This window comes from Wolbachia endosymbiont of Litomosoides brasiliensis, assembly GCF_013366805.1.
GTDB lineage: Bacteria > Pseudomonadota > Alphaproteobacteria > Rickettsiales > Anaplasmataceae > Wolbachia.
In genome coordinates this window covers 1-86,603 of the sequence record NZ_WQMO01000002.1, presented here as the reverse complement: position 1 = coordinate 86,603, position 86,603 = coordinate 1, and the positions used below count along the sequence as shown (strand labels likewise).

Annotated in this window: 57 protein-coding genes, 3 tRNA genes and 11 pseudogenes; 33 read left to right on the top strand and 38 right to left on the bottom strand. The window is 34.6% G+C overall.

Annotated elements, in window-relative coordinates; all coding sequences use genetic code 11:
• Positions 1–141 precede the first annotated feature (141 nt).
• The 4 genes from GO684_RS00910 to hflK all read right to left on the bottom strand — a co-directional run bounded on the left by GO684_RS00910 (position 142) and on the right by hflK (position 4,321).
• The gene (locus GO684_RS00910) at positions 142–366 is read right to left on the bottom strand and encodes a hypothetical protein (RefSeq protein WP_175938187.1); all 225 of its coding nucleotides are present in this window, start codon (positions 364–366) and stop codon (positions 142–144) included.
• A gap of 551 nt (positions 367–917) precedes the next feature.
• The gene (locus GO684_RS00905; RefSeq protein ID WP_175938186.1) at positions 918–2,405 is read right to left on the bottom strand and encodes a DegQ family serine endoprotease; all 1,488 of its coding nucleotides are present in this window, start codon (positions 2,403–2,405) and stop codon (positions 918–920) included.
• Positions 2,406–2,408: 3 nt separating this feature from the next.
• A complete protein-coding gene (gene hflC, locus GO684_RS00900; protein WP_175938185.1) occupies positions 2,409–3,281 on the bottom strand; it encodes a protease modulator HflC in 873 nt (290 codons plus the stop codon).
• Positions 3,282–3,283: 2 nt separating this feature from the next.
• Positions 3,284–4,321 carry an FtsH protease activity modulator HflK gene (hflK, locus tag GO684_RS00895; RefSeq protein WP_175938184.1) on the bottom strand — a complete coding sequence of 346 codons (1,038 nt, stop codon included), beginning with the start codon at positions 4,319–4,321 and terminating at the stop codon, positions 3,284–3,286.
• A 454-nt stretch (positions 4,322–4,775) separates the two neighbouring features.
• On the opposite strand from hflK, the gene GO684_RS00890 reads away from it, so the two are divergent.
• The 5 genes and pseudogenes from GO684_RS00890 (at position 4,776) to GO684_RS00870 (ending at position 8,719) form a co-directional block, all read left to right on the top strand.
• Positions 4,776–6,389 (top strand): actin-bundling T4SS effector WalE1 family protein, encoded by a 1,614-nt coding sequence (locus GO684_RS00890; RefSeq protein ID WP_175938183.1) that lies wholly within the window; start codon positions 4,776–4,778, stop codon positions 6,387–6,389.
• A gap of 205 nt (positions 6,390–6,594) precedes the next feature.
• A complete protein-coding gene (cutA, locus tag GO684_RS00885) occupies positions 6,595–6,930 on the top strand; it encodes a divalent-cation tolerance protein CutA (protein WP_175938182.1) in 336 nt (111 codons plus the stop codon).
• A tRNA-Gln gene (locus GO684_RS00880) sits at positions 6,921–6,995 on the top strand. The genes cutA and GO684_RS00880 overlap by 10 nt, the downstream gene beginning before the upstream one ends.
• A gap of 18 nt (positions 6,996–7,013) precedes the next feature.
• Positions 7,014–7,610 carry a hypothetical protein gene (locus GO684_RS00875; protein ID WP_175938181.1) on the top strand — a complete coding sequence of 199 codons (597 nt, stop codon included), beginning with the start codon at positions 7,014–7,016 and terminating at the stop codon, positions 7,608–7,610.
• Positions 7,611–7,718: 108 nt separating this feature from the next.
• Positions 7,719–8,719 (top strand): annotated as a pseudogene (locus GO684_RS00870) (IS630 family transposase).
• 819 nt (positions 8,720–9,538) lie between these two features.
• Here the strand turns inward: GO684_RS00870 and GO684_RS00865 are convergent.
• A complete protein-coding gene (locus GO684_RS00865; RefSeq protein WP_175938180.1) occupies positions 9,539–9,904 on the bottom strand; it encodes an outer membrane protein assembly factor BamE in 366 nt (121 codons plus the stop codon).
• A gap of 132 nt (positions 9,905–10,036) precedes the next feature.
• Here GO684_RS00865 and GO684_RS00860 point away from each other — a divergent pair.
• Positions 10,037–10,992: pseudogene (locus GO684_RS00860) on the top strand (ribonucleotide-diphosphate reductase subunit beta).
• A gap of 234 nt (positions 10,993–11,226) precedes the next feature.
• On the top strand, positions 11,227–11,463 hold the full coding sequence (locus tag GO684_RS05935) for a hypothetical protein (RefSeq protein WP_410543305.1): 237 nt from the start codon (positions 11,227–11,229) through the stop codon (positions 11,461–11,463).
• 197 nt (positions 11,464–11,660) lie between these two features.
• Here the strand turns inward: GO684_RS05935 and GO684_RS05930 are convergent, their stop codons facing one another.
• From GO684_RS05930 to GO684_RS00835, 4 genes and pseudogenes are all read right to left on the bottom strand, one after another.
• Positions 11,661–11,876 carry a hypothetical protein gene (locus GO684_RS05930; RefSeq protein ID WP_410543304.1) on the bottom strand — a complete coding sequence of 72 codons (216 nt, stop codon included), beginning with the start codon at positions 11,874–11,876 and terminating at the stop codon, positions 11,661–11,663.
• Between the two features lie 658 nt (positions 11,877–12,534).
• Positions 12,535–13,696, bottom strand: a pseudogene (locus tag GO684_RS05015) (phosphoribosylformylglycinamidine synthase); the annotation flags it as partial.
• Positions 13,697–13,818: 122 nt separating this feature from the next.
• Positions 13,819–16,416, bottom strand: a complete 2,598-nt coding sequence (gene leuS, locus GO684_RS00840) for a leucine--tRNA ligase (RefSeq protein WP_175938177.1) — start codon at positions 16,414–16,416, stop codon at positions 13,819–13,821.
• 12 nt (positions 16,417–16,428) lie between these two features.
• Complete coding sequence (locus GO684_RS00835) at positions 16,429–17,046, bottom strand: murein hydrolase activator EnvC family protein (protein ID WP_175938176.1); 618 nt, start codon at positions 17,044–17,046, stop codon at positions 16,429–16,431.
• Between the two features lie 474 nt (positions 17,047–17,520).
• Here GO684_RS00835 and GO684_RS00830 point away from each other — a divergent pair.
• Positions 17,521–17,897 (top strand): annotated as a pseudogene (locus GO684_RS00830) (winged helix-turn-helix domain-containing protein); the annotation flags it as partial.
• 278 nt (positions 17,898–18,175) lie between these two features.
• Here GO684_RS00830 and GO684_RS05925 read toward each other — a convergent pair.
• The 4 genes and pseudogenes from GO684_RS05925 to GO684_RS00815 all read right to left on the bottom strand — a co-directional run.
• Positions 18,176–18,358, bottom strand: a pseudogene (locus tag GO684_RS05925) (IS630-like element ISWpi10 family transposase); the annotation flags it as partial.
• Positions 18,359–20,083: 1,725 nt separating this feature from the next.
• A complete protein-coding gene (gene dnaJ / locus GO684_RS00820) occupies positions 20,084–21,208 on the bottom strand; it encodes a molecular chaperone DnaJ (protein WP_175938173.1) in 1,125 nt (374 codons plus the stop codon).
• A 1,051-nt stretch (positions 21,209–22,259) separates the two neighbouring features.
• Positions 22,260–22,583: pseudogene (locus tag GO684_RS05920) on the bottom strand (hypothetical protein); the annotation flags it as partial.
• Between the two features lie 402 nt (positions 22,584–22,985).
• Positions 22,986–24,155 (bottom strand): RluA family pseudouridine synthase, encoded by a 1,170-nt coding sequence (locus tag GO684_RS00815; RefSeq protein ID WP_175938172.1) that lies wholly within the window; start codon positions 24,153–24,155, stop codon positions 22,986–22,988.
• Between the two features lie 171 nt (positions 24,156–24,326).
• Between GO684_RS00815 and GO684_RS05915 the strand changes: the two are divergent.
• Positions 24,327–25,220, top strand: a pseudogene (locus GO684_RS05915) (transposase).
• A 170-nt stretch (positions 25,221–25,390) separates the two neighbouring features.
• Here the strand turns inward: GO684_RS05915 and pdhA are convergent.
• Entirely contained in the window at positions 25,391–26,374 is a 984-nt protein-coding gene (gene pdhA, locus GO684_RS00810) for a pyruvate dehydrogenase (acetyl-transferring) E1 component subunit alpha (RefSeq protein ID WP_175938171.1), read from the bottom strand.
• Positions 26,375–26,439: 65 nt separating this feature from the next.
• On the opposite strand from pdhA, the gene hemJ reads away from it, so the two are divergent.
• The 5 genes from hemJ (at position 26,440) to GO684_RS00785 (ending at position 32,372) form a co-directional block, all read left to right on the top strand.
• Entirely contained in the window at positions 26,440–26,868 is a 429-nt protein-coding gene (hemJ, locus tag GO684_RS00805) for a protoporphyrinogen oxidase HemJ (RefSeq protein WP_175938170.1), read from the top strand.
• A 48-nt stretch (positions 26,869–26,916) separates the two neighbouring features.
• Positions 26,917–29,538, top strand: coding sequence for a pyruvate, phosphate dikinase (gene ppdK, locus GO684_RS00800; RefSeq protein ID WP_175938192.1), 2,622 nt, complete (start codon positions 26,917–26,919; stop codon positions 29,536–29,538).
• A 438-nt stretch (positions 29,539–29,976) separates the two neighbouring features.
• Entirely contained in the window at positions 29,977–30,297 is a 321-nt protein-coding gene (gene secG, locus GO684_RS00795; RefSeq protein WP_175938169.1) for a preprotein translocase subunit SecG, read from the top strand.
• A complete protein-coding gene (locus tag GO684_RS00790) occupies positions 30,297–31,901 on the top strand; it encodes a CTP synthase (protein WP_175938168.1) in 1,605 nt (534 codons plus the stop codon). The genes secG and GO684_RS00790 overlap by 1 nt, the downstream gene beginning before the upstream one ends.
• A 39-nt stretch (positions 31,902–31,940) precedes the next feature.
• Positions 31,941–32,372 carry a nucleoside deaminase gene (locus tag GO684_RS00785; protein WP_175938167.1) on the top strand — a complete coding sequence of 144 codons (432 nt, stop codon included), beginning with the start codon at positions 31,941–31,943 and terminating at the stop codon, positions 32,370–32,372.
• 230 nt (positions 32,373–32,602) lie between these two features.
• Here GO684_RS00785 and GO684_RS00780 read toward each other — a convergent pair whose 3' ends face one another.
• Both GO684_RS00780 and GO684_RS00775 read right to left on the bottom strand, forming a co-directional pair.
• Positions 32,603–33,874, bottom strand: coding sequence for an MFS transporter (locus tag GO684_RS00780; RefSeq protein ID WP_175938166.1), 1,272 nt, complete (start codon positions 33,872–33,874; stop codon positions 32,603–32,605).
• Positions 33,875–34,707: 833 nt separating this feature from the next.
• Positions 34,708–34,821: a winged helix-turn-helix domain-containing protein gene (locus GO684_RS00775; RefSeq protein ID WP_175938165.1), complete on the bottom strand. Its 114-nt coding sequence runs from the start codon at positions 34,819–34,821 to the stop codon at positions 34,708–34,710.
• Between the two features lie 477 nt (positions 34,822–35,298).
• Here GO684_RS00775 and GO684_RS00770 point away from each other — a divergent pair, with 477 nt between their 5' ends.
• The 3 genes from GO684_RS00770 (at position 35,299) to GO684_RS00760 (ending at position 38,810) form a co-directional block, all read left to right on the top strand.
• Positions 35,299–37,866 (top strand): valine--tRNA ligase, encoded by a 2,568-nt coding sequence (locus tag GO684_RS00770; RefSeq protein ID WP_175938164.1) that lies wholly within the window; start codon positions 35,299–35,301, stop codon positions 37,864–37,866.
• A gap of 701 nt (positions 37,867–38,567) precedes the next feature.
• Positions 38,568–38,759, top strand: coding sequence for a transposase (locus tag GO684_RS05910; protein ID WP_175938191.1), 192 nt, complete (start codon positions 38,568–38,570; stop codon positions 38,757–38,759).
• Positions 38,736–38,810: transfer RNA gene (locus GO684_RS00760), tRNA-Arg, on the top strand. The genes GO684_RS05910 and GO684_RS00760 overlap by 24 nt, the downstream gene beginning before the upstream one ends.
• A gap of 363 nt (positions 38,811–39,173) precedes the next feature.
• Here GO684_RS00760 and GO684_RS05465 read toward each other — a convergent pair.
• Entirely contained in the window at positions 39,174–39,308 is a 135-nt protein-coding gene (locus tag GO684_RS05465; protein WP_255419630.1) for a hypothetical protein, read from the bottom strand.
• 612 nt (positions 39,309–39,920) lie between these two features.
• On the opposite strand from GO684_RS05465, the gene hemC reads away from it, so the two are divergent.
• The 3 genes from hemC to GO684_RS05905 all read left to right on the top strand — a co-directional run bounded on the left by hemC (position 39,921) and on the right by GO684_RS05905 (position 42,158).
• Complete coding sequence (hemC, locus tag GO684_RS00755; RefSeq protein ID WP_175938163.1) at positions 39,921–40,799, top strand: hydroxymethylbilane synthase; 879 nt, start codon at positions 39,921–39,923, stop codon at positions 40,797–40,799.
• Complete coding sequence (gene murB, locus GO684_RS00750) at positions 40,790–41,677, top strand: UDP-N-acetylmuramate dehydrogenase (RefSeq protein WP_175938162.1); 888 nt, start codon at positions 40,790–40,792, stop codon at positions 41,675–41,677. Before hemC ends, murB begins: the two co-directional genes overlap by 10 nt.
• A 322-nt stretch (positions 41,678–41,999) precedes the next feature.
• Positions 42,000–42,158, top strand: a complete 159-nt coding sequence (locus tag GO684_RS05905; RefSeq protein WP_410543303.1) for a hypothetical protein — start codon at positions 42,000–42,002, stop codon at positions 42,156–42,158.
• A 437-nt stretch (positions 42,159–42,595) separates the two neighbouring features.
• Here GO684_RS05905 and GO684_RS00740 read toward each other — a convergent pair whose 3' ends face one another.
• The 5 genes from GO684_RS00740 to GO684_RS00720 form a co-directional block, all read right to left on the bottom strand.
• Positions 42,596–43,813, bottom strand: coding sequence for a heme biosynthesis protein HemY (locus GO684_RS00740; protein ID WP_175938161.1), 1,218 nt, complete (start codon positions 43,811–43,813; stop codon positions 42,596–42,598).
• Entirely contained in the window at positions 43,810–44,544 is a 735-nt protein-coding gene (locus GO684_RS00735; RefSeq protein ID WP_175938160.1) for a hypothetical protein, read from the bottom strand. Before GO684_RS00735 ends, GO684_RS00740 begins: the two co-directional genes overlap by 4 nt.
• On the bottom strand, positions 44,537–45,766 hold the full coding sequence (locus GO684_RS00730) for a lipoprotein-releasing ABC transporter permease subunit (RefSeq protein ID WP_175938159.1): 1,230 nt from the start codon (positions 45,764–45,766) through the stop codon (positions 44,537–44,539). Before GO684_RS00730 ends, GO684_RS00735 begins: the two co-directional genes overlap by 8 nt.
• A 747-nt stretch (positions 45,767–46,513) precedes the next feature.
• Positions 46,514–46,714 carry a hypothetical protein gene (locus GO684_RS05900; protein WP_410543302.1) on the bottom strand — a complete coding sequence of 67 codons (201 nt, stop codon included), beginning with the start codon at positions 46,712–46,714 and terminating at the stop codon, positions 46,514–46,516.
• 23 nt (positions 46,715–46,737) lie between these two features.
• Positions 46,738–48,111, bottom strand: a complete 1,374-nt coding sequence (locus tag GO684_RS00720; RefSeq protein WP_175938158.1) for a phosphomannomutase/phosphoglucomutase — start codon at positions 48,109–48,111, stop codon at positions 46,738–46,740.
• A 1,469-nt stretch (positions 48,112–49,580) separates the two neighbouring features.
• On the opposite strand from GO684_RS00720, the gene GO684_RS00710 reads away from it, so the two are divergent.
• Together GO684_RS00710 and ispG are read left to right on the top strand one after the other, a co-directional pair.
• Entirely contained in the window at positions 49,581–50,207 is a 627-nt protein-coding gene (locus GO684_RS00710) for a TRP75-related protein (protein ID WP_175938157.1), read from the top strand.
• A gap of 4 nt (positions 50,208–50,211) precedes the next feature.
• The gene (gene ispG / locus GO684_RS00705) at positions 50,212–51,501 is read left to right on the top strand and encodes a flavodoxin-dependent (E)-4-hydroxy-3-methylbut-2-enyl-diphosphate synthase (protein WP_175938190.1); all 1,290 of its coding nucleotides are present in this window, start codon (positions 50,212–50,214) and stop codon (positions 51,499–51,501) included.
• 1,424 nt (positions 51,502–52,925) lie between these two features.
• Here ispG and GO684_RS00700 read toward each other — a convergent pair.
• The 5 genes from GO684_RS00700 to GO684_RS00680 form a co-directional block, all read right to left on the bottom strand.
• On the bottom strand, positions 52,926–54,416 hold the full coding sequence (locus GO684_RS00700) for a Mur ligase family protein (RefSeq protein ID WP_175938156.1): 1,491 nt from the start codon (positions 54,414–54,416) through the stop codon (positions 52,926–52,928).
• Positions 54,391–55,632 (bottom strand): cystathionine beta-lyase, encoded by a 1,242-nt coding sequence (gene metC, locus GO684_RS00695; RefSeq protein WP_175938155.1) that lies wholly within the window; start codon positions 55,630–55,632, stop codon positions 54,391–54,393. Before metC ends, GO684_RS00700 begins: the two co-directional genes overlap by 26 nt.
• A gap of 9 nt (positions 55,633–55,641) precedes the next feature.
• A complete protein-coding gene (locus GO684_RS00690; RefSeq protein ID WP_175938154.1) occupies positions 55,642–55,926 on the bottom strand; it encodes a BolA family protein in 285 nt (94 codons plus the stop codon).
• Positions 55,927–55,998: 72 nt separating this feature from the next.
• Positions 55,999–57,906, bottom strand: a complete 1,908-nt coding sequence (gene dnaK, locus GO684_RS00685) for a molecular chaperone DnaK (protein ID WP_175938153.1) — start codon at positions 57,904–57,906, stop codon at positions 55,999–56,001.
• Positions 57,907–57,992: 86 nt separating this feature from the next.
• The gene (locus GO684_RS00680) at positions 57,993–59,765 is read right to left on the bottom strand and encodes an Rne/Rng family ribonuclease (RefSeq protein ID WP_175938152.1); all 1,773 of its coding nucleotides are present in this window, start codon (positions 59,763–59,765) and stop codon (positions 57,993–57,995) included.
• A gap of 162 nt (positions 59,766–59,927) precedes the next feature.
• Here GO684_RS00680 and rpmG point away from each other — a divergent pair, with 162 nt between their 5' ends.
• Entirely contained in the window at positions 59,928–60,128 is a 201-nt protein-coding gene (gene rpmG, locus GO684_RS00675) for a 50S ribosomal protein L33 (protein WP_011256695.1), read from the top strand.
• 24 nt (positions 60,129–60,152) lie between these two features.
• Positions 60,153–60,443 (top strand): helix-turn-helix domain-containing protein, encoded by a 291-nt coding sequence (locus GO684_RS00670; RefSeq protein WP_175938151.1) that lies wholly within the window; start codon positions 60,153–60,155, stop codon positions 60,441–60,443.
• Positions 60,444–60,550: 107 nt separating this feature from the next.
• Here the strand turns inward: GO684_RS00670 and GO684_RS00665 are convergent, their stop codons facing one another.
• The 7 genes and pseudogenes from GO684_RS00665 to dnaE form a co-directional block, all read right to left on the bottom strand.
• Positions 60,551–60,739, bottom strand: a complete 189-nt coding sequence (locus tag GO684_RS00665) for a hypothetical protein (RefSeq protein ID WP_175938150.1) — start codon at positions 60,737–60,739, stop codon at positions 60,551–60,553.
• Positions 60,740–61,163: 424 nt separating this feature from the next.
• A tRNA-Met gene (locus tag GO684_RS00660) sits at positions 61,164–61,236 on the bottom strand.
• Positions 61,236–62,528 carry an adenylosuccinate lyase gene (gene purB / locus GO684_RS00655; protein ID WP_175938149.1) on the bottom strand — a complete coding sequence of 431 codons (1,293 nt, stop codon included), beginning with the start codon at positions 62,526–62,528 and terminating at the stop codon, positions 61,236–61,238. Before purB ends, GO684_RS00660 begins: the two co-directional genes overlap by 1 nt.
• Positions 62,529–62,635: 107 nt before the next feature.
• A pseudogene (gene rplI, locus GO684_RS00650) lies at positions 62,636–63,197 on the bottom strand (50S ribosomal protein L9).
• A 7-nt stretch (positions 63,198–63,204) separates the two neighbouring features.
• Positions 63,205–63,480, bottom strand: a complete 276-nt coding sequence (gene rpsR / locus GO684_RS00645) for a 30S ribosomal protein S18 (RefSeq protein ID WP_175938147.1) — start codon at positions 63,478–63,480, stop codon at positions 63,205–63,207.
• Positions 63,480–63,779 carry a 30S ribosomal protein S6 gene (rpsF, locus tag GO684_RS05895; RefSeq protein ID WP_218939026.1) on the bottom strand — a complete coding sequence of 100 codons (300 nt, stop codon included), beginning with the start codon at positions 63,777–63,779 and terminating at the stop codon, positions 63,480–63,482. Before rpsF ends, rpsR begins: the two co-directional genes overlap by 1 nt.
• A 531-nt stretch (positions 63,780–64,310) precedes the next feature.
• Entirely contained in the window at positions 64,311–67,652 is a 3,342-nt protein-coding gene (gene dnaE / locus GO684_RS00635) for a DNA polymerase III subunit alpha (RefSeq protein WP_175938145.1), read from the bottom strand.
• Positions 67,653–68,299: 647 nt separating this feature from the next.
• Here dnaE and GO684_RS05690 point away from each other — a divergent pair.
• Positions 68,300–68,494 (top strand): annotated as a pseudogene (locus tag GO684_RS05690) (RNA polymerase sigma factor); the annotation flags it as partial.
• A 1,488-nt stretch (positions 68,495–69,982) separates the two neighbouring features.
• Here the strand turns inward: GO684_RS05690 and dxr are convergent.
• Complete coding sequence (dxr, locus tag GO684_RS00625) at positions 69,983–71,152, bottom strand: 1-deoxy-D-xylulose-5-phosphate reductoisomerase (protein WP_175938144.1); 1,170 nt, start codon at positions 71,150–71,152, stop codon at positions 69,983–69,985.
• Between the two features lie 76 nt (positions 71,153–71,228).
• Positions 71,229–71,741 carry a hypothetical protein gene (locus GO684_RS00620; protein WP_175938143.1) on the bottom strand — a complete coding sequence of 171 codons (513 nt, stop codon included), beginning with the start codon at positions 71,739–71,741 and terminating at the stop codon, positions 71,229–71,231.
• Between the two features lie 399 nt (positions 71,742–72,140).
• Between GO684_RS00620 and clpB the strand changes: the two genes are divergently transcribed.
• The 5 genes from clpB (at position 72,141) to GO684_RS05890 (ending at position 81,399) form a co-directional block, all read left to right on the top strand.
• A complete protein-coding gene (gene clpB, locus GO684_RS00615; RefSeq protein ID WP_175938142.1) occupies positions 72,141–74,702 on the top strand; it encodes an ATP-dependent chaperone ClpB in 2,562 nt (853 codons plus the stop codon).
• A 27-nt stretch (positions 74,703–74,729) separates the two neighbouring features.
• Positions 74,730–79,460: an NAD-glutamate dehydrogenase gene (locus tag GO684_RS00610; RefSeq protein ID WP_175938141.1), complete on the top strand. Its 4,731-nt coding sequence runs from the start codon at positions 74,730–74,732 to the stop codon at positions 79,458–79,460.
• Positions 79,461–79,465: 5 nt separating this feature from the next.
• Positions 79,466–79,762 (top strand): Sec-independent protein translocase subunit TatB, encoded by a 297-nt coding sequence (tatB, locus tag GO684_RS05685; RefSeq protein WP_175938140.1) that lies wholly within the window; start codon positions 79,466–79,468, stop codon positions 79,760–79,762.
• Complete coding sequence (locus tag GO684_RS00600) at positions 79,734–81,140, top strand: PleD family two-component system response regulator (RefSeq protein ID WP_175938139.1); 1,407 nt, start codon at positions 79,734–79,736, stop codon at positions 81,138–81,140. The genes tatB and GO684_RS00600 overlap by 29 nt, the downstream gene beginning before the upstream one ends.
• A 103-nt stretch (positions 81,141–81,243) precedes the next feature.
• Positions 81,244–81,399, top strand: a complete 156-nt coding sequence (locus tag GO684_RS05890; protein ID WP_410543301.1) for a hypothetical protein — start codon at positions 81,244–81,246, stop codon at positions 81,397–81,399.
• Positions 81,400–81,925: 526 nt separating this feature from the next.
• On the opposite strand, the gene GO684_RS00590 is transcribed toward GO684_RS05890, so the two are convergent.
• Entirely contained in the window at positions 81,926–82,141 is a 216-nt protein-coding gene (locus GO684_RS00590) for an LbetaH domain-containing protein (protein WP_246228163.1), read from the bottom strand.
• A gap of 236 nt (positions 82,142–82,377) precedes the next feature.
• Between GO684_RS00590 and GO684_RS00585 the strand changes: the two genes are divergently transcribed.
• Together GO684_RS00585 and GO684_RS06120 are read left to right on the top strand one after the other, a co-directional pair.
• Positions 82,378–83,484 carry a D-alanyl-D-alanine carboxypeptidase family protein gene (locus GO684_RS00585; RefSeq protein ID WP_175938188.1) on the top strand — a complete coding sequence of 369 codons (1,107 nt, stop codon included), beginning with the start codon at positions 82,378–82,380 and terminating at the stop codon, positions 83,482–83,484.
• 64 nt (positions 83,485–83,548) lie between these two features.
• Positions 83,549–83,714, top strand: a pseudogene (locus GO684_RS06120) (N-acetyltransferase); the annotation flags it as partial.
• A 606-nt stretch (positions 83,715–84,320) separates the two neighbouring features.
• Here GO684_RS06120 and GO684_RS00580 read toward each other — a convergent pair.
• Positions 84,321–84,560, bottom strand: coding sequence for a hypothetical protein (locus GO684_RS00580; RefSeq protein WP_175938138.1), 240 nt, complete (start codon positions 84,558–84,560; stop codon positions 84,321–84,323).
• 554 nt (positions 84,561–85,114) lie between these two features.
• Here GO684_RS00580 and carB point away from each other — a divergent pair.
• Positions 85,115–86,603: pseudogene (carB, locus tag GO684_RS00575) on the top strand (carbamoyl-phosphate synthase large subunit); the annotation flags it as partial.

The following is an 86,603-nucleotide window of genomic DNA, read 5'->3' as shown; positions in this document are numbered from 1 at the left end:
ACATTTATTCAAGAAATATATTCATACAATCAGTGTGGACACAATTCTGGTACAAATAAGCTAGAACTCTCCCCGTTTTTAGGGTTAACTGCGCTGTAGAGATAAAATTTTTTGTCTACCTAATTTTACTTAACCTGTATTCTAACACCCTTTTAAACCACCCGTGCCAACTTTCAAATGTGTGCCTAAATTGCAATTCATCAAAGATGAATAACCTTGTTCCGGATATTTACCAATAGTTTCATTAATTTTTTTTAACCCTTCCTCTCTACCTTTATCTCGTTCATTGTGAATTGATCTTGACGTAATATACGCAAACTTCATTTTTTGCATATTACGGTGTACTTTAGACTTGCTGATATTCAAGTCAAATTTTTTCTGTATTCTTATTTCTTTAATGGTAATATTAGGGTTTTCTTGTACCCATACTCAACTTGTTCAAATTGACTCTGACTCAACTTAGTTTTTCTACGATGTTGAGAGTGAGTAAACAATTTTTCTTTTTTTTAAAGTTTTAGATGCTTTATCAATGTAGTTAGTACTGTTCTTGAACAGCATTAGTTTTTTCTTGCAACACATGTGTTATTTTGCACTTTCTCCAGCATTTCTCTTGCTAATTCCACGACTCTTTCATGCAATAATTTTGATTTCAATACCATTTAAACCTCGCTATTTTATTTACTTCAGCTAGGCGTTGTGAAAACGCAAAATGCATATAGTATAAAAATTAAAAAATGAGACGTCAATTACGTTATACCCTGTCGTTTAATTTGCACAGATGAAGGTACTGAACACTTCCAGCTCCATGACAAAGGGACCTGCAAGATTTTGGTCAAGTAATCTTTGCATTCCCATGAGTAACTTGGAAAGCGCCATTCTAGTGGACTCAAATAGCGTTTATGAATTTAGTAATGAGATTACTTTTTTAACTTTATTGAAGTAAAAAACTGATTCCCATTACGGTAAATGAGCAACATTATTGAATCCTTGCTGCTTTTCTTTATTGCTAAGTCAACTTGTTTTTGAAAATCTTCAGTATTTTCTATATCTACTCCATCTAATTGAATAATGATGTCTCCTTTTTTGATACCACGTAGTGTAGCGTTGCTGTTACTATCTACATTGGTAACTATCACACCTTTTGTAGGCGTGCCATTTTTACTTTCTTTTGGCTCTTTTGGTAGATTGGAGACAGTTAAACCAGTTATATAATCAGATGTTGACCTATTTTCTTCTGTGTTACCACCTTGGCTATCATTTGCAGATTCTTCGATAACAACTTTGACATTAACTTCTTTGCCTTTTCTCAATAACTTAATCTGCACTTTTTTCTCAGGTTCGGTTCTTGAAACCATTTGAGGTAGTTGTGTCATTCTATCAATTTTTTTACCATCAAATTCTAATAATATATCACCTACTTTAATACCACCTCTTTCTGCAGGACTATCCTTCACTATGTTTGCAACCAGTGCACCTTTTACGTCTTTTAAACCTAAGGACTCAGCAAATTCTCTTGTTATAGGCTGGACTTGTACACCAAGCCAACCGTGTTTTATTTTTTTACCACTTTTTAATGTATCAATAATAGATATAGCTAGATTAGATGGTATAGCAAAACCTATACCCACATTACCACCAGACTCGGATGGGGAATAAATAGCAGTGTTAATACCTATAACTTTTCCATTTAAATCAAATAATGGCCCTCCAGAGTTGCCCCTATTGATTGCAGCGTCAGTTTGAATAAACTCACTCGTGGTGCCAATACTAATGTCCCTGGACCTTGCAGATATAATTCCTGTGCTCACAGAACCACCCAAACCAAATGGGTTGCCTATTGCCATGACCGTATCACCAACTCTTGCTTTATCGGAATTACCAAACGTTACAAAAGAAAAGTCTTTGTCAGCTTTGATCTTAAGCACAGCTAGGTCAGTTCTTGCATCGTAACCCAAAACTTCTGTTTTGAAATAAGTGTTATCATTCATAGTAACTGTGATATCTTGGGCGTTTTTAATAACGTGATAATTGGTTACTATAGTTCCACTTTTATCTATAATAAATCCAGAGCCAAGCAACACCACTTCTCTGTTGATGCTAGGGTTTCTGTCTGTAAAAAACTGATCAAAATGCTCAAAAAACTCTCTAAAATCGTCAAAGAAATTGTTTCTTGGTGCAAAAGGGGTTTTAGTTCTATTGTTACTTTCTTGCTTAACTATTTGCTCACTTGAGATGTTTACAACTGCAGGAATAAGTTCTTCCACTAGATCAGCAAGTCCTTGATTACAATTGCATACATGGGTGTTAGTGTCTGGGACCTTTTTTGCACTCCAATCAAACATATCAGCATACGAGGAAAATGAAATCAAGAAATATGCAAATATAGATAAAACCTTACTTTTCATAGACTATTTCCATCCCTTATTCAAAATATTTAAGAAATTATTATTTGGTGAAAGTATAAATTTAGTATTGTTTTCAGCAAATGATTTGCTGTAAGCTCTCATAGAACGATAAAAGTTAAAAAATTCTTCATCAGCTTTAAATGCACTATTATAAATTCTAGTTGCTTCAGCATAACCACGACCTCTTATTTCATAAGATTCTCTTACTGCACTAGCAATAATTTCCCTTTTTAGTTTATCAGCTTTTGATCTAATTTCCTGCCCTGCTTGCTCTCCTTCTGCTCTGATCTCTTTTGCTTCTTTTTCTCTTTCAGTTTGCATGCGTCGAAATATTGCAGAGCTGTTTTCTTCTGGTAAATCTGCTCTCTTAATCCTGACATCTATTATTTCTATACCAAACTTTTCAGCTTCAGAGTAAACTCCACGCTGAATTAATTGCATGACTTCTGATCTTTTTTCGTTCAATAAACTAATTAATGAAAACCTCCCTATATTTTCTCTTATATGAGCTTCCATGATTGGATATAATCTTCTGACTAACCCTGATTCATTTCTCACAGTTTGGTAGAAAGTGATAGGATCTGCTATTCTATATTTTGCATAAGCATCTACTATGACACGTTTTTGATCTGCAGTTATCACTTCCCTTGGAGTTTTGTCAGGACTTAAATCTAAAACTCTCTTATCAAGAAATTCTACGTTGTTTATAAGTGGTAACTTAAAATATAAGCCGCTTTTTCTAATGTCTCGTACAACTTTACCCAGTTGTATAACTATTGCTTGCTTTGTTTCTTGTACAACAAATATTGAATTAGACAGAGCGATCAACAGGATAGCAAATATGGAAACAAAGGCAATTTTAATGTTACTACGCATGATTATTTTCCCAAATTTATAAGAGGTAAATAAGAAAACATACCCTTCAAATCGTCAGTGACAACAACTTTATCCACTTTATTAAAGATATCTTCCATAGTTTCAAGATAAATACGATTCTTAACAAGAGAAGGATTTTGCTTGTATTCCTCATAAAGAGATAGAAAGCGATTTGCATTACCTTTTGCTTCATTTATTATTTCATTTTCATATGCTTCTGCATCTAGTTTTATCTTTATTGCCTCACCCTTTGCTCGAGGTATAATATCATTGCTGTAAGCATATGCCTCATTTATAGTACGCTCTTTATCTGCACGAGCACTTTGTACATCTCTAAATGAGCTAATTACTTTTTCTGGTGGATCGATTTTTTTCATTTGGACGGACAAAATTTCTATACCCATTTGATATCCGTCAAGAATTTGTTGTAATAAAATTCTAGTGTCTCTGGAAATTTCAGCTCTACCTTGACCTTCAAGTGCAAAAGAAATCGTATTTTTGCCTATTATCTCTCTCATAGCACTCTCGGCAGCATCTTTAACACTGAAACCAGGTTTATAATCCCGTACTTTGAATAAATAATCCTTAGCATCCCTAACGCGCCATTGCACCTCAAAGTTAACGTTGACTATATTCTCGTCTCCAGTGAGCATCACACCTTCGCCGCGATCTATGTCTCGCCCATAAGAGCTACTTATTCCGATTTCTTCGCGGTTTACTTCCTTAACGTTTACTTTAAAAACCTTGCCGATAGGGTAGGGGAAGTGATAACGCAAGCCAGGTGTTTCCGTGTTGGAGTATTTACCAAATGTAAGTTCTATGCCTTCTTCACTTGGATGGACAATATAGAAACCAGCACAAGCGTAAAATAATAAAATAATGAAAATAATGAGATAAGGTTTTTTGCTGCCATTTCTTGTTAAACCGATAAAAAAGCACCTTATTTTGGATATAGCTTTACTTAAAATATCTTCATTATTAGGAGTTTTATTCCCCACCGGTTTTTTTCCAAGGTTCCAAGGATTATGCTCATCAAACATAACGATTAATTCTATAATTAATACACTAGTATTACTTCTTTAATAAGAAAATGCAAACATAAATTACTTTTGTTTGCGAGTTAATTATCAGAATGAAAGACGTGGTCGTACACTTCCTTTCCTCTGTTGTGATATGATTGACTCTATGGAACTTTCTGGTCTTATTTTAAATCCCTTGTTGTTGTTCTTTGAGTGAACTGCGTTTCATGCAGGTGAGGATAATTTAGATAATAAAACTATTGTTAGAACTGCAATAATTAAGAAAAAGAATGCCCTTTTTATGTATTGCATGAGTACTTTAGTTCGGAGAGCATTTAACCTAATTTTTTAGGCCACAGAAAAACACTTCAAGCAAAACTATTGAAGATGAATAAACACTAATGGCCCAGTTAATACTAACTTAAGAATTGAAGGTGTACAATATAAATATGTTTGATTGATAGTGAGGTTCAAAGTGTTACTTAGTCAAGAAATAAATTCAAATTCTGTTGAAGTACAGAAACTTCAACAAATAAATAGCATTACACTTTCTTCAGATGATTTGTTACAACAAATGCAATCATTGGAGAAGAGGATAAAATCATTAGAAGTAACGAACAGAGTAATCCTTGGTTTGTTTATAGGTACGTTAGCAGCAACCGTGACAATAGGAGCTGGTTTTGCAATTGCATCAGCTCCAATAATTGCAGGCAGTATAGTAGGTGGAGTACTTGCAATTTTAGCACTTGCAGCGCTTGGTGTAACTTTGTATAAATGCAGGGCACGAGTAGAAGCAGGCTTCAGGTATGCTGCAGAAAAAACAATTGAGGGGGTAAAATATATTGGAGGACAAATTAAAGATAGTGCTGTGCGTACTAAAGACTCAGTGAAAGAAGCTGTGAGTTCTATGGAACAAGCAGCAAGGGAGGGAACTAGTTCTGCGTTAAAAGCAATGGGGTACAAGCTAGGTGACTTAGGTGCGAGTATGTCTAATTTAGATAGCATCCCGTATTCAATAGGGCTGCAAAATTCAACGGTTATTTTTAAAACCGAAGAAAAAACGAGAAATTTCAATACTATAAAAGAAATGTTTATTAAGGAGGTTTTTGGAGATAAAGCTAGTGATAGCTCTGTTTTAGTCAAAAAAGTATTCTCTGAATTAAAGGGAAAGATATTGGAAAAAGCTTACTCTGTTGATGGTCAGCAAAGTTTTAAAGAAAAACAGTTAATCAGTCAATTAGGGTATCAAGCAGGTTTTGTTAGCAAATTAAACTCTAGGAAGTTGCAAAATCTGTTGACTCAAGATAACAATAATCTTTATGAAATTTTTTCTGAATATCATGATGAGATTAAGAGAATTGTTAAAGAGCGTAAAACAGAGCACAAACTTTTAGAAGGCATTAATGGAACGGCAAAAAGTCATGGTGAAAGCAGAAGAGATTCAACGCAATCTAGTTTATCAAGAAGCAATTTATTTAGTTCTATAGGAGCTGACGGTACTGTTAACGGTACAGCAGAATTGTTGAATTCTGGGAAGCATAGAAAAGTACAATCTTCTAGTAGATTTTTAAAATGGTTATCGTGGAATAAAGGAAGTAAAGCACCAGAAGAAGCTACTAACATTGAGTATCAAGTTCTTCCTGTATCAGATATACCAGCCAGAGAAATAGGAAAGAGTGCTTTTTATGGTACTCCTCTTCCAGCTGAAGATGCTGATAAGATTGCAACAGTCAACCCCAACCTTTTTAGAAGCAACTTATCTAATAGTTTAAATGATTCTTCTGTGCTTGTTCCAGTAGCTCTACCACAAGTATCAAAAGGGCTTTCTCTGAGCTCCTTGAGTTCTGATGGTGGAATGGGTTCTGGTCTTTTTATGCTGGAAAAACAAAGTCTTTTTCCGGAAGACTTAGCTAAAGCTCGTGCAAGCTTAAAAAGCACAGGTTTTTTGGACAAATTGATGGGACAACAGCCTTCTACTTCTGCGATAGCAGTAGAAGATACAGGTGAAGACTTCAAAAGAGATAAACCTACTACAAAGTTTAGTCAACCTAAGGCTGAAAAACCAGATGTAGAGGTGTTATATCTCTAAACAAAATACTTGCTTTCTGCAAAGGATGTTGCTTGGTGAGTGACATCCTTTTTTTGTTTTTCTAATCAAGGATTTGATTATAAGAAATTTCTAAATTCCAGCGTTGCGTGCTGAAACAACAGGATTTAAAAAAAAGTCTCTTCTATTTTCTCTTGATAAATTAATCTAAGTGAGGTATATTAACAGTGCGTTTATGTAGATTCTAATGAACAGTTTAGTTTTAGTTTATATAACTTTTTCAGGTATAAAGGAGGCTAAAACTGTTTCTGAAGCATTATTAAGCAAGAGGTTAATTGTATGTGCAAATATATTTCCTAAAGTAAATTCTCTTTATTTATGGAAAGGTGAAATTAACAGTAGTTGTGAAGTAATAACAATTATGAAAAGCAGAAGTGGTCAAGTTGATAAAATTATAGAAAAGATTGAGGCGATGAGTTCTTATGATCAGCCAGCTATTGTGATAATACCTATAGAAAAAGTAAATAAATCTTTTGCTAATTGGGTTAATAATATTATTGATGTGAGTAGTATTGGGGTGTAGCCAAGTGGTAAGGCAGCGGTTTTTGATACCGCCATTCGAAGGTTCGAATCCTTCCACCCCAGCCATATTAAGGGTGGTGTGGAATGATATCACTTTTCTATAAATTAAGTTTATTAAATTATATATTAGGCAGCTTAAAGGATATAGTTGTAAAGCTGTTTCTCCTTATAGTGTATCTTTATGTATCCAGCATTATGCTCATGTTTCTCAGCAATGGCTTTTGGTATGCTGTGGAATTTAGTTCTTTAAAAAATGCATTTTACCATCTGTTTCAATATTGTAAGTGGTATTATGGTAGCAGAGAAAATCTAGGTTATGGGGTTTCTTTTAGAATGTTAGTAGCACTTCTTGCTCCACATTTTTTCTATAGATTGTTTCTTACCACAGGCTGGAAGTCTTTTCTGAAGGAAAAGATGATACAAATGCTTAAATTTATGATTACAGGCAAAAGGAGTGATGGAGTGAGTCACCGTAATAAACTAAGTGCCAGCAGTTATGGTTGTAGCAGCAAGAGCAATTACGGTAATAACAGCCGTTATAGTTGCAATGATGAACATCATTCTCAAGATGAAAAACGGAAAGTAAATATGATAAAGCAGCTATTGGTTAAAGATATAGAGGAAGCTATAGATAAAAGACTGCATGATATTTTTTTTAGCAAAAAAGGCAAATCTCGTTAAGTATGTATAGGAACTTTATCTGATTTTAGCAGGGCTTTTCTTGGTTAAAGTATGATAACCAAGAAATTGCTTTACGTTACTGGAAGTAAGTAAAATAACAAGATTTAGATAGCATTAAAATCAAAGTTGTTGGATGAAAAAGTCGTGGAATCAGCAAAAGAAACGCTGAAGGAAGTGTGAAATAACACATATGTTGTAAAAAGAAGCTAAATGCTGTAACTGCAGCAAAAAGTTATAGTATAACAGCCGTAGCAAAAATATGTTGCATTTCAATAATAACATTGACTACATGGGTAAGTACTAAAACTTGGAAGAAAAGAGAAATTGCTTGTTCCCATCAACGTCATAGAAAAACTAGATTGGAATCATGGCCAATTTAAATGAGTTAGAGTATGGGTACAAAAAAGCCTAATATTACTATTAAAGAAATGAGATGAAAATCCAGGAAAAATTTTACTTGAATATCAGCAAGTCTACAGTACACTATAATATGTAAAAAATGAAGTTTCGTACAATTACGTCAAGACTAATTCACAATGAATAAAAAAGGTAGACAGGAAAAGTTTTGAAAAAAAACTTAATAAGACTATTGATAAATATCCTGAATAAGAGTCATTTTTCTTTAATGAACTGCAGTTTTGCACACATTCGAAAGTTGAACATGAGTGGTTAAAAGGGGGGCATTAGAATGCAGGTTTAAAGTAAAATTATAGAAAATTTTTATCTCTATAGTGCAGTTAATCCTAGAAATGGAGGGAGTTCTAGCTTATTTGTACCGAATGTCAACACTGATTATATGAATATATTTCTTGAACAAATGTCACAATATTTAAGAATAAGAGAAGCCTTTTCTTATCATGGATTGCGCTAGTTGATATAAGTTAAAAAATTTAAAGTTACCTAAAAATATTGAGATTGTATACCCACCAGCATACTTACCTGAGTTCAATCCTATCGAGAGACTTTGGTTATATATAAAACAGAACATTTTGCATAATAAAGTCTATAATACAATTGCTTTGTTTGAGAGCACCTTGTGCAAATTTATCACCTCTCTTTTTTGCTCCACAATTAAACAGCTCTGTAATGTCACTTATTTGACCCACTAACAATAAAAACTGGTGTCTCATTAAGTTTTTAAAACTCTTCTTATCTACTTTTATCTTGTTCATTACGAATTGGTATTGGCGTAATATACGAAAACTTCATTTTTTGCATATTCCGATGTACTGTAAACTTGCTAGCATTCAAGGCCAAATTTTTCCAGGTTCTTTTCTCATTTCTTTAATAGTAATATTATGGTCTTCTTGTATCTATACTTCAATTTGCTCAAATTAACCCTGATTTAATTTTGCTACAGCTGTTACACCGTGCTCTTTTGCTGCCAATTACAGCATTTAGTTTTTTTTTGCAACGTATGCGTTATTTCACACTCCTTTCAACGTTTCTTTTGCTGATTCCACGACTTTTTCATCCAATAACTTTGATTCTAATGCCGTGTAGCTTCTTTTCCATTATTGTCTATCCATTTCTTAATATAGTAGGAATTAATATAAATTATTTCAGCTACAAGTTTTAAGAGATTCACTAAGCAGGGAAGAGGCAAAAAAACTACTGTTAGCTAGTTATTCGCTGCCTATTTTAAAAATAGGAGTTTTTTACCGTCTCATGCTTTAACAAGCACACCTTAAACTTATGTTAGGTAAGTGCATACAGTGCAAAAAATTAAACAAAATGTGCTAAGTGCGTTGAGTTTTTTGTCGTTATTACCTGCATAGACTGAAGATAAATAGCTCCAATGTTGTAATTAAGAGAGCTATTAAAACCTGTCAAGCAATTTTTTGCATTTCTATAAGCTACCTGATGTTCGTGTAGTTGTGCGTTATATGCTGGAATAACATCAGTATAGCACAGTAAAATTTTATTTTTTACAGAGAAACTCTAAAGTCAGCAAATTTCCAATCAACAACAACCAAAGACCTCTCTAAAATGTCGATTTCTTCTATATTTGTAACTTTGTCACCCTGATCAAATGAGATTCGCAGAGATTTACTGCTATATTTTCTCTTTCCCAAGAAATTAGCCTGTTTAATTTTATATGAGATATAGTACCAAATATTTTTATCGAATTTAGATATCAATGTTGGTGATCCCAAAGTGTGAACTACTTTTTCTTTATCATCACCTACTTTTATCTTGCTGCGCAATTCAATACTAATGCCTGGAACTCCATGATTGTGAATAGTGTGACAGCTTGCTAAGAACAACAAAACAAAAAATGTTAGTACTCGCATCTCTGTTGATAAATTACTTAAAGCTACAATACACTAATAAACTACTTGTCGTCAAATTTTGTAAAAGTTAAATTGACTGATTTTTTATATCGCTTAATATAATATTTACTTCAGAAAATAATTAGGTGTTCTATGTTATTGTTAGAAGTAGATCCAATATATAAACCTTTTAATTACCCTTGGGCGTACGATGCTTGGTTATAGCAACAAAAGGATACATTGGATACCAGAAAAAGCCCAGCTTGCTGATGATGTGAGGGATTGAAAGGTTAAACTTTCAAGTGAGGCATTATTCAAATATATTTAAACCAACGGAAATATGTATATTGCAGCCTATTCTTGTCTTTTAGACATAATTAGCATGCCAGAAAGTGAGTATCAAGCATTTTTAAAATATGATATTATGAGAAAGAAATGTGAATATATGCTAAAATTTGAGGAGGGCAGCAAAAAACATGATAAAAAACATGTGGCTAAAATCCTGGTAGTATTCGGTGCCTTTACCAAAGGATTGTAACTGTTTGCATCATTTGCAATTTTGCTCAATTTTCAACGCTTTAGAAAAATGAAAGGTATGGGACAAGTAATTGCCTAGTCAGCACATGACGAAGCCTTGCACACTAATTCGATTATTAATTTATTCAATACATTTATTAAAGAGAACAATGAAGTTTGGAATGATGAGTTCAAAGGAACTATATTCTGCATGTCGCACTGTCATTGGACTTGAAGATAAATTCATAAAGCTTGCCTTTGACTTAGGAACGTTGAAGGGCTATCTGCAGAAGAGGTGTGCAATTACATATGCTATATAGCAAATAGAGATTAACGCAATTGAGCTGAAGCCCATATATGATATTAATGGCAATTCCCTTCTGTGGCTTGATGGAACACTAAATGGTGTTGAACATACGAATTTCTTTGAAAATGGAGTAACAGAATATAGCTGTGCAGCGGCCCAAGGTGCGTGGGAGGAAGCTTTTGCTAAAGATGATGCTAACAAAAGAGCGCTAATTAGTCTCTTTGCGTTACCTGCTATAATCTGGTTGGTTGACATTTATACTTGGAACCTACGTAAACGGTGCTAAGCTGAGAACTAACAGTTCTATAAAATGAACTGACTTACATATTATTCATAGCATATAAAGTACTTATATGAATTTTATAATATAGGATAAACCTGAAAAAACTGTAAGATTGTAAGTATAAAAAGGAGTAAGGTGTTTGGTTTAAATTATTTAATGATGTGGGAATAGCAGTAATAATAGGAGCTATAGTAAGTATCTTAATAGATTTGCATTAATGCTAATTCTTACCTATTAGTGAGTCAAGTAAGTGACATTACAGAGTTGTTTAGTTGTGGAGTAAAAAGGAAAAGTAATAAATTTGTACAAAGCACCCTCAAGAAAACAAATTGTATTATAGACTTTATTACGCAAAATGTTCTCTCAATAGGATTGAGCTCTAGTGGGTATGGTGGTAAGTATAAAATCTCAATATTTTTATGTACCTTTAAATTTTTTGACTTATATCAACTAGCACAATTCATAACAAGATGAGCTAAAACTCTCTTCATTTCTGGGATTAACTATAGTGTGGAGGTAAAAATTCTGCCTGCCTAATTTTACTTTGATCTATGTTTTAACACCATTTTAAATCACCCGTGTCCAACTTTCGAATGTGTGCAAACCAAGATCCATCAGAGAAAAATAACTTTTGTTCAGGATACTTACTAATAGTCTCATTAAGTTTTTTTTTAACTCTCCCTGCTTAAATCTAACTTGTTCAAATTGCTCCGATTTAATCTAGTTTTTCTACAACGTTGAAGAGGAGAAAACAATTTTTCTTCTCTTCCAAATTTTGGGCACTTTAATGTAGTCAATGCTGTTCTTAAAATGCAACATATTTTTGTTACAGCTATTATACTGTACTTTTTTGCTGCAATTACAGCATTTAGTTTCTTTGCACACATGCGTTATTTTGCAGTTTCTTCAGCGTTTCTTTTGCTGATTTCACGACTTTTTTATACAATAATTTTGATTTTTATATCATTTAAACCTTGCTGTTTTACTTGCTTCAGTATGGCTTCTTTTCCATCATTGTCCATCCGTTCCTTGTACAGTAGGAATTGGTATTAGAACAAAGAAAACGCATATGTTAAAATCTACAGAAACGTGAAGTTACTGTTAGAAAACAGGTTAGGTATGAAGCTTAATATATTTTCTTTTTGCTAGATAAAATAAATATGCTACTACAAATAAGCGGATGCTTAATATTGATGCGTAGGAAAATTTAAGAGCTAAGCCTCTGATATATATTAATAAGCACTTGTCTGCAGAAAATTTACATAATAGCTCAAAATACGTAATGGTGCTATCAATGTATGAAGTCAATATCATCAAGCTAAAATCCTGCCGTTTAAGAATACAACATAATAATGTGCATGTTATTAGGCTATACGGTACATATTATTAATTTATTTAAATGTTGGGTAAAGAAAGGCTAATAAACAAAAGAATTGATAAAATAGACATAATTACCCGCCCAAATATAGTAATATACATTTATTCTAAGTAAACATTGCATATAGTAAAAGAATTATTTAGCATAATTAAAAAAAAATACTTAGACTAGTATATGCGATCTAAGTCTTTTACTTTTAAGATATCTCTAACATTTAGAACTTTCTCTTCTGTCACTTTACCAATACATGAATAGATTATACCTAAAAATTCTTCAAACCTCTTCTGGTTTTGTGATGCAATAGTAACAGAATTCTACTTTGTAATTCAAAAAATGTCATTTAGCGATTTTACGAAAACAATAGTCAGCCCTCCCAAGTTTTGGTGCAATTGTGGAAGCAACGATACTCTCTCTTATTGCTGCCTAGTTAAAACACTCATATACTTTCTGGCGTTCTTTGTATCAACTTTTGGCATATTGTTGTCGTCTATTCCACTATATAATTGATATTCAAATCTACCAAGTTCATTGTGGGTTATACCAAAAGCATATATATCAAGTCTCCCGGCATTTTCACGTCAAGCGATACTGCATTTTCAATATTTCTTATAATCTCAACTGCTGAGATGGGTAATAAAGGTGGTACAGAAATCATCACTTCTTTGCCATTTTTATTATATCCCTTACAGCTCTCTTTAGTTGCCACAGCCTTCTAGATTGTAAGCATTACACAGTAAAAATTGTCGGGCAACAGCTAGATGGTCTATATTTTCCCATGCGGCCTGCGGCTATATATTACGTATGGTAGTGTCAATTGCACATGCTGCCATATGATAAGTGTCGATTTCTCCATAACTTAAGCTAAATCCTTGAGATTTCATAATGCCTGTGCTCGAAGAAAGGATTGGCCCTTAAGACAACAGTTTTGCTGTACACTCTTCCCTTACTCTGCAGTGGTTTTGACACTGACAATCCTTGAACTTCATGGTTATGTTGCATTACTATGAACTCTTTGCTGTATATGTTTGGTCTGCTTAGCATTTCTTTTGCTTCAACTTCTCGGTTTAGTGTTATTCCAGCGTGTGACACTGGAGTAGCAGTAGTCTCTCTGAACCATAACTTTGTTTTAAAATGCATCTTAAGGGTTACTGTTATGCAAAAACTCAGTTTCGATATTTATTATTGGAGGGCGGAAGGGATTAGAATTGTTGACATGCCTGTACTATTACTCTCCGATTACGCTGACCTCACATCATGCTTTTCCATTGACACTGCTAAGGTCATTCTCTTTTGCAATTCTGATATCCATATTCCCCATGTAGCCATACCTAAAACGCATAATCTCTTTATTCTCATATAACTCCTCATGCGAAAAAATATACAATGTATAAATATATACCCTTTGTATTGAAAAAGATATAGTTAAGAAACTAATGCACTATTCAGATTTTTTATGTAACTATATTTACTATCTTATTTGGAACAACATATACAGCGCAAACTTTGCTTTGATTGATCTTATCAGATACAGAATTTATTGCTATTTGCTTTAATTCTTCTTGAGGTAAGTTAATTTCCACCTCAATTGTTGCGCGCAATTTTCCATTAATTTGCACTGCCACAGTCACCATATCATCAATCAGTAGTGACTTGGCAGCTTTTGGCCAAGGTTGCAGATATAGCATACCTTCGCCTTCTATTTCCCGCCATAAGCTTTCAGCCAGGTGTGGTATAAACGGTTCAATTACTCTAATTAATATACATATACCTTCGTCAATGAGAGATTTCCCATTTTTTATATCTATTTCAGCTATTAAGTTTGTAATCTCACGGAATTTTGCCACTGCACAGTTCAATCTGCAGTTTTCTAAGTCATCTGTAAGTCCGTGCAAGAGTTTGTGTATTTTTTTTCTATATTCTAGAGGGTTGCCCGTAACGTTTTTATTTGATGTCATTCTAGCATGTAATAGCATGTCTTCCTGGATCCCAGTGTCAGCTACTTGGTTGACAGGGGGTTGACTTGGGATGACAATAGGTTTGAGTTGCATTACCATGCGCCATAATTTATTTATATAACGGGAACAACCTTCCACGCCGTCATCAGACCATTCCATATCTTTCTCTGGAGGGGTGTCAGACAATACAAACAAGCGAGTAGTATCAGCACCGTACTTCTCTATGATAAAATTTGGGTCAACTGTATTCTTTTTTGATTTACTCATCTTCTCGACCTTTCCAACTTGGATCTTAGCGCCTTGTGCTATCAATCTTTTTGCTTCTTCAGGAAATAGCCATTTACCATTCTCATCTTTGTAAGTTACATGGCAGACCATTCCCTGAGTGATTAAAGTAGAGAAAGGTTCCTTAATATCAAAATAGCCACATTTGGTCAAAGCACGGCAGAAAAATCGTGAGTAAAGCAGATGCAAGATTGCATGCTCTATTCCACCTATATAATAATCAACAGGCATAAAACGATTACATGCATTCTCATTGATAGATTTATTCTCACTACAAAATGCAGCAAAATACCACGAAGATTCAAAAAAGGTGTCGAACGTATCAGTTTCACGCTCTGCTTGCTCTTTACATTTCGGACAATTAACAAACTTCCAAGTTGGATGCTTATCTAGCGGATTGCCGCCACTTGTAAATTCTATATCCGTTGGGAGAGTTACAGGAAGATCTTCTTCTGGTACTGGAACAGTACCACAATTTTCACAATATATAATAGGTATAGGACATCCCCAATAACGCTGTCTTGAAACTCCCCAATCATGCAAACGATAGTTTGTTGTTTTTTTACCTATTCCTTTTTCTTCAAGCTTTTTAACTATTACTTTTTTTGCCTCACTAACCGTTAGTCCGTTTAAGAATTCAGAGTTAAGCATTACTTCATTACCAGCATACGCTTCATTCAGATCATATGTCATACTGGTAGCTTGGCATTGGAATCCAGTGTTGTGAGAACCCTTGTTATACGCTGGAATGACATCCAAATGGGCTGAAAAAATAACCGGAATAATCGGCAAATCGTATTCCTGTGCAAATTCAAAATCACGCTGATCATGTGCAGGGCATCCGAAAATCGCTCCTTCTCCATATTCCATCAATACAAAATTCGCCACGTAAAGCGGTAATTCCTTGCCAAGAAACGGATGTTTGACGTTCAGTCCGGTGTAAATTCCTATTTTTTTGTTATCTTTCCCCTGTGTTCTTATGCTACTGATAAGGTTCTGTATTTCTTTGCTCTTAAGATCTTGCACAATGGAATGTTCTACTGCCACTGCACAAAAGGAAGCTCCAAATAAAGTATGGGGATGAGTTGTAAAAACCTTTAATTTCTTATTCAGGCCAACTATTTCAAACTCTATAGTTACCCCTTCAGATTTTCCTATCCAGCGCTCTTGCATTGTTTTGACCTTCTCCGGCCAATTCTTTAAGCCTTGCAAGCACTCAAGTAAATCTTCGGCAAAATCAGTAATCTTTAAAAACCATTGTGACAACTTACGCTTTTCAACAATTGCACCTGACCTCCACCCTCTTCCATCGACTACTTGTTCATTTGCAAGCACTGTCTGGTCTATTGGATCCCAGTTAACCCAAGACTCTTTTCGATAGACAAGTCCTTGCTTTAAAAAATCCAGGAAAAATTTCTGTTCGTGTTTGTAATAGTCAGGCTCACATGTAGAGAATTCGCGTTCCCAATTATAAGAAAGACCTATAGATCTCAATTGCCTACGCATATTATCTATATTCTCTTTTGTCCACACTGCAGGGTTAATATCGTTATCTCTTGCTGCGTTTTCAGCTGGTAATCCAAATGCGTCCCAACCAATTGGGTGTAAAACCTCAAACCCACAAGCTCTCTTGTAACGCGCTATCACATCTCCTATTACATAGTTGCGTAGGTGTCCCATATGAATTTTACCAGATGGATATGGAAACATTTCCAACACATAACATTTTCCTTGTTCATTATTTTTGCCAACAGAAAAATCCCACCTGTCTTGATAAAATTTTTCTACGTTTTTAAAGTCGTATTTCATACAAATCCAAATCTAATCGCAGTTCATATGCATCAAAGGATCGACTGCCTGGCCATTATGTCGTATTGTGAAGCACATCTGTGGGCCTTTATCTTGTGTACTTGACTTGCCTGCAGACCCAATCACTTGACCTTGCTTTACTTTATCACCAATTTGAATGTGTATGTTCTTTAAGTAGGAGTATACAGTTACGTAATTATCTTTGTGTTCCACTATAATTAAATTTCCATACCACCTCAGTCCTTTGCCTACGTATATCACTTCACCAGGGGCAGAAGCAATCACGTTTGTTCCACGTTGGGCAGCGATTTTTACTCCATCTTTACACACCTCATCAGAAAAGGCAGCTGAAATGATAGTACCTTTTACTGGCATTACAAATTTATAACTTACCTTGTTGACCGCTATATCTTGCGCGTTGTTGTTATATACCTCACTTATAGCAACTTTTCTACTTTCTTTTCGCACCGAAAAATTTACATCCTCTCTAGTTAAATGGTATTCCCTTGTACGTTCTAGGTCTCTCTTTCCATAAAATTCCTCGCCTTTAAGTAACACAAGTACAGGTTTTTGTACGCCACAGCTTACTAATATTGCTGATAACACAAAGAACGGGGCTATATGCCACATAAATTTATTTAGATAGCTCAGACTATATTAAATAGCATACTTTTTGGGTAATGAGATTTTTTTGTTCACTGATTTTAAGCTACACCTTATAGATTGGGCTAAAAAGTAAACTTACCGTTTTTTGTAGATAAAACATAAACAATACTGCTTGAGTTTTTTTTGCCTGCTCTAATTCACTCTTCAACAAAATCATCCCGCTGGGCATTGCTAATCACTAAATGATCTATTACACTTACACAAACAAAAAAATTGTCAATATCTTTGGAAGAGTGCATAAAGAATTTTTCACAATCTTCTGATCAATTAGCTAAGGCATTCTATTGAGGTCATAAATCAGGGTTAAATGTTCAATTTCCAGCTGTAACAAAGAGATGTACGTTAAAGAAAGTGTTATACTAGTTCCCGCTGTAGAGGAAACTGATAGATAATGATGGAGAAGAAGCCATGCTGAAGTAAGTAAAATAGCGAGTTTAAGTGGCGTTGAAATCAAAATTATTGGATGAAAAAGTTGTGGAATTAGCAAAAAAAATACTGAAGAAAATGCAAAATAATGCGTATGTTACAAAAAAAACAAATGCTGTAATTGTAGCAAAAAAGTACAGTATAACAGCTGTAGCAAAAATATGTTATATTTCAGAACAGACATGGATAAAGCACCAAGAAAACCATAATATTACCATTAAAGAAATGAGAATAAGAATCCAGAAGAGGTTTGGCTTGAATGTCAGCAAGTCTACAGTACACCAATATGTAAAAAACGAAGTTTTGATATTATTACGCCAAGATTAATTCACAATGAACAAGATAAAGGTAGACAAGAAGAATTTAAAAAAAGCTTAATGAGACTGTTGGTAATACAAATTATCATTGTTAATAAGTCAAATAAGTAACATTGCAGGGTTGTTTAATTGCAGATCGATTGTATTATAGACTTTATTGCGCAGAACGTTCTGTTAAATTTTTAACTTATACCCCAACTAGCGCAATTCATGACAAGATTGGCCTTGGCGTAATATATGGAACTTCATTTTTGCACATTACAGTACGCTGTAGACTTGCTGACATTCAAGCCAAACCTCTTCTGGATTCTTATTCTCATTTCTTTAATGGTAATATTATGGTTTTCTTGGTGCTTTATCCATGTCTGTTCTGAAATATAACATATTTTTGCTACAGCTGTTATACTGTACTTTTTTGCTACAATTACAGCATTTGTTTTTTTTGTAACATACGCATTATTTTGCATTTTCTTCAGTATTTCTTTTGCTAATTCCACAACTTTTTCGTCCAATTTGCTGATTTTAAGCAATATTATGCATAAAGTTAATATACTTCAGAATTCACTGTGAAACACCCTGCCACCAAAGTAAACAAAATGTCTGAGTTTGTAAGACTATTATAGCTAATTTAATCTTGCAGTAGCTAGCACCTTGCTAGTATGAACTGCTCAGCTTTAGAAACGTGAGATCACTGTCGAAAAACAGGTTAGACGTAAAGCTTAGTACACTTCTTTTTGCTAGAGATAAAATAAATGTACTGCTACAAATAAGTAAATACTTAATATTGATGCGTAGGAAAATTTAAGAGTTAAGTCTCCAAGTGTATATTAAATAGCCCAAAATACTCAACGATACTATCAATTACTGATACTGTGATTAAAGTAACGAAATTTGTTATATGGAACCAGAGCTTGGATTTCAATTTTTCAAAAATGATTACACTTGAGAAAGGGGACACTAAAATTGCAGTACACGAAGTCAATATTATCAAGCTAAAATCTTGCCATTTAAGAACACAATATACTATGCACGTTATTAGGCTATATATAGCTTTTCTCTTGCCATAAAACTCAATTATTAAATTTGTAACCAAAGCAATTCCTATAACTAAGACGACGCATGTTATTAATTTATTTGAATTGTTGAGTAAAGAAAGACTAGTAAACAAAAGAATTGATAAAATGAATATAATTGCCTACCTAAATTTAGCAATATACATTTATTCTAAGTAAACACTACACGTAGTAAAAGAATTATTTAGCATAATCAAAAAACACTTAGCTAGTATACCGCACGATTCTAAGTCTTTTAAATCTACTTTTAAAGTGTCCCTAATATTTAGAACTTTCTTCTCTGTTGCTTTACCGATACATAAAATAGACTACACCTTACTAAACAATTCTTCAACCCTCTTCTAATTGTGCAGTTAATCCTAGAAGTGGGGAGAGCTCTAGCTTATTTACACTGAATGTCAACACTAAATATATTTCTTGAACAAATGTAAGAAGCCTTTCTTGTCATGTATTATCCAGTTGGCATCAGCCAAAAAATTTAAAGGTACCTAAAAATATCGAGATTATATGCTACCACCATACTTACCTGAGTTCTCCCTTATTGAGAGACTTTAAAACAGAACATTTTGCATAATAAAGTCTATAATATAATTGATTTTCTTGAGAGCGCTCTTTCTCACTCTGCAATTAAACAACTCTACAATGTCACTTATTTGACCTACCAACAATGAGAATTAGTATTAATTATAAGTTTTGAGAAATTCACTAAATGGCGAAAAAGGCAAAAAGACCACAGGTTAATACCTATTTTTTATGTTTGAAATAATAGTCACAGCTCAGCTGCTTTTTATTACGACTAGCCTTTAGTTGTAAAGGCTTAAGAAACTTACTAGGCAGAAAATAAGGTAAAAGAAACCACTTATTAGATAATATTTACTCTCTAACAATGCAGGTTAACGTCCTACTTCCTTAAACACTTTTCAGCTTACACAGATAAAACCTAGGAATGTTGTGAAGACATAATGTGATACCCCATTGTTTTAGTCTGCGCAGATTGAAGATGACTGAATACCCTTACTATCCGTAATAAGGGGAACAGAGTTTGTTAAGTAGTTTTTTAGTCCCATTCTCCCTCTTTTTAAATTACAATGCTCGTACAGTTGTACACCAAACATTAGGTAATAAAGGATAACTTTAAAGAAGCCAATAATAATTAGCTACTTTTAACATCATTTAGCAAATTTCTTATTTTTTTTTTACTTTGCTAAAAAACCCTTCAGATTGCTGTTGTATACTTGCATTTTCCTCTTCTTCAAGTGCTTTTAATAGCTCAATTTGCTTTTTAGTTAAATTATTTGGATTTAAAGTCTCAACTATTACCTGTACATACAAATCACCACGAGTATGCGAGTTCATATAAGGCATACCCTTTTCCTTACAACGTAATTTAGTACTAGTCTGAGTACCTTCTGGAACTTTTACTTTTATTTTAGCTCCATCAATAGACTGAACATCAATTTCACCACCAAGCACTGCTAATGTCATTCTTATAGGAACTTTACAATGTAAATCCGCTTTATTCCTGGTAAAAATTTTATGTGGAGTAATTTTAACATATACGTATAAATCGCCATTTTTTCCATCTCTTACTCCAGCTTCTCCTTTACCGCTTACCCTTACCTTAGCGCCTTCTTCTATGCCCCTTGGAATTGAAACTGATATATTTACTCCATCTCTTCTGCGTCCACTTCCACCGCATTTCTTACATTTATTCTGTACTATTTCTCCTTCTCCATAACATGTAGTACATGTTCTTTCGATTGTAAAAAAGCCCTGCTGTGTTCTAATCTTACCACTTCCTTGACATGTATGGCACTGAGCTGGTTTAATTGCTCCTTCACTACCCGTACCTTGACACGTGTCACATTTTACGTTCGTGACGTAATGTATAGGTGCTTGTATTCCTTTAAATGCATCTTCTAAGGTAATTTCAAGATCATAGCGCAGGTCTGCTCCAGGTACTCCTGTTGTGCTTCTTTTTGCTTTTGATCTATTTGAGCTACCAAATCCTCCACCAAAGAAGTCATTGAATATGTCACTAAAATCTCCTGCAGGGCCAAAACCTTGGCTGAAATCAAACCCACCAGAAGCACCTTCGCGACCATAACGATCATAGCCTGCTCTTTTCTCAGAATCAGACAGAACTTCATACGCAGCTGTTATTTCTTTAAATTTTTCCTCTGCTTCTTTGTTGCCCGGATTCCTATCCGGATGATACTTTAACGCTAATTTCTTATATGCTTTTTTTATTTCATCAATACTAGCATTTCTACCTACTCCCAGCAGCTCATAGTAGTCTTTTTTACTCATATATAACGGTTCAGTATTTAACTTTTAAAGATAGGTATTGCATACATCAATTTCAAGTGTGGCCTCTGTTTCCTATGTAGACAAGAACATAGTGTACTAATAATACCAAAAGCAAATTCTTCCACAACCTTTGTGTTAAACAAGTAAAATTTGTCATATTTCATGCGTCTCAAGTGGTTGCATAAAAGTACTTACTAAGTTCAGAACTAACAGAAAAACTGAAGTAAACTTATGGAATAAAATTGAAATTTCAATCAGTCAGTGAAAAATCTTTGCCAGCACCAATTTAAACCAAGTTCTCTTATTTTATAGCCTAAGCCTGTAAAAGTGGGTGATGTGACACAGCGTAATATCATTAACATGGTAACAAGTAAAAATACGGCATTATGTACAATATAGCCAAAATTTTGTTTGTAGAGAGAAAGTATTGGGTAATTCACTTAACAAAGCTAACGCATTTTACCTTGTAGCTAGTTCTTTAGGTACTCTTGCGTTACTTGCATCTGTAATATTTGCTGCATTTTCTATGTACCTCTACCTCTAGCCTTTACTTTAGGCTATGTTATCTGTTTTAATAATTATACTTTCACGTAAAATAATTAGTAGTAATAGAGAAAGGAGGATTGAAAGAGATGAATTTACTAACAGCAGAGTAAGAACTAGAAAATAAAACAATTCTAGAAAAGGAAGCTAACATTAATATCATTATTAATAGCTCAAATAAGTGACATTGTAGAGTTATTTAATTGCAGAGAGAGAGGTAATAAATTTGCACAAAGCGCTCTCAAGCAAAGCAATTTTATTATAGACTTTATTACGCAAATGTTCTGTTTATATACAACTAAAGTATCTTAATAGGATTGATCAGGTGAATTGGTAGCAGGTATATAATCTCATGTTCAAGAAATATATTCATATAATCAGTGTTGACATTCAGTGCAAATAAGCTAAAATCCTCTCCATTCTTAGGATTAACTGCACTGTAGAGGTAAAAATTTTATTTACTCTGTGTTTTAACGTCCTTTTTAGATCATCAGTGTTCAACTTTCTAATGTGTACTAAACCGCGATTCATCAAAGAAAAATAGCTCTTGTTTAGGATACTTGCTAATAGTCTCATTAAGTTTTTTTAAACTCTTCCTGTCTACCTTTATCCTGTTAATTGCGAACTGGTTTTAGCGTAATATACGGAAACTCATTATGTAATATCATTGTCTATGTGATCTTTAAACCTTTTATAGAACCTCGCATCAGCACAAACAACATCTTCATTTTTTGCATATTATGGTGTACTGTAGACTTGCTGATATTCAAGCCAAATTTTTCTGGATTCTTATTCTTATTTCTTTAATGGTAATATTAGGGTTTTCTTGTATTCATACTTTAACTTATTTAAATTGACTCTGATTCAATCTAGTTCTTCTACGGCATTGAGACTACGCTTTTTTGCTGCAATTGTAGCAGCTAGTTTTTTTTGTAACACATGCGTTATTTCACACTTTTTTTAGCATTTCTTTTGCTGATTTTACAAGACTTTTTCATTTAATAATTTTGATTTTAACGCCACTTAAACCTCGCTATTTTGCTTACTTCAGTACAGCTTCTTTCCCATTATTGTTTATTCGTTTCTGATATAATAGGAATTAGCATGAGTTGCGCTTATTAAGCGTTTGAATAAGGGAACTCCATGTTTGAAAGTTAAATGTAAATAACTAGCTACTAGGGGGTTTCTTTGCTTTTTTTTAAATTACTGCTTTGCAATCTCCTAGCATTGCCACTTAAAAGAGAGTGTGTAGCACCTCAATGGATTTTATGATATGCTCAGGGGGAGGTGCAGTAATAGTGATTTTTTTATCATTTGGCAGCTTTAAAGATAAAGAATATGAGTGAAGGTGGATTTTACTTACTATGCCATCGACAAAAGCTTTTTTACCACCATATTTACCATCACCAAGAATAGGACAGTTTATATGGGCTAAATGTGCGCGCAACTGATGCGTTCTGCCAGTGATTGGTTGTAATTTTAAATAAGCAACCGATCTGGTTTCATTCCAGCGTTTGACGCTAGAGTCCAGCTTTTTGGTTGAAAATGTTGTGTAGTGCGCTTGTTTACAATCAATTTTGCTGGATCTCAGTGTCAAGGCACTGAGATGACAAGAAAAGGTACTGGGATAACAGGAGGAAAGGCCACTTGGATAATGCACTCCTAACAAACTCGAATTACAATGTTCGTATAGCTGTGTATTAGCTACTTGAATGATAGGACGTTGCACGAAAGGTTTGTTAAGTTTGAATTTTGCTATAATCGAAAAACGCGTAGCGGCATTCTGGGATGAATTTTCGTCAATGACCACTTTTTCTTGGCCTGAAACGTATTTCTTCATCAATGGGTAGTCTATTACTCCTCTATTCTTGCTTGGTATGCCAGAGGTTAATGCTAAGTAAGTTTTTTTTACTCTCCGTCCTTTGAATTCTTCCATAAGATATCTGGCAACATTAACATTGCGTGCAAATATTATTGCTCCACTTGTGTCTCTATCTAGTCTATGGACAATTTTAAGTGTTTCTCCCTCTCTAATTTGATCAAGCAAGTCACTAATACTAATCTTTACTTTTATACCACCTTGAACAATTACTCCTGCAGGTTTGTTAATGGCTAATATATATTCGTCCTCATATAATATGTTGCTTCTTAATAGCTCTACCAATTTTTCATTATGTTTGTAATCAGAATTAGTGTTTTCAATATAATCTAAGTATTTTATCATTATAATTTGTCCAGAGTTTACTCTGTCACTAGACTGAGCTTTGCGGTCATCAACTTTGATCAATCCCCTCCTTAAAGACTTCTCAATTGTAGATTGCTTTAAATTGGGAAAGACCCTTCTGATGTATCTGTCTAGCCTAACGTTGTTATCTTCTACTGATATGATTTTTATATTTTTCATTTACTTTATCTGAATAAATATCAGCGTCAGTTATTTGCGTGACATGGATAAAAGTATAGCACAAAATATACTCTGCAAAATCTTTTATTATTCTAATTCCACTGTGCAAGGAGCGGATAGGCAATAATGGGAAAGAAGTCGTGCTGAAGTAAGTAAAATAGTGAGGTTTAAATGGTATTGAAACCAAAATTATTGGATAAAAAAGTCTCGTGAAATCAGCAAAAGAAATGCTGAAGAAAATATAAAATAACGCATATGTTACAAAAACCCAGGTGCTGTGATTGCAGCAAAAAAGCACAGTATAACAGCCGTAGCAAAAATATGTTGCATTTCAAGAATAGCACTGACTGCGTGGATAAAGTACCTAAAATTTGAAGAGAAGAAGAATTGTTTGCTCCTCCTAACATTGTAGAGAAACTAGATTAAGTTAGAATCAATTTGAACAAGTTGGAGTATGGATATAAGAAAATTCTAATATTACCATTAAAGAAATGGGAATAGGAATCCAGAAAAATTTGGCTTGAATGTCAGCAAGTCTACAACACACCGTAATATGTAAAAAATGGAGTTTTCGTATACAATGAACAAGATAAAGGTAGGAAGGGAGAGTTCAAAAAAATTGAATGAGACTATTGGGTAAGTATCCTGAATAAGAGTTATTTTTCTTTAGTGAATTGCGGGTTAGCACACATTTAAAAGTTGGCACGGGTAGTTTAAAAGGGGCGTTAGAACACAGGGTAAAGTGAAATTAGGTAGAAAAATTTTCATCTCTACAGTATAGTTAATCCTAAAAATGGAAAGAGTTCTGGCTTATTTGCATAAAATGTCAACACTGATTATATGGATATGTTTCTTGAACAGATGTTACAATATTTAGAACACGAGAAGCCTTTCTTGTTGTGAATTGCGCTAGTTAGTATAAATTAAAAATTTAACAGAGCATTTTGTGTAATAAAGTCTATAATGCAATTGCTTTGTTTGAGAGTGTTTTGTGTAAATTTATTATCTCTCTTTACTCACTATACAATTAAACAGCTCTGCAATGTCACTTGTTTGACCTACTAACAATGAGAATTGGTATCAGCAAGTACGGTTTATAGCACTAGTTGATAATGTGGACAACAATATAAAAGACGTGAGGTACACACGTGCAAAAAATTAAACATGATGCATCAGGTACGTTAAGTTTTTTTTGTTGTTCAATCTGTACAGGGAAGATAAATAATTAGCTTCAGTTAACGTTTGGCAGATTTATAAACGTCAGTATATAGCTCATCAATGTTTGGCTCTTTACTATTTTTAGAAAAATCTTCTGACTTTTTCACTAAGTTACGCACTTCCTTATCAATTGCTTTACATTCTTCCTCTGAAGCAATTTTATTATCTATTATGCACTTCTTTAAAGTGCTTATAGGGTCATGATTTTGCTTCATATCTTCAACTTCTTCTTTCGAACGATAAGTAGCAGGATCTGACATCGAATGGCCGCGGTATCGATATGTCTTCATTTCAAGTAAAATAGGTCCTTTTCCGCTACGTGCGTGCTCAGCTGCTTCGCTTGTGGCTACATAAACAGGAAAGAAATCCATTCCATTAACTTGCTTTCCAAGAATACCAAAGCTTTCCCCTCTCTTATATAGCTCGGTTACTAAAGTTGATCTTTGCACGGAGGTTCCCATCGCGTACTCGTTATTTTCTATGATATAAACTACAGGCAACTTCCACAAAGATGCCATATTAAACGACTCATACACTTGCCCTTGACTTGCCGCACCGTCACCAAAATACGTGAACACTACGTTATCTTTTTTCTTGTATCTATTAGCAAATGCTATTCCCGTGCCAATTGGAACTTGTGCACCAACTATTCCATGCCCACCAAAGAATTGCTTTTTGACATCAAATATATGCATTGAGCCACCTTTGCCTTTTGAACACCCTGTTTCTTTGCCAGTTAGCTCTGCCATCACAACATCTGGATTGGAATCACATGCAAGCATTAAACCATGGTCCCTATAACTTGTGACAAAAGCATCACCAGGTCTTGATGCAGCATAAGTTCCAACTGCAACTGCCTCCTGTCCTATTGATAGATGACAAAATCCACCTATTAGTCCTATTCCATATAATTGCCCTGCCTTTTCCTCAAATCTGCGTATGAGTAGCATTTTCTTGTAAAATTCAATTACCCGCTCTTTAGTGAAATTTTCTGCTTTCATCTTGATTTCTTTTTCATTAAACTAAGATAATATCAGAAATTTTCACACCTTGTAACAATATCTACATGGATTATTATCGCTGGCTCGAGGCTTTTCATATTATTTTCATCATTGCATGGATGGCAGGTATGCTTTATTTGCCTAGGCTATACGTTTATCACGTAACTGTAAAGCCAGGATCGGAAAGTGATAGCTTACTTCAAACAATGGAAAGGAGACTTTTAAGGTATATTATAAACCCTGCAATGCTTTTTTCACTCAGCTTTGGAGTCATATTAATGATTATTAGGGAAGCGTATCATGAAGGGTGGTTTCATATAAAAGCACTGGCATTATTTTTTATGTTTGGTGTTCACAAGCTACTTGCAATGCACAGGAAGAAGTTTGTAATAGGTTCAAATGAAAAAACTCACGTTTATTTTCGCGTTTTGAATGAGATGGTCACGGTGTTGATAATAATCATAGTTATTATGGTTGTTGTGAAACCTTTTTAACAGATACTGTTTTTATAAAATATGTTTGTCAAGAAAAAGCCAGAAACAATGAAAGAAAAGTTAATATACTACTTTAGTCAGAACAAGTGTGAAGGCAATGCAGAAATGAAAAATCTGCTGGGAGGAAAGGGAGCAAATTTAGCAGAAATGTGCAACCTTGGCATTCCCGTTCCACCTGGTTTTACAATTTCTACTTCTGCTTATAAAAATTATTACCAAAGTAATGGACTATCTGCTAACTTATGTAGCGTAATCAGAGAATATATGGCAATGCTCGAAAATGATATCGGTTGTAAATTCGGAGATTCAAATAATCCCTTGTTAGTTTCAATACGTTCCGGTAGTGTTAATTCAATGCCAGGTATGCTCGATACAATTTTAAACGCTGGCTTAAACGATACAACTGTTATTGGTCTTGCAAGAAGAAGTGGAGAACGTTTTGCTTACGATAGCTACTGTCGTTTTATCATGATGTATTCCAATGTTGTGTTGGAACTCGACCACCATTTATTTCAAAGCGTTATTGATAAAGAACAACAAAAAAATGGAGCAAAAAGTTTAGCTGATCTTAATGTTGATGTCTTAAAGAGGATTGTTCATGATTTCAAAAAGATAGTACATAGAAAAACAGAGAAGCATTTTCCGCAGAACGTTGAAGAGCAGCTGCTAAGCTCAGTGAATGCAGTATTCGCTTCTTGGCAAAATGATAGAGCTGTTTCCTATAGAAAAATACATAATATTCCTGAAGACCTTGGAACTGCAGTTAATATACAAGCAATGGTTTTTGGTAATCTGAATAATAATTCAGCAACTGGTGTAATATTTACACGTAATCCTTCAACTGGAGAAAAAAAATGTTTTGGCGAATTTTTGGTCAATGCTCAAGGTGAAGATGTGGTTTCTGGTGTTTATACTCCTATACCGATTAATGGGGAGCAAGAAAACACCATGGAAAAGCTGATGTCAAGCGTTTATCAAGAATTATGTGAGATATGTAAAAAACTTGAGGCGCACCATAAAGACATGCAAGATATTGAATTTACTGTGCAGGGTGGCAAGTTATGGATTTTACAAACTAGGTCTGGCAAGCGTACAGCTGAAGCTACTGTTCACATAATAGTTGATATGGTGAACGAAGGAACGATTACAAAAGAAGAAGGAATACTAAAAATTGATCCAAAAACTTTTGATAATTTGTTGCATCCAGTCCTTGAAGCTAAGGGCGATCAAAAAGTAATAGGGAAGGGACTACCAGCTTCTCCAGGCGTTGCTTCAGGATATGTAGCTTTCAGTGCAAATGATGCAGAAAAAGCTGCAGAACAGGGCAAAAAAGTAATTTTAGTAAGATCAGAAACAAGCCCGGAAGATATCAATGGAATAAACGCTGCAAGTGGTATAATAACAGCACGAGGAGGGATGACTTCACATGCTGCAGTTGTGACCCGCGGGATGGGTAAGCCATGCATTTGCAGTGTAAATGGACTTTATATCGATAAAAAAGGAAATTTCTTTTCTGTAGGAGATACAACAGTAGATAAAGGTGAACCAATAACCATCAATGGAGGAACAGGTGAGGTTATGCTTGGCATCCTTCCCACAATTTTACCTGAGTTATCGCAAGAGTTCAAGACGATAATTAACTGGATAGATGAAACTAAAACAATTAAAGTGAGGGCGAATGCTGATACTCCAAAAGATGCAAAAATTGCTAAAGAATTTGGTGCTGAAGGCATAGGTTTATGTCGTACGGAGCATATGTTTTTTGCTAGCGACAGGATTGAGTTCATTCGAAGATTGATAATAGCCGACGACAAAGCTGAAAGAGCAAGTGCATTAAGCAAGTTAGAGGGAATGCAAAAGTCCGATTTCAAAGAGATATTTTCCATTATGGTGGGCATGGAGGTTACTATACGTTTACTTGATCCACCTCTACATGAGTTTTTACCTAGTAATCAGTCCACTATAGAAAAAATCGCTAAATCACTAAATAAGTCAATTGAATCAGTAAAAAACAAAATAGCACAGTTATCAGAAAAAAATCCAATGCTTGGCCACAGAGGCTGCAGGCTCGCCATTTCTCATCCTGAAATATATAGTATGCAAGCTAGAGCAATATTTAGTGCCATGGATGAGCTAAAGAAGGAAAAAGAGGTAGAGGTTAAACCAGAAATTATGATTCCTTTTATCATGAACGAGAAAGAATTTATTTTGATATGTGAGTTATTAAAGAAAGAGGCCGAAAATTTCGATGTGAACTATTCAGTTGGAACGATGATAGAGCTACCGCGGGCAGTACTGATTGCTGATAAGTTAGCAAAACACGCAGAATTTTTTAGTTTTGGCACTAATGATTTAACGCAAACAACTATGGGGCTCTCAAGAGATGATTCAGTCAATTTCCTCAATTCTTACAAAGAAAACAATATATTTGAAAATGATCCATTTGAGGTGCTAGATATCGAAGGGGTAGGGGAGTTAATTAAAATAGCTATCAAAAAAGGCAAAAAAACCCGAGAAGAACTTAAACTTGGTATATGTGGAGAGCACGGAGCAGATCCAAAATCCATAGAATTTCTCATCAAATTAGGGGTGGATTACATCTCATGTTCACCTTATAGAGTACCGATTGCAAAGCTAGTGGCAGCACAGAAATCTAAGTGTGCTGGGTAAAGCGGAAGACAATAACAAATGGTGCTATTCTAGCACATACTGCACGAATTACAATATTTAGGAGTAAGTGTGGTACCAGGAGTGCAAAAAAAACACTTAACAAACCTTGCTAGCCTCATTACTTCAATGATAAAGTTGTTTTACAATAGCTTAGTTGTTGTATTGTTTACTCCGTAAAGTTTTTTTTCTACTAGTGTTTACGTCAATTCTACTATATGCTGGTGTCTGTTATCTAAAATAATTTTCTTTCTTAAGCGCTTTCTACTCCCCTTTTTATAATCTTTAACCATTAATAAACCGTTCATTGTGTATCTCCTATAATAATAAATTAGCTTTTTAAGCAAAATATTTAATAAACTTCTTGAATGATAGGTATGTATAAGAACTTGACTTATGTGCTTTGTGCTCCTAGAATTTTTATTTTTAACCCTACTTATAATGTCAATAACGATATTAAGTGTGTTTCAAATAGTATTGGTTGTTATGTTAGTAATTTTGGTACTCTTACGGCCACCAGGAAATAGCTCACTAAGTGGCTTTAGTAATTCGCAGCAAGGACTCAATTCGATAATTCCAGTAAAATATTCTGCAAATCCGCTTAGCAAAATAACAGCCATAGTTGTTGGGTTATTTATTATGAATACATTACTATTGTCAGGATTGTGTTCAAAAGATGTACATAAAAAATCAATAGCAGAGAAAATTATATTGGAGAAACAACAAAAAAATGAATCTACTTTTGTTCCATTTGAAAATTAATGAAAGAAGCTAAATTTATCTTTGTAACGGGTGGAGTTGTTTCATCACTCGGCAAAGGTTTGGTTGCTTCAAGTATAGGTGCACTTCTTCAAGCTCACAGCTTTAAAGTCCGCATCAGAAAACTTGACCCGTATCTAAATATTGATCCTGGAATGATGAGTCCAACTCAGCATGGAGAAGTATTCGTTACTGAAGATGGTGCTGAAACTGATTTAGATCTTGGGCACTATGAGCGTTTTACGGGAATTAGAGCAACCAAAGATGACAACATAACAACTGGCAAGATATATTATGAATTATTGAAAAAAGAAAGGTGTGGTGATTATCTTGGCAAAACTGTGCAAGTCATTCCTCATGTAACGGATTTAATCAAGTCATTTATTTTTAATGGTACGGAAGGCTTGGATTTTGTAATATGTGAAATTGGTGGGACTGTAGGTGATATTGAAAGCCAACCTTTTTTGGAAGCCATACGTCAAATTGACTATAAACTCGGAAAGCAAAGAGTTATCCTTGTTCACTTAACCTTGGTACCATATCTTGCTGCAGCACAGGAATTAAAGACAAAACCAACACAGCATTCAGTCCGAGAGCTAAATTTTGCAGGGCTGCAGCCAGATATTATATTATGCCGTAGTGAAAAAGAAATTTCTGGTAATCAAAGAGGGAAAATAGCCAACCTTTGCAACGTTTCTTTATCTAATGTAATACCCGCTCCTGATGTAAGCCATATATATGAACTACCTGTCTTATATAGTCAATATGGACTTGGTACACAAATTTTGGAACATTTTCATTTAAGTAAACCAAAACCAAGTCTAACTGAGTGGGATCAAATAGTGCATTCTATGAGGCATCCAATGCAGGAAGTTACCGTGTCTATAGTAGGGAAATACACTGAATTTCCTGACACGTATAAGTCACTAATTGAGGCGTTAAATCATGGTGCAATTAGTAATAGAGTCAGAGTAAAAATAAATTGGGTTAACTCAAGAGAGGAGAGTGAAAAACCTATAAATAAAGAGCTTATGGAGGATAAGTTGAAGAATTCTCATGCAGTTCTTGTTCCAGGGGGGTTTGGGGATAATGGAATAGAAGGTAAAATGTTAGCAATAAATTACGCTCGCATAAATAATATCCCATTTTTTGGAATATGCCTTGGTATGCAGCTTGCGGTTATTGAATTTGCTCGCAATGTTATTAAGTTTGAAGATGTACACTCTGAGGAGTTTTATACCTGTAAACACCCAATCGTTAAGCTGGTTGGTAATAAAAACGCTGATCTTGGTGGAACCATGAGGCTTGGAGCATACAAATGTAATATAAGCCTAAATTCCAAAATGGCAGATGTATATAGAGATGCTATTGTTTCGGAAAGGCATAGACATAGATACATAATTAATTTAGATTATAAAGATGATTTAGAAAAAAATGGACTGATATGCAGCGGCATGTCAGAAGATAAAACATGTATAGAAGCAGTGGAGTTAGAAAATCACCCATGGTTTATCGGTGTTCAATTTCACCCGGAGTTCCAATCGAAGCCGTTTTCTCCTCATCCTCTTTTTATATCATTTGTTAAGGCAGCGGTTAATAGAATTTAAGAAGAAGATTAACAAAGGAAAGTGTTTAAATGCCAATATATGAAGCTTGCTATAGAGCAAGCTGAGCTTGCCAAAAAAAATGATGAGGTCCCCATAGGAGCTGTGATAGTTAATGGAGATGATATCATTTCTTTTGCACATAATATATCCAGCGATCCGACTGCACATGCAGAGATGTTGGTGATCAGACAAGCATGCGAATTACTTTCGACACCAGCACTTTGTGACGCTGACATGTACGTAACATTAGAACCATGTCCGATGTGTGCTCAAGCTGTCTCATTTGCAAAAATTAAACGGTTGTATTTTGGAGCTTATAATTCAAAAGGTGGAGGAATTGAAAATGGTGCTAAAATATTTCAATTTTGCAGCCACGTACCTGAAATTTATGGTGGGATATTAGAAACAGAGTGCTCTTTTTTGTTAAAAGATTTTTTTGAGAAACTGAGAGACCATACCAATTGTCATTAGATTTCTTGTATAGCCATGTACCTAGTAGCATTTTACCCGCGTTATACTAATCCTCAGTGATTATGTTGCAGACTTTATTACGCAAAATGTTCTGTTTTATATGCAACCTCCGGTAAGTATGGTAGTAGGTATATAATCTCATTTTTAAGTGCCTTTAAATTTTTTGACTTGTGTCCACTAGTACAACCCATGTAGGCTTAACTTAACGTGTGTAGTTTATACTAGAATTTTTACCAATCAAATTTTTTATCTTGTGATTTTATTTGCAGTATTGCTATCAGACTGATCAATAAGCAGAAGATTATATAAAGCCCAGCGACAAAATTTATTTGAGGGAATGTTATAGTAAACCAAGTGCATATCATGGGAGTAAATCCACCATGCAAGGCAAAAGAAATATTGCGTGATAAACTCACTCCACTAAATCTAACATTGGTAGGGAAGAGTTCAGATGCAACTATTCCTATGGGATTAATACCCCTTTCTATTATAGAGAGAGCCATTACACTCAACATAATTATAAGGTAACTTTTATAGTAATATGCAATAGATAACATAGGACAACATAGTATCATCGTAATTACTATAAATAAGATTGCAGTGCGCTCTTTTCCTACTCTATCCACTAACATTCCGAGCGCTATTGAAGATATTGGTATTAATATACTGGTTATAATTAACACAATTTCGTTGACATATGTTGTTACATAAGTCTCGACTGGTACTATTTCTTTTGCAATTGTTCGAAGAAATATGGTAAATCCAACAGCAACATTAACAGGTACAGATATTAAGACAGCAAGTATTAGAGCTCTCTTATAGCGCTTTATAAGTTCTATTATTGGTAAATTAGGCAAATTTCTTTGTTCTCGATTTTTTTCATATGCTGGGGTTTCTCCTAATGTGTATATACTATATGCACTCATTAATCCTAAAATGGCCGAAAAAGTAAACGGCATTCTCCAACCCCAAGCGTTAAAATCAGTAGTTTTTTTGCATATGATCACTATCACGACAGAAAGCAGGACACCAATGGAGCGACCAAAACTTATTATTCCAAAAAACATTCCTAGTTTTTTCTTATTGGATAAATGCTCTATGAGGTAAACAGAACTGCCTCCTTGTTCAGCGCCTAGTGCAATACCTTGTGTTACATGGATTGCAAGAAGCAATATAGTAGAGGTTATACCTATTCGACTATAGCCTGGAATAAACGCGACAAGACTAGATGAGATCGATATTAGCAAGATAGCAATCGTTAGTGCCATTCTCCTTCCATGCCTATCACCGATGTGACCAAATGCAGATGCACCAAGTGGCCTTACCATAGCACCCAGCCCTGCAATTCCAAACAATTGCAGTATATTATAGTAGACGTCTTTTGCAGAACAAAACTCTCTACTGATTATGTTGACTAGATCAATAAAGAGCATGTGATCATACCATATTGCAATTCTACAGAGTATTGTTGATATCAATGCTCTTGTTTGCTGATTGCACACTAAATTTAACTTGTAAATGTTTGCTTACTTTATTGTGACTGCTTTTTGGGGTTTAGTAAAGCTACAACCTGGATGTATGGATTTGACTTTTTTATTATAGTATGTGATAATTAAAATGTTATTAAATTTAGTGATAAAGCTATAATGGATATAGCCTGAGGTAGTGCCTTGTTGCTATAAATGTATAGGCATCCCAGTACTTCTTTCTTGTTGTTCAAGTGCCTCCTTCTCGCGTCATTCTAACGCGTGGTGCTAAGCACAATTTGTCATACTGTAATTCTCATCCACGGTGCCTCTAGATCCCGCTAATATATAATTATCACTATTAATAGATCAAATGGGTAACATTGTAGAGTTGTTTAATTGCGGAATGAAAAAAAGAGAGGTTATAAACTTATACACAGACTTTATTACGTAAAATGTTCTGTTTTATATACAACAGAAGTCTCTCGATAAGATTGAACTCAGGTGAGTATAGTTGCTGGTATATAATCTCTATATTTTTGGGTACCTTTAAATTTTTAACTTATACTAATTAGCACAATCCATATAAGAAAAGCTTCTCGTGTTCTTAGATATTGTAATATTTATTCAAGAAATATATTCATATAATCGGCGTTGACATTCAGTGTAAATAAGCTAGAACTCTCTCCATTTCTAGTATTAACTGCACTGTGGAGATAAAAATTTTGTCACCTAATTTTACTTTAATTTATGTTCTAACACCCTTTCTTAAACCACCCTGTCCAACTTTTGAATGTGTGCCAAGTCACAACTCATCAAAGATGAATAACTCTTGTTCAGTATACTTACCAATAGTCTCGTTAAGTTTTTTAAAACTCTTTCTGTCTACTTTCATCTTGTTCATTATGAATTGGTCTTGGTGTAATATACGAAAACTTCATTTTTTGCATATTACGGTGTACTGTAGACTTACTGACATTCAAGCTAAATTTTCCTAGATTTTACCTCACTTCTTTAATAATAATATTAGGTTTTCTTGTATCCATACTTTAATTTATTCAAATCTTCCAAATTTTAGGTGCTTTATCCACGCAGTTAGTGCTGTTCTTGAAATGCAACATATTTTTGCTGTGGCTGTTATACTGTGTTTTTTTTGCTGCACTTACAGCATAGTTTTTTTTGTAACATATGTGTTATTTCATACTTTCTGTAGCGTTTCTTTTGCTAATTTTACGACTCTTTCATCCAATAATTTTGATTTCAACGTCATTTAAATCTTGCTATTTTACTTATTTCAGTATGGCTTCTTTTCCATTATTGTCTATCCGTTTCTTATATAATGGGAATGGTGTTATACAGATATATGCTTGACACTTGAATCCAGGAAATTTAGTTATACATAGGGAAACTTTGCTTATGCTTTAGCTATTGGTTTGAAATTAAGGAATACTTAAGTGGTCATGCTAGAAGAAAAATACAGCTTCAAAGAAGTCGAAAACAAGTGTAATATATTATGGGAAGGCAGTGGAGTCTATAAATGGGATGGTAAAAAGGAGAATACTTTTACTATAGATACACCTCCACCAACGATATCAGGCAAGCTGCACATTGGTCACATATTCAGCTATTGTCACACAGACTTTATTGCAAGATTTCAACGCATGCTTGGAAAGGATGTCTTTTATCCAATTGGGTTTGATGACAATGGTCTTCCTACCGAAAGGTTGGTAGAACGAACCTATAAAACTCGTGCAAGAGAAATTAGCAGAGAAAAATTTATAGAGATGTGCCATAACGTTATCGAAAAATCAAAGCAGGAATTTAAGGAACTATTTAGATCAGTTGGCATTAGTTATGACTGGAGTTTAGTATACCATACAATCAGCAAAGAAACTGTGACGCTTTCTCAAATGTCGTTCATTGATCTATATAATAAGGGATATGCATATAAAAAGATGCAACCTATTCTTTGGGATCCAGTTGATAAAACAGCAATTGCACAAGCAGAAATAGAAGACAAAGTCTGTGAGTCATCTTTAAATACAATAACTTTTTCCACTGAAGAAAATGGGCAGATCGATGTTGCAACTACGCGACCTGAGTTACTTCCGGCATGTGTTGCAGTTTTTTGCCACCCAGAGGATGCACGTTATGCTCATCTGATCGGAAAAACATCTGTAGTACCAATAATAGGAGCAAAAGTTCCAATAATAGCTGATGATAAGGTTAAAATAGATAAAGGCACTGGGCTTGTTATGTGTTGTACATTTGGTGATGAACTTGACATATATTGGCAACAAAAGCATAATTTGCCGATGAAAATTATTATAGATCAGGATGGGAGGATAAATCTAGGTTCAGTGTACGATAGTAATAGATCCCATTGTCAAGGTAATGGAATAACAGAAGAAAGGAGTACTAAGATTACAAAGGAAGGCGCAATTCCACCACATCATGGTATCATTCCAGTATGTGATACTGAAATCTATGATGAAATCAATGGACTAAAGGTTAAAGAAGCAAGAAAGAGAATAATTGAAATTCTAACTGAAAGAGGACTTTTGATAGAAAGCACCAACATTTCTCATTCTGTCAAATGTGCAGAGAGGTCTGGTGCACCACTTGAAATATTGTTTACTTATCAATGGTTTATTAAGACTTTAGATCAAAAAGCTCAGATATTAGATAAAGTAAAAGAATGTAACTGGCATCCAAACACCATGCGTAAGCGTATGGAAGTGTGGATAGAAGGATTAAATTGGAACTGGTGTATTTCAAGGCAACGTTATTTTGGTGTACCATTTCCAGTGTGGTATTCAAAACGTAAAGGCGAAGAAGGCAGGGTTATCCTAGCTGAAGTAGAGGACCTGCCTGTAGATCCATTGAAGGACTTGCCGAAGGGGTATAGTAAGAAGGAGGTAGTTCCAGATCAAGATGTAATGGATACCTGGGCCACAAGTGCAATTACTCCTCAACTGAGTGCGTTGGCAATAAATAATGAGTTTAGCTTGCCAGGTCACCGTTACAACAAGATATTTCCCGCAGATCTGCGCAGCCAGAGCCATGAGATAATAAGAACTTGGGCTTTTTATACGATTTTGAAAGCGTACTACCATGCAAATTCTTTGCCCTGGAAAAATATCATGATTAGTGGCTGGTGCTTGGCTGATGATAAGAAAAAGATGAGTAAATCAAAAGGTAACATAATAACTCCAAAGTTGATACTTGATACATATGGTGCAGATGTGGTGCGTTACTGGACGGCGAACTCAAGTCTTGGAGTTGATACAGTCTACTCTGAAAATACATTAAAAATTGGCAAGCGCCTTGTTACGAAACTTTGGAATGCCGGCAAGTTTGTTTCCAACTTCATAGAAAAGCATCAGGCTGTAAGTGTAAATTCTGTCAGTGAGACAATGGACCAGTGGATATTATCTAAATTATATAAAGTTATAGAAAAAGCAACGAACAACTTATTACAATTTGAATACTGTGAAGCTTTGGGTGCAATAGAAGATTTTTTTTGGAAGGATTTTTGTGACAATTACTTGGAATTAGCAAAAAAACGTGCATATGGAAATACAGTAAGCAGCAAGGCGCACTTAAGTGCGAAACAAAGTTTGACATATGTATTAAATATTATTTTGCGGTTATTTGCACCTTTTCTGCCATATATTACGGAAGAAATATACTACCAACTATATAGCTATAATTCTGTGCATAATCGAGGTAATTGGCCGAATAAGGAAGAGCTTGTCTACGATAAGCATTCTGAAGAAGTGGGAGACAATTTTATACAAATATTAAATCTCGTGAGAAAAATAAAAGCGGGCAATAATGTCTCAGTTAAGCATTTGATAAAAAAGTTAATAATAAAAGCAAATGTACAAGAGGATAAGTTGGATTGGTCTGCACAGAATGATTTACAGACAATCTGCAATGCTGAAATGATAGAATGGAGTGAAAACATACAAGAAGGGCTTACAACTAAAGGTGGAAAGTTTATTGTAAGTATAGGTTCGTATTAATTATTATGTAAAATTAACTTGATCCCTTTAGCATTCATGCTACAAATTTATTTATATTTTCTTGCTTTGGCGCTTGCACTTTCATGTAAAATAATTAGTAGTAGTAATACCAATTCTTATTGTTATACTCATTACTACTGTACGAGGAATGGGTAGATAATAATGGAAAAACATTCTAAAGTAAGTAAAATAGAGAGGTTTAAACAGCATTGTGGATAAAGCACTTAAAATTTAGGAGAGAAGAAAAATTGTTTAATTTCCCTCAATGCTGTGAAAAAACTAGATTGAATCAGAGTCAATTTGAGCAAATTGAAGTAAAGAAATGAGAGTAGAGATCCAGGAAAGTTTTGCTCAAATGTCGGCAAGTCTACAGCACACTGTAATATGCAAAAAATGAAGTTTTCGCATAAATGAATTGCGGGTTGGCACACATTCAAAAGTTGGACGTGGGTGGTTTAAGAAAGGGTGTTAGAACATAGATTAAAGTAAAATTAGGTGGACAAAATTTTTATCTCTACAGTGCAGTTAATCTTAGAAATGGAGAAGGTTCTAGCTTATTTGCATTGAATGTCAGCACCTATTATATGAATGTATTTCTTGAATAAACGTCGTAATGTTTAAGGACACGAGAAGCCTTTCTTATCATAAATTGCACTAATTAACATAAGTTAAAACATTTAAAGTTACCTAAAAATACCGGGATTATATACCCACCACCATACTCACCTGAGTTCAATCCTATTGAGAGACTTTGGCTGTATATAAAACAGAACATTTTGTGTAATTTGGCTTTGGCGCGCAGCACTCTACTTTATTTAACCAAATTAATTGAATTAAACTATAAATCTGTTAAAGTTCATTTTATGAAAGCACCCTTAGCTCAGTTGGATTAGAGCATTTGACTACGGATCAAAAGGTCGGGCGTTCAAGTCGCTCAGGGTGCATAAATTCAATACAGATATGGAAAAACATGAGTGAGATCTAATCCACCTTAATTCCTCAGCATGTAAACTGCTATGTATACCAAGCCCTATTGAGTTCTCAAGTAGCAGGAAACTCTCGCTTCAAGTAGAGGTTTTATAATGATAAATAACGCTCTTTAAACTTCTGCGCAAATTATCGTAGCGCGATAAAAGTGATTGGTGTTATAATAAATCACTTTTTTTTACTCTAATCTCTATCAAAATTGATTCCAATATTTTCTTCTACCCAGATCATTATGGGCTTTTTCTTGCCAAAAAATAATCATTTAATTTTTCCTTTTGTATCAGCAAATTATTTTATCATACAGCTTCTTGATTGTTAAGTCAGGATGCAGTAAATACCTCATTTTTATCAATTGCTGATGGCTGGGTAAAAATCGCAGCGTTCAACATATTCAACCATTCTCCACCATTTCCACCACTTTTTCTTAGCTGCATTTCACTCCATTTCCCTAACATGAGGCTTCTTCAAAGCATCAGTAAGGCTAGAAGTTTGGTTTATCAATGCTCCAATTTGCTCTTTTAAACCTTCATAAGCTACTCTCTCTTTTTCCGTTCGCGTATCTCACTATCAAATTTTTCCAGTTTTTCTTTTATAAGAGTTGCAATTTTGTTAATCGTTGCTCGTTTTTTTTGAAGTTTACTTTCTGTCCCTTTTAATTTGCTGTCGATTGCTTCCTTTGCCGAGTTCGGAAAATTATTGTCATTTGTTTACAAAGCATCAAGAGATGGTGCTTTAAAGGTGTTTGTTAGTCTCTTCTCAGCCTCTCTCACCTTTAAATTTACTATTTTTGTTCTTTTCTGCTCAGTTTTTTATTCTTTCTTACAACAATGTAGAGAAGCTCTAATAATAGAGAGGCAAAAGCGATAGAATTGAAAAGCATCAAAATACAAAAAAATCTTACTCACAATATTATCTAGTTTTTATGTATATGGAAAAGAAAAAAAGGAGCACTATCACTTATTTGAACCATTAACAATAAGAGTTGGTATTACAGAAAACAAAAGATAGACATGAGGCCATAAAACTGAAACAATTTGTTCATTAACCTTCCCAGAGCTACTTAGTATATGTTAATCAGAATGGGTACCAGAGGAAGCAATCTTGCAATTGCTCAAGTTTTAGAAGCAAAGCAAAGGTTGTTGGACTTTTTTCCTAGTTTATCTGTTGAGATCATTAAAATAAAAACTTCCGGTGACAAATATGCAAATGCGAACCTCGCTGAAATAGGAGGTAAGGGACTGTTCATTAAAGAAATTGAGACTGAATTGATTGAGAATAACATAGATATGGCAGTTCATTCGCTAAAGGATGTTCCTGCATTTTTTTCAAAAGATTTAACAATTCCTTGTATTCTAGAAAGGTCAAGTCCATACGATACATTTATTTCTAGTAAGTATAAGAGTCTTAAATCTTTGCCACAGCGAGCCATAATTGCAACTTCCTCAATAAGAAGAAGAGTTCAGTTGCTAAATTTTAGACCAGATTTAAATATAGTGCCGCTACGTGGAAATGTGACAACTAGACTGCAGAATCAAAACTTTGATGGAATAATTCTAGCTGAAGCAGGATTAATAAGGTTAAGAAAAGATTACTTGATTACAGAGGTATTGTCACCGAAAACTATGTTAAGTGCAGTAGGACAGGGGGCAATTTGCATTCAATGTAGAAAAAATGATGTAAAAATTATCGATCTTTTAGAGAAAATTAATAACAATAAATCTTTTATAAGGGTGAGATCAGAACGCAGCTTTATGAAGACAGTAAATGGTTCGTGCTTTACACCACTTGCAGCTCTGGCAAAATATGTGAGTGAAAATGTGCTACATCTTTATTGTATGTTGGCAAACGAAAAAAATATATACTTTACTGAGCGTACCTCATTTATAGAAGATGCAGAAAAAATTGGTATGGATGCAGGACTGGAATTGAAATCAAAATGCCTATAAGCTTGCCGGAAGTGCATGGAATCTATCGTTATAATGTTCTAATGTCTAAAATAACATGGTTAAATGTTGGTGGACAAGCTGATGTGTTATTTAAACCACGCGACATTGAGGATTTAACATTTTTAATCAAAAATACTGAATTGCCAATTAGCGTTATCGGTGCGACATCCAACATAATAGTGCGTGATGGTGGCATCCGAGGAATAACGGTAAAATTAGGTAAGGAGTTCGCATATATTAAATACAAAAGTAATAACTCTATCGTTGCAGGTGGTGCTGCGTCACTCATCAACCTCGCTTACTTTGCAGGAGAGCAGCAAATTAGTGGGTTTGAGTTTCTAGTTGGAATTCCAGGAACAGTTGGTGGTGGAATAGAAATGAATGCAGGTGCATATTGTAGTGATATTGCAAGCGTTGTTCAATCCATAAAGGCGGTGAATCTAAGTGATGGAAATCTATATGAATTCTCCAGCAAAGAAATGGGTTATGTTTATCGTGGACACAGCTTAAAAGGGCAGTGGATTTTTATTGAAGCTGAGTTTAAAGGGGTAAGTTCAGGGCATGAGGTTATATTACATAGGTTAAAAGAAATTATCGATAAAAAAAACAAAAGCCAACCAGTGAGAGGAAAAACTGCTGGGTGTATATTCAAAAATCCAAGATACTGCCAGGCGTGGAAACTGATTGATGGATCTGGTTGTCGAGGATTAAATAATGGTGGAGCTAAAATTTCCAAGAAACATTGTAATTTTTTACTTAATTATAATAATGCAACTGCGTCTGACTTGGAAAACCTTGGCAACAAGGTAAGAGATGCAGTGAAAAACAAATTTAACATTGAACTTGAGTGGGAAATAAGGGTCTTGGGTATCCATTAGGCAGTTTTTTATAGCTACTGTATTTTCTAGCTGTTTAACGCTATCTGTCTTAATTTCTAAAATGTTCTTTATAAAATAGCCCTGTCTTTTTTCATGCGTATATTTAATACTAATTCCCATTATAAAAAGAACTGATAGGTAATAATGGAAAAGAAGCCTTACTGGGGTAAGTAAAATAGCGAGGTTTAAGTAGCGTTTTGAAAATCAAAATTATTAGATGAAAAAGCCGTAGAATCAGCAAAAAAATGCTAAAAAAAGTGCAAAAAACTAAACGCTGTAATTGTAGCAAAAAAGCGTAGTATAACAGTCGTAGCACAAAGATATGTTGCATTTCAAGATGCATACACTAACTGTATGGATGAAGCACCTAAAATTTAGAAGAGAAGAAAAATTGTTTCTCCTTCTCAATATCGTGGAAAAGCTAGATTTGAATCTCAGAGCCAATTTGAACAAGCCGAGTATGGATGCAAGGAAACCATAGCATTACCATTAAAGAAATGAGAATTAGAATCCAGGAAAAATTTGGCTTGAATGTCAGCAGATCTGCCACTCAAAAATTAGACATGAGTAGATCAAAAAAGGCATTAGAACACAGGTTAAAGTAAAATTAGATTGTATGAATACATGTCTTGAACAAATGCTGCAATATTTAAGAACACGAGAAACCTTATTATATTACTACCCACCATACTCACCCGAGCTCAATCCTAGCCTGAGAGCGTTCTGTGCAAATTTATTCTCTCTTTCTCACTCTACAATTAAACAACTCTGCAACGTCACTTTATTTGACCTATTAGCAATGAAAACCTGTGTTAGCATAATTGCCACCTTAAAATATACCAACATAACACAAGATTGCTTTTGAATCAACAGTTGAAACTGGTTTATAGACCTATACCTCCAGGAATCACCACTAACCTAACTATAATACACATAATTAAAGCCATTGCAACTTGAACATTTATAATCCCACCGTTCTAGTTCTTTGTTACAATTCCTACACTTCCAGCACGGATCAGGCAAAGCTTCTGAGCCCATCTTGTTCAACCAATGAATTATTTGATCTTGCTCTTGTAACAGAACCTTGAGCTGTACCATAATAAGGTAGATTGACATATAATTAGCTTTTTTTATAGCAGTATTTAGATGTTGACTTGCAAGATCGTATTTACCTGAACTAATTAAGGATGAAGCAAGTAAACAATAACTAAAATAATAATCGGGGCGTAGGTTATATAGCCTTTCAGCACCTTCACTATTTAAACTGATGTAAATTTTGGCTGATTGAGGAGTAGGGTTTACTATATACTCTGCCTCTAGTACTGCAGAAGCTTTTCTGATCTTTCCAAGTCTAATATATAACTCTGCCTTTAAATAATTGATAGGTTGAAAAGTTGCACAATAACCTTGTGCTCTAAATAAAGACTTCACAGCCTCTTTAAAGTTTCCTTTCCTTTCATATTGTTTTGCCAAAGCACAATAAAAAACTGCAAACATCTTTTTATGGTCAAAGGGAAGAAAAACGTTGAACTTGATAGCTTCCTTTAATCTAGAAATTGCGTTGACCCAATCTTCTTGCAATGTACAGTGTTCTATTTGAAAGGGAATAGATAGAATTTTGTCATTAACTGAGCTAGAGCAATACTCTATGAATTTTTGAAAGATTGTTCTTTCCTGTTTGAGGTGGGCAATCAGCTTATTGGCTAAGAGTAGAGCTAAGTTACGATTTTTATTTGCAATATCCGTTAAACCATCACTGAAAAAGCTATAATTCCCTGTCTTACCTGAGTTGAAAATCTTTATTAGAGATAACCTATCGTTTTCCTCATTTAGACTTTTAACTAGCTTGTGGGCATTTTCTATATTGTCCAAGTCTACGCTAAAAAAGGCTTCAAAAAGAAGCAATTCTTCTCTATCTCTTTTTCTGCTTTTTATATTGGCAAACGTTGATGAAATGGAAGAAAAAAAGTGTGCAAGTGTAACTAATAAAAACAATAAAACTATACAAGCAAAAATAATGAAATATAGATCAACACTTATAATATAACTGCCTAGCTCTAACTTTACTACTTCACCACTCATCTTGGCCCATATGCCAAATAAAAATGAGAGAACGAAAACTATAAAACAAATCATGAGATATATTGTAATAGGTGATAGTATATTATTGAAATATTCTTGGAAGCTACAATAAAACCATTCAATTTATTAAGCCACAGTTTGAATTCTGGATTTGTTAAACTGCTTACTGTAGCGGTCACACTTTGCCAATCATTATCGTTTACTGACTCCTCAATTTCCGTGAATTTTGCTCTTAACGGGTCATTTTTAACTCGTATTTTTACCCAATTTGAAATGATTTTTTGAAACAGTGTGCCTTTGTTGTAGTTAATAATAGCAATAGTTTTTTCAAAAGACAAACTCAATTCATGTAAAGTATCTATCTCTTTTAAACCTTCCAATTCATTTACTGCATTCTCTATCTCTGGATCGTCAAGTTCTAATATTAAAGGTTTTATTGAATTTATATGATTATTAAATTTTGCTTCTTGCAACAATGAATTCTTCATCTTCACCACAAGTAACAGTAATTTTGCAAGATTCTTATACCTTGTACTACCATCACCTATTTGCTCACATTGAGTGAGCAAACTTCTTTTAAAATCAAATATCTTTTTTTCTATTTTTGACTGATTAATTTCAAGCAACATCCTAAGCTCATCTATGTTCCCCATCAAAACCTTTATTTTGTTCTCACCCTCCTGTTGATTTGCTTTTAAAAACACTATGTTATTTATTGTAATATAACTAGCAAATAATAGTACAATCAAGAACCAGCCTATGCATTTTTGCTGAGTATTATTCATAACGTAATATCTCCGCAGGGTCTTGCATAGCTGCCTGTAATGCAGGAGCAACTGCTGCTAGAAATGATAAGAATAATGTAAGTGCAGAAATATTCACTATGTCTTGAGGGACTAATATTATTGGTAAATTTGAAAAAAAGTATATCATAGGATCAAGTAGCTTGACGTTAGTAATGCTTTCTAAAAATATTCTGATATTTTCAATATTGAGGGAAAAAACAACACCTATAATACAACCAAGGCAAGTTCCTGTAAAACCAATTAGCAACCCACAAATACAAAATATGCGCATAATACTTCCACTTGTTGCACCAAATGTGCGCATAATTGCAATCGCAGATTTTTTGTCTTGTACTATCATCATTAGATTCGAGGCAATATTGAATGCCGCCACAATTATAATCAAAGTAAGAATTAAAAACATCACATTCTTTTCAGTTTCCAAAGCATTGAAATAGTGGCTTTGTTGCAATTGCCAACTTTTAGCTTCTATTCCTGTTTCTTTTTCTATAGTACTTGCTAGCTTATCAGCTTTAGCAACGTCGTCCACAAATATCTCTATGTTTCTTACATTATCTCTATAGTTAAAAAAGGCCTGTGCCGACTTTATGGGCATGTATATCAAAGTATTATCATACTCAAACATACCCATGTCAAATATGGCTACGACTTCATATTCTTTCATCCTTAGCATCTCACCAAACAATGCATCAAATCCCTCAGGTGATATAAGCATAATTTTTCCTCCATAACCAACTTCTAATACTTCCGCTAAGCGTGCTCCTATTATTACTCCTTTATCGAATTTTTTCACATCACCTATAATTATACTATTTTTAACAGTAGTGTTATTGAGCAAGTCTTTAGCTGATACACCTCGCACTACAGCACCAACAATTCCGCCATTTGCTGTAATAATAACTTGATCATTGGTCATAGGAGTTGCTTTTAATACACCTGGAATTTTCCCAACAGATTCTAATACTGCATGGTAATCTGAATTTATGTTGCTATCAAAATAAACATTGATATGTCCATCAATGCCAAGTATCGAGTCAAGCAACTTTATTCTAAACCCATTCATTACAGACATCACCACTATTAACGTTGCAACTCCAAGAGCAATACCAACAATAGAGAATAAAGTCATTACAGAGCAAAATTTAGCACTCTTCGCTTGCAAATAGCGAATAGCCACAGTAATTTCAAAGACAATAGACATTACTTGAGGTTGGACATTGTATTTTAAAGATTCATATAATCGAAGACTTCTCCTTAACTTATAAAAACTAGGTTGTCTTTAATTTAGCAAGCCTATAGGATATATTCAACACTTTAGCATTATAATCTTCCATGTACATCATCTAATTTAATACTAATTCTCACTGCATAAGGGACGGGTAGACAATAATAGAAAAGAGACCATACTGAAGTCAGTGAAATAGCAAGGTTTAAATGATACCACAAATCAAAATTATTGGATGAAAAAGTCATGGAATCAGCAAAAGAAATGCTGGAGAAAGTGTAAGATGACGCAATGTTATAAAAAAATTAAACGCTGTAATCGCAGCAAAAAAGCACAGTATAACAGCCATAGCAAAAATATGTTCGCATTTTAAGAACAGCACTAACTGCATAAATAAAGCACTAAAACTTAGAAGAAAAGGGGGAGATCGTTTACTCCCTTCTCAACATCGTAGAAAAATTAATTAGACAAGTCTTGTATGTATAAGAAAACTCTAATATTACTATTAAAGAAATGAGAATAAGAATCTAGGAAAGATTTGGCTTTAATATATGCAAAAATGAAATTTTCGTATATTGCATCAAGACCAATTCACAATGGACAAGATAAAGGTAGAGGGGAAGAGCTTAAAAAAAATTAACGAGACTATTGGTAAGAGTTATTCTTCTTTGATGAAAAGCAAAATTAGGCAGAAAAATTTTTATCTCCACAGCGGAGTTAATCCTATTTACACCGAATGTCAACACCGGTTGTATAAATATATTTCTTGAACAAATTTTGCAATATTTGTATATAAAATAGAACATTCTGCGTAATAAAGTCCATAATACGATTGCTTTTCTTGAGAGCACTTTGTGCAAATTTATTACTTCTCTTTCTCACTCCACAATTAAACAACTTTACAATTTCATTTATTTGACCCACTAATAATGAGAATTAGTATAACTTTATAAGTTCCCTTTATTTTTATGAAGGTCACAGTCTAAAGACCTTGCTTTATCAATATAACGAAACAAGGTCCTTTTAGTGAATTCAAAATCTTCTAGGGTATTTCCTTCACACCTTGCTGTAATGCAGTCTTGTGTATTTGACACCCTAAGGAGCCACCAGCCTTTATTGTCATTACCGGTTACCTTAATACCGTCAAGATCTGAAAACGCAATATTTTGCTGCTCCAGTGTTTTCTTTATTGACTCAATTATTTGAAATCTTTTTTCATCTTTAACCATAATCTTTATTTCATGGGTAATATATAGCTTTGGTAAGTCCTTAACTATCTGAGATAGACTTTGGCTTCGCCTAAGTAAAATGTCAATGGCCTTAATAGCAGAATATAGTCCATCATCAAAACCTAGCTCAGAGAAGAAAAAATGCCCACTTAACTCACCAGCAAATTTTGCTCCTTCTTCCATCATTTTTTTCTTAACTAGCGAGTGCCCAGTAGCACAAGTAACCACTTGTCCCCCTAATTTACTGACAAAATCATGCACTTTCATACTCATTTTTACGTTGGCAATAACTTTGCTGCGTGGATATTCCTCTAATACTTCACGCACAAGAATCATAAATAAATGATCATTGGAAACAATGTTGCCCTTATCATCAATTAAGCGCACCCTATCACTATCACCATCAAGTGCAATACCTAGATTACATTTGTCTTGCTTTACAATATCAATAAGTTGAACAAGATTTTTTTCTTCTATGGGATCTGGGTTATGTAATGGAAATGCTCCATCTATAGAATTATTGATTATGATATGAGTATGACCTGGCAAGACTGCTTCAATATACCTTAAGATTCCACTTGCTGGGCTATTTCCACAATCCCAGGCTATCTTTAATTTTTGTGTAGAATTGTTCTTTACCGCACTTTTTAATATGTGAATGTATTGACTATATATATTTATGTTAATTAAGCTTCCAATTTTTGTACTGTTTTTAATCGCACTGCTTATAATTTCCTTTGTTTCTTGATCTGAGTAAACTTTTTCACTACTGAAAAATTTAAAGCCATTATAGTTGCTTGGGTTGTGGGAGGCGGTTACTATAATGCCAAGATCTGCCTGCGTGATTTGAGTTGCAGCGTAGAGCATGGGTGAAGAGCATAGTCCAATGCGTATGACATTTGCTCCGGATAGAGTTAAGCCCCTAGTTAATTCTTTTTCTATACCTGGTGAATCTATTCTGCTGTCATAGCCTACGCAAACACTAGCCACGGTCTGGCCAAATTTTCTGCCTATTTCGTATCCATCACTAATCTGCAGATCTTTGCCTACCACACCCCTAATATCGTATTTTCTTATAATGGTATCATCCATACTATACCGCTCAGAGTAATTACTATATAACATTACAGACAAGTGCTCAAGTTTCTTCTTTATTTACTCGTACAATTAGTTGATTTTTAAGTTAAAGATATTTCTATTTTATAATATCCTCTAGAAATGTAAAATTATGCCGAGAAGAACGGAAATTCATCTATGTCCAGGGAAAATGAAAACGTATCTGTTGAAGGTCAGGGTTGATGTAATGAACGAAAGAAAAATAATATTTTAAGTCTCATTCAATCTAATACCAATTACCACTGTACAAAGAACGGATAGGCAATAATAGGAAAGGAGCTACACTAAAGTAAGTAAAATAGCGAATTTTAAATGACATTAAAATCAAAATTATTGGATAAAAAAGTCGTGTGATCAGCAAAAGAAATGCTGAAGGAAGTGCAGAGTAACGTATATGTTGCAAAATGGATGGAGCACCTAAAATTTAAAAAGAAGAAAAATTGTTTGTTTCCCTTCAACATCGTAGAAAGACTAGATTGAATCATAGTCAATTCGAATGAGTTGAGCATGATATAAGAAAACCAGAACATTACATTAAAGAAATGAGAATAAGAATCCAGGAAAAATTTGGCTTGAATGTCAGTAAGTTTACAGCAAAAGGACGTTGGAATACAAGTTAAAGCAAAATTAGTTTGCACGGAGAGGAGCGTTTCTTGTCATGTGTTGTGCTAGTTAGCATAAGTCAAAAAATTTAAAGGTACCTAAGAATATCAAGATTATATACCTCTACCATACTCACCTGAGCCCAATCCTATTGAGAGTACTTTAATTGTATACAAAACAGAGCATTTTGCGTAATAAAGTCTATAATACAATTGATTTGCTTGAGAGTGCTTTATGCAAATTTATTGCCCATCCTTCTCACTCTGCAATTAAACAACTTTACAATGCCACTTATTTGACTCACTAATAATGAGAATTAGTATTGCCAATAGTCTCATTAATTTCTTTTAACTCTTTCTGTATATCTTATTTTCTGCACATTACTGTAGACTTGCTAACATTTAAGCTAAATTTTTCCTGGATTCTTATTCTCATTTTTTAATGCAATATTCGGGTCCCCTTATCATATTTTAACTTGTTCAAACTGACTATGATTCAATCTAGTTTTTTTACAATGTTAAAGGGGAATAAACAATTTTTCTTCTTTTTAAATTTTAGGTGCTCTATCCATTTTGCAACATATACGTTACTCTGCACTTCCTTCAGCATTTCTTTTGCTGATCACATGACTTTTTCATCCAATAATTTTGATTTTAATGCCATTTAAACCTTGCTATTTTACTTACTTCAGTAAGGTATATATAAATATTTAAAAAATGTAAATCTTGCTTACATCAACAAAACATGAAGTCACTATTCATTACAAAATTAGCAAAGATTCTGGTTTACTTAAAGTAAGTTAATTGCTACTCTTTAAAGCAAAATGTTTACTATAGAACCATATGCTTAGGTTTTTTTTTGGAGTTTTATCTACACTAGTGTTTTTGGTTTTTAGCTTTTTTACTGTGCAAGATGCTGAAGCTAAATCTAAAGTGAAGTTTAGTAAAAAATATAGACCTCTTGGTAATCCTGGTGGTACAAACTTTCATGAAGATGAGGATTTCGCTGAGTCATATAAACTATATGAAAAGCGTAGGGAGCTTCTAAAGAAAAAAAAGTCACAGGGTCGAACTAATATTAACATAAACAAAGAAAAACTGGCCAAGAAGCTAAAAGAAAAAAAAATTTCTCACTTTGATAGCGAGCTGAGTAATACAGAAGTTTGCGTAATCAACGATGAAGAGGATGCTATGGTAAATCAACATGGCATCAACATTGCACGTTTAAAAGGTGCTGTATTCATAGATCAAGGACCAACTTCTCAACGTGAGGATGAGCAACATGAAGGTGAACGACAAGAAGGAAAAGAAGCCACTTCAACGCAGGAGAAAAAAGCTTCTCCTATAAGTGTTACTATAAAAAATGCTCCATCAAAAAGAACTTATTCACATGATTCCATTGCCGACTTAAATAACGTTAGTTCAAACGACTCGGATTTGCTTGGAAGTGTAGCTGATGCAGCAAATTAATAACATGTTGAATGGAGATCTGGTAGATTATGACTTGAGTAATGAAGTATGTGAATTATTACCTGCTCCTCGGCATAAGACTTATGTTGTAAAAGTCGGACAAGTAAAGATAGGTGGAAATAATCCTATAGTTGTACAATCTATGGCACTTGGTGTACACATAGGTTCTGATGATGTAAAAAGCAGTGCTAAGCAATATGCAAAAGAAATAATAGAATTAGCACGTTCAGGTTCAGAGCTGGTGCGGATTGCTTTAAACTCAGAGGAAGTAGCAAGAGCAATACCTTATATAGTAGAAGAGATAAATAAAGAAGGCTTCGACGGCAAGATATTGGTAGGCTGTGGGCAGTATGAGCTAGATAAGTTAGTTCGAGATTACCCAGACAACATCAAAATACTAGGTAAGGTTAGAATCAATCCAGGCAATATAGGCTTTGGCAACAAACGTGATGAAAAGTTTGAAAGGGTTATAGAGTATGCAATAACGCATAATATCCCGGTTAGGATTGGGGTAAATTGGGGTAGTCTTGATAAATACCTTTCACAAAAATTGATGGATGAAAATTCTTTATCCAGTAATCCAAAATCTTCTAACGTTATATTGCGCAAGGCACTTGTAATGTCAGCTCTCAATAGTGCACAAAAAGCTGAAGAAATTGGCCTCAGTTCAGATAAAATAGTTATTTCGTGTAAAGTCAGTAGAGTGCAAGATTTGATTTCAGTTTATACGGCTCTTGCAAAATCTTCTAATTATGCCTTGCATTTGGGTTTAACTGAAGCTGGTATGGGCAACAAAGGCATGATAAATACCACAGCAGGGCTTACTTACTTACTACAAAATGGCATTGGAGATACGATACGGGCTTCATTAACTCAACGTCCTGGTGAATCACGAGTTAATGAAGTAACAGTGTGTCAAGAAATACTGCAGTCCATAGGCTTGCGTCACTTTAATCCTCAAGTTAATTCGTGTCCAGGTTGTGGACGTACAAATAGTGATCGTTTTCGTATATTGACCGAAAAAGTAAATGATTATATAAAAATTCGTATGCCGGTATGGAAGAAAAAAAATCCAGGTGTAGAGCATATGAACATCGCTGTCATGGGTTGTATCGTAAATGGCCCCGGAGAAAGCAAACATGCTAATTTAGGAATTAGCTTACATGGATATGGAGAAAAGCCCATTTCAGCGGTTTATAAAGATGGGAAGTATTTTAAAACTCTACAGGGTAATAACATCTTTGAAGAATTTAAGGTAATTATCGATGACTATGTGAAGGAGCATTACACATAAAATTGATGATACACAAAAATTGTGCTTTAAGAGCAATTTTCATAGCTAGCAGTATTATTTCAGTGTCAAGCACATATCTGTATGAACATTAGATTTGAGAAAGGTCTCTATTTTCTCCTCAAACCGTGCAAGATGTTAGCTGAGTTGCGCCTTATTTAACCCATCCCATTCTACAATTTTTACTATTCAACTGCTCCCTATCGCTCCACTGACTCGTCTTTTGTCTTATGCCAATTCCCACTACTATGTTGCAAAAAAAACTAAATGCCGTAATCGCAGAAAAAAGCACAGTATAACAGTCGTAACAAAAATATAAAGCACCTAAAATTTAAAAGAGGAGAAAATTTTTGTTCCCCCTTAACACCTTAGAAAAACTAGATTGAATCAGAATCAAGATGAATAAGATAAAGGTATACAGGAGAAGAGTTTGAAGAAAACTTAATAAGGCTGTCGGTGAGTATCCTGGCCAATAACAAGAGTTATTTTTCTTTGATGAATCATAAGTTTAACACATTCAAAAGTTGGATACGGGTGATTTAAAAAGGGTGTTAGAACACAGGTTAAAGTAAAATTAGATAGACAAAATTTTTATCTCTATAGTGCAATCTCTTCTAGAGATGGAAAGGATTTTAGCTTATTTGTATCAAATATCAACACTGATTGTATGAATATATTTCTTGGACAAATATTACAATATTTAAGAACACGAGAAGCCTTTCTTGTTATAGATTATGCTAGTTGATATAAGTCAAAAAATTTAAAGGTACCTAAAAATATTAGATTATATACCTGCTACCAATTCACTTGAGCTCAATCCTGTCGGGAAACTTTGGTTGTATATAAATAGAACATTCTGCGTAACAAAACCTATAATAAAATTGCTTTGCGTGAGAGCACTTTGTACAAATTTATTACCTCTCTTTCTTACGCCACAATGTTACCTATTTAATCTACCAACAACGAGAATTAGTATTACCAATAGCCTCGTTAAGTTTTTTTTTAACTCTTCTCCTGTATACTTTTATCTTGTTCATCATAAATTGGTCTTGGCGTAATAAAAGTGTACTGTAGACTTGCTAACATTCAAGCTAAATTTTTCCTGTGTTCTTATTTTCATTTCTTTAATGGTAAATATTAGGGTTTTCTTGTATCATACCCAACTTGTTCAAATTGACGATGTTGAGGGGGAGCGAAAATTTTTCCCCTCTAGTTTTTTTGTAACATAGCTGATTTCACGACCCTTTCATCCAATAATTTTGATTTTAACGCCATTTAAAACCTGGCTATCTTACTTCAGTTATTGTGTTCTCTTTTGTAGTGGGAATTAGTATCATTTACAAGAACGGTGAAGAACTTTTGCGTAACCCATATAAAAAATCAGTAGCCCACTTTTGGTGTCATCCTAGTGCTTGATACTGTGAAAATCAGTACATTAAAATGTGATTTTTAATAACCTCAACATCACTAAATTCAAAAGTTTTGTTCCCTACAATTTGAAATCTTTCATGCCCTTTTCCTGCAACAAGCAGAATCATATTCTCATCATAGGCAATATTTATACCCTTCCTTATAGCTTTTCTCCTATCCCTTACCTCTAGTCCATCAGAGCAATATAGCAAAATATCGCGACGAATTTTTGCTGGATCTTCACCACGCGGATTATCATCTGTGACTATTACTCTGTCTGCATATACCTTCGCTATTTTACCCATCTCTGCACGTTTTACCTGATCACGATTCCCACCACAACCAAAAACCAGAACTATTTTTTTATTGAAATGCCACTTTAAAGATAACAGAGCTTGTTTAAGCGCACTTGGAGTGTGGGCGTAATCTACAAATGCAAAAGGTTTTACCTTTTCTATTCTTCCCGGTAAAGAAACGAGTTTATTTATACATATCTTCCGATAATCTAACTTAGATACAATAACTATACCTATTGCACACAGTAAATTATATGCTTGAAACTGCCCCAAAACTGGAAAAAACATACGGTAAACTTTATTACCAATTTTAATTGTAAGATGTTGACCATCAGGGGTGGGGATTTGTCTTAATAAAGTAATGTCAGAGCCTGTTTTCCCATATGTTATGACTTTGCTGTTACGTTTTTTAGCTATCTTAAGCAATGTGTAGTATTCATCTATATCCGAATTTAAGACTGCCGTTTTTTCTTCTGGCAGCACCTCGTAAAATAACCTTTTCTTAGCCTCAAAATACTTACTTACGTCTTTATGATAATCCAAATGATCTTGCGAGAAATTAGTAAAAGCTGCAGCATTTAATGCTAATCCATGGATTCTATACTGATCAATTCCATGACTCGAAGCCTCCAATGCTAAGCGTTCTATATTTTTGCTATTCACATCACGCAATGTGAAATAGAGGTCATCTGCATCCGGAGTAGTAAGGCCACTGTTATTATCTTTCCTTTCATTATTAACACATGTTCCAAGTGTTCCCACAGATGCTGCATTATAACCCGCGTTTTGCCAGATTTGGCGGCAAAACTCCACCACCGAAGTCTTACCATTTGTACCCGTCACAGCAGCAACACATTTGAGCTGCTTAAACCGATAAAACCTGCTAACTATCTTGCTATATATGTCCAGAGGGTTTGGGTAGAAGATATAGGTCTCAGCACCATGCACTGGAACTGCATTAAAACCTGCTATTATTGCTGAAGCTTTTACACTGCCTACACATCTCTCACCTTCCTCTGATACACAAACAAAAAGATAACCGTCTTTGACTTTCCTTGGATTACACGTAACACCCTTAACCTCAAGGTTAAAATCAATAGTGCAGTTATCTAGTATTGCTCCAGTGTGCAACACTAATTGCTGGATCCCAGTGCTTGACACTGGGATAACAGGAAGACCACCAATATCATGCAGTAACTCTCTCAGTATCATGTCCTACTTCATCAGCTTGAAAGCCCAAACATGGCAACCTTGCTAGTGCAGCACTCAAATCAGAAATTAAATCTTCAGGATCTTCTAGCCCACAAAATATTCGTACAAAACTTCCACTATAATCTGAATTCATTACAGATCTTAACACAGACTTACGATCTATTGGTAATATCAAGCTATCACACCCTCCCCAAGAAGCACCGATATTAAAAATTTTCATATGATCAACCATATAGCTTAGTTCCTCACATGAATATTCTCTATCCAGTACTATACTAAATACGCTACTTGCCCCCTTGAAGTAACTTTTCCATAATTCATGTTGAGGGTGGGAAGGAAGTGCTGGATATAAGACTTTTTTGATTTTCGGATGCTTTTCTAACCATTTTGCCACTTCCATTGCTGTACTTTGATGCTTTCTCATGCGTGTGTGCAGTGTTCTTAGCCCTCGATGTGCAAGGTAACAGTCGTATGGTTGCACAGTAACTCCGTAATTCTTGCAGTTCTCATAAAGTAATTTAAAAACCTCACCTTCAGCAATAATGGCTCCCATCAATAAATCTGAGTGACCGGCTATATACTTTGTAACCCCATACAGTGCAACATCAATACTATAATCAAGTGGCCTAAACAACAAAGGAGTAGCCCACGAATTATCACAGACGGTCAAGATTTTATGCTCCTTAGAAACCTTCACTATATGTTCTATATTTGAAATCTCAAACGTTACAGAACCAGGAGTCTCGACCATTATTAATTCAGTATTATTCTGAATCAAACTAGCTATATCCTGTGTTGGATCATAGAAGGTTACCTCTACTCCTCTTTTTGGTAGCTCATTCTCGGCAAACCTCTTAAGTCGGTAATAGCTATTATCTTGAATTAAAACATGCGAACCTGCTCTAGCAAAAGTCAGAACGGTAAAAGTAAGTGCAAACAACCCAGAAGGATAGATTAATGCTTGTCCCCTACCCTCAATTTCAGCAAGTGCATTTGAAAAATAATGAACGGTGGGAGTGCCTACACTACTGTAGCTATAATCTCTTACAACATCATCATTCACCACATCATATATGCTTTTTCCATTTGCTGCATCTAAGTAGTTCTTGTAAGTAGGAAATAATATGGTAGAAGAATGATAAACTGGTGGATTCATAGAACCTTTGTAGTCTTCAAACTTTCTTCCTGCTTTAACTAATAAAGATTCCTCTTTCACGTTCTGTTATCAATTTTTTAAATTGTATTCGCTTTGCGTATATAAGTGAAGAGAAATTGCATGTATTAGCTCTATCTCACTCTTTAATAACTTATAAATCAACTTGTGCCTTTTGAGGCTATCCATTCCGGCAAAACTGTCAGATATTAGTACTAGCTTGATATGTGAAGGTAGTGTTGAAGAAGACGAAGAAAAATAATGACTTGTATGCTTTACAGATTCATCGATAATATCAACATCAATTACATCTATTGAACTGCGTATTTTTTCTTCTATTGTCTTAATGATATCCATTCTGTCATCTAAGTAATTAATACTAGTCCTCTCTCCCTAGATTCCAGCGTCAAGCGCTGGCAAAATACACTCTTATTTACTCTCTTCCCTATTATCTATGTCTTGATAATCAGAATCTACTACTTTTTCTTCCTCATTCGTTGTGGATGAACTAGCAGAGCTTTCTTTTCCCTGTTGTTGCTGAGATTCCTTATACATAGCCTCTCCAAGCTTCATAGATAATTGAGAAAGATTAGTAATTTTTTGTTGTATTGCATTAGTGTCATCAATGTTATCAGATTTACTAGCCCCTTTTAATTCATTAACTGCATTTTCAATAGCAGATTTATCTTCTGGTGAAACCTTATAACCATACTCTTTCAGAGACTTTTCCGTAGAATGAACTAAGCTATCTGCTTGGTTCTTCACTTCAATAAATTTTTTGCGTTTCTCATCTTCTTGTGCCTTTTCCTCAGCCTCTTTTATCATACGATTTATTTCACCCTCAGACAAACCACCTGAAGACTGAATACGTATCTTCTGTTCTTTCCCAGTAGCTTTATCTTTTGCAGAGACATGTACTATTCCATTTGCATCTATATCAAATGTCACTTCGATCTGAGGAACTCCATGAGGAGCAGGTGGTATACCCTCCAAACCAAATTGACCAAGCAGCTTATTATCAACTGCCAATTTCCTTTCACCTTGATACACTTTAATTGTTACAGCCGTTTGATTATCTTCTGCAGTTGAAAATACCTGAGATTTTTTAGTAGGAATAGTAGTATTACGCTCAATAAGTGGAGTGAACACCCCTCCTAAAGTTTCAATACCAAGGGAAAGCGGAGTTACATCAAGTAATAACACATCCCTTACATCACCTTGAACGATTCCTGCTTGTATCGCAGCGCCAATTGCTACAACTTCATCAGGATTTACTCCTCTATGTGGGTCCTTGCCAAAGAATTCTTTAACTTTCTCTATTACCTTTGGCATGCGAGTCATACCACCAACAAGCACCACTTCACCAATTTGATTAGCAGATAAACCAGCATCCTCAAGAGCTCTTTTGCAAGGAGCTATAGTTCTTTCAATTAAATCATTTACTAAGCTTTCAAGTTTTGCTCTTGTTAATTTCATATTCAAGTGTTTTGGACCACTTGCATCAGCCGTAATAAATGGCAGATTTATTTCCGTTTCCATTGCACTTGATAATTCAATCTTCGCTTTTTCAGCAGCTTCTTTGATTCTTTGCATAGCCATTGGATCATTTTTTAGATCAATGCCATTACCTTTCTTAAATTCATCTAGTAAATAACTTACTATTGCATTATCAAAGTCTTCACCTCCAAGGTGGGTATCACCATTCGTAGCTTTTACTTCAAAAACTCCATCACCTATTTCAAGTATTGAAACGTCAAATGTACCACCACCAAGGTCATATACCACTATTGTGTGACCATGCTTCTTATCAAGACCATAAGCAAGTGCCGCAGCAGTTGGTTCATTAACTATTCTAAGTACATTCAACCCAGCAATTTTTCCTGCATCTTTTGTTGCTTGACGTTGAGAATCGTTGAAGTATGCTGGCACTGTTATCACAGCATCCTTCACTTCTTCCCCAAGATAAGCTTCTGCTGCTTCTTTTAGATTTTGTAGTATAAAAGCACCAATTTGACTAGGGGAGTATTCTTTACCATCTGTTGTTTTAATCCATGCATCACCATTTTTTGCTGCAAACACTTTATACGGCACATTTAGACCTTTCACTTCAGGATCACCATACTGACGACCTATTAATCTCTTAGTAGCAAAAAAAGTATTACTTGCATTGGTGGTTGCTTGCCTCTTTGCTGGAGCGCCAATTAATCTCTCTCCTGATGAAGTAAATGCAACTACAGACGGAGTAGTCCTTGCTCCTTCTTTATTTTCTATTATCTTACCTTGTATTGCAACACAAGAATTTGTTGTTCCAAGATCTATACCTATTGCCCTTCCCATAATGAATACTCCCTTATAAATGTTGTCTGATATAAGAATATATAAGTATAGGACTCGCCGATTACAAGTCCCTTTAGTATTTCCAGTTAGCTATTAGAGTTCAAAATACGTGAAAGCCACTTAGTTAACCAAAAACTGCCTTGTAATTTCTCTGAATCAGAAGCTCTTTCATTGCTGCTGCTTTCAATCTTGTAACCAGAGTTTTGCAATGGCTTACAATCACCCAAGTTAACGTCATCCCCTCGTTTTAAAACGAACGTATCTACACTTAAATTGCTATCAGCATTAACATTTAGTTTGATATTAAACTCTTTTTCAATTGTAGAAACTGTGCTGCGTTTATTATTAAAAATATGTGCTATAATTGCACCATGTGCTACTAAATCAAATGATCTATTTCGGTTCCTACTAGCAATGTGCTGCAAATCTCTCAATATTGATGCAACAACTACCTCATTTGACTTCACCTTTCCAACTCCTTTACAGTGCAAACACTCTGTAGTGTTAATTTCCTGTATGCTTGGTTTAATTCTTTGCCTTGAAAACACCATTAAGCCAAAGTCATTTATGTAGCTAAATTGAACTCTAGCTTTGTCATCCTTAAACGCCTGCCTAATAGCAGACTCAACAGCTCTACAATACTGATACCTTAACATGTCAATAAAGTCGACTACTATTAACCCCGACAAGCCCCTTAAATTTACCTGTCTTGATATTTCAGGTACTGCTTCCATATTAGTTCTATAAGCTGTCTCCTCTATACTATCTTCCCCTGTCATCTTTCCTGAATTTACATCTATTGAAACAAATGCCTCAGTTAAAGTTATTATCAAAGATCCACCAGACGGTAATTTCACTCTATTGCTGTACAACTCAGAAATTTGATCCTCGACTCCGTAGTAAGTAAAGATTGGAATAAAACCTCTATACAACCTGTAACGCAACTTACTACCTTTTAATGCATTCCTAGCATACTGTCTTACTGTTTCAAAAGCTTCCTTTCCAGATACTATAACCTCCATACCATTGCTACAAAAATCACGAATAGACCTCATAATTAGGTCTGCTTCATTATAAATCAATGATGGAACATTTACAGAGGAAGCATTTTTTTGAATATTCTGCCATAATGAAGATAAATAATTGTAATCCTGCTCAATTTCTTTTTTACTTTTCCCTGAACCAATGGTTCTTATTATTAAACCCGACCTTTTCGGCAAGTCTATTGAACTTAATATATCCTTTAACTGTTTTCTGACATTAGCATCTTCAATTCTACGGGAAATTCCACCTTTACTCATGGAATTAGGCATGAAAACACAGTACCTACCTACTAAAGTTATGTACGTCGTAAATGAAGCTCCTTTATTGCCTCGTTCTTCCTTAGTTAGCTGAACTAATAATCTTTGATTTACTGAAATGACATCTTGCAACTTGTATCTCTTATATAGAGACACCTCTCTTGCAAAACCATTACCGGACTCGTTAACATTCCTATTAGCTACTGAATCTGAAGAAGTATTTGTCGACACACTGCCACTTTCTTCTGCATAATCGTCATTTGAGCAACCTTCAAAGAAAATTTCTTTTTCCTTTTCTGGAATATTGAAATAATCTGGAGATATCTCGGAAAAAGACAAAAAACCTTGCTTGTTTTTTCCATATTCGATAAATACAGCCTGCAAAGAAGGCTCTATGCGTTTTACACAAGCAACGTATATATTACCTCTTAATTGTCTTTTTTCTTTGAATTCTTGTTCAAATTCCACAACTCTATTGTCAGCCGATAAAGCAACTCTTACCTCATCAGAACAGATGGAATTTTCTATTAATAGTAACCTCTTACCACCATTTATCACTTATTTACCGTTTGCTTTGCGCTCCAAAATTAACTTTATGTTACTCAATGCACTGTCAATTGTCAAGAATTTTGCAATCTACATTGTTCTAAGGCACAAAGTGATTGACTTTTAGCGCTCCATGTAATAAACTCACACAAGGTTTATATTATTATATTAAATATGGCAAAAAAGAATGCTTCTTTGCTTGTTAAGTTAGTTAGCAGTGCAACAAAAATAACAAGCACAGGTGAAGAAAAATCAACAGGTTACTTTTACGTAAAAAAGCGTAATCCAAAAAAGCTTACTAGAAAACTGGAGTTTAGAAAGTATGATCCAGTAGTCAGAAGGCATGTACTGTTTAAAGAAGAAAAGCTAAAGTAATTTTTTTATAAGGAAATTGTCACTATGCAAAATTTGCAATTAAATTATCCTATAACAATAGAGTTAGATAATATAAAAGATACAAAACTGAAATTAATAAAGATTGTTGCACGGCTAATAAATAAGAGGTATAGAACACAGAAAAAAGCAGCAATTGCTCTAAAAATTGACCAACCTAAAGTATCTCAAATTAATAAGTCAAAAATTGAAGGATTCTCTTTAGAGTACTTGCTTAACTTATTGGTTGCATTGGATCAAGACATAAACATGAAAATAAAGCATGATCCTCAACCTACGCAACGTAACATACAATAAGGCCATACTCGTTTTAATTTACAGTGTACGTTATAATAGTATCCATAAAAACTTCAACTGTAAACAATTTAAGACACGTTCCCATTTTTTGAACACGGAGTGGTACTTCATGCTTTTCTTATAAAGTATCTGTCTATACCAGTTCTCATTGTTAACAGGCAGATAAGTAACATTGCAGAGTTGTTTAATTGTGGATAGGAAAGAGAAGTAATAAATTTGCACTTCGCACTTCCCTCAGCATTTCTTTTGCTGGCTCCATAACTTTTTTTATCCAATAATTTTGATTTTAACGCCACCTAAACTTCGTTATCCTACTGACTTCAGTATGGTCCCTATTATCTATTATTGCATGCCCGCTCTTTACATAATGGGAATTAGTGTTACATACCTAATGTATAAATCAAGCATTTTATATGTCTTCCTAAAAATTATACGGGATTGTTTTGGTTTACTGTAGGTAAAGGCGAAAACCCGTTTGCAGTTTCTCTAATTTAATGAAGTGTAATTAACCTAATATCATGAAAGATTTAATCATTAACTCTCTATCAAAATTACAAGAAAGTACATACCTTTTTGAGAAAGATAGTAAAAAGTTAACAGATTACGGAAAGAAGATAGGAAATTTGGGTAAACAGTTAAAACGCAAAAGATCACCTGCATAGATAGTCAAAGCAAGCAGTTATTGCTGATTTCATAGTATACTAAAACCAATATAACTAGTGGCTGAGGAGGGACTTGAACCCACGACCAAGAGATTATGATCCTCCCGCTCTACCAACTGAGCTACTCAGCCTAGTCAAAGACCTTCTTGTATATATGGTCTACACATTTCGTATAATATTTTAAATTAAACAAAGATTCAAGTTTTTCAGAGTTAATGACTTCAAGTAAGGATCTATCTTGTTTTAATTCGAACAAAAAATCACTGTTGTTCTGTTTCACTTTCATTGCATTGCCCTGAACAATTTTATACGCCTCTTCCCTTGCCAAACCACCATTTATTAATTCAAGTAATATACGCTGTGAGAAAATTAAACCTTTCGAAGAGTTTAAGTTCTTTTCAATATTTTCTTTGTTAATCACCAATCTGTCTATTAAATCCGTTAATCGCACTAAAGCAAAATCCATTATTATACAAGCACCAGGCGCAATATATCTTTCCACAGATGAGTGTGATATATCCCGTTCATGCCACAATGCAACATTTTCTAATGCAGGAAATACGTAACTGCGTATTAAACGTGAGAGTCCAGTTAAATTCTCGCTTAAAATAGGATTGCACTTGTGTGGCATAGCAGAGCTTCCTTTCTGTCCAGTAGAAAAATATTCAGAAATTTCTCCAATCTCAGTTCTTTGCAAGTGACGAATTTCAACAGCAACATTTTCTATTGAGCTTGCAATTACTCCCAAAACTGAAAAGAACATAGCATGTCTATCACGAGGAATTACTTGAGACGATATGGTCTCTGGTATAAGTTCCATTCCTTTTGCTACATATTCCTCAACAAACGGATCAATATTTGCAAAATTGCCTACAGCGCCTGATACTTTGCAAATTGAGACTTCTTTTTGCGCATTAATTAATCTTTGATAGCCACGTTTAAATTCCGCATAAAACCTGGTAAACTTTAACCCAAGAGTTGTTGGCTCTGCATGCATTCCGTGACTACGCCCAACACACACAGTACCTTTATAGTACTCAGCCTTTTTTTTCAACGCTGCAAGTAAATTTCTTAGATTCTCAAGCAGAATTTTACATGATTCTTTCAGCTGTACAGCAAAGCATGTGTCTAACACATCAGAACTTGTCATCCCGTAGTGGAGATAACGTACATCAACTCCCACCTTTTCAGCAATATATTTTAAAAAAGCTATAACATCGTGTTTTACAGTGGATTCAATCTCATTAATACGCTCAACATCAAATTTAATAGTACCAGAGAGCTGTTGAGCAACATTACTTGGAATTACTCCTAACTTTGCTTGAGCCTCACATGCTAACCTTTCTATTTCTAGCCATATGTTAAACTTATTATTTTCCTCCCAAATAGCAGATATCTCTTTACGGCTATAACGAGGTATCATAGAATGACCTCCCCTTTTTGTTTCTAAGTATAATAAACCACAGTGCTACATACTGAAATGGTACTAATTTAGCTATGAAAAACATTTCCTTGCGTTATAACAAGAGGTCACTTTTGATCAGCTTTATCACTATCAGTAGCTTCTCCAACTTCATTCTGTTCTTGCCTCTTGTTGTCGCAACTTCTGGCTTTGCAATTTTACCTGCCTTAACTCATGTGCGTCTATTTCTGACCTTACAACATGCACAGCAACTTGTACTACTATTTCACTATGAAGCTCTATACTTGCTTGGTACTCACCTAAATTTCTTATCTTTACTCCATTAAAAGATATTCTACGGTGATCAACTTCACACTCTTGCAACAAAGATTTTGCAACTTCTCTTGTTGTTACAGAACCAAAAATCTTACCATCCTCAGAAGCTTGCTTTACCAACACTACAAACTTACCAGCAAGAGACGCTGCTAGATCCTTTGCCAAATTCAATTTTTTTGTATTCTCCTCTTCTAAAAAGGAACGCTGCTCCTCCAGTTTTGCCATGCCTTCCTTAGTGGCTTTCACTGCTTTCCTTTGTGGAAAAAGAAAATTACGTGCGTAGCCAGGCTTTACTTTCACAATCTCACCTAATTTACCGAGGGTTCTGATATTTTCTTTCAAAATTACCAACATACACAACCTAAACTTTTTTAGTACAGTAAGGAACAAGAGCTAAAAAACGTGCTCTTATGATTGCTAAGCGCAATTTTCTTTGTTTTTTTGCACATACCCCTGTTAATCTCCTAGGTAATATTCTACCATAGTCAGAGGTAAACCTGGATAATAAATCCGTATTCTTATAATCTATATCTTCATCCCGAAAAGTAGCAAGAGGGCAAACTTTAGAACGCTTAAATCCAGTTCTATTATTTACAGATACGTAAGAATCACTAAAATTACTTCGTTTCTTTGTCATTATGTGCTTTGTTCCTCAATTTGTTTATTCATCATATGAGATTTACCTTCAAAAAATTTATCGACATGTACAGATAAGTGGCGAACGACATTTTCGTTAAGTTTCATTCTACGTACAAACTCATCCATAATGCTTGAGGTAGAACTTATGCACATTATACAATAATGACCACTCTTCATTTTGTTTATTGGGTATGCAAAATCTAGTAAACCCCAGTATTCATATTTTATCAATCCTAAAGCTTCAACATTACCTAGAAGCATTTCCAATGTTTTGCCAAATTGGTTTGGCCCTGTCATTCTAAAACCTTGTAAAATTCTTTGAAAGGTCTTTATTAAATGCTTTGAAATAGCTTCCTTTAAAGCACTTACCACATTGTAAATAAATGTATTCTTAGCGATTTGCTTACCACTCTCTAAAAGCTTTATAAAATCTTGTATTATTCCTAAACCTCTTAGGTCATCCTTCAACTCTTCGCTAATTTTCAACTTCACTTCTTTCAAATTTGAAAGATCTTCTTCTAGCTCAATCCATAGAATCTTTGCAAAACCTTCCAAGAAACTAGAGTAAGTAGTTAGATTTTCTTGAATATCTTTAGCACGCATTTCTAAACTTCGTTTTGTAAACTTGTCACTTCCTTTTTCCAGAATACCCTTAATTTGCTGGAACATAATATCTGCCTTAATATTTCTTAATAAAACACCTAGCTCCTGAGCCATTCCTTCTACTTCTTGCTGCAATAACCCCTGCTGTGCTATGAAAGTAAATTCGTAAAGATTCACTATACTTTCCTTTAATATCGATTAAATATTTTATTATACAAAACTTTTTTAGACAAGCAAGCCATTTGTATCAATTTCTATGCCTTCAATCCAGCTTAAGTTAGACATTTCACAAACAACTTGAGGAGTGATCAGATATGCACCAGGTAGCAAGATATTCACTGTATGCTTTTCAAAGAGAAGTCTGAGTATTACTTTAGTTTTGCCATTGCCGTCTTTCAATACTGAGTTTAATTCCATAGCGGCTTTTTGTGAATTAGTATATCCAGTAGTTAAAACTAAACTTTTCATTATAGAGGTAGTCTTTTCTGTAAATTCTGATATATCCCTTCCCACTAATCTCGTTGTATTTTCCGAAGTTTCAAGATCAATTACTACAAATGTCCCAGGCGAAAATAAATTTCTTTTCTCCTCTATTACTTCATTGTTATAGAACGCTATTTCAGAAACGTTATGAGGATCAGAAAGTGTGAGTATAACAAACCTCCCACGCACTGAGGTTCTCATATGCACATTTAATATTACGCCAGCAGTCTTTGCTGTCTTATTCTTTCCAATAAATCCAATATTTAGCTTCTCAAGAAGAGTTCTAAACTTTTCAAGTGGATGGCCAGTTAAATAAAACCCTAGCGAAAATAACTCATGCTCTAATTTTTCTTCTTCACTAAAATCTTTTACCTCCTCAAGTCTTGGCTTTAGAATACCAAAATCATCAAATAAAACAGCTTGATTCGATTCTCTATCCTGTCTATTTTTATTTGCAAAGTAAATTAGTGTGTCCATTGACTCGTATAGTTGCTTTCTGTTCTTATGTACACTATCACATGCTCCAGACTTAATTAAGCTTTCCAGTGCCCTTTTATTTATTATGTGACCTGAGTTTTGAACGAATTCCCATATGTCCTTGTAAGCGCTTGAACGTGTGTTCACTATTCCTTCTGCTATAGAAAAACCAACATTGCGCAGAGCAGCAATACCGTAGCGTATGTGCTTGCCCTCTATTGAGAATTTAGTCTTAGATTTGTTTATATCAGGCAAAAGAACAGAAACCCCACTAAATTTTGCAGCATGATAAAACAAATTCAATTTATCTCTATCATCGATATTCAGATTCATCAGGGCTGTAAAAAACTCTAACGGATAGTTAGCCTTAAGGTAAGCCGTTTGATAAGATATAACCGCATATGCGGCCGCGTGAGACTTATTAAACCCATAACCAGCAAATTTTGCAACAAGGTCAAAAATATAACTTGCCCTATCATAATCAACGCCATTTTTTGTTGCCCCCTGAATAAAAAGTTCGCGTTGTTTATCCATTTCTGCTTTAATTTTCTTACCCATAGCACGTCTTAGCAAATCTGCTTCTGCGAGGCTGTACCCAGAAAGAATGCGTGCTATTTCCATTACCTGTTCTTGGTAAATTATCACTCCGAATGTTTCTTTTAATACCCTTTCAAGTAATGGATGAATATAATCTGGTTTTTCAAGTCCATGCTTTCTTGCGATGTAAGTTGGAATGTTATCCATAGGTCCTGGACGATAAAGAGAGATTAATGCAATGATATCTTCAATGCAGTCTGGCTTTAGCTTGATTAAAGCTTCCCTCATCCCTGAACTTTCAAGTTGAAATACTCCAATTGAATCACCGTTTGAGAGCATTTCGTAAGTTTTGCAGTTATTCAAGGAAATTGAGGCAACGTCAATCTTTTTCCCATTGCGATTAATCAAACGACGGACATGATCTATTAGCGTTAGCGTACCAAGCCCAAGAAAATCAAATTTTATCAGTCCAGCTTTCTCAACATACTTCATGCTGTATTGTGTAATTGGCAGAGCCGAGTTTGGATCGTAGTACACAGGAACGAAATTTTCTAATTTTTGATCACATATCACAATTCCAGCAGCATGAGTTGAAACGTGGCGATATATTCCTTCAAGCTTAAGAGAAATATCAAGGAGCTTTGCAATTACTTCATCACTATCCCGTTCTTTCTGTAAGTTTTTATCAAACTCTATTGCTTGTGATAAAGTCACAGGGTTTACTGGATTAAACGGAATCATTTTAGATATTTTGTCCACTTGAGTGTAAGGCATTTGTAACACCCTTCCAACATCACGCAGCACAGCCCTTGCCTGTAACTTACCAAAAGTAATTATTTGAGCAACATAACCATATTTCCTCCGAACATAGTCAATAACTAAGTCCCTTTTCTCCTGGCAGAAATCGATATCAAAGTCAGGCATTGATATACGATCAGGATTTAAAAATCTTTCAAAGATCAGGCCAAATCTTATTGGGTCGAGGTCTGTAATCTGCAATGCCCAAGCAACAATTGATCCAGTGCCAGAACCCCTTCCTGGACCAACTGGAATGCTATTTGCTTTGCTCCAGCGAATAAAGTCAGAAACTATCAAAAAGTAGCCAGCATAGTTCATCGAAGTTATTACACTTAGTTCATAATTTAGCCGATCGTAGTATTGCTTAAGGTCTATGTCTATTTTATTTGCAATACGAAGCACTAACCCTGCAGTTGCTTGCTCCTTTAGTTCTTCATTTTCAGTTTTATTCTCTCGACAAGGGAATTTAGGCAAAATAGGCTGCCTGCTCCTTGGCATGTAAGAGCACCGCTTAGCTATCACTAAAGTGTTATGAATTGCTTCGGGAATATCGCTAAACAGCTTTTCCATTTCTGCCACAGACTTAAAATAGTGCTCAGTAGTTAGCTTCTTTCTGTTGCTTTCCAAAGCATAACTTCCCTCAGATATACACGTTAATATATCATAAGCTTCATAGTCAGACCTATTTGGAAAAAATACATCATTTGTTGCAACAAGTGGTATATTATGCTGGTAAGCGAAACCTATCAAGGTTTCTTCGAGCTCCAATTCTTTGTTGGACCCGTGACGCTGCAGTTCAACATATAAGTGACCATTGAACACTGAAAGCAGTTTTTCAACTGTTCCTTTATCTTGCTTAAATAACAGCTGAGCCAATATTCCATCACATCCACCTGCTAAAGTGATCAGACCTGTGCTTAAATTTAATAGTTCATCAAAATTAACATAAGGAATATCGCCGTTATTTTTGCGCTTCCTGAAAGACTCACTTACCAAAGCAACTAGATTAGTATACCCTTGCTCATTTTTTGCAAGCAATAATATAGGTAAATTTTGCTCTGAATGCCTAATTATAATATTGCATCCTGTTATTAGTTGTATTCCCCTACTTGCCGCGTATTCTGAAAATTCAAGTGAGCCAAATAAATTACCTGAATCAGTAATTGCAACTGCCGGCATTTTGTTCCACAAACAAAGACCTATCAGCTCCTCAATTTTGACCGAACTTTCAAGTAAAGAATAAACACTATGAACACGCAAGTGTATGAACATAAAAAAACTTTAGATCAGCAAGTAATAATAAAGATAACATTAATTCACTCATGAGGATATAATTTCATGAGAACAAAAGCTTATTCATAGCTTATCAATTCTAACATAAAATACAAAAACTACTTTACAAGCTTCTCTAGCTCCCTATTTCAACACTGAAGGTATTCAGTTATCTTCAATCTGTACAGATTAAATGACAAGAGTATTAAAGTAGTTAGTATCTTGTGCTTAATTTTTTGCACTATATATACCTTAATATCTTCATAATGTTTCTAAGTTTTTACCATATAAGCTGAAACGCGCTTATAAAGCGTTTAAGCAGTATAGAATACCAATTTATAGGACTAAAGAGTAAACACTATCTAACACGGAATACCTTTTGCCTTTTCTCTACTTGTAAATTTCTTAAATATTTGTAGCTAAAGGTTATGCTAAGGACACCTCAACTTATCACTATTGCATTTCCTACATCTTATGCTATACCTAGCTTAGTAATGTTAAGTCATTTTCAATCTTAATACTTACAAGAAGGCACAATGAAACCACAAAACTCTTACTTAGGAATACACCTTATAACTGTTTAAAATGTAAAATATTGTGCAAAATGCCTAAAGTACTTCAGTGATTTTAACCATAACAGCCCTGATGATATTAAGCAAAAGCTTTTTTGCAGTGTTTGGCTTTCAATCAACAGATATGAAGAAAGTAGGAGTTCTTTTACAACTTTTGTAAGCCAAGTTACTAAATATCGTGCTATTAATCTAATAAACAAACGTTTATGCGTAAAGTGTGGTAGTGGAGCTGGTCTGTTATTTATAGACTCTGCTGTTCCGGTAACATAGTTGGTAATAGCAAATTACATATGAGTAGCTAAAAACTTTAAATATTACAGAAATAGCTAAAGTAAATGAAATATCAAAAACAACTATATAAAAAATTACTTGACATATTTTTGTAGCTCTATTCCACCGACAAGGAAGGTGTTTTAGGACTAAACCTATTTTCGTTTACAGGCTTAAATAATCGAATTTTAGTGAAAAGTACAGTGCATTTGCAAGCAGTATATAAGTGCACATGCATTTCCACTCAATGCACGCTGCATTTTTTCTAAATCTTTTCGTATAGGAGGCTCTATGGCTAATACCAATTCTCATTGTTAGTGGGTCAAATAAATAATATTGCAGAGTTACTTAGGTGAGTATGGTAGTAGGTATATAACCTCGATATTTCTAGGTGCCTCTAAATTTCTTGACTTATGCTAACTAGTACAATCCATTTTTTAAACATTATGACATTTGTTCAAGAAATATATTCATACAATCAGTGTTAACATTCGGTGTAAATAAGCTAGCACTCCCTTCATTTCTGGATTGACTGAACTGTAGAGATAAAAATTTTGTCTACCTAATTTTACTTTAATCTGTGTTCTAGCGCCCTTTTAAAATCACCAGTGTCTAGCTCTCAAATGCGTACCAAACCGCGATTCATTAAAGAAAAATGACTCTCGTTCAGGACAATTACCAATAGTCTCATTAATTTTTTAAAAACTCTCCCCGTCTACTTTTACCTTATTCATTGTAAATTGGTCTTGACGCAACATACAAAAACTTCATTTTTTGCATGTTACGATATATTCTAAACCTGCTGAAATTTAAGCCAAATTTCCCTGGATTCTTATTCTCATTTTTTTAATAGTAATATTATGGTCTTCTTGTATCAATACTTCAACTTGTTCAAATCAACTCTAATTCAATCTAATTTTTCTACGACGTTGAGGGGAGAAAACAATTTTTCTTCTCTTCCAAATTTAAAGTGCTTTATCCATGTAATCAATTCTATTCTTGAAATAGGACATATTTTTGTTACGGTGTTATACTGTATTTTTTGCTACAATTACAGCATTTAGTTTTTTGCAAAACACGCATTATTTCGCACTTTACTTCAGCGTTTCTTTTGCTGATTCCACGACTTTTTTCATTCAACAATTTTGATTTCAATATTATAGTGATAATTAATATCAACTGTTTAAGCAAGAGAGAAGCAAAAGAACTACTGTTAGCTAATTATTTACTACCTAATTTTTAAAATTGGTGTTTTTTACTGTCTCATGCTTTAATAAGCGCACCTTAAGCTCATGTTAGGTAAAAGCCTTGAAAGCTCATAAAGATATAAGGCGCACACAGTGCAAAAAATTAAACACAATGTGCCAAGTACATTGAGTTTTTTGTTATTTTATCTGCACAGACTAAAGATAAACAAATAGCCCTAATGTTAGGGTTAAAAGAGGCCGGCAAGGTTTGTCAAGTAAATTTCTCGTTTTCTATCAGTTACTATGATAACTTAAGGATTTTATTTTTGATAATTTCTTTAGCAATAGCGCGGCTTTCAAGATCAATGTTTATTATATCCGGTAGCGAGTTAATGTCAGTGTAACTGTCAAAATTCTCTACTGTTGACTCTACTACCTTTATTATCTCCAAAAAGTCGATTCGTGATTTTAAAAATTTATCAACAGCTACCTCATTTGCAGCATTAAGTACTATACTATTTACGTGTGAAGAAGAGGAATTCAACACTTCCATACTAAGCTTTAGTGCAGGAAATCGCCTGTGGTCTAGCTCTTGAAAGGTCAATTTTTGCCTTGTTAAATCTAATCTATAACTTAAGGTCGACCTTTCTGGCCAAGATAGAGCATATGAAATGGGAATTGTCATATCAGCCTCTGCAAGCACAGCAAAGTTGAAACCATCCTTATAAACTACAATTCCATGTATTATAGATTCAGGATGCACTATTGCTTCAATTCTGTTTGGGCTAATATTAAATAAGTTATATGCTTCTATTATCTCTAGCGCTTTATTCATCATAGTTGCACTATCAACTGAAATTTTCTTTCCCATACTCCAAATAGGGTGACTGAGTGTTTGACCTACTGTAACATCTCTCAATTGCTCAAGGCTGTAATTCAAGAATGACCCACCAGAAGCAGTAAGTATAATCTTTTCTACACATCTATTGCTATTCTGCAAAATTTGAAAAATTGCGTTGTGTTCAGAGTCAACAGGAACTATCTGTACGTTTTTTTCTTCAGCTTTCCTAAGCAATAGTTTTCCACCACAAACAATACTTTCTTTATTCGCTAGTGCAATGACTTTAGTGCCACTCTCTATGACGTGCATGACTGGCTCAAGGCCTGCAATACCAACTACTGCAACAACTGAGAGATCAACGGGCAGAGAAGCAATACTTGCTAGACCCTCAGCGCCAACTTCTACTTTGATGTTTGTACCAAGCAGGCTTTCTTTTAAATCTTTGTAAAACCTTTCATTAGAGATAGCAACATACCTTGCATTTAGCAGCTTTGCTTGGCACGCCAGTAGAGCAAAATTCGAACAGGCACTGAGTGCTTCTACTTGATATTCTTCTTTCCTCTTCAAGAGTAAATCTACAGTCTTTTTTCCAATATTTCCCGTCGATCCTAAAACTGAAATCTTTTTCACTAAAACGAACTCATATTAATTATAATAAATTAAGGAGAAGCATCCCTTCTCATATTTGCCAGTTATTTAGTAACTCCTAAGATAAATTCATCTGACCACTAAGTTCATGTCCATGGCCGTCATCAACGAGTGGTGAAGGACTGGGTGAAAAAGACTGACCATGATAATCACCTGCATCACGCATATCGCGTAAACCATCAGCATTATTAGCAATTTGATCACTAGCATGTGGAAAATCATCTTGATGAGGTCCTTCTTCACCATGAGCCATATCCATTCCCTCTGATAACATACCTTCCCCACTTCTACCTGAAAAATGTTCTGCAAAACTCTCAAAAAACTTTATGCCAAACATATTGGCTGATTTCCCAAACAATGTTGCAAGATTACCACTCACTAAACTTTCAAGCACGTTGCTGTAAGCAGAAATTGCCCCCTCATGAAAGTTGAATAACCACTTCATTCCATCTACAATTGTTGCAACAGAGTCACTATGACCAAGACCAAAACCGCTCTTTTCCCCTTGATGCTCTTGGTATCGTTGTTGAGCTTGCCACTCCGCAATGTTTGGACCCTGAGCTTCAGTCATAAATTTTCATCCTAAACCTTAGACTATCATCCTACTACAAATATCACAAAATATCAATAGGGCTCTTGAATAACTATGTTTCAGATATGTAGAAAAATGACATTTATTGAGTGCTTGCAGCGTGTATGACTTTTACACAGTCAATATCAAACAAAAAAAACAATTCAGCAAATTTCAACATAAAAAACACTTGACGAGTCTTGGTTACAGCATATAGTGTTAACCTTAAGTTCCTGCAGCTTTGTGGTGAAAAATGGCAATTATACATGCAGGTCTAAAGTGTTAGTTGCATATGTTAAGAACAACAATCGTAGATTTTACTGGCAGTGAATAACTTCTAGTTTAAAATTAAGAAAACAATTGCTATATATACCAGGAAATATGAGTTAAGCTTACATTATGGACCTAAACAAATTTACTGAAAAAGCAAAAAGCCTAATTCAAAGTGCCCAAATGAAAGCATTGGGAATTGGACATCAGGTTTTTATGCCTGAGCATTTACTAAAAGTGATGCTTGAAGATGAATCAGGTTTAGTTCAGGATTTAATAGGTGCTTGTGGTGGGAATATGCAAAGTATTTCCGAAGCTGTGAACAATGCAATAAAAAAGTTTCCAGTAGTCGAAGGTCCAGGAAGCAGTAGCCTCCAACTCTCAAGAGAAATAGCAAAAGTCTTTGAAGATTCAATTAGTATAGCTAGGAAGAACAAAGATTTATTTGTCACCGTTGAACGTTTGCTACAGGGATTGACTGCACAAAAAAATGATACTGTAGGTAAAATTCTAGCAGAGAACGGTGTCACACTACAAAAATTGAATTCAGCTATTGCAGAAATGAGAAAAGGTAGTAGTGCAGATTCGTCTAACAGCGAGGAAAAATTAAACGCAGCAAAGAAATACACAAAAGACGTTACAGAGCTTGCTATGCAAGGCAAGCTTGATCCCGTGATTGGTCGTGATGAAGAGATCAGAAGAACTATGCAAGTATCACTGAGGCGAACAAAGAATAATCCAGTGCTGATAGGTGAACCTGGTGTTGGAAAAACTGCAATAGTTGAGGGGCTTGCAAATAGAATTGTTGCAAATGACGTGCCACTTGGTTTACGTGATGCAAAAGTTTTAGCCCTAGATCTTGGCGCATTAATTGCTGGAACAAAATTTAGAGGAGAGTTCGAGGAGAGACTAAAAGCTGTTATTAATGAGCTTTCAAAAGCAGAGGGAAAAGCTATCTTATTTATAGATGAGCTTCATACTTTAGTTGGAGCAGGAGCAACAAGTGGTGCAATGGATGCTTCAAATCTGCTGAAGCCTGCTCTTGCACGCGGAGAAATTCGCTGCATAGGAGCCACAACTTTAGATGAGTATCGTGAACATATAGAAAAAGATCCTGCACTTGCAAGGCGTTTCCAACCTGTATTTATTTCTCAACCAACTGAAACTGATACCATCTCTATACTAAGAGGTTTGAAGGAAAGATATGAAGTACATCATGGTATCAGAATCACAGATGGTGCAATAATTGCTGCTGCAATGTTATCTAATAGGTACATAACAGACAGATTTTTACCTGATAAAGCAATCGACTTGATTGATGAAGCAGCAAGCAGGGTAAGAATTGAAATGGATAGCAAACCTGAGATTATTGATGAACTTGAAAGGAAGATTGTACAGCTAAAAATTGAATCAGAAGCTCTAAAAAAAGAACGTGATGAGAATTCTAAGCAGCGTCTAAAGAAGATAAATGAAGAAATCGAAAACCTAAACAGTAAATTCACTGACTTAAACAGTAAATGGCAAATAGAAAAGAATAAAATAGCTAAAATACAAGAAACAGCTGAAAAACTAGATAATGCGAGAAAAGAGTTGGAATTAGCTCAGCGTAGTGGAAACTTAGAAAAAGCAGGAGAACTGATGTATGGTGTGATTCCTCAGCTTGAAAATAAATTAACAAATCAGGAAGAAGTTACCGATAGCTTCTTAAAGAAAGAAGTTACCGAAGACGATATTGCAAATATTGTTTCAAGGTGGACAGGAATTCCAGTTGATAACATGATGCACAGTGAAAAGGAAAAGCTCCTTAGCATGGAAAATGAAATAGGGAAAAGGGTAATAGGGCAAAAGGATGCAATAGAAGCAATAAGTAATGCAGTTAGGCGCTCCCGTTCTGGTATTCAGGACACTAATCGACCTTTCGGTTCATTTTTATTCTTGGGCCCAACTGGAGTTGGAAAAACGGAACTTGCAAAAGCCCTTGCTGAATTTCTGTTTGATGATCAATCAGCACTTCTGCGCTTCGATATGTCAGAATACATGGAAAAACACTCCGTTTCAAAGTTAATTGGCGCACCTCCAGGGTATGTTGGCTATGAGCAAGGTGGAAGATTAACTGAAGCAGTAAGAAGAAGGCCATATCAGGTAATCTTATTTGATGAAATAGAAAAAGCAAATCCAGATATATTTAATCTATTGCTGCAGATTTTGGATGAAGGCAGGCTTACTGATAGCTATGGCAAGCTAATTGATTTCCGCAATACCATACTAATTTTAACTTCTAACCTTGGTGCTGAGATAATGCTCAAAGGAGTTGTCGACTCTACAAAGAGTGAAGTGATGCAAATAGTTAAATCAGCATTTCGTCCTGAATTTTTAAATAGGCTTGATGAAATTATTATATTCCATAGTTTAACCAAAGAAGACATTTACAAAATCATAGATGTTCAATTCCTTTATCTACAAAAAATAATTGCTAAGCGCAAACTAAGTATAAGTTTATTACAAGAAGCTAAAGAACTAATAGCACAAGTTGGCTATGACCCTGAATATGGAGCAAGACCACTAAAAAGGGTAATACAAGAATGCATCCAAAATAACCTAGCTAAGCTAGTTTTATCGGGAGAAGTAGCAGAAGGTGATAAATTAATAGTGTACGCTTTTAATAATGAAATCTTAGTTAAAAAGGTTTAAGTTCATTGTATATTTTCGTTTAAAAAAATGTGTGTAGATTACAATGTTAACACTGAGTCTTTATTTAAGCTAGTTAATCAAGAAAACCAGAAAGAAAAGGCAAAAGTTAAAGAGTTTATCAGGTACTTTTATAATTTTGTTTATAATAGTAACCTAAAGATTAATGACAAATTTCTTTTATACATTGCAGAAGATGCATACAGCTTTATCTTCAAGAAAGAAAAAGAAGAAAGCAAATTGATGGTAAGTAATGCAAGTGATATACCAGGAATAGAAGGTGATTTCACTACAATCAAGGTAATAAATAACGACATGCCTTTCTTGGTTGACTCTGTTATTGCTACCATCAAGTCGCATGACCTATCTATATGCTACTATAGTAATAGTATAATTAATATACAAAGAAAAAGTGGCCTGATCAACAAAATTTGTAATTTAGAAGAGGATAATGGTATCAAGGAGTCAGTGATATATGTAATTATTAAAGGCATAAGTAATAGTTTTGTTGATATATTAAGAAAGTCCCTGCAAAAAACACTAAAGGCAGTCAATTGTGTTGTAAAAGACTGGCCATTGATGCTCAAGAGACTTGATGAGGCAAAAAATTCTCTTTCCATTGCTCAAGTAGTTGACACTGAGGTCCCACTAGCACCCTACACTAAAATGACATCAGGCGGAGATTTTTTAGTTTGGCTAAAAAACAACAACTTCGTATTTTTAGGTTATCAAGAACGTATTGCGGACAAAGATGGAAAGCTCGTTTCCAATGATGAAGAAAATCTTGGATTAATGAAAACAAGCCAAGAGTATCAGAGTTCATCAATCTTCTCTGAAGGCTTATATCCTTTATACATATTAAGATCAGACCTAACCTCAATAGTTCATAGGCGTACATACATGAATTGTATATGTGTAAAAGAATCTAACAACCAAGGTCATGTAGCAAAGGAACGGCATTTTTTCGGGTTATTCACTTCTATAGCAGAGGTTCAAGATATTCGAACTATTCCATTAATAAAGGATAAAGTTAAAACAATAGAAAAGAGAGCAGGATTTTTACCTGGTGGCCACAATAATAAAGCTTTAATTTCTATTTTACAAGCATTCTCCTGTGATGAGCTATTCCAATCAAATGAGGACGAGTTATTTAAGATTTGTATTTCAATTATGTCTCTTGCAATTAGGCCAAGAGTCAAATTGTTTTTAAGAAAAGTAAGGGACTTTATTAGTTGCATAGTGCTGATACCGATGCGTTATGCAAGCGCCAGGTTAATGTTCAATATACGCGATATATTAAAGGATGAAATAAACGCAGCAAGCTCAGATATTTACAACAATCACATTATCAATGAATATGATTTAATGAAGTTGCACGTAGTGCTAAAGATTAAGGATGCTCGTGTTTTCGACGATGAAGTTTTGCGCATCGAAAACAAGCTAAGAAACATCACAGAAAAATGGGAAGACCGTTTTATAGATAATTTATATAACACTCTTAGCACCGTTGAAGATATATTCATCCGTTATTGCAAGGCATTTCCGATAAGCTATCAAGAGAGCTTCGAACCTCACGATGCATATTATGACATGAAAAAATTAGAGACAGTGAGGAAGAAAGGAGTTAGCGAGGTCGATTTAAGGCTTACTCACGATAATCTCAATTATCAGTTAAAAGTTTACACTCTAGGCAATGGAGGCCTTGAATTGTCGAAGATATTAAGAATCACTAAGAATCTAGGAGCAAAAATTCTATCCCATAATGGTTATTATATAGAAATCAACGGTGGTATATGGATACACCATTTTGTGTTATCAAGAGTCGACGAATTGATAGATAACATTACTCTTAAAGAACAATTTGAAATGACGCTTGCGAAGGTGTTTAGAAGGGAAATTAAAAATGATTATTTCAACAGCTTAATCATTATTGCTGGTCTTGAATGGAAAGAAGTACTTTTAGTTAGAGCGCTAAGTGCCTACCTGAAGCAGACATCATTTAACTATAACCCAGAATACATTCAAAAAGTAGTTTCAGAGTATCCAAAAATAGTAAAGTATTTGATACAGCTATTTCATGTAAGATTTGATCCTAGCATAGATATTGATAGAGTAGAAACTACAAACATTTTTAGAGAAAAAATAGAGGAACTTTTAAAAGAGATTAGCAATGTTTCGCATGATTACGTCTTACGCTCAATATTTAACTTGATAATGGCTATTTTAAGGACCAGTTACTATCAAGACGATAAATCCCGCTTATCTATAAAATTTGATTCAAGTAAAATAAATGGTCTGCCAGATCCGCGTCCATACCGCGAATTGTATGTTTACTCAAACCTGTTTGAGGGAATACATTTAAGAGGAGGGAAATTAGCACGTGGCGGTTTAAGATGGTCAGATAGGACAGAAGATTTTCGTACCGAAGTTTTGAGCCTTATGAAAGCTCAGATGACGAAAAATGCAGTTATCGTCCCTGTCGGTGCAAAGGGTGGATTTGTAATAAAGAAAGTGTACAAAAATAAAAATATCTTAAGGAAAAAAGGTGTTGAGTGCTATAAGGATTTTATTAGAGGCATGCTTGCTATTACTGATAACATAGTTGATGGCAAAATAATCCCACCAGAAAACGTAGTTAGATACGATGAAGATGACCCATATTTAGTAGTTGCAGCAGATAAAGGCACTGCCTCGTTTTCTGACTATGCCAACCAAATAGCACATGAGTATAATTTTTGGCTTGGTGATGCATTTGCATCTGGTGGATCAGCAGGTTATGACCACAAAAAGATGGGTATTACGGCTAGGGGAGCGTGGATTGCAGCACAGAGGCACTTTTGGAAAATGAATAAGGATATTTACCAAGGCGTGACTGTTGTTGGAATTGGAGACATGGCTGGTGACCTGTTCGGAAATGGTATGCTACTTTCAAAAAATATACGTTTAATCGGCGCATTTAACCACATGCATATTTTCGTTGATCCAAATCCTAATGCAGAAAAGAGTTTTGCAGAACGTAAACGCCTTTTTGAGTTACCATTTTCAACTTGGATAGACTATAACAAAGATCTGATTTCCCAGGGCGGTGGAATATTCGAACGCAGCAGCAAGCAAGTCAATATTTCTCAAGAAATGAAAAAGTGCTTTGATATAATGGAAGACACATTACCTCCAAGTAATTTAATTCGATATCTGTTGAAAGCAAAAGTGGATTTCATATGGAATGGAGGAATTGGCACCTTTGTTAAAGCAAAGAGTGAAAGCCACGGTACGGTTGGTGATAAAGCAAACGACGAATTAAGAGTGAATGGCGAGAATATTAGAGCTTCTATGTTTATAGAAGGTGGCAATCTTGGTTGCACGCAACTTGGAAGAATAGAATATGCTAAAAGAGGTGGATATATTAATGCAGATTTTGTTGACAATTCAGCAGGAGTAATATGTTCTGACCTTGAAGTTAATATTAAAATTGCATTCGTCTCAGTTATGAAAGGAGGTGGCATTTCTTTGGAAAAAAGGAACAAAATACTGGCTAGCATGGTGGATGAAGTTGCATCTAAGGTGCTTGAAGACCACAACAGAATTGAAACAAAAGCATTACTTCTTGAGTGCTTACAAGCCAAAGAGAGATTGGAACAGCACCACAGGTTATTACTCAGTTTGGAAAAATCTGGGCTATTAAACCGAAGTGTGGAGTTTCTTCCGGCAGATGAAGAAATAGCAAGAATGTTAACTGGGGCAGAGGGTTTTAGCTCTCCTCAGCTTTCTGTTTTAATGTCTTATTCTAGAACAGCAATAAAAAATGAAATTATACATTCTGACTTGCCTGAAAATTTCTTATGCCACGATTATTTATTAAATTACTTTCCACAAAAGATGGTCACGGAGTTCAAGGATTCCATATTAAAACATCAACTTCACAGAGAAATCATTTCCACTTGTATTGTAAACGATGTAGTGAATAGGATGGGATGTATATTTATTAATAATCTAGTTGAAAGTACTGGAATTAAAGTGTATGAAGCGGTAAATGTTTATATTGTTGTTAACCACTTATACAGTTTAAATAGCTTATGGCAAGAAATTGACAAATTGGACGGAAAGATTAATATTGATTCATACTTACAAATAGTAAGAAATGTGCAGAAATTTATCGGTAGAGTATCATTTTGGTTAGCAAAAAATCTCGATAAACTTAGCTTTGCAGAGCAAGCTAACATTACAAAGTTTAAAGATGCAATTGAAACTTTAGGCCAGAATTTAACTGAAGTTCTAGACGAACACCTATTAAAAACCTATAACCATGAATCCTCTTTTTTAGCAGAACTCAATATAAATAAAGATCTAGCAAAAAAAGCTGCTGATTTATGCGTTCTTGCTTATGCACTTGATGTCATATCTATCGCTGAGCAAACGTCCTTGTCTACCCTTGATGCTGGTAAAATATACTTTGAGTTAAAATCACTGCTGAGGTTTGACCTGATTAGGATAATTGCTATTAAGATGAAAAGTCATTCCTCTTATTGGGATCGTAGTCTAATTAACGATTTACTGGACGATTTAAGTCATTATCACTATGAGCTAGCCGTCAAAGTTATAAAAGCTACTAATAACTACGAAGATAAGGTTCAAACTTGGGCTCGTAATGATAAGGATTGCATAGAACGTTACAACAGTTTTTTAGATGAGATGGTTGCTTCCAAACTTGATTTAAGCAAATTAATATTTATAATTAGAAGAATTAAAGTACTTGCTTTGTAAGACAAATGTTTAGTATAGGTCTTTCAGAAATTCTATTTGTAGTTCTAGTTAGTATAATTGTTCTTGATAAAAATAAGGTACCTGTATTCATTGACCTTATTAAAAATATCTATAGGTATCTTATGATCATAAAATCAAAAGCTAGGAGATTATTGAAAGATGCGGGAATCGAAGAGTTATATAAGGGGTATAACACTGAGAAAGTAAATTATATAATTGGTAAGGATGGCAAACCTTATCCTGCTTATAACATAGACAATACACCTAAAGGTAATGACAGCGAGGATTCTAGTAGTAGATGATGTACTATCTAATGTTAAGCTTTTAGAAGCTCGACTAAAAGCAGAGTACTACACGGTTATTATAGCTCATGATGGTGAAGAAGCCATAAATTTAGTGACAAAGCAGCAGCCTGATATTATATTACTCGATATCATGATGCCAAAAATAAACGGCTTTAAAATTTGTAAGAACTTAAAGAGCGACCCCTTAACAACCCATATTCCAATAATCATGGTGACTGCACTACATGACACTCACGATAGAGTGCAAGGCATTAACGCTGGCGCAGATGACTTCCTAACTAAACCAATAGATGAAACTGCCTTATCTGCAAGAATTAAGTCTCTCACACGCTTAAAGATGGTTATAGATGAACTACGCTTAAGAGGAGAAACTAATGCTGAGATTGGTGGGGTAGCAGGAAGCAGTATTATGGACTATTCTAATCAGATCTTTGATTCCAGCATACTTGTTGTAGATGAGGATATCTTTCAAGCAGAGCAGATACATAATATACTAAAGCAACGCTTTAGATCAATTAACATACTGAACGATCCAATGGAGGCATTGAAGGTTAGTATTGAGGATAACTATGATCTAATTATTTCCGATATGCAATTTTTAAAAACTGATGGACTACGTTTGTGTTCTGAGTTTCGTAGCAAAGTAGAAACACGATATACACCAATTCTGATCCTTTCCGAAGATTATAATAAAAACAACTTAGTAAAAGCACTCGATGTAGGAGCCAATGATTATCTAACAGTGCCTCTGGATGAAAGTGAATTAATAGCAAGAGTTAATTTACAAGTGAAACGCAAGAGATACCAAGATGCCTTGAGAATGAACTTATTTAACAATGCAGAAATGTCCATAAAGGACCCACTCACTAACTGTTACAACAGAAGATATTTTGACGCACACTTAAGAAACATTGTTAAAGACTCTGTAGAAAAGAATAGAAGATTATCTCTTATGATACTAGATATAGACTATTTTAAGGTAGTAAATGACGATTTTGGACATAGTGCCGGGGATGAGCTTTTAAAGCAAATACAGAAGAGAATTTCTGAAAACATTAGAGTGACGGATTTGTTAGCTAGGTTTGGCGGTGAGGAATTCGTTGTTGTAATGCCAGATACCAATATACCAGATGCATACGTTGTTGCAGAGAGGATACGTAAAATTATTGCTACAGAACCTTTTATACTCTCGGATAAGAACATAACACACAATGTAACTGTGAGCATTGGGATTGCAGAGATGCAAGAATCAGATCTTGATAATATTAAAAAATTTATAGTACGCGCTGATGGATATTTATATAAAGCAAAAAATAGTGGCAGAAATAGGGTAGTTATACCAATTCCCACTTTACAAGGAACGGATAGACAATAATAGAAAAGAAGCCATGCTGAAATAAGTAAAATAGCGAGGTTTAAATGTAGTTAAAATCAAAATTCTTGGATAAAAAAGTTGTGGAATCAACCGTAGCAAAAATATGTTGCATTTCAAGAACAGCATTGACCGCATGGATAAAGCGCCTAAAATTTGGAAGAGAAGTAAAATTGTTTACTCCCCTCAATGTCGTAGAAAAACTAGGTTGAAGTATGGATACAAGAAAACCTTAATATTACCACTAAAAAAATTAGAATAAGAATTTTAGGAAAAATTTAGCTTGAATGTCAATAAGTCTACAGTAACATGAATGAGACTATTGGGTAAGCATCCTGAATAAGAGTTCCTTTTCTTTAACGAATCGCGGTTCGTCACACATTCGAAAGTTGGAGGCAGGTGTGCAAAGATGGCTTTAGAACACAGGTTAAAGTAAAATCAGGTAGACAAAATTTTTACTTCCACAGTGTAATTAATTCTAGAAATGAAGGGGGTTCTAGCTTATTTGCACCGAATGCCAACACCGATTGTATAAATATATTTCTTAAACAAATATCACAACATTTAAGAACACGAAAAGTCTATAATACAATTGCTTTGCTTGAGAGTGCTTTGTACAAATTTATTGCCGATCTTTCTCATTCCACAATTAAACAATTCTATAATGAGAGTTGGTATTAGCAGCTATAATGATGCCTTCGCCTTTCCATCTCATTTTAACTTGATACGCATGTTTTTAACCTTTAATTCTTGTATTCCTTTAGCAACATAATATAATTTTGTGCTGACTATGTAATATGTTTAACTTCTATAGCTTCATGCTCTATAACTGCATGACCCATCACAATAGAACCCATACTAATAAATGCTTTATCATACACTGTGCACGCGTGTAACATACAAAAATGCCCTACTATTACCATAGTGCTAATAACTGTAGCACCACCAAGGTCTCTATCCACATGAATTGCCGCACCACCTTGAATATTTGTTCCATCACCCATTTTGATTGACCCAACATCTCCCGATCACACAATTAAACCAAATGCTCGCTCTCTCCTATTTTTGGCTCACAGCTTTTATATTTTAAAATGTTTGAGCTTACAGTTATACATTATATCTGCAGCAGTTATACAAAATCTATTATATCATGCATATGAAAGTTTTATCCCAATTTCATTGAAATACGCATATAAAATTATACTATTAACTAGTGCACAATACATTTGAAATTATGAACATATTAGGCAAATTGGTAATCCTGCTGTTAGTTTTTGTGCTTCCTTTTTCTTCACATTCATATCAATTTAGAACTAAAGCAAAGCAAGCAGTAGTTTTAGATTTAGCCTCAGACTCGTTCATTTTTGAACATAATTCCGACGAAAAGATGGCTCCATCTTCAATGAGCAAGCTAATGACTTTATATGTAGCCTTCGATTATTTAAAAGCTGGAATAATAGATATGAATGATAAATTTCAAGTAAGTAGAAAAGCGTGGGAAAGAAAAGGCTCTTCTATGTTTTTAAAGGAAGGTCAATCCGTTACAGTGAAAGAACTGCTTGAAGGAATTGCAACGGTTTCAGGTAATGATGCCTGCATAACACTAGCTGAGGGCATTGCCGGATCAGAAGAGGGTTTCGTAGTTGAAATGAACGAAGTTGCACAAAACTTGAACCTAAGCAACAGTTATTTTGTCAACTCAAGTGGATGGCCGGATGAGGATCATTTTATGAGTGCAAAAGATTTGGTAGTACTAGCAAAAAGGATTTTCATTGATTTCCCTGAATATTATGACTTATTCTCTGAACAATATCTAACATATAACAACATCGCACAAAAAAATAAAAATCTTTTACTTTTTCACGATATTGGAGTTGATGGCTTAAAGACCGGTTACACAAACACTGGTGGTTACGGTATTGTAGTTTCTGCAAAACGAAACGATAGGAGAATTTTCGCTGTCGTAAATGGCTTAAACACTGAAAAAGAGCGAATAGAAGAAGCAAAAAGGCTAATACAGTATTCCTTCAATCATTTTAATACTAAGAAAATATTTGCTAAGGATAGTGTAGTTGAGGAAATAAATGTTCTATACGGAAAGGAGAGAAAAGTATCTGTTACAGTTGCAAACGACATCACCATAACCTATAATCGCAATCTGCGTGATAAAATTAAGGTGCGTGTCGAACATAAAGATATAATACCTGCACCCATTAGAAAGGGGCAAGAAGTAGGCAAAATTTTTATAGAAATACCAGGCGTCGAGCAGCAAACTACACCACTTTATGCAGTAAATGACGTACAGGAATTAAACTACATAGAAAAGCTCTTTAGAATGTTGTTTTAAGTTTTAATATCACCTGTACCGAAAATACCGGTTTCAATACACTTAAGAAAATTCATGGCCATAAACACCTCATGCAAAGAAGTGGTGGAACAAGAATGTAAATTGGACATCAAAGTTAATTCAGGAGAAATACGGCAACTACGTTAAGGTTCAAGCGTTTGAAGCTAGAAACAAAAACTATTGAAAAGCCAATGCACGCATTCATTCTTAATTATTATGGAGCTGATATATGCAAAATGTTCTGTTTTGCATAACAACAAAGTCTCTCAATAGGATTGAGCCCAGGTAAGTATGGTGATAGGTATATAGTCTCGATATTTTTAGGCACATTTAAATTTTTGACTTATGCCAACTAGTATAATCTATGACAAGAAAGGCTTCTCGTGTTCTTAAATATTGTAACACTTGTTTAAGAAATATATTTATACAATCAGTGTTGAAATCTGGTATAAATAAGTTAGAACTCTCTCCATTTCTAGGATTAACTACACTGTAAAGATAAAAATTTTGCGTCTACTCAATTTTACTTCAACCTGTGTTCTAACGCCATCTTTACACTACCCATACTAACCCACAATTCATTAAAGAAAGATAACCCTTATTTAGGATGCTTACCCAATAGTCTCATTCATGTTTTTTTTTGCACTCTTCCCACCCACTTTTATCTTGTTCATTGTGAATTGGTCTTGGCGTAATGTACGAAAACTTCATTTTTTGTGTATTACTGTAGACTTGCTGCATTCAAGCTAAATTTTTCTTAGAATTCTTATTCTAATTTTTTTAGTGGTAATATTAAGGTTTTCTTGTATTCATACTTCGACTTGTCTAAATTGACTCTAATTCAATCTAGTTTTTCTACAACACTGGGGGGAGTAAACAATCTTACTTCTCTTCCAAATTTCAGGCGCTTTATCCATGTAGTCAATGCTGTTCTTGAAATGCAACATATTTTTGCTACGGAGGCTTTTTTCTATTAATGTCACAATATTTAAGAACATGAGAAGCCTTATAAAGGCTGTAACACAATTGCTTTGCTTGAGAGCGCCTTGTACAAATTTATTACCTCTCTTTCTCACTCCGCAATTAAACAACATATGCTTTTTGGTTTACCCACTAACAATGAGAATTAGTATAAATACCCATAACTTGGGGTAAAGGGAATGCAGAAATTTGTCAAGCAATTTTTCTATAAAAAATAAGATTAGTTAGATTTTTAACTAAAAAGACAAAAGAAACCCCGCAATGTGAGTTGTCTACTGTTCTCTCAAAATTGGCGTTCGGTTTTCCCTTATATTACTTAATAAACAAGGTTAAGCTAATGTAGACAAAAATTTATAAAAAAATGAACTATCTATAGAATTAAACATAACAAGCCTAGTTTAATACTAGGCCTTTGTCACTTAAAATAAAGATTAAAGATAAATTTTAGGCCTAAACACCACATTTCCATAAGGGCCGGCGAAGTTTGTCAAGTAACTTTTTGCACTTCTATGAGCTACTTAAATCCTGTTTATTAAATTAAGATATTCGTATAGTTGTGGGCTTGAAGTGGTGTCCATAAGACTAGTAAAAATTCACATGTATAGGAAAGATTGATAACATTACCTAGAGAGAAATCATTATTATAATTATGCCAAAACTGACAAATATAGAATCTATACTAGTAATAGGAGTAGGTCCGATAATTATAGGTCAGGCATGCGAGTTCAATTATTCCGGAACTCAGAGTTGCAAGGTATTAAGGAACGAGGATTATAAGGTCATTTTCGTTAATTCCAATCCTGCAACTATAATGACGGGTCCTAAATTTAGGATGCAACATACATTGAACTATACTGCCTGAAATCATAGAAGAAATCATAATTAAAGAGAAGGCAGATGCAATATTGCCAACAATGTGCGGGCAAGCCGCTTTGAGCTGTGCAATGAAACTTGTAGATGATAGGGTATTGGATAAATATAACGTAAAGCTAATTGGCGTAAATAGAGAAGCAATTAAAAAAGCGGAGGGGATAGAAAATTATTTCGCCAATCTATGGATAAAATAGGGCTAAAATACCCTAAAAGCATCATTATAAAAGATCAAGAACAAATAAGGGAAGCTCTCGACTATGTAGGGTTACCTGCGATCATCCGTTCATCATTTACTCTCGGTGGTACAGGTAGTGGCATAGCGTACAATAAAGAGGAGTTTTTCAACATTGCGGAGGGTGCCTTGAAAGTTTCACCGATAAATGAAGTTCAGATAGATGAGTCCATCATCGGCTGGAAAGAATACGAAATGGAAGTTATTTGCGATTGCAAAGATAACTGTATAATAGTCTGCTCGATAGAAAATATTGATCCCATGGGAGTCCATACAGGTGATAGCATTACCGTTTCTCCTGCCTTGACTCTGCGTGACGCAGAATACCAACAAATGAGAAATGCATCTATAGCAGTACTTAGAGAAATTGGTGTCAGTGCAGGTGGTGCAAATGTCCAATTTGCGGTTAATCCTAAAGAAGATGGAAGCCTTGTTGTAATTGAAATGAATCCAAGAGTTTCTCGTTCTTCTGCGCTTGCCTCAAAGGCAACAGGTTACCCCATAGCAAAAATTGCAACCAAGCTTGCTGTTGGCTATTCACTTGATGAAATACGCAACAATTGTGTACCAACTATACCTGCTGCATTTGAACCAGTGATTGATTATGTTGTTACTAAGGTTCCTCGCTTTGAGTTTGAAAAATTTAAGGGAACAGATTGCGAACTGTCAACTTCCATGAAATCAGTGGGAGAAGTAATGTCTATAGGTCGTACTTTTAATGAGTCACTACAGAAAGCTTTCCGCTCACTTGAAACTGGCCTTACAGGGCTTGATGAGGTGTTTTCTCATGACACGGATGTTGATCACATAAAATCCCAATTAGCAAAATCGTTGCCAAATAGATTACTAATTGCCGCTGACGCAATGCGTCATGGGATTAGTATAGAAGAGATAAATTCAATTACAGGGTATGACTTATGGTTTTTGCAGAACATACAGCAAATCATCTTGGCTGAACAAAAAATTAAAGAAACTGGTTTGCCTGAAACCGCGCACGAAATATTAGAACTAAAAAAGATGGGATTTTCAGATG

What these genes read in the sequence shown, in the direction of transcription:
- GO684_RS00865 (WP_175938180.1), bottom strand. Translation starts at nt 9,904, where the DNA reads ATGCGAGTACTAACATTTTTTGTTTTGTTGTTCTTAGCAAGCTGTCAC.
- GO684_RS00720 (WP_175938158.1), bottom strand. Translation starts at nt 48,111, where the DNA reads ATGGATGATACCATTATAAGAAAATACGATATTAGGGGTGTGGTAGGC.
- hflK (WP_175938184.1), bottom strand. Translation starts at nt 4,321, where the DNA reads ATGTTTGATGAGCATAATCCTTGGAACCTTGGAAAAAAACCGGTGGGG.
- GO684_RS00785 (WP_175938167.1), top strand. Translation starts at nt 31,941, where the DNA reads ATGAAGCTTGCTATAGAGCAAGCTGAGCTTGCCAAAAAAAATGATGAG.
- GO684_RS05465 (WP_255419630.1), bottom strand. Translation starts at nt 39,308, where the DNA reads ATGTTAGGGAAATGGAGTGAAATGCAGCTAAGAAAAAGTGGTGGAAAT.
- leuS (WP_175938177.1), bottom strand. Translation starts at nt 16,416, where the DNA reads ATGAAATACGACTTTAAAAACGTAGAAAAATTTTATCAAGACAGGTGG.
- ppdK (WP_175938192.1), top strand. Translation starts at nt 26,917, where the DNA reads ATGAAAGAAAAGTTAATATACTACTTTAGTCAGAACAAGTGTGAAGGC.
- GO684_RS00740 (WP_175938161.1), bottom strand. Translation starts at nt 43,813, where the DNA reads ATGATTTGTTTTATAGTTTTCGTTCTCTCATTTTTATTTGGCATATGG.
- GO684_RS00700 (WP_175938156.1), bottom strand. Translation starts at nt 54,416, where the DNA reads ATGATACTGAGAGAGTTACTGCATGATATTGGTGGTCTTCCTGTTATC.
- GO684_RS00735 (WP_175938160.1), bottom strand. Translation starts at nt 44,544, where the DNA reads ATGAATAATACTCAGCAAAAATGCATAGGCTGGTTCTTGATTGTACTA.
- pdhA (WP_175938171.1), bottom strand. Translation starts at nt 26,374, where the DNA reads ATGAAAGCAGAAAATTTCACTAAAGAGCGGGTAATTGAATTTTACAAG.
- GO684_RS00905 (WP_175938186.1), bottom strand. Translation starts at nt 2,405, where the DNA reads ATGAAAAGTAAGGTTTTATCTATATTTGCATATTTCTTGATTTCATTT.
- tatB (WP_175938140.1), top strand. Translation starts at nt 79,466, where the DNA reads ATGTTTAGTATAGGTCTTTCAGAAATTCTATTTGTAGTTCTAGTTAGT.
- GO684_RS05890 (WP_410543301.1), top strand. Translation starts at nt 81,244, where the DNA reads ATGTTGCATTTCAAGAACAGCATTGACCGCATGGATAAAGCGCCTAAA.
- GO684_RS00815 (WP_175938172.1), bottom strand. Translation starts at nt 24,155, where the DNA reads ATGAAAAATATAAAAATCATATCAGTAGAAGATAACAACGTTAGGCTA.
- hflC (WP_175938185.1), bottom strand. Translation starts at nt 3,281, where the DNA reads ATGCGTAGTAACATTAAAATTGCCTTTGTTTCCATATTTGCTATCCTG.
- hemJ (WP_175938170.1), top strand. Translation starts at nt 26,440, where the DNA reads ATGGATTATTATCGCTGGCTCGAGGCTTTTCATATTATTTTCATCATT.
- rpsR (WP_175938147.1), bottom strand. Translation starts at nt 63,480, where the DNA reads ATGACAAAGAAACGAAGTAATTTTAGTGATTCTTACGTATCTGTAAAT.
- GO684_RS00790 (WP_175938168.1), top strand. Translation starts at nt 30,297, where the DNA reads ATGAAAGAAGCTAAATTTATCTTTGTAACGGGTGGAGTTGTTTCATCA.
- GO684_RS00875 (WP_175938181.1), top strand. Translation starts at nt 7,014, where the DNA reads ATGATATCACTTTTCTATAAATTAAGTTTATTAAATTATATATTAGGC.
- dnaE (WP_175938145.1), bottom strand. Translation starts at nt 67,652, where the DNA reads ATGTTCATACACTTGCGTGTTCATAGTGTTTATTCTTTACTTGAAAGT.
- cutA (WP_175938182.1), top strand. Translation starts at nt 6,595, where the DNA reads ATGAACAGTTTAGTTTTAGTTTATATAACTTTTTCAGGTATAAAGGAG.
- murB (WP_175938162.1), top strand. Translation starts at nt 40,790, where the DNA reads ATGCCTATAAGCTTGCCGGAAGTGCATGGAATCTATCGTTATAATGTT.
- GO684_RS00670 (WP_175938151.1), top strand. Translation starts at nt 60,153, where the DNA reads ATGCAAAATTTGCAATTAAATTATCCTATAACAATAGAGTTAGATAAT.
- GO684_RS05905 (WP_410543303.1), top strand. Translation starts at nt 42,000, where the DNA reads ATGTTGCATTTCAAGATGCATACACTAACTGTATGGATGAAGCACCTA.
- GO684_RS00610 (WP_175938141.1), top strand. Translation starts at nt 74,730, where the DNA reads ATGTGTGTAGATTACAATGTTAACACTGAGTCTTTATTTAAGCTAGTT.
- GO684_RS00620 (WP_175938143.1), bottom strand. Translation starts at nt 71,741, where the DNA reads ATGACTGAAGCTCAGGGTCCAAACATTGCGGAGTGGCAAGCTCAACAA.
- purB (WP_175938149.1), bottom strand. Translation starts at nt 62,528, where the DNA reads ATGATACCTCGTTATAGCCGTAAAGAGATATCTGCTATTTGGGAGGAA.
- hemC (WP_175938163.1), top strand. Translation starts at nt 39,921, where the DNA reads ATGTTAATCAGAATGGGTACCAGAGGAAGCAATCTTGCAATTGCTCAA.
- GO684_RS00730 (WP_175938159.1), bottom strand. Translation starts at nt 45,766, where the DNA reads ATGTCTATTGTCTTTGAAATTACTGTGGCTATTCGCTATTTGCAAGCG.
- rpsF (WP_218939026.1), bottom strand. Translation starts at nt 63,779, where the DNA reads ATGACAGGGCCAAACCAATTTGGCAAAACATTGGAAATGCTTCTAGGT.
- GO684_RS00590 (WP_246228163.1), bottom strand. Translation starts at nt 82,141, where the DNA reads ATGGGTGATGGAACAAATATTCAAGGTGGTGCGGCAATTCATGTGGAT.
- secG (WP_175938169.1), top strand. Translation starts at nt 29,977, where the DNA reads ATGTCAATAACGATATTAAGTGTGTTTCAAATAGTATTGGTTGTTATG.
- dnaK (WP_175938153.1), bottom strand. Translation starts at nt 57,906, where the DNA reads ATGGGAAGGGCAATAGGTATAGATCTTGGAACAACAAATTCTTGTGTT.
- GO684_RS00770 (WP_175938164.1), top strand. Translation starts at nt 35,299, where the DNA reads ATGCTAGAAGAAAAATACAGCTTCAAAGAAGTCGAAAACAAGTGTAAT.
- GO684_RS00600 (WP_175938139.1), top strand. Translation starts at nt 79,734, where the DNA reads ATGACAGCGAGGATTCTAGTAGTAGATGATGTACTATCTAATGTTAAG.
- GO684_RS05930 (WP_410543304.1), bottom strand. Translation starts at nt 11,876, where the DNA reads ATGTGTGCAAAGAAACTAAATGCTGTAATTGCAGCAAAAAAGTACAGT.
- rpmG (WP_011256695.1), top strand. Translation starts at nt 59,928, where the DNA reads ATGGCAAAAAAGAATGCTTCTTTGCTTGTTAAGTTAGTTAGCAGTGCA.
- dnaJ (WP_175938173.1), bottom strand. Translation starts at nt 21,208, where the DNA reads ATGAGTAAAAAAGACTACTATGAGCTGCTGGGAGTAGGTAGAAATGCT.
- GO684_RS00690 (WP_175938154.1), bottom strand. Translation starts at nt 55,926, where the DNA reads ATGGATATCATTAAGACAATAGAAGAAAAAATACGCAGTTCAATAGAT.
- clpB (WP_175938142.1), top strand. Translation starts at nt 72,141, where the DNA reads ATGGACCTAAACAAATTTACTGAAAAAGCAAAAAGCCTAATTCAAAGT.
- ispG (WP_175938190.1), top strand. Translation starts at nt 50,212, where the DNA reads ATGTTGAATGGAGATCTGGTAGATTATGACTTGAGTAATGAAGTATGT.
- GO684_RS00710 (WP_175938157.1), top strand. Translation starts at nt 49,581, where the DNA reads ATGCTTAGGTTTTTTTTTGGAGTTTTATCTACACTAGTGTTTTTGGTT.
- GO684_RS00835 (WP_175938176.1), bottom strand. Translation starts at nt 17,046, where the DNA reads ATGTGGCATATAGCCCCGTTCTTTGTGTTATCAGCAATATTAGTAAGC.